This window comes from Paenibacillus sp. 1_12, from assembly GCF_900114475.1.
In the GTDB taxonomy this organism is placed as follows: Bacteria; Bacillota; Bacilli; order Paenibacillales; family NBRC-103111; genus Paenibacillus_S.
Map to the genome: position 1 here is coordinate 346,028 of NZ_FOTE01000005.1, position 97,188 is coordinate 443,215.

Below are 97,188 nucleotides of genomic sequence, written 5' to 3' on the forward strand. Positions count from 1 at the left end.
CCTTAATCTCCAGATTGATATCCTTTAACACCTTATGACCATCATCATAAACCTTGTTTACTCCTTTAAATTGAATCATACAGGTAACCACCTTTTCTATATTGGGCTCTAAACTCAAAATGGAAAAACGGTTTGTAAGGTAATCCCTCCCATTCAATCCTTAATTGTTGGCGCAGCAGTAAAAGGCTACTTGGCACTAAGCAGTAGTCTCTGTACATTTGTCTTATTTGGAAACAAAAAGGAAAAGTAGAAGTAGCAATAAATGTACGTAATGGGAAGCACCGTTCCAATAAGATATTCATACTATACCAAACAGATGATCAACTGACAACCTTGTTATTGATTTAAAGTTGTTTGTTGAACAGGAAAATCAATCTACGATAACGAAAAAGAAGACTGTTCAATGGCATACAAAGCCACTTAACAGTCCTCAGAAAAACACCTATTTATTCTTCCAAAATGGAAGTATTGAGAAAATGCTCGGTTCTTTCTTGAACTTGTCCATCCCCCACGACAACAAGAACATCGTTTTCTCTTAGAATAACATGGGGGCCCGGTGAAATAGACACTTGTGTCCCCCTACGCAGTGCTACAATGGTTGCCCCTGTATTTTGCCAAAATTGAAGATTAGCAATGGTCTTACCGACAACATGAGAAATATCTGTCACCTTTATTTCCACTGGATGATAGGGTTTCAAATTTTGCAGTCGATCTGATGCATTGATAATCCCCGTAAGCAGCACCTCAAACTTGCTATCGATCTCTTTTTTATGAACTAATAACAGCTGCAATTCCTGTTTGAGCGAATATACCGATTTCAGGTAGTTATTCCTGGTTATATAGTCAAAAGCGTTTAGATCCGATACAATAACGATCTCTTTTCCCTGTGAAACGAAAACGATGTTCTCATCCTTCAGCAGACCGATTGCTTTACGAATCGTTTCAGGGGAGACCTGATATTGACTTGCCAATAAGGAGCGACCGGAAATTTTACTTTGGACGGGAAACTCCCCACTAACAATTCTTTGGGCAATATCGAGCGCTATTGACTTATAACCTGTGACCTCTTGCATCTTCCCCGCCCTTTCTTCGCGCATGCCCTTGTTTACCAAAGGAATCATGCACACAACATACTACTCTCCTTGATATAATAAGGTAAACGCAAAGCTCTATGCAACATGTCTTATTCCCATTAACGGATGCAGTCATGGATGTCTGAAATCCATCATTGAAACGGAATACAGAGAAGCCTATAAGCTCCTCTGTATGCATCCCCTATTTGGAAAGCTCGCCGAACCGTGAAATGACTGCAAGAGCTGGATCTACCGGAACATCGGCCCGCTGTACATTAGCCGGGATAAAGATGGAAGGTGTTTGGCGGACAGATCTGCCTGCGAATTGAGGCAGCCAAGCCCGCTGCGCTTCAAGCATTTCCGAAACCATCTCTCGTGTTTCTTTCAGCGTAAGCACAGCCGATGTCAGCGGATCCAACGCACAAGCCTGAACGAGCGTTTCCGGGTCGCCAGATTTGGCAGCCATCACCGCTAACCTTTGGACGTTAATATTCGTTAGGTTTAATGCTGCACATTGTGGCGGCAGGTCGCCAACAACGACACGGTTTAAGCCGTTGCGGTCAGCAAATATGGGACCCTCGGCACAGCAGTCGGCAGGCAGATTCGTGATCATTCCATTATTTCGTAAATTTCCATTGAATTTAAACGCCTTTCCAGTCTCCAGAGCTTCAATGATATAAGCGCAGTATTCCACGCTCCGTGGCGGAAGACTGTAGGATTCACCTGCTAATATGTCCTGCTCGCCATATTTGCTGTATACATATTTGCACCAATTGTAATAGGCACCGGATTCACCACCGAATGCGGGTTCATCGCAGTAAAGCTCCAGCGCTTTCGCATTTTTACGGAACCAAGGCACGTATTCGGATAGATGACCCGTCGATTCGGTCATAAAATAATTAAAATGACGGAACACCTCGCCTCTCACTTTCTCATTCACATAATACTCGGGCTGCTCAAAGCGCTCCCTCAGGATTGGATACAAATCGTTGCCACGGTGTTCAATTTTAGTAAACCAGCCCATGTGATTAATGCCAGCACATAAGAAATCAATCTCATCCTTAGGCACACCCACATAACCGGATATTAAATCCAAAGTCGTCTGTACGCCATGGCACAGCCCCACGAACTTGACCTTAGTTTCGCCCAGCGCCCAGCATACCATCGCCATCGGGTTCACGTAATTCAACAGTGTAGCCTGTGGACACAGCTCCTCCATCTCGCGTGCGATTTCGAGTATGACGGGTATGCTGCGCATGGCTCGGAATATGCCTCCTGGCCCCAGCGTATCCCCGATACATTGATCTACACCGTATCGCAGAGGAATCGTATAATCGGTTTCGTACACATTCAATCCGCCAATTTGAAACGAGCTTATCACGTAATTGGCACCAGCGAGCGCTTCACGCCGATCTGTCGTCACGACAATTTTTGATTTCAAGCCATTTTCCTTGATTACACGATTTGCGAACGCTTCCACTTGTGACGTTTTGCCGGTAGATGGCGCCATCAAATAAAAGGTCGTTTCCTCCAAGGCTTCTGTCGCCATCATATCCAGAATCAATGTTTTACAAAAAACAATACTTCCCGCACCAATGATTGCGATTTTTCTCATACGGATTTCCTCCCCAACGGTTTTACGATTTAGTATTATCACCAATTGAAACTGCCCGGCTTGCTTTCAAATCCAGCCTGTGCCTGGATATTCAACTGATGCGGCGTCATGCTATGCGGATTGAAAGGCTGCCCTTGTACATCCTGAAACTCAGCCAGGGACACACTCGTAATGCCACGCGGCATCAAATCGATTGTTAAAAGATAATCATTATTGAGACGCAGTGTAACGCCTTTCCAGACAAAATCATTGCCGTTGTCAATCATCATATTCGTCGAAGAAAACGTAAGTGCCGCCAGCAAATCTGTGCTGTCCGTGCTTCGCGGGTTAGGTAATAAGCTGCAAGCGTTCAGCTCCAGCAGCAAGAGCAGAAGGACAAGAACGAAACCCATCCATCTCACCGCAGGTTGAAAGCTGCTCCGCATACCCGATTCCTTCGAGGACAACCGAAAATAGTATGAAGCTGATCGATATGCAGTTCTATGATTACTCATAAGCTTCTCCCTCCCTGCGGTTCTCATCATTTCTTATTTCTTATAGGTCAGGCTTGCGTCAAACCACCATTCAGGTGTCTGTGGATGGCTGCCGTGAACCTCAATAGCTAGCGTGTTCAAGCCTTTCACCAACACATTCCTTTGATTCGTGAGTGGATAGTCTTCAAATAACCCACCCTGATGGGGAATAGCTACTGAACGGTAATCGACCAAGCCCTCCCGTATGGAATCACGGGCAATTTCGATCCCGTTGAGATAGGCGATGAAGCCATCCTCAAAAGCTACTCGCAGCATCCATTCTTTCATCTCCGCAGGGTCTTCATCCACAACGAATGATTTACGGAAATAGTAAGCAGGCGATTGTTCTTGGGCTGGAAGCGTCGTTGCGATACTGCGTCGGGACACGCTTTCCCGTGAACGTCCGAAAGGAGCTCTAGCCCAGCCCCAATCTGTGTCGGGATATGCGGCACTGCGCCAGTCTTCTCGCGGCAGCGGGCTCTGGGCGACGAGCGGCTGCTCGCCGGTCAGGTCCAGCCCCTGCGGGAGTACGGTGCGCACGTCGGGGCCGCCGGCGTGGTACTTCCACATCGCGCCGATACTAATCGCCGCGCGCTCTTGCACAGCAGCCGATTGGCGCAGCCCGGCTGCATCCAGTGCTAGCCGGTCCGCTGCGCGACCGGCGCTGCCCGCAGCCGCCGCTTCCAGCCGGCTGCCCCGGCCCTGGACCATGAGCAGCCCGCCTGCGGGGCTGCTCATGGTCCATTCCGCCCACCCCGGGTGGGCGGAGGTGCTGCTGTAACCGGCCTGCGGCCGTTCGGTTACAGCAGCCTCCGGCGCGTAAGCCTTCGCGCCGATCAACACCAGCTCGGCGCCGCTATCCGCGAGCCCGCGCCAAACCTCGGGCTGCTGCGGCTCCTTGTTCATGAGCACGAGCCGGTGCAGCCGCGGATTCTGCTCCGCCGTCCGCTTCAGCCATGCGAGCTGCACGGCTGGCTCCGCTTCCAGCCGCTCCGCGTTCAGAAACCAAAACCGCGCCTCGCCAAAATCAACGAAATAAGCAGACCTTCCATAGCCTGTCAGCTGATCCTCAGGTATATGGGTGAAACGAACAGCCATATTGGCCTCTGTTGCCGACCCGTCCCACACCGGGAAGAACACCCTTGGAGCTGGAACAGCCCCGGAGCGCTCCACCTTTCCAGCTAGCGCTGCAGGTCCGGCAAAAAACAAAACATCGCTATTTTGCTTCATTTGTTCGCTTAGCGTATCTACATAGGCAATACCTTCATCCTCCAGATAGGCCATCGTCCAAACAGAGCTTTCTGCAGATGGAGCCGATTCAAATCGGCCAGCCACAGGTGGTATTGACCACAGCAAGGTACCGAGCAAAGTGACAAACAATAACAGACACAGCAAAGTGATCAGATAGCCGCCTTTTCTATTCATCTTATCTGTAATACGTTCTTCACGGCTCTTCATGTCCACCATCTCCTGTCCTGCTCACTTTCCTATTTCATATGTAATTTTCTCCTATAAACAGGATACCATTATGTACATGGATTCCACGAGGGTACATCGGAATCCTATCATCCAATTAAGTCGGCCAACCATATATTTTGTGATACACGGGCGGCCACAGCAGCACGAGCAGAATCATCATCCCGATCGTAAAGAACAGAGTCCAGAACCGCAAACGCAGCTCAAACCACTTCAGTGTAACGAATAATAGAATCCAGCTTCCCAGCCAAACAGCGAGCGCCGTTATTTCCTTGCCGCCATAGGGACCTATGCGCAGCCCACCCGGCAGCCAAGAGCTTAGCCGTATTAGAAACAAATTAGCTGTGGCAGGATCAGCAGCACTCCACCAGTGTGCTGCCGTTAATGCTGCCATACCGAGTAAAGCCGCCAGCATACCCGCAACGACCTCACCGGAACGGGGCGAGGTGGCGCCTCCATTTGTCACCATAGTATCAAGGTCTCCTTCGTCGTGTACAGTTTCTATTCCAATTTCATTCCCAGCTTCAAGACCGGATTCATCCTGCCATCCATCTCTTGCTGCATGCATTAGGGTACCTTCTAATGGATTCAATTCTTTTTCCTCTGGGGTTCATCCTATGCTTGTCCTCTATCAGACACCCTTCCACTTAGACAATACCAAGCCAAATACAAATCCGATCAGTAAGCAAAGCCACATCATCGACAGCAGTACACCGACCGCATAGCGTATTTCCTGCCTTCCGTCTCCGCTAGAAGCAAATCTCCTCAAGAACACAGCGGCTGTGATTCCGCAAGGGATCGTCAGCAAGGAGACAAATTCCTTATATTCCATAACCACCCAATGACCGAATGGTAGATGCAGCTTGAACCACTCGGAAGCACCTTCCGGAGACTGATAGCCGATATACAGCCAATTCCCGATTATGACAGTCAGCAGAACCAGGATATTCGTCACCAGCAGCCGCAATTCCAGCTTCAATCTTGCACCTTGTACGCCACGAACGTACATGTAGTAGGCATGCCACGTATAGGTTGCGACCAGAAGAGTCATGGAAGCTCCTACCCCATGTAATATGCCTGCCATCCGATTAGCACTCGGTCCGCCAAATGCGTTGGCAAGCGGGATAAGAAGAAACAGGATAATGGCAATAAACCCTTGCGCAACCGCCAAATCCCGGAACTGTGGACCTATCTTCATGCTTCACCGCTTCCTATCGCTCAACTATGAACGAATCAATTTCATTTTGTTGTAAATCATATACTTTAAAGGTTGCTTTACTGCCATCCACATCGACAATCATATAATGATAGCTTGCTTTCGGGCCTACAACGACCTGCTTGGTTTCCTTGCCTCCATTATATAAGGGCGCACCTGCTCCACCTATCGTCAGCTGATATATCGAATTCACAAAATGATAACCGCTGCCATCAAAGCTTGCGTCCACTTTTCTACGGTTATAGTTATGTTCGTGCCCCACAAGTACAGCAGTTACCTTATATTTGTCCAAAAGCGACCAAAGTGCATCACGGTCAGCAGGCTCAGCATCCAATGAGCTGCCCAAATGGGCTCCAATTGGATAGGCCGGTACATGAAATTGCACAAATATGTGTTTGCTGCCACTGGTTTTCAGCTGATTTTCCAGCCATGTCCGCTGTTGTTCATCTATCACATAGTGATCTGCGGCATTTTTACGATCCGAGTTTAATGTTATAAATCGTGCATTTCCATAGTCAAATGCATATACGGTTTTTTGATAGCCTGGCAGCTGCTCCTTAGGCAGCATGGGAAAGGCTTCTGTAAATATTTTTTCATCGTGCTCATGATTGCCAAGTGCTGGATAGACGGAGGTCATGGGAAAGTAATCATCCACCAATCGCGTCCATGCCCCCAGTTGTTTGCCAACATCAGAGCCTCCAACGACCTGATCTCCAGTAAACATCAGAAATTCGGGCATCGGCTTTAAACCTTTAATTTTATCTAAAAGGCTCCGCAGGGTGACCTCATTAATACCGTTGGACGATCCGCGGCTGTCTCCCATCACAACAAATCTAAATGGTTTGGTTGTTGTCTCAGGGTTAGTGCCTGAATTAACACCATCTGCTGGACGGGCTGTCACTCCCGAATTTTCATGATGAGGTGTTTGATTGTTGGAGGTCGGCGATCCGAACGAGCATCCTGCCAATAGGATCAATCCCGCTAACAGCCATACAAATCTCAGATCTGTAACCCAGATTCTACGAGGTTTCATGTGCATGAGCCTCCACTTCCTTTCTTTGTCTAACCAAAAGGGTCAGAACTGCTGAATGCAGCATTAACGGACGTTTAAGTCCCTTTTATACTAACATATTTTTTCGTACCCTACCAAGAACAAGACTCTGCAGAACGGAATTATTCAACCCAATATTTTCCATATTCAGCAAATATTCAGCCAACATTCATTCTACGTTCAAATTAGTTTGCTAACCTGAATAAAACACAACAATTCAAAGTCTGAAACTGCCCTCCAGTTGTAAAAGATTTGTAAAATGCGATAAATCCGCGATTTTATTCATGCAACCTGACTTCAAATGGGTAATAACAATTAACGAAGACCCCTTAGAGATAGAGAGCCGTACATTTGGATAGTATTGATGAAATCAGAAAGGTGGAAAATGATATGAAACGCATTTTAAAAGCATGTATCCCATTTACTTTGTTACTGTCGCTTATCATCCCCATGCAAGCTGTTCCCGCAACTGCAGCAGAGCCTGCTGCCAATGAAGACTGGACCCGTTTCCCTTTGATCGCTCATGCCCTTGGCGGCATTGATGGAGTCGATTATACGAATAGCCTTGAGGCTTTCCAAACGAATTACGATAAAGGGCAGCGGCTTTTCGAGGTTGATTTCTCCATTACCAAAGACGGTCTGTTGGCCGCGCGTCATGATTGGATGGGCTATCTGGCTACCAAATTCGAACAAGATATACCTGCAGAAAAGCTGGAGGAGCCGCTAACGCTGAAGGAGTTCAAGAGCTATAAAATTCTTGAAAACTATACGCCGCTTTCTTTTGCCGATGTTGCCCGCTTAAGTAAAAAATATCCGGATGTTTACTTTATTACTGACACCAAGGAAACCGATCCCGAGCTGGTTAAGCAGCAGTTCACCCTTATACGTGATACGATAAATCGAATTGACCCAACCTTAATTGACCGTTTTATTCCCGAAATCTATTCTCCGGAAATGTTGGATACGGTTCGGGAGATTATCCCTTTCAAGCATGTCATTTTCTCACTCTATTTGACTTCTATGGAGCCAGCAGAAGTTGTACAATTTGTAAAAGAACATGATGTCCACGTAGTAGCAATGCCTGAGGAAAGAGCTACAAAGTCCTTTATCAAGGATTTGAGTGATGTCGATGTGGTCACCTACGTCCATTCCTTGAATAAGGTGAAGGATGTGAAAAAATTGATGAGAATAGGTGTGCATGGTGTCTACACGGATTTTCTTAGCTATAAGGATCTTGGAATTGATGAAGCACCCTTGCTTGCGGCTGGTCAGCCCGATGCAGAGAAATCCACTGTAAATACTACGCAGCTAGACAATTCGGTTTCAATAGCATCAGCCGACACGGTCCTTACAGAACAGAGCACAGCTCCTGCTACAACTACGTGGGAAAAGATAAAGCTGCTGTTAGGTAAGCTGTTTAATAGCTAAACAAAATCTGTTTACGGTCACCCGAATAGACAACACCAAATAATCCCAACGCCGAGTGGCGAAGGGATTATTTGGTGTTGCAGCCGGATTTCTAGACAGCTATTCATTATTTCTTAAGCATATGGAATACTTGCTCCACGTCTTTATCCCCGCGACCGGACAAGTTAATGATTATGATCTGATCCTTGCCCATTGTTGGAGCTAGCTTTTTGGCATAAGCAACGGCATGTGCGCTTTCAAGTGCAGGGATGATACCTTCTGTCCGGGAGAGCTCTTGAAATGCTGCTAATACTTCCTCATTGCTAACGGCATAATATTCTGCACGTCCGGAAACTTTCAGGTGGCTGTGCTCTGGACCAATTCCAGGGTAATCTAGTCCTGCTGCAATTGAATAGGTTGGTTTCGGATTGCCTTGCTCATCAAGCAGCACCAAACATTTAAAACCGTGAATAATGCTTGGGACTCCCTCTGTTAAAGTCGGAGCCTGTTCTGGCTCTACGCCAATTAATCGTACAGAAGACTCGTCCAAATAGTGTGCAAAAGCACCAATGGCATTACTTCCCCCGCCAACGCAAGCAATTACCGCATCAGGAAGACGACCTTCTTTCTCGAGAATCTGACGCTTGGATTCTTCACTAATAATAGACTGGAAATGTTTAACCATAGATGGGAACGGATGAGGCCCTACAGCCGAACCAAGCAAATAGAACGTATTTTGATAGTTTTGCACTAAATCGTTCAGCGCTTCATCTACTGCGTCTTTTAGACGACCTTGACCCTTATCGACTGCAACGACGGTAGCTCCAAGCAGCTCCATTCGGAATACATTAAGCGCCTGACGGCGCATATCTTCGGATCCCATGTAGATTACGCACTCCATCTTAAACATGGCGCATGCCGTAGCGGTTGCGACTCCATGCTGACCAGCACCAGTCTCGGCAATTACTCGTTTAACTCCCATGCGTTTCGCAAGAAGAATTTGACCTACTACGTTATTGATTTTGTGTGCACCGGTATGGTTAAGGTCCTCGCGTTTCAAGTAAACCTTGGCGCCGCCCCACGCATCTGTTATTTGTTGAGCGAAGGTCAGCGGATTTTCACGACCGACGTACTCTCGCAAGTAATAACGCAGTTCTTCATTGAATTCGGGATCTTCTTTGTATTTGTAGAATTGTGCACTCAGGTAATTCATTACTTCCTGTAATTCAGGAGGGATAAAACTGCCTCCAAACTCCCCAAAATATCCTTCATCAAATTGCTCATGACTCATTGAGTATACCTCCATTAATTGGATAATAAATGATAATTTTATATTAACATATTAAATGGACATTTTGCATTAGCCTGAGCCAGATTGTAGTTCTGTTCATACAAAGATAGGTTTGGCCATTATCTTGACACTTATGAACGAAGAAGCCTCTGTTTCCCACTAGCACACGGAAAACGGAGACTTCTTTATTTATGATTCATAGCCAGAGTGGAAACAATTCGTCCCAATATTGATGATGAGAGCATCCCTCATCAGACTTTACCTGGTTGTAAAGGACCATACATCCGATCGGCTAAAACCTCCGTACTCATCACGCGCTATAGCGAACCAGGAGTAGCTTTGCCCCGGCTGTGTGTTCGGATATGGAACCGTCGCAGTATTTCCGCTCGGAACCTTCGATACTTTGCCGATCAGCTCATTCGTTCTGGAATAAATGCCGATATAATCGGTTGCCACCTGCTTTTCGATCGGTTTCAGATTTAGCGGCAGTATGAATTCGTCATCATCTGCTTTGAAAAAGTTGTATTTATTCAAATATGGGGAATACGTATTGACGAATAGCTGCTTATTTTGCAAATCAAATTGCAGAAACCGCATATAGCCTTGCCCACCTTCTGGCCCATTCTGGTAATCGCTCAGCAGTTCCAGCACATTGCGGTCCCCTATTTTCTTGATATTATAGGCAACTCCGGGATTATGACCGCCCAGCACCATAAACACATTCGGATTCGGTTCCACAAGCTGTTCATAAATCCCGCGGCCTTGACCATAATAAGCTTTGCTCGGTTTCAAATATTCATGCGTCGCGATAATAGCATTACGGTCCGCATATTTTTTGAGTACACTTTTGGCCCAATCAAACGTTTTTTGATCAATCACCCAACCGAGATAAACGATAACAAAGTCGTTACCCTTGACCGAAACCAGATCATAATGATCCCGGTTATTATTCAAATCCCCGCCAAAGGTAGGCTGCTTAATATATCGCTCACGTCCAAAATATTTCCAAAACTCCTCGTAGTTGCCAACATCATAAGCAACATCGTGATTGCCTGCAACGATACCATAAGGAATCCGTGCGTCATCGAGCGTTTTCATACTTTTTGAAGCATTCTCCCATTCGGCCTTGCTGTTCCAGTTGTTAACAATATCCCCGGTATGCACCATATAGCTGAACTTTTTTTCCTTCCAATGGTCCACTGTCCATTTGGTCATCAAATCATAAATTTTCGGAAACGACTCCGAGTAGTATTGGGTATCTGTCATCCACAGGAAAGCAAAATCGTACTCCCCCGTCGTTGGTATGCGATCCTGTACCAGTACCTCAACCTTGCCGCTGCGCACCATCTGGGCTGGTTTTATTTTCCCTCTGAGTGTAAAATCCTCTGTGCCTCTGTTGGAGTCTATGTCTTCCCATAGCTGGGTATCAAAATTCCATACGTACATCGTGACCAGCCGATCGGACAGAGAATGCCCGGTCCATACGATATCTGCATCAGTTAAAGGATCATTGCCCACATCAAAAGTAAATCGATGATAAGGAAATTTTTCTTTATTATCATTAACCAAATATTTCCCGTCTCTGACGGCAACCAGTGAGCGCTGTTCGTCGGTCATCATGAGCTCACCCTGCGGCACCAATTCAAGAGGAGGCTCCCGATCCACCGCATGGGTTAGTGCCTCATGCTTGCCTGCATCGCTCAGATCGTAACGCTGAGCTTTGTAAAAGGATACATCCAACGGATCGTTGGTCGAGTCATTCACCTGAACGCTGAGCTTGAGCGCAGCGGTTGAAATCGACGAGCGATCAGCTGGAGCAGGATTATTGGGCAGCTCCGGCATTTCATTCAATACTTGAAAATTGACCGTACTGTTGCGTTCATTTCCTGCCTTATCCGCCGTACTCACTTCAAGCTTATGCGCTCCAACCGGCAGCTCCGCAGTTTGCAGCTCCGCCGGCAGCTCGATAACCTTGCCATCCAGCTTAGCGACAACAGAAGCGGTACCGGATATCGCATCGTTTGATTTCACATTAACGGCAATCCGATTCTTATAGGTTCTGCCTTCGACAGGAGAAACAATCTCAAGAACCGGTGCTGTATTATCAACTTGAACGACAACCGTTTTAGCTTTTTTATCCGTTCCATCCTCTGCAATCAATTCGACCTTATGATTGGTTTCAGGCAGTTCTAGCGTATCCCATAAATAATATACACTGCGGTATTTATCGTCCTTGATCACATAATTAAATTCCTTTTGAAACGCTGTTGGGTCCTGTGCTACACCAGGAGCGGCTCCAACCGTATATACAGTAGCCGTCTTGTAATTAGGATCATCCAGAACCGTTCCGTCCCCAAGCTCAAGCTTCAGGGCACGGAATTTCCATACATCATGATCACCTTCTTTATCATCAGGCGCTTTTTTGCTGCCTGCCCGCAATGTGATTTTATTATTCCCCTGCTGCAGCAGCTCGACTTTGATCGGAATTGTTAATTTGGTGAAGCCTGTAATATTTTTATCGAAGGTATAGGCAAGCTTGTCATTCACCCATATCGAATTTTTATAACCATCGCCCGATTTCATTCCATCCGCTTCAATAGTAAGCATGGCTTGCTGCTGCATAACCGGTTTGGCAGTAACCTTCACATCATCAATGAGCAAGCTAAGCTTGGTGTCCGGGCTGCTTCCTGATGCTATGATCCCTTTACTTCCTCTTACGATATCGCCATTATCTAACGATAGGGTAAGGCTCTTATCGTTCGCCGAAACCTGCGGAATCCCTATTTTGAAGAAGCCATCTATCGCAAGCCAGCGAATAATCCCCAGTAAGCCGACTAGTGCCAACGCCGTAAACAGGATAAGCACAGTTTTTTGCAATCCATTAAACCGCGGCTGATTTTCCAAGGTGAAACCTCCCTCCGTAGCACAATCCATGATGAGTTTTATTGTATACCACTCTATATCTGAATGATAGACAAACAGCCCCTCATCCAAACTGAGGACTGTTTAATGCGGTGAATAAAAGGGCACAGCAGCACCACTTATTCACCGCACTTTTAAAGAATAATTAATGGATGCCATTTACTTTACATTAACATCAAATGAGGCCGTTTGGCTGCTTGGTGCCACAATGTTAATTTTAAAGCTGGTTACGTCGCCCGCAGCACCTGTATATTGGACTTTACCCATTTTATCTATAGTAACAGCACTCGGTTTGCTCCCCACTATGCTGCTGATATAGAAGCTCAGCTTCAATACCTCATTTCCATTCGTTCCTGTATTGCTCATTTTAAACAAATCATTTCTCGAGGTTGCCGCTTCCTCATCCAGAGCTCCAGGAGCACGCTCTGCTACAAATTCGCCAGCGTATTGATCCTTAACCGTTATTTTCTCAGCCAGCTTAGTATCCCAAATATACAGTCCTGCCTGAAGATCTGCCAAGGCTACGTCTTTGCCTGTCTTGTTCAGCAAGATGTTCTCTACAACCGGACCTTCATTTTTAGAGCTTACATCTATCGTCGAATTGACAATTTCATTCCTGCCATTATTATATAGGATACTGAGCTGAGCTGTTCCGGCCTTACCTCCTGCAACAAATCGGCTGCCATTCTGATCGGCAGTTTTGCTCGCTGCGTCCACCACTTGGTTGTTGCTAGACGTAACGGAAACGATTGAAGATGGCATCTTGACGATGTCGCTGTTATTCAGCTTTGCTCTAATTTTGACCTCCTTGGCAAATCCACGGTAATTATCGTATACAGTGCTCGCCCCTGCCGCTCCTGTTCCTGAGCTCAAATAGTCATCTGCGGCCAGCAAAATATTATTTGAGTGATCCAGATAAGCTTCATAGGTCAGCTTATTCGCAGAATCGTTCGGGTCAATAACATTCATTGAGGTAGAAACTGAATCTACTTCTGCATAATTGACACCATTCACAACCATGCTGCCATTCTTATCCGCTTTCAACAAGGAAGCTTTAAACAAATAATCCGCAGCTTTCGCACCAGTCCCCGCATAGAAGTTGAACGATTTATCAAACACGGAATCCACACTCATATCGGAGGAATCGTGAGCCAGCTTGAAGTCAAGAGTCACTTCCTGGCCAACTGTCGTAGGCTGCAGCATATATTTGCGCGGAGAAGCGCTGTTAGCCTGATCCATCCGCTGCGTACTTGCCAGACTGGTAGCTCCTAAAGTGGCCGCATCACCGGAAATCGCTTTTAAGGAGTAGCGAACCACGTATTGATTAGCAGCATCGTATTTTAAATCCCCGCCGAATTGATCATAGAGCTTAACTCTCAGTTCATTATTAGTACCTGCTGTCATGTATTTGGCTGGTGTTACCGAGAAACGAATGTCGTCGGCTTTGCGCTCTTCATTACCGTTAAGTCTAAGCTCTGCTCTCACATCCGAATTATCCTTCAGCTGAATGGTGATGGTTGAATTTTCTTTGCTGATCACACCCGTAATTGCGATCATACCCTTGTGAGAACCATTATTGGAAATGGGATCAGCAGCCAGCGTCACGCCACCATTCGAGAAAATATTGAACTTGGCCCGTTGATCATAAATTTCTTGAGGTGTCAGCTGATTGCCTTCGGAATCCTTCACAATAATCGGCACATAAAATTTCGCGTCGGTCGCTTCATCACCTGTTGGCACATCACCTTTGGATAAGCTGTAATTATAAGCACCAAAAGCCAGACTTGCTGCGGACTGATTGGCTGCGATCTTGACTACCTTCGTATAGGACTGGCCTGACCCATTGGCGATCAGCGAAATGGTGACATCCTTCGTTTTATCAGATACGGAGCGCAGCTTTAGATCTGCCGCCGAATCCCCGACAACGTTATCTACGAAAGCCAGGTTCTCCCCAGAATTCCCTTTTTCCAGATCGGAATCATTAATGAGGACTGCGATACCTGTATTCAAAGCATCTTTATTTTCCACACGAATACCATACTGGTCAAAAGCTTTTACATTCAGATAGCCATAGCCCTTGGAAGCAATCGAATTCAGCATGCTGCCGGAATCGTTAACGAGCTCTCCGATTTCCAGCCTGGATACCGTGCTTTTATCGCCAATCTGGAATACTTTATTGCCTTGTATACTTGTCGATTCATACAGTACCGTAATGGATATACTTTCACCCTTAGTCGTACCGTCAGGTAAATCCAGATAAAAGGCTTGCTCACCACCGATAGCTGTTGTAGTCCCGATGCTGGTATAAATTTTGAAGTTGCTTGCTGACAAAGAGGATTGGCCTCCATATTGATTAGCTGCTTTAAAATCGATTCGAATCCGTTTATCGTTAGGCAATGTGTCACTAGTCGTCAGGAAGCTAATGTTTGTAATTTGTTCTGCCGTTGTGGTAAATTGAGCTGTTCGTGTTGAATCGTCCGAATTGGATACTCCATCCAAAGTAACGGCCCAAGCTGCGGCATCCCATTTATTATCTAATGTCAATGTGGCTGTTGTTTTGTCGTTACTCCAACTGGTCGTATATCCGCTTACAGGTGAACCATTACGAGTCAGGTTCAGCTTTGCAGAGTTGGTGTCAGGCAATGCACCATTTAATTGAACCGTAAATGCATTGAAATTAGTAGCCTTAAAGGAAGCGATCCCATACTTGCCGTTAAAGTCCAGCTTATAGCGCTGAGAGGCTTCATATAACGACAAGGCAAGCAAGTCACGCGTTGCCGGTGTCATGCCACCAACTGTTCCATCCGCATTGGCCTGCAGCAGCTTCAATCTGACAGCCAAAGCCACATAGCTTTGAGCCCATGAGGATACGGTTGGGTCATTCAGACCCGTGGTTGTTTTTACTTGGTTCTCCATACTCAGACCACGAATGAGGAACGCTGCAAGCTGCTCTCTGGTTACTTCACCTGCCGGATTGAATTCACCTGGCGCAAATCCATCGGTAATTCCTACTTTGACAATCGCTTCAATGTAAGGAAGCGCATAGCCATTCGCAGGGTCATCAGCTTTCACATCTTTGAAGGTTGAGGTGGTCAACGTATTGTCAACCCTTAGCTTGAATATTAATGCTGCCGCCTTCGCAAACTGGGCACGATTCATCTTTTCCTTTAAGCCGAATGTGTCTTCACTGACACCATCAAATATGCCTGCATGAATTAATGAATCGAATTTGTCCTTCGTCGTCGGTTCCAAATCCTTTAAATCCGTGAAATCTGCAGAGGATTTAGCTAATGCCGCCCCACTGAAAGCCAGGGATGAGAACATGACCGATAGAGATACAATTATGGATAAGCTTTTTTTCATAAACATTTCCCTCCAACTGAATAAATTTTGATAAAATTATGTACTTCGTGCTGCTTTCGCATTTTCGTGATCGGATTGTCTTAACAACACGCGAGTTAATACTTATTACCCAATCTGTGGAAATTGAATTTGTTGATGGGATATTTAACACTTAAATCTTATGACATATAAAAAAGCAGGACCTGAGACTGTCGTCCCCGAATACCTGCTTTACCTTTAACCTCTGACAACATTCCTACACCTTGTACCTAACTTCCTCGTGTTATCGGTAGTGTTACGGTAAAGCTCGTTCCCTCGCCTAGCGAGCTGCTGACATGGATGGTTCCATGATGGGCTTCTACAATCGACTTTGCAATGGCTAGGCCGAGACCGTGTCCTCCCATTTGTCGGGAACGGGATTTATCCGAGCGATAGAAACGATGAAATATTTGCTCTTGTTCTTCATCGGCAATGCCTATACCGTTATCTTCGACGACTATAACCAGCTTACGATTGATATCATTGACATCTAATGAAAGCCTCAGTCGGACCTCTCCGCCACTCGGGGTATACTTTAGCGCATTATCCAGCAGGATGATAAGCAGCTGCTTATATCGTTCCAAATCTCCTTCGATATCAAGCTTCCCGGATGCGACCATTTGCAAATCAATCTGTTTGGAGCCGGATAAACCTTGCATTGATTCGATAATCATTTCCGCATGGGGCTGTAAATCGAAAGCTTCCCATTGCAGAATATACTCGGGTGTGTCCGAACGTGCCAGCAGCAGCAGATTACTAACTAGCTTGGTCATCCGTTTGACCTCATCCTTCATATTCACCAGCAGCTTGCGCACGAATGGATCGGTTTCCTCGGACTGTTCCATTTCCAAGGAATCGATGGACGACAGCATGACGCTTAAAGGAGTTCTCAACTCGTGCGAGGCATCAGCCACAAATTCACGCTGCCTTGCATAGGATTGTACAATCGGGATCATCGCCCGCTTGGACATCATATGACTCATATACAGAGCGATGCCAAAAAACAGCACAGCCAATCCACCAAAAATGTACAACAACCAATTAAACAGCTCATAGTTGTAGGAAATGTTTTTACCTACATATAAAGTGCCGATCTGCTTATTTCCCTGCATAATCGCTTTACCTGATGTGAGTAAACGAATCTCCTGTGTGTTCGTCTGTTCCAAGGGTGTTTTATATCCCCTAGGGAAACGGCGGTCCCCGAACCGGTCCTTAGATAATTGCAGCTTATGGTAGCGCAGTTCGTTTTTCTTGGGAGCCCATCCTTTCAACAAGTCCAGCATCTGGGGACGCAGACCACGCCCGATATCGTTTCCATATAACATCTGGCCATTCGGCCCCAATATGTAATTAAAAAGCTGGTCCTGTGAAGGTCCGATAACCCCCTGAATTTCCAACAAACGCGTATCCATTATTTTATTTGTCGTGATATGCTCCTCGATCAATCGCACCTCTTGTTCGACTAGAGCTTCCACCTCACGCTCCTGATCGTTCAGGATAATAAAATACAGCAAGGCATACACGATCACAATAAAAATAACCAAAAAAAGCATCAAAAGTCCGCTGTATACAAGCGTCAAACGGCTTTGTGTACGCTGAAAGATGTCACTTCCCCAACGCCTTCCGATCCACTTCAACCATTTATCCTTCAAGCTTATATCCCACCCCGCGAATACTTTGTATGAGTTCCTCCGAGCCGAATGGCTCCAGCTTTTTGCGGAGCAGCTTGATGGTAGCATCCACGATCTTGGCCGAAACATCAGCATCATAACCCCATATCCGATCCAGAATCACTTCACGGGTCAGCACCTGACCTTTATTGTGCGCCAATAAATCCAGCAATTGAAACTCGCGGGGAGTTAACTGGATCGTCACGACACCCTTTTGCACGGAAAAGCCAGTGCGAAATAGCTTAATATCTTGAAAATGCACCACCTCTTCCGTAATCGGAGCGTAATTTCGGCGAGACAACGCACGTATTCGGGCCAACAGTTCAGCAATTTCAAACGGTTTAATGAGATAATCGTCTGCCCCGGCATCCAGACCCTCTATTCGATCCTCCAATGCGTCCTTAGCGGTCAGCATCAGCACTGCACCTGAATACCCGGATTTCCTCAGTTTTCGGCAGGCATCTACACCATTTCCGTCCGGCATCATCCAATCCATAATCAACACATCATAATGAGAGGCAAGGGCATAATCACAAGCATCATTACCTGTCATCACCCAGTCCACCTGGTAATTGGCTTTTTTCTTCAGCATATGTACAATCAGCTCGCCAAGACGAGAATCATCTTCCGCTAATAGAATATTCAATGCCCTGCACCCCTTTCTCTATATTGGAAAGCATAACATGATTACATGAAAAATTAGTGAAATCTTTTGACCATATTCGAATTCGTAGCCGGCAGTTTTTTTATATAGGAATAATGTTCCTTTCATCTAATTTTCACTTTGCAAGGATATATTAAGAATGCGCTTAGGTAGCGTACCCAAAATACACCAATTAGGAGTGATTTCGAGCATGAAGAAGAAACTACTGCCCATTACTTTAGGACTTGCCCTTATGGCAATTGCCGGTACCGCATACGCACAATCAGCAACGACAACTACTTCCACAGATACAACGGCCCAGCACAAGGTACAGGGATTCAAAGGCGGCGACAAAATGAAACCCGGCGGTTTTGTCAATCAGGAGCTGTTGACCCTTCTAACTATTGACGAAGCCACATTGCATACAGAATTGAAGGCTGGTAAATCATTGGCGGCCATTGGAGAAGCCAAAGGCGTATCCAAGCAGCAAATCATCGATCTTCTTGTGAAGCAGGATGCTGAAAGACTGGCCAAAGCGGTCACAGACGGCAAACTAACACAAGCACAAGCCGATGAAAGAAAAGCTAAACAGTTGGAAATGATCACGAAAAGAGTAGATCAAGCTGGGGTATTTGATGGTAAAGGCGGCCCTGGCGGCAAGGGCTTTGAAGGACGCGGTGGGTTTGGCGGTCCGGGAGGACATGGAGGTCCAGGCGGGTTTGGTGGTCCGGGCGGCGGCTTGGAAGCAGCTTCCTCTATTATCGGATTAACGTCTAAGGAAATTAATGAGCAATTGAAAGCTGGTAAATCACTAAGTGAAATTGCTCAGGAAAAAGGCGTCAGCAAGCAGCAGCTGATTGATGGTCTTGTCAAGAAAGAAACCGAAAGAATCACCAAGCAGGTTGATGAAAAACACCAACCGAAAACAACAAACAAGACACCAGCAACCAAATAATTTACAGCCACTACGGTGGTCACAATTACTTATAATGAAAGGACAATCCATCATCCTCTACGGATGATGGGGATTGTCCTTTTTGTATTTATTCAGCTGCTATATGACTTTACTCAAACTTTTGCTACAATGTCATATAGAGTTTATTCATGATGTGACCCAAGGAGAGAACACAATGGCACAAAACCGCCGACTGGAAACCGATCAAGAATTTAATGAGGCAATGGAGAATCAAGCTCTTATCCGAATTTTTAAAGACGATCATATCATAGATTCCGGAGTTGTGATTACCCGCTTTGACAATCAAACCATTGTCGTGCAATCCGGCGTAAGTGGACTATTTTATTATTCAAGAGTATCCTGTGAGTTTTTCGAGACTAAGCAGCGATGACCCGCTTTAAACCGGGAAGGCCTCATCAATTTGGTTAGTTTGCTCTTCGCTAAGGCTCCAGCCAACCGCGCCCACATTTTCATTCAGCTGCTCAAGCTTACTCACACCAACAATTGCTGCTGAAACAGCGGGGCGATTAATAATCCAGTTCAAGCTTACCTGTGCTGGCGTTTTGCCAAGCTCGTTCGCGATGTCCTTTAGCAGCTGAACACCCTCCTGAAATTTCTTCGCCCGTTCCGCTACGGCCGGTTCCTCGGCTCCTCGGCTTCCTCTCGGAATATTGGACTCATATTTACCCGATAAAATGCCTCCGCCCATGGGACTGTAGAGAATCATTCCGATTCCCTGGTCTACACACATTGGCTGTAGTTCTTTCTCTATCGCCCGATTCGCCAGACTGTAATTAGGCTGTACAGAAATAAAGCTGGCGAGCTTATTCACATCACTGACCCAAAGAGCTTTCGTCAGCACCCAGGCAGGGAAATTCGAGCAGCCAATATAACGAACCTTGCCTTGGCGAATCAAATCATCGTATGCACGCAGTGATTCTTCAAGGGGAGTTTCATAGTCGACATTATGGGCTTGGTATAGGTCAATATAGTCAGTGCCAAGCCGCCGCAGGCTATTCTCGACCTCTTGCATAATATGCAGACGGGATTGACCTCTGTTATTAATGCCAGGACCTACGTCACCATGCACCTTGGTAGCCACGACAACCTCGTGACGACGGCCTTTGATCGTCCTGCCAAGAATTTCTTCCGCTTCTCCACCAGTGTAGCGATTAGCATTATCGAACAGATTAATCCCAAGATCGATTGCTTCACGGATAATACGAAATGAATCAGTAGGTGTGACCTTTCCCGGCTTACCCCAGGGCGGAGTAGGACTCCCGAAGTTCCAGCAGCCCAAACTAAGTCTAGATACTTTAAGTCCTGATTTACCTAATCTGACATATTCCATTTGATTTCCTCCTCAGAGCTTTGCAACGCAAAGCTTTCTTCGTAAGCATCATTTGAGCTTGCCTTGCCTATTTTATTTACTGAAATAGGCAGCATTCTTAAGGAAAACGCTTTCTACACGCTCAACAATCGCGCCATCCAGCTCGGACTCGTTCCTTGCCTTTTGCCATTCCGGGTCATTCCTGAATATCTCGAATTTGGCATCACGTTCATCACGGCTGGCAAACTCCATTATGTAGTACAATCGGTTGTGCTCTGAATCCGTGTCTTCCCAAAACTCGGTAACCTTCATCCCGATTCTGGAGAAAATTCGCAAGGTGTGATTAGCGAAACGGTCGTGGATTGCTTGCATCCGGCCAGGATGAATATAATAAATTCGAAGTTCGTAAAGCATCAGATCGTCCCTCTTCTCCTTATTTGTTCCTTACCTTTCTTATTATAAGTTACAATTCCTGTATCGAAAATGACTGAATTATTTGAAACTTAGTATCGTGAAGTAAAGTAACCCCAACATTTATGAAGCTGCGACGGTTTTTTTATCCCAAGCATTCACGATAAGGACACTAACTACACAGCCGAGGGCAATCCACCCGTTGTAGAAAAACACCTCTTTCATTCCAACTGCTTCGCTGGCATATCCTCCGAGAAAGCTGCCGATAATCCTCGCAACACCGAGACTGAGCAGAGCGTTCAAAGTTTGGCCGCTGGCTTTCAACTCCTTGGGAACCTGTTGATTGATATACATCGCCATAGTCACAGAAAGAACAATAAAAATCAGTCCATGCAGTATCTGGGCAGGCAGTACCCATAGCGGATTATCTGTCAACGAAAAGGCGAACCAACGTAGTGCTGCCGCGATACTTGCCACCAGCAAAATATGTGTGATCCTCACTCGCTCAAAGATCCGCTTCGCCAGCAGCAAAAATGGGATTTCACTAATCGAAGAGATCACCATCGACCACCCCAGAAGGACGCTATCGCCCCCCATCGATTTGTAGTAAACAGGAAAAAACGTATAGTAATAGCCTAAAGTAATTTGCAGAATCACGTTGATTCCCAAATATATCATCAGCTTGCGCTGCTTGAACAGCACCCAAATACGTACCCTGTCCCCTGTAGCTCGATAACCGGGAACTTTAGGAAAACGCAGTAAAAGCAGCAGGGCTACCAGCATTACCAGCGAATATACAGGAAATAAGTAGTTGATGTTCAACTGCGCTATAAAACCAAAAGCAATCGACATCAAGGCAAAGCCGACCGTTCCGCCCAGGCGAATAAGACCAAACGACCAGCGCTTCTGCTTTTCCAGCTCCTGCAAAGTCATCGCATCACTGATAGCAAATATAGATGTGTGAAAGAACGTAAATAAACATACCATCGACATTAAAAAGATATACATCGTAGACAGCGGAAAAAGCAGCATGATGCTTCCACAGCCGATGATCAATATCATCAGAATCGTGTTTTTATTGTTGGCATGGTCCCCTCGTGAGCCCCAGAAGGGCTGAGCCAGCAGAGCGACTAACGGTCCCAAACTTAACAGCGTACCAATTTCTGAAGGTGTGGCACCAACGGATTGAAAATAAATCGGCAGGAACGTCCCATATACAGCGTTTCCCATATAAATAACCATATAAAATAGTAAAAAGTAGACCATGCGTAAATTCCTTTCGACGTGCAGACATTTCTCACTATTGTATCAAGAGCGGCAGGCTGTGGGAAGCAGGAACTTCACGTAGGTTTAATCCATGGAGACTAAAAAAAGCAGCCCTATAGGCTGCTCATCCGTTCCATTTTGTATTTTTTTAATCCATTATAGGCCATCTCAAGCTGACTGTTAATGTGCATTTCTGACGCCGAGTCACTCATCATGCTACAGGCTCTGACCAGACTGTCGATAACGCTGAACAATTCAGGGTCTGTGCGGTAGCAATCCGTAGATATTTCCTGCATTTCGTAAATCTTTTCCGCAAAGGCTGGGTAAGCAGTCATGTTAATCAAATCCCTTCTTAGTTAAGGAATAAAAAACAATGATACACAATATAGCCTTTTTAAAAACGATTTAGTGTGTCTTAATAGTTATTGTAACGCTTACAAACAAGTTTTACAATACACTATTTCAATTATTTTATGTGATTGTATTGACAAGCATTCCATTATGACTGCATTTGTTTGATCAGCTTAACGTTCTGTACTTGGCAATCTCCTGTTCATACATATCTCCACCATGAGAATCATAAACAACCATCACCGGAAATTGCTCGACCGTAAGCTTGCGGATGGCCTCAGGCCCAAGATCCTCATAAGCAACGACTTCAGCCGCTTTTACCTTCTGTGCCAGCAGAGCCGATAAACCACCAATGGCAGCGAAGCATACAGCTTCATATTGTTGACAGGCCTCTCTAACCTCCTGGCTTCGGGGTCCTTTGCCAATGGTAGCTTTGACTCCATACTTATACATAGCAGGTGTGTAAGGGTCCATCCGAGAGGCTGTTGTCGGCGCAATGGAGCCGATAATTTGACCTGGCTTCGGTGGAGTCGGCCCTGCGTAGAAGACCACTTCATTTTTCAAATTCACGGGAAATTCCTCGCCGCGATCGATCAGCTCCAGCAGTCGCTTATGTGCCGCATCGCGCGCTACGTAGATCGTTCCATTCAGAAAAACCTCATCCCCTGCTCGAAACTGCAAGACTTGTTCTCTCGTTAGAGGTGTCTCCAGATAAATTTTGGCCATAATTCAGCACCGCCTTTTATAGTTTAGATAACACAGGATTTCTTTCGTGCAGCGTGACATTGTAGATTTACGGCGACCGGAAGCGCGGTGATATGACAGCCGTACGTTTCAACTGCCACCCATAGAGCTGTACTCGTTCCGCCTAAGCCTTGTGGTCCAATTCCCGTCTTATTGATTTCCTCCAACAAATCCTTCTCCAGCTCAGCAATATGTGGTTCATGATGATATTCGCCCACATTCCGCAAAATCGCTTCCTTGGCAATCTCAGTTACTTTATCGAAACTTCCGCCAATGCCTACACCTACAACCAAGGGTGGACATGCCCTGCCGCCTGCTGCAATGATCGTATCCATTACAAATTTTTTGACACCGGCAGCGCCATCTCCTGGAAGCAAAAACTTCATTGCGCTCATATTCTCGCTTCCGCCGCCCTTCGGCAGCACTGTGAGCTTAATTTGATCTCCTGGAACAATTTCAGTATGAATGACGCCGGGGGTATTATCGTTCGTATTTTTACGCAATAACGGATCGCCTACAATCGAATTGCGCAAGTATCCATCCTTATATCCCTTCCTAATTCCATCGTGAATCGCTTCATTGAAGCTTCCGCCTTCGATATGGACATCCTGCCCCACCTTGGCATAGACGACAGTAAGCCCTGTATCATGGCAATACGGCCGATCTTCTTCAGCAGCCAATTGTGCATTCTCGAGTAATTGATCCAGAATGCTTTTGCCCAGAGGAGATTTTTCGGTTGCACTTGCTTTGCGGAAGCCCTCAACAATATCCTCCGGTAAGTAATAGCAGGCCTCCATGCACAAAATAGCTACAGCATCACGAATTTGATCAACATGAATTGTCCTCATTATTCTTTCATCCTCTCTACGATTCTCAGATTGCCTGCGTCTTCTTAGATTTCACCGAAAAAGCTTTTCCTCGCTGGAGCAATCCATTGGTCCATCTCTTCCCGCTTTTCTTCGCCTACCAATCGGTTTACAAGTACATCATGCCAAATATAATCCTCCAGCAAATAAATATGAGCCGGATCGTCCGTATAAAACGCATTGCCGCCATGCTCAATGGAATTTCCGTAGAACAGCTCTTGGCCGTCTATCGATATAATGAACCAAGGATGGTCAACATGCGCTACGTAATGGGTTTTCCGATGGAGATCCAGCCCAGGCAGTGAATCTTCCACTTGGAATAATATGCCTCTTAGCAAGCACCCCTCTTGCCGCTCCTTCAGATCATCCTGCAGCTTAACGTACATCGGCTCCCATAACGAAAGCACGATCCGCTTGCGGGCACGTCGAATAAGGACTCGGCAAAAAGATAGGATATTGTCTTCCCCTTTTACTGTAGAAACGTAAATTTCAGGCTCAGGCTCCTGCTTTTCAAGCGCTTTCAATTCGTTCTCCAGACTGCTGTACGTTTCTTCCCATTTTGTCTTCATCGACTCTAGGAAAACTTCGACCGGTAAAGACGAGTAATGGGCTCCACCTTCGCTTTCCTGCTTCATGACCAGTCCATGCTGCACCAAGCCATTCAACACATCATACACCCGCGCTCGCGGTACGCCCGATACTTTACTGATCTGATAGGCATTGGAGAGACCCAACGGAACTAATGAAAGGTATACCTTGGCCTCATATTGAGTTAACCCCATAGCCTGAATGTTCCGCAGCAGCTCTTCCATTCGCATTCCCCATTTCCACGCCAAACATTAGTGACTATTATAGTAATTACTATCATTGCTGATTTCATATTAACAAATAAAATTAAGGTTTTCAATAACAATTATGATGAGATTAACGTCTTGTTGTCCGAGTGTTGGTTGTGCTCTACATTATCCTTGCAGTAGGTGCCCCCCATTCATTGCGCTAAATAATTAAAGTCAATAAACCAAAATACAGTTGTTTCTTTTCGCGCAAATAGAGCCTGACGTGAAGTCAGGCTCATTTTTCAATAATAACTTTTAATTGCATTCAATTGCTTTCAATTATTTAAAATGGTTTCGATTTTTTCAAGCACTTCATTGTCCAAAGTGATGCCGGAAGCGGCACAGTTTTCGATAACCTGTTCCGGTCGGCTAGCACCGACTAAAGTGCTGGCAACATTATCCTGCCTTAAAATCCAAGCCAAGGCTAACTGCGAAATTTTAATACCCAATTCATTGGAAATCTTCTCCAGCTGCTCAACCTTGATTAATTGACTTTCCTTTAAATTGTTCTCTCCCCAACTTTTGCTGGCAGCGCGACTGTCGGAAGGAATGGCTGCGCCAGGACGGTATTTGCCAGTCAATATGCCTTGTGCTAGCGGCGAGAAAACGACTTGACCGATTCCGTTTTTTGTACCAAGTGGGATGATTTCTTTCTCAATGTAACGGTTGAACATGTTATAGACCGGCTGGTTGACAATGATCCGATCCAGTAAATATTTATCTGATATGGCCAATGCTTCCTGCATCTGAGCTGCTGTCCATTCACTGATACCAGCGTAGAGTACTTTACCTTGAGATATCAGATCATCGATAGCCCGCAGCGTTTCTTCTACTGGTGTTTGAGGGTCATACCGGTGGCAATAATAAATATCAACATAGTCCACATCCAAACGCTTTAAGCTCGCATGGCACTGCTCCATCAAATGTTTGCGTGACAAACCGCGATCGTTCGGGCCATCGCCCATCGGCCAAAATACCTTGGTAGCCAGAACATAGGATTCACGTGGATAAGCACTTAATATTTTGCCTACCACTTTCTCTGCTTCGCCCCGTTCATACGCATTTGCCGTATCGAAAAAATTGATGCCGAGGTCATACGCCTGCTCAATAGATTTGACTGCTTTATCATTTTCCACGTAACCGCCATAGGTCATCCAGCTACCAAGACTGATTTCACTGACTTTCAAACCACTACCGCCTAGTCTACGATATTTCATTAATAAATACCTCCATGGAATGAGTTTAAGTTACCTGTCCATTGTAAGTTAATGTTCGTCCTAAGGTAAGTACTGAAAATTTATTCCTTTAGTAACTTTGTAGTAAGTTATGGATGGAACGTATACAAAAACAAAAACCGTTAATTCCCCATACAGGTAATTTAACGGTTTTTGTTCGAGTTTTTTGCTTGTGAATCTTACTAGGTTGCGATGCTTTGACTTTTGCTTTTGGAATACGATTTGAGATATTTCATAATGAAGGCATAATCGCCTACGCTTGATTTGACAAATTCGACACCGTAATAGTGGCAATAGGTTGTTGACCGCTGCCAGTTGATATGGCCCGAAATTTCTATTTGATGATTCAGAAGGGTAAATTTAACAGTGATGTTAATGTCATTATCCGCTGCTTTAAGATTTAAGAAAGACTCGATCTGACAACCGTTCTGACTTAAGTCAATGAGTCTAGCTCCCACATCTTTGCTGTTAATTTCCATACCATTAATATCATTAATCGTAAATGGAGATTCGATATTCTCAGCAAATTGATAGCGGAGCGGTTCTTTTCTTCGACTTGTTGCCAAACTAATTCACCTCTTGACATAAGCTAATAGGATCAGTATAACACAATATTTTCCTGATCATTTTAAAGCTTTAGTCAAGTAGAATTCAAATCGTTATCAATCTCCTTCAGCATAGACTTGTGCTTCTCGCGCCTTTTTGTTACATAGAGACATTCAACCCTATTCTCACTGCAGCCTCGGAGATCTGAACCAGCTCCATTTCACTGCTGCTGCCAAAGCTCAGAGAACGCAGCAGCACATGATCCTGGACTAAAGCTTCGAATTCCTTGATACAATTTTGGGTTTCTTCATCTGCTTCAATGACAAGGTCCACACGTTGATCAATAGGAAGATCATATTTCTTGCGTAGATCCTGGACTGCACGGATCAGTTCACGGATCATCCCTTCTTTTTCGAGCTCAATCGTAATCGTAGTATTCAATGAAACGGTCATCTGGTATCCTGTAGCGGATGCATAGCCGATTTTTGCCTGCCGTTCAACCAGCATTTCCTGTGTGGAAACTCGGACGACCTCTCCGTTTTCGGCTTGATAATCCACAAAGCCTTCTTGCAATACCTTCTTTATTTCTGTTTGCACCATATTTCGCAAGAAAGATTGCAGACCAGATACGAGCTTTCCATACTTCGGCCCTGCCATCTTCAGATTCATTTTCAGAGCATAATCGGTTAAATCATCATCGTGCTGTTCGATACGAACAGCTTTTACATTCATCTCATCCTTAATGATTTCTTCAAAATCCGCAACTTGCAGCGTCAGGTCAGTAATTACGATCAATTCCGACAGCGGCTGGCGGTTCTTGATGGCGGTATCATTGCGGATATTGCGTGCCAGCTCCACAATCTGCCGAGTGCGGGCCATGTTCTCCTCCAGAGGAACATCGATAGCTTCGGGGTCTACTGTAGGGAAATCAGCTAAATGAACACTGCCTTCATCTGCCAGGTTCATATACATTTCATCGGCAAGAAACGGGGCAAAGGGGGCGATCAACCTGCTGATCTTCAAAAGCACCTGTCTCATCGTACGGTAAGCTGCACATTTGTCCTCAGTTAGACCATGACCCCAAAACCGCTCCCGCGAGCGACGGATATACCAATTGCTGAATTCGTCAACAAGACCTTCGATTGCTTGAGCAGCCGTCATAAAATCAAAGCCTTCCAAGCTGTCGCTGACCTTAGATATCGTATGGTTAAGCCGGGAAATGATCCATCTATCCAGTAAATGAACAGAATTCACCTTCTGATCTGTGGCATGATCATAATGATCGATGGTTGCATACATCACATAAAAAGCATGGGCATTCATCAGTGTATCGATGACTTTTGATTTGGCTGAAGCCACAATATTCCGTGAGAACCGTTTGCTTAGCCATGGTGCACTATCCGACAGGAGCGCCCAACGGAAAGCATCTGCACCGAATTCCTCGATGATCTCCCAGGGATCAATGACGTTGCCTTTGCTTTTGGACATTTTCTGACCATTCTCATCAAGAATATGCCCTGTTGCCATTACCGCTTTATAAGGCGCTTTACCCGTGAGCAGCGTAGAGATGGCCAGCAAGCTATAAAACCAGCCGCGGGTTTGATCGATCCCCTCACAGATGATGTCCGCTGGAAATTGGTCGGCAAAAGCTGCCTCGTTCTCAAACGGATAGTGGTGCTGGGCAAAGGGCATTGAGCCACTGTCAAACCATACATCGATCACTTCAGACGTACGGACCATTTCACCCGAGCATGCAGAGCAGCTCAACTTTACGTCATCGATAAAAGGTTTATGAAGCTCCAGATTATCCGGCAAAGGCTCTACGGATCTCGCGCGCAAATCTTCTACACTTGATGGCGCATGCTCGCTTCCGCAATCCTGACAGACCCAAACATTCAGCGGTGTTCCCCAATAACGATTGCGGCTTATATTCCAATCGACCAACTCATCGAGAAATTTGCCAAAGCGTCCTTCCTTTACATGACCTGGATACCATTCTACGGATCTGTTATTTTCGATCATTTGCTCCTTGACCGCTGTCGTCCGGATGAACCAGCTTTCCATCGCATAATACAAAAGCGGTGTATGGCAGCGCCAGCAAAAAGGATAGCTGTGCTCATATCTTGCCTTGGCAAACAACAGTCCCCGACTGGACAAATCCTTGACAATATCTACGTCGCAGTCTTTAACAAACCGTCCGACAAATTGCGGAACCGCTTCGGTATAGCAGCCATTCAAACCAACCACACTCAGCATGCCAACTCCATGCTTCTGCGCCGCGCGGTAATCGTCCTCCCCATGGGCAGGTGCGATATGGACAATACCAGTGCCGCTGGTATCACTGACAAAATCGGCACCAATCACGACATATCTGGATGTATGACCCGCTGCGTTCGGATGATCAGCTGCATCCTGATGCTCTGCTCCATTCGTGTGTGTGCCTGTACGTTGCGGTCCTACCCTTTCGCTTGGATAAGGCGCTTCATAAGAAAGGCCCACGAATTCATGACCTTTGTGCTCTGACACAAGCTCATACTCTCCCTGTATAACCTGATTAAGTAGACTTTTGGCAAGGATAAGCACTTCGCCGTTTTGCTTGACTTTGACATAATCCAGATCCGGATGAACAGCAAGCGCCGTATTGGCCGGCAAGGTCCAAGGTGTTGTGGTCCAGGCAAGAAAGCTCTCGTCTGAATGATTTCTGAATTTAACGGTTGCGCTGAGATCCTTCACATCCTCGTAGCCCTGCGCCAATTCGTGGGAGCTTAGTGTTGTTTGGCAGCTTGGGCAATACGGACTGACCCGGTGCCCCTTATTCAGCAGGCCTTCCTTGTGAATATGGGACAAGATGTTCCATACACTTTCGATATAATCGTTGGATAATGTCATGTACGGAGTATCCATATTGGTCCAGTAACCGATAGATTCCGTCAACTCACGCCATTGCTTTTCATATCGAAAGACGCTTGCTTTACATTTCTCAATAAACTTTTCGACGCCATAAGCTTCGATTTCCTGTTTGCCTGAGATTCCGAGCTCCTTTTCCACGCCCAGCTCTACAGGTAAGCCATGGGTATCCCAACCTGCTTTTCGCAAAACCTGATATCCGGTCATCGTCTTATAGCGGCAAATAAAATCTTTAATTACCCTTCCCAGCACATGCCCGATATGCGGCGCTCCATTCGCTGTTGGCGGCCCTTCGTAGAACACAAACCGCGGCTTCCCTAATCGCTGACTGATGGATCTGGGGAAGGTTTGCTCCTGTACCCATTGCTCATATACCCGTTTCTCCCGCTTCGCTGCCTGCTCTTTAACATCAACTGTACGCATACGATCGACTCCTTCTGTTTTATAGCGTGTACAAAAAGGGATAATGTTATAAGAGAAGGGTGTGTCTCCGTTCCCCTAATGAACACGCTCGATGATTAAATTGATTGTAGACAAACAAAAAAATCCCGCCCCTGAAAGGGACGAGATTGAACTCGCGATACCACCCTAATTCCGTGAAAGGTTCGTCATTCCAACCTTCACAGCACCTCAAACTACGCACCAACATGCGTGGCCCTTGTAACGGCGGGATCCCGTTAAAGCTTACTGTAACTTCAGCTTTACTTCTCGGAGAGGATTTTCAGCTAATACATGAACATTGGCTTTCAGCACACGGCCAACTCTCTGGGGAACAAGTGATTAGCATACTCTTTCTCGTTAACGAATTTAAATGATGATGAACTTAATCTACTTTTACAACATTTTCGGATGATTGTCAATGGGGGGATCCGCCGGCTGTACTGGCAGTCGCAACGTAAAGCGGCTTCCTTCTCCTTTCACACTATGCAAACCAAGCGTGCCACCAAGCAGACCTGCAAGTCTTAGGCTAATCGACAAACCAAGTCCTGTTCCTCCGTATCGGCGCGTAAACGCACCATTTTCCTGTTGAAAAGCCTCAAATATGAGATGCTGCTTGTCCTTATCAATACCGATACCCGTGTCCTGAATACTAAATATAATCCAGTCTTCAGACTTTTGAAGTGTATTCGGTCCAGACTGAGAGTCTTTATCCATGTAGATCTGCATCGTGATTGTGCCCTGATCTGTGAATTTAACCGCATTAATAAGCAAATTACGCAAAATTTGGACTAGCCTTTGAGCATCGGATACAAAGTACGCAGGGACATCAGCTCGAAGGTCCACCTTAAATGGCAAACTCTTCTGTTCCATAATCGGAACAAATTGGTGTTCGATAAGCTGTACCAATTCATCAACAGAGAACATCTCCCATACAATTTCCATTTTTCCTGTTTCCATTTTGGAAATATCCAGCATATCATTGATCATCTTCAGAAGCTCGTTGCCAGAGTTATGTATAATATCGCCATAGTTGATCTCTTCCTCTGAATAGCTGCTTCTATCCTCCTCTCGAAGCAATTGGGATAGTGCAATGATGCTGTTAAGCGGGGTTTTCAGCTCATGCGACATATTGGCAATAAACTCGGATTTGTATTGGGAGGCCAGCTCCAACTGCTGCGCTTTCTCCTCTAACTCCCTTTTTTGCTTACGCAGGATCAAATTCATCGTTTTATTCTTCTGCGCGCGCAGCTGTTCCTCATAAAAATCCTTCAAAATGAAAACAAAGAAGGCGTTCACCAAAAGTGCTGCCGGGTAAGTATAAGGAGCTATATGATATAGGTAATTTAGTCTGGGCATAGAAGCGAAAGTAGCAATTCCGATCACCTGAAGAGTATTAATGGAGCATATGGAAATCAATGCTTTCTTATTGTAGCTCCAGGATTTTCTCCGATACAAAGCAACCAGAAAAGCAGCCAGACAGCCGAGCAATAAGATATTAATTGAACCTGTAATCGCCTGAGCCGTAAACCCCGAAATGGTATACCTCAATAAAGCAATACCGATACTGATGATCAGAACGAGCCGAGGATCGCGAAAAAAAATCGTACCAAACACGATAGGCAGCGCACGCAAATCGAACAATGTCGATCCTTGTCCCTGCAAACCAAAAAACATAGCGAGCCAGCCCGCAAAAATAAAAATGCCGACTAGGACAGCCTGCTTCACCTTCCATGTTGTATGTTGAAATATATATTTAAAGCATAAATTGAATAAATACGCAGACGTAATCAGGATACTCAAACTAATTAAAAACGCAATTAAATAATCAATGGTTATCCCCTCCTGCGTCTATTGTACAAGAAATCGAGAATAAGCTCTATCCATAAAAACCTTACACAGAAAAAAGCCCCTCTAGATGAGCGGGGATGAGCGCAACGCGCTTGGTACGGTAAAATTGCAATTCACAACGATCAAACCGAGCAATTTTATCAGGAGTTGTCGGGTACTATGCTGACGCATCGGCAAATCGAGCAGCTAGTTCAGCAAACAGAGGGCTGGATTACAGCACTGCAATTAGTATCGCCCAGTTGGGCATAACGCATAAGGTCAAACCCACATTCAATCAAGCGTATGCCTATATGACGTTAGCCCGTTAGCTAATGGCTGCTGCTGGAAGAGTAAATGTGCTGCTAATGAACGTAAATCATCTTTTTGGTCATTCCTCCATCTACCGTCAAGTTCGTTCCGGTGACAAAGTCATTCTCAGGGTCGGTTAAGTAGAGGCAGGCACGCGCAATATCATCCGGCTTTCCAACTCGTTGCGCCGGATGCTGTTCATGATCCTCCTTGCGAAGGCTGCTGTAGTCGCTCGTTTCGATCCAACCGGGATTGATCGCGTTTACCTGGATTCCGTCAGGACCCAGCGACACGGCAAGCGCATGCGTCAAAGCATCGATTCCACCTTTGGATGCAGCATATGCCTCTGTATTCGCTTCTGACATCATCGATCTTGTAGAGGAGATATTAACGATTGACCCCTTGCCTTGCTTTTTCATGACCTTAGCGGCTTCTCTTGAGCACAGAAAGCACCCGCGTACATTCGTATTCATCACATAATCCCATTCATCCAGTTCCAGCTCATACGGCGACTTTGTTATGCCAAGACCAGCATTATTAATCAAAACATCAATACGTCCAAATTTCTCTTCGATTTGCTGAAAAGCCGGGGCAATCGCCTGACCATCGCTAAGCTCCAACTGAATTGCGTACGACTCAGACCCCGATTGCTGCAGCAGATCCTTAGTTTCACACAGCTTCTGCTCATCTTTATCCACAAGAACGACACTTGCGTTCTGAGCCGCGTAACTCAAAGCAAGTACCCTTCCGATACCGCCCCCCGCGCCCGTAATGACAACAACTAGATTCTCGAATTTGCTCATTGTAGATGCTCCTCTCAGGTAAATGTTATTCTTGTATTATAACTGTAACCCAAAGCAAAATGAACAAGCCTGAGTACTGGTCGATTTCGACTCCATATAAGCTGCAGAAGGTTGACCTTGTTTTGGCCTTGGTATATCATTAATTCGTTGTTTAGAAGTGAATGCATACTCTGTGTCCAAGTAGAACATACATATTAAGATGGTAATCAACCTATCCGTTGTCATGTAAGCAATACTAAAACGTTTTGAATGAGGAGCGATAACCATGGAATTGCGCAATAAGAAAGCCTTGATTACCGGGGCAGGAAAAGGCATCGGAAAAGCGATCGCAATCGCATTAGCCAAAGAAGGTGTTCATCTAGGAATCATTTCTAGAAGTAGTTTAGATCTGGAAGTTCTTCAGGAAGAATTAACCACAGCCTATGGAGTGGATGTCTACATCGCAACCGCCGATATTGCAATTCAGGCAGAGGTCAATGAAGCTGTAACCACTTTGAGCACAAAGCTCGGTTCCGTAGATATCCTTATCAATAATGCGGGAACTGCACAATTCGGCACATTGGTTGATATGGAGCCGGTGCAGTGGGAGCGTATCATTCAAACGAATCTGATGGGCACGTACTATATGACTCGTGCTGTACTGCCAGCTCTACTTAGCCAAAGCAGCGGCAGCATTATCAATATCGCTTCAACTGCAGGAGAAAGAGGCTTTGCTACAGGCTCCGCTTACTGCGCTTCCAAGTTCGCCGTTCTTGGAATGACTGAAGCCCTGATGCAGGAGGTTCGCAAATCCAATATTCGTGTAACAGCTCTCACTCCAAGCACGGTGAATACAGAATTGGCTGTAAATACCGGGCTAAAAATAGGCGATGAGGATCGTATGATGCAGCCGGAGGACGTCGCTGAGCTCGTATTGGTTACGTTGAAATTGCCAGATCGCGTCTTTATTAAAACCGCTGGAATCTGGACAACCAACCCGCAATAGCCTGCATACGTCATAGATTCCTGGTTCGACTTACAGAGGCAACGTGAACACAGCTTTATGATTAAGCGACTAAGACTGTTTCTATCGCACGCATACAAAGAAGAAGACGCCAAAACTGGCGTCTTTTTTCATACGGCTAAAGCTGGATCGCCAGATATCCCATAATCAACGTCAATACAGCTAAAATGATTACGATATATATAAGGTTCCTAACCGATTTTTTGTTTTTCCTTTTAACAGCTTCTACCTGAAGCGCTTTCTGAACAGAGTCGGCAAGCAGATTGAATTTTTCTTCAACCGTATGGATAACGATTCCTTCACAATGAGAACAAAGTCTCTTAAACTCCGTTTGTTTCAAGCAATGAGGGCACTCGACCATAATTTGTGACCACCTTTTAAAAAGAGCAGCCAATATGTGGCTGCTCTGCGATTATTTGCATCTTACTTTGCTTACCCCTGCTTGCTGTTGTTTGCAGCATCGCAAAATTGTTTGAGCGCCTGCTCTACAATCGATCTTGGGCAGGCCAGATTGATTCGCAGCCACCCTTCTCCCTCGGTTCCAAACACCGAGCCTTCACTAAATGCTACTTTTGCCTGACGGAACATCAAGTCCTTGAGCCCTTTAATGTCCAGACCAAGCTCCCGGCAATCCATCCACAATAAATAAGTGCCTTCCGGAACAAGCGGCTTTACTTCCGGCAAGTGTTCAGCCAAATAAGCGATTGCGTAGTCCAGATTTCCTTTGACATAAGTCATCATTTCATCGAGCCAAGCTTCACCTTCATTATAGGCCACCTCAACGGCATCCTGTGCAAAATGCTGCGCCATATGAAGACTAAGTGTTTTGAGACGCTGATCGATGGTTCTTTTGAGTTTCACATTGGAGGCAACGATAAAGGAAGTGTGCAGCCCAGGCAAATTGAACGTTTTGGTAGCAGCTAGGCAAGTAATCGTGATGTCAGCCAGCTCAGGAGACAGCGTAGCGAACGGTATATGCGTATGCCCCGGAAATGTTAAGTCACAATGAATTTCATCAGAGATGACGGTTACCCCATACTGCAGGCAAAGCTCGCCCAGCTTAAGCAGTTCTTCGCGCTCCCACACACGTCCTCCCGGATTGTGAGGGCTGCACAGCAGCAGCAGCTTGGCGCCACTCTTAAATAGCGACTCCAAATAGTCGTAATCCATCTCGAATCTTCCGTTACGCAGAAGCAGTGAGTTCTTGGCAACGATACGGCCATTGCTTTGAATAACGTCGTAAAAAGGATAATACACAGGTGATTGGAGCACAACCTGTCCACCAGGCTCGCTGAACAATTCAACAGCCAGACTTAATGAGGTCACGATACTTGGTGAATCCGTGATCCAGCTGGCCTCAATATTCCAATTGTGACGGCGGCGAAACCAACTGACAATCGATTCCAAATAACTGTCTGTACGGATCGCATATCCGTAAATGCCCAGCACGGCGCGCTGCTTCAATACCTCCTGAATGGCAGGAGGAGCCAAAAAGTCCATATCCGCTACCCATAGCGGAAGAATATCCGGTTCACCGAACAGCTTGCCGCCTTGATCCCATTTATATGAGCGAGTATTCCGTCTATCGTTTAATTGATCAAAATTGAAAGCCAAAAAAGTCACCTCATTATAGATTTTTTAAAATTATACCATTAAGTAGTCAAGCCTGTATAACAACATTTCTTGAACAGCCTGATAACCTAAGCTTTATTGAGGGCAATGATGGAACTGTCATTAGATTTACCAAATAAACGATCTGATTAATAAGGCACCTCTAAATTGCAGCTACTAAGCTTTGTTCGGGCTTCTGGTGCATGCCTCGCTATCCGCGACCACCAGCACATCCATGTGCCTTGCGCGGCGAAGCAGCTTTTTTACTATTGAGCCTTGCCACAACTCTTTCCAGATCGATAGCCTGGACTGCCCCATTATGATTTGCGTGGTTTTATAAACATTCGCTTTACTCACCAAAGCCTCAGGTATTTGTTTTCGATGAGTGGCCTTTAGTATTTCAAAGGTTCCACCCAGACGGATTGTCAGCTTCTTTAATGCTTCTATCCGCTCCAACATTTCATCAGTGGCTGCGATTTGTACAAAGTTGACAAACCAGGCCGCTTTCAATCTGTAGGCTATACGAAAGCCTCGACGTATCAAGCGTTCCGCCTGTGGAGTAGCGTCAATACATACATAAATCACTTCCTGCCTACGCCAAGGGCCGCGAAGAGCGCTGCTTCGCTCCCAGGATTCCAGACGTTCATCCACATCGTCCGCAATCTCTCGCAAAGCGAGCTCCCTCAAGGCAATTAAATTAACGGTTTTGAAAAAGTTGTTAATCGCTTGATCCACTTTATCCATCGCATAGATTTTGCCTTCTCTCATCCGCTGCTGCAGCGATTGCGGCGCAACATCAATTAGCTGCACCTCGTCAGCAAGTCTCAAAATATGATCAGGTACTGTCTCCCTAACACGGACTCCCGTGATTTGCTCAATCGCATCATTAAGACTTTCTAGATGCTGAACGTTGACGGTTGAAATCACAGAGATGCCTGCTGCCAGAATATCAAGAACATCCTCGTACCTTTTCTTATTTTTACTGCCCGGTACATTCGTATGAGCCAGTTCATCGACAAGAACCAAATCCGGATTACGTCGGATCACTTCTTCTGCATCCATTTCCTCCAATTGCGTACCCCGATAGTCTATAACTTTACGTGGAATCAGCTCCAGCGCACCGATCTGTGCAGCCGTTTCCTTGCGGCCATGTGTCTCCAGCAGACCGATCAGCACATGAATTCCTTTTTTTTCGAGATCATTTCCATCCCGCAGCATCGTATAGGTTTTGCCCACCCCTGGTGCGGCGCCTATATATACTTTAAATTTTCCTCGTTTGATCTGCAAAATTTTACGCTCAACCTCAAGAGTACTTAAGCGGCGGAACCATTCATCGTCACCCTTAGGCTTAGACAGCTTAGCGGGCAAAATACGCTCCCCTTCATGTTCCGCACGGTCTGCAACCATGAAGATATCAATATTTCTTGTTTGCTTCAACATGTCGTGGACAATGGAGCCTTGCCAGAACTCCACCCAACGTGATTGCTTGGAATGGCCCAGAACAATTCGTGTTACGTTATGTTCCAAAGCGTAATTAACAAGAACTCTGGGCAGAGACCGACGGGAACACAGCGGAAGCTCATCGAATTCCCCACCTACTTTTGTAACCAATTTTACAATGGACCGTTTGAAGGTTGCTTCTACCTTGGACAGCTCTTTTTGTGGATTGATAAAAGTAACTACCCGTAAATCACCATTCAGACGTTTGGCAATTTGCTGGCCTCTTCTTACGTAGATGGAACCATTCCAATGATACTGCGCCGAAACAAGAATTCGCTCTGTTGCACCGGAGGGACCGGTCAAACCTAACTCATCTCTATGCTTATCGAGGGATTCATTAACCCCCTCGGCCATTAATCGCAAAGACAATTCCCGCAGCACAGCAAGATTACCACGCTTGAATAATGCAGATCCTTTGCCAAAACGGAGGTTGCCCTCTGCTGCCCGATTTAACAAGGTTTCGGGGGTAGCATCGATCAGTACAACTTCATCGGCGTTTTCCAATGTATCCGCAGGTACCGTTTCTTCAACTTCCACTCCAGTTAATTTCCTCGCTAATTCTGTAACCCCTTCCAGCTCGTATACATTGACGGTTGAGATCACGCTAATCCCATGATTAATTAAAAATCGAATATCTTCCATTCGTGTGGCAAACTGGGCATCTTTACGATTGCGGTGAGCCAATCCATCTACCAAGACAACTTCAGGATTGCGTTTAATGAGTGCGTCTAGGTTTAAATCTTTTTTTTCCACGCTTTCTTTCATCCAGTGTATACTCGCTACCCGGTCCAAATCTCCGATCTGCTCGACGGTCTCGGGACGCTGCATGGTGGATACCGCACATATGACAACGTCGATACCCTGATTTTTCAAATGTTGTCCTTCACGCAGCATATGATATGTTTTCCCAGAGCCGCTGACAGCACCGATATATACTTTTAATTTACCTCTATGCAGCTTCGAAATCGAAAGTAAAATCTCCTCTGGTGTTTTACGTTTGAAGTTTTCCATGAACCCCTCCATGCAAATCGATTCGATCTATACGCACAGCTTTATCTCCCATTATAAGGAAAAGGAAAAGTCTGATAAAGACATAGCTTTACCAGAACTTTTCCTTCTTTAGTTCTACTTTCTGAATCTCCCTGCCTTTAGAGAGCTATTTCAGCCAAGCGTTCAATGTCAAATTTAACTTCAACACATTGACACGCGGTTCCCCGAACAATCCCAGGTCCCTTCCTTCGGTTGTTTGCTCTACAAGCTGCTGCAGCTTTGCTTCGGGAATTCCGTTAAGCTTGCTGATCCTGGGTACCTGGACCAGAGCTGATTGCGGACTAATATGCGGATCAAGTCCTGAGCCCGAATTGGTAATGAGATCAACCGGCAATTGGCTTACGGGAACATCGGGATTGTTGGTCTTCCAGTCCTCGATGGATTCCTGAGTCCGCTTCAGCATTTCAGGATTGGATGCCGCGTAATTATTGGAGCCTGAAGCGTCTGCTTTATAATCAATGCTGGATACTCTGCCTTGAAAGTATTTCGGATTTGCAAACTTTTGACCAATCAATTCCGATCCCACGATTTGTCCCTTGCTGTTGTAAATCATACTGCCATTCGCATTTGCAGGCATTAGCAATTGGGCGATCCCGGTGCATACCAGCGGATATACGATTCCGCATAAAACAACAAATACAAAACTAACGCGAATGATGATTCCCAAAGAGAAGCTTGCTGTGCTTGACGCAGCATGATTTGAATTATTCATCCTTTTTCAACCTCTTTCTTGTTTCTTTATCTATCTCTACTAAATCCACAAGTGCACGATAAGGTCAATCAGCTTGATCCCTACGAATGGAACGACAATCCCGCCAAATCCATATATAAACAGATTGCGCTGCAAAAGCTTATTCGAGCTCATCGGTTTATAGCCGACGCCTTTCATGGCAAGCGGGATCAGTAACGGAATAATAATCGCATTGAATACCAAAGCCGACAATATCGCTGATAACGGTGAGCCAAGCCTCATAATATTGAGCGCCTCCATCTGTGGAATCGCAAGTGTAAACATAGCCGGAATGATAGCAAAATATTTGGCCACATCGTTGGCGATACTAAAGGTCGTCAAAGCACCGCGCGTCATCAGCAGCTGCTTGCCTATTGCGACAACCTCGATAATTTTTGAAGGGTCCGAATCCAGATCAATCATGTTAGCCGCTTCTTTGGCCGCTGTTGTACCGCTGTTCATCGCAAGCCCTACATCAGCTTGAGCGAGTGCTGGAGCGTCGTTCGTTCCGTCTCCGGTCATCGCAACAAGCTTTCCTTCCGCTTGCTCCTTACGAATTACGGCAATCTTATCCTCCGGCTTGCTTTCGGCAATAAACTCATCCACTCCGGCCTCGCGGGCAATTGTAGCTGCAGTCAGCGGATTGTCACCCGTACACATGATGGTTTTAATACCCATTCTACGAAGCTGCTCAAACCGCTCCTTCATCCCTGGCTTCACGGTATCCTTCAAATATATAAGTCCGAGGATATGGTTATCGACCGCTACGGCCAGAGGTGTACCCCCCTCTGACGCAATCGCGTTACCTTTTAGCTCAAGATCACTCGGTATCGTTCCTCCTTGGGACAGTACCCATTGTTTCACCGAATCGACAGCTCCCTTACGCACCTTGCGCCCATCCGTCAAATCGATCCCGCTCATTCGGGTTTCTGCCTTAAACTCGATAAATACTCCGTCCTCGGCAAGCGAGCTGTTATAGGCCATTCCTTGCTTTTTCATCAATTCAAGCACTGAACGCCCTTCCGGTGTTTCATCCTTCAGAGAGCTGATCGCAGCCCATTCACCCAAAACCGCTAAGTTCTCTGATTCTACAGGGGAAAACTCGCTGGCCATCCGGTTACCAAAGGTGATCGTACCTGTTTTATCCAGAATCATCGTATTAATATCCCCTGCAGCTTCGACCGCTTTCCCTGACATTGCGAGAACATTAAACTGCGTCACCCGGTCCATCCCCGCAATCCCGATAGCAGACAGCAATCCGCCTATTGTTGTTGGAATCAAGCATACCAGCAGTGAGATCAAAACAGGTATATCCAATTGAATGTTCACATATTTGGCAATTGGGGCCAAGGTGACAACGACAATCATGAAAATGAGTGTCAAACTTGTGAGCAGTGTGTTCAGTGCAATTTCATTCGGTGTTTTTTGCCGCTTGGCGCCCTCTACCAAAGAAATCATCCGGTCGATGAACGACTCTCCAGGATCACTTGTAATTCTTACTTTGATCCTATCGCTAACTACTCGTGTGCCGCCTGTTACCGAATTGAAATCGCCTCCTGCTTCCTTGATCACCGGGGCGGATTCTCCTGTAATGGCAGATTCGTCTACAGAAGCTAAACCTTCAATCACTTCTCCGTCACCGGGTATCATTTCCCCTTGGGAAACGACGACGATATCTCCTTTGCGCAGCTCGGTGGACGGAACCAGCTTTAACCCGCCGCTCACCACTTTATTGGCGCTGATCTCTTTTTTGGATTTTTTCAATGAGTCGGCCTGTGCTTTCCCACGACCTTCAGCAAGCGCTTCTGCAAAGTTGGCAAACAACAGCGTAAAGAGTAGAATCGCAAATACAGTCAGGTTAAAACCCGTACTCTGGCCGGCACCAAAATATCCAGGAAAAATCGTCATCAAGAGCACAATCAAGGTGCCTGCCTCAACAACAAACATGACTGGATTTTTCATCATGGTCATCGGATTCAGCTTCACAAAACTGTCTTTGATGGCATTGCGAAGGATGTCACCGGATAAACTTTTTTTTCTATTTGTTTGCATGGATCATGTCCACTCCTTTCATTATCGAATCGTCAAATGCTCAGCTATCGGTCCAAGTACGATACCAGGCAAGAACGTCAGCGCGCCAATTATCAGAACAGTTCCTATAAGAATGCCGGCAAACAATCGGTTATCCGTGCGGAAAGTCCCGATGGTCTCGGGAACCCACTGCTTACGCAGCATGGAACCCGCTACCGCCAGCATCGCTACCATCGAAACATAGCGGCCGAACAGCATCACGACTCCCGTAGATATATTCCAGAACGGCGTATTATCGCCCAACCCTTCGAACCCCGATCCATTGTTAGCCGCCGAGGATGTATATTCATACAGCACTTGTGAAATTCCATGAAAGGCCGGATTGGTAATTCCCGCTTTTCCTAAATCCGTAGCTAACGCGATTGCGGTTGACGCCAGTATAATGAGCGGATGTGCCAGAATTGCGATGGCAATCAGCTTGATTTCGCGTGCTTCTATTTTACGACCGAGAAACTCCGGTGTCCGGCCAACCATTAATCCAGCCAGAAAGACGGCCAATATCGCATACATGAGCATATTAATCAAACCAACGCCTTTACCGCCAAACACACAGTTCAGCATCATGAGAGCAAGAGGCGTAATCCCTCCAAGCGGCGTCAGTGTATCATGCATCGAATTGACACTGCCGGTTGTCGCTGCTGTCGTTACTGTAGAAAATAGCGCCGATTGCGGAATGCCAAAGCGAACCTCTTTCCCTTCCATACTGCCCTGTGCGGCATCAATGCCCAATCTGTTCATGGCGGGATTACCACTCGACTCGGCAGTATAGATAAGGGACAGAAACATAACAAATAATATCATCATCGAAGAAAAAATAACCCAGCCCTGCTTGCGATTTTTGGCAAACAAACCGAATGTATAGGGAAGGGCAGCCGATAAAACCCACATCGATAAAATTTCAATCACATTGGTTAGCGCATTCGGATTTTCAAACGGATGGGCCGAGTTCACTCCGAAAAATCCGCCGCCGTTCGTACCTATATGCTTGATCGACTCCAGTGCCGCGACCGGTCCGATCGCAATTTGCTGCTCGACTCCTTCCACCGTCGTAACAGTAACTGTTGGCTGCAGTGTTAACGGAACCTGTAGAGCCACTAGCAGCATAGCGACGATAAAAGCAAGCGGGAAAAAGACACGAGTGTGCGCCTTTACAAAGTCCTCGAAAAAATTACCAATCGTTTCCCCTTTACTCGTAATGCCTCTTACAAAAGCAATCGCAACGGAAAATCCGGTCGCTGCTGAGGTGAACATCATCATGATAATGACAGCCATCTGCGAAAAATAGGACAAGCCTGACTCCCCGCTGTAATGCTGCAGGTTCGTATTGGTCATAAAGCTGATGACCGTATTAAAGGTCAACGTTTCTTCCATACTCCCAATCCCGTTGGGATTAAGAGGCAACATATTTTGTATTCTCAATATCAAATAGCTGATGGCAACAAGCACAATATTCGTTACGATAAAGCTGAGCGCGTAGGTTTTCCAGGTCATACCCTTTCGTTCTTTTAAACCAATCATTGCAAAAATCGGTCTTTCGATGAATCCAAACCACTTGTCAGTCCGATTAGCTTCATTGGAGAAAACGTTATAAAGATAGGTTCCCATAGGTTTAACCAATAGCACTAAAATGACGATAACGACGGCGATTTGCAAAATGCCCATTTGTTTATTTCCTCCTTAGAGTTTTGCTTTAGCAAAACTTTCTTCGTAAGCATTTGCCGAGTTTTACTTTAGCAAAACTATCTTCGTAAGCATCTGCTGAGTTTTCGTTAGAAAACTTTCTTCGTAAGCATTTTCCAAGTTTTGCTTTAGAAGTCTGGTGAAAGTCTCCGCTGCGCGGGCGGACCACTCCTCCGATCGCTGTTGTCATCAGATTTCTTTATTGTGTAAGACATTTAGCTGTAAAAATCCAAAGACAAAGGCGAACGCTTCGCTTCTCCAGAACGATTCCGCCCACTCCGCTAATTATTCACTGGACCTGTACATACATTAAAACTTTTCCGGATTAATCAAGGCGTAGACCAGGTAAAGAAAAATAAATAAAGTAAAAATAATGACAACGATCACGAGCGCTCGCCTCCTGAATCTTCAATAACTCGCCCGCACCAAAATAAAAATCCACTGAACAGCGCGTAAGTGACGGCTAACACAATCAGCATGTATAAATCCAACATGGTTACCCCTCCTTAAAGCTTATCTATTTCACATGTGTTTGAATTAAAAATGAAACATCCTCGCTTGTCGTATGAATGACATAGCTAGCACCAAGTCCTTTGTAAACCAGACGCGGGTTGCTCGTATTTGTGATGACGTAAATAGGCTTGGAAGTCCATCTGCGGCACATTTGTATATAACGGCAGCATAGATTCAGGCTTCGCTCGAAAATAAACACCTTCCCAATAGCAAACTCTGGAAGAGTCCAGTTTATTTGTTCTGTAGTATCTACCATAACAATATTTTTTACACCAATATTGACCAGTCTTTGCTTTTCTCCCTGGTTGTTGGCAATAGCTGCAAAACGCAAGCCTTGCTTCAGCAATTGAAGTATGAAGCCTTTTCCCGTTCGATTGGGTGCCGAAACCAAAATGACTTCCTGTTGTTCCATTTCTATTTTCCTCCTATGATGTCAAAAAGGAGGCAACAAAAAGAAGCCTACGAAAAGAGCGGAACTCTTCTCGTGGCTTCTTAAAACACAGTTATACAAACCGTGTCTTTCGCACGACAATTGTTGCCTCTCCCTATACGCTTACGAGGTTAGCTGTCGGATTCGGGCTAGAGAGTAGCCCTACCTATGGGTATGCGTTAGCATGCCCTAAGGATTCACCCCATGAAACTCGTGTTTCCTGATTATGAAGTAAACCGATCAGGTGTCGCGCGCTTCTTTGGTTCCCCCGTTCCTTTTAAATTCAAGGACTCAGCGATAAAGTGCATGTTTCATTTTCAATTACAAACAAACCAATCCTGCCTTACCTATCCTATATATCTTATGTTCGTTGAACACGATCACAAGCTTCATCATCCTCTCTCCAAAACACACGACTTTCTTTATCCGATATGAACCGGTTCATATGGCTCAGATATTCAGCCGTTTCTTGGAAAACTTTGTTCGAATCATGAGATGTATCATACGCCAGCAGCTAATCACTGTAAATAAATACCGCACACCATACTAGACCAAAATTGACTTGCATCATACTCAAATGCTTTTAATGCTCTGGATATCTGCATCCAGCTCATGATATCGTCGTTTTCCAACAATATTTTCAAATACCCAGCATAAGCCAGCATATGCATAGATAATAAAGGAAAATCAGATTTGATTCCGCTTTCATCGACTATTAAAGCAAAAATGGCTTAATTATGATACGGATTGGGGTTTTACAATATTTAACGTCCAGCGTATGATACATTTCATTAACCTAACAACTATATATCCTCCATATTCAACGCTTAATTCCCATTTAGGGAAACGGGGGACCCAGTTTAAGCCATCTAGCATTGATGGTTTATAGGGGTGAATCCTGAAGTCATGCTAACGCATAACCTTAGGTAGGGCACTCTCAAGCCCGAATCCGACAGCTAACCTCGTAAGCGAATTGAGAGAGAAGCACACTCGTGTTCTCCTGTCCTTATTTATTCATGCAAAGGAAGCCCGAGAGTAGAGTTTCTCTGCTCCCTGGCTTCTTTGGTTTGTCCAAATTCAAGAAATAAAGAGGAGTGCAAGTATCATGCTAAAGCTCGCCGCCCCATTGACTGTATCCACTGAACTATCCTTGATACCTTACAAAATCGGTTCCATGGAAATCTACCAATTTGACTGTCCTCAGTTGAAAAACCGAATCCCTCAGCTCACTTCCGACTGTTCTTGCGGATTATTGAAAATTTCCAGCAGCGGGATCAATGGCTGGGCAGAATGTATGCTGCCCTCCTGCGATACCAAATTTGATCTGGTCCTGTGGGCTTCGGTTTTCATCAAATTAAAGGGACTTTCAATTACCGATGCGTTTGCTTTAATAAATATCAAGCAGCAAGCATGGGGAACAGGTCGATACGAGTTGGTTGAAACAGCTTTAGTTAACCTTGTTACTCAAATCCATAATCAGAATGCCGTTCAGACAACGTATGCGAATGGCATTATTCTGGAACGATCCAGATTGATTGAACAATCACGATCTTATTTTTCCTTTTAATACTTGCAATGTCATGGTTGGCTTAACTCAGTCAATAAACGTTTGGCATCTCCGTTTTCCGTTTTAAATACTTCATATATTTTTAAAGTCAGTGGTGTATCAAATTGTTCAGAGTTTCCGCTAAAGGCAATATTGTTCTCACCTGAAACCAAACGTTCCTGCCCAATTAAGGACTTTACAGAGGTTCCCACGAGCCTTCCCAATGAATCATGCAGTTCAAATTGAAGCTGCGGGAAGCTTTCATCCACCTGGGCCTCTTTTTGGCGTTCAATATTGAAGAAAAACTTACCCTTGTAAGTATATTGATGAGTGACTGAATTAAACAAGAAGGAAATGTCCCAACGGTCGACAGCTATATCAAAAGGGTAGATACTAAATTTGTCATTCTTATCCGATGTCTGCAAATTCACAGTATAAGCGGCAATCGTCGACTTGTAGGGTGCTTGAGCCGTTGTATCCTGAATCTTCACAGCAAGCCCTGTTCCTGTCTCTGTGGCTGGTACCACATAAGTATAATTGATTGTCATTCCTGTGTTCGGCAATACAGACGTCGTAGTCAACACTTGCCGTCTGCCATTGTATTGGTAACCTCCTGCATTGACCAATTCCGTTTGAAACACCGGGACGGCAAGCGGGCGGGAGCTTTGGTTATATAAGCGGAATTTAGCCGTAACCTGCTTGCTCCCTTCATCCTGATTATCGTTCATATGAAGTTCTACCAACGACACCTGCAAATCGGGATGTATGAGTTCACTTCGTGTATCGAACCGCATCGGGCTGCCTAACGAATAAGCATCATAAGCTTGAGAGTCATCAGAACTTGGAAGTAAAATATTCAGCCTCCCCACTTGATAACGAACAACATTAGAAGCTCCAGATGAGAAGCTTTCCGATGTCAACAGATTCAAGCTCAACAGCTCGGTATCCTGATCAGTAGGAATTGCGTAATGAATATACTTTTCTTCTTTAGCATCCAGTTGGATTGTTTCCTGCTCTAATCGTTTGCCTGCAAATACTTTTTTACCGTTTTTTCCGTCTATTGCAAACTCGGGTATAGTTTCCCGTTGATTTGATGGGTTATACGCCAGCAATTGAACGACATACACATTACCTGTCTTGGTAGACTCCTTATGGATATCAACAGGTTTGTATGCTATAGGAGAATCCAATGAAGGAATCTGGAAAGCATCCGACCACTTGCGGATTGCTGTAGAATCTGTAATGGAAGTATCTACGCCATTCCAGGGCTGTACCGTGATAGGAACAGCAGCAATTAGCGTTTCTTTCTTTGGATATACATAGTAATCCACATCTGTCCAATTCACTTCACTTATGCTTAACTTCTCAGCTCGATCCAATACGACCATATAGCTAATATCTGTAGTGGTCTGGGGCTGAATGACTCTTGGATTCGACGTGCTTGGCGCAAGTGTATAGGTTATTCCCTTGCTGGTACGGACATGAAACTCGTAATCCGGAACCTTGGTGATTGAGGTGCTTGTGTTTTCCATTTTGATAACAATGCCGATCCGAGTGCCTCCGAGAATTTCCTCTGCCAGAACACTTTTCAACTGCACATTCAATACATCCGTTAATGGGTATACCGCAGATTTGGATTCGACGGCTTGGGTAGGGCTGAGCTCTAAAAATTTGTTAAGCAAAGCGCTGCCAGGCTGATCGCTACTTATGCTCATGGCAGCGGGTACCTCAGCAAAAGCAGGGCTCATGAAGCCAGTGATCGATGCCGATAATACGGCCGATGCTACGATGACGGTTAACCTTCTGTTCATTCGTTCTCCTCCTGTTACAAGTCATTATTTATTGAGATAGCTTTACTTTTTCTTTATCCTTCAATTGATTTTGTCCCGAAGTTACTAACGATTCTCCTTCTTTCACTCCGCTTATGACCTCTTGAAACGTATCACTTAAACGTCCAAGAACGACCTTACGCTTCTCCACAGTATCTCCAGCCATAACAAATACGTAGCTCTCTCCACTTTCACGAACAATACTTAAGGTCGGCACGGTTACTACGATTTGATCCTGATCTTCTGTCAGTAGGACTTGAACCTTCATTCCCGGCTTGAATTTGCGATCCTGATTGGGCAATTCAAGTTCCAAAGAGTAGGCTTTGGATTGTGTACTGACAACATCAGCCAGATAGCTCACTTTAGCTTTATGCTTCTCTGTTGAACCGGATATGTAAAAGGAAAGCTCTTCCTTCCCGCGTACAAGTGCTGCTGCCTCCTCGGTAAGTTCCGCTTTAATCTTTATGGGATCCAGCTGTTGAATCTGTGCAGAACGAAAACCTGCTGGAAGCATCATGCCGACTTCGATAGGCAGATCCGTCAGTACTCCGCTAACGCTTGCCCTTACTTCCATATGCTCCAAGGTTCGATCTGCTTCTCGAATCGACACATCCGATAACAGCAGACCCTGCTCCAGCTGTGATAACGAATTGGTTGTTTCCAGCGTTTTTTGTTTCTGCAGGCTGCTCTGCAAATCAAGCTTGAGATTGCTTAACTGCGTTTCTACCTGCTCCAACTGGAATTTCGTCGAAAGCCCCAGATCAAAATCGTTGCGCATTTTATTGTAATTTTTTTCAGTTTCCTTAATTGCTGCTTCCAGCTTAACAATACCGTTCTGTACATCCTGCTTGCTGTTCGCCAAATCCTCACGTGCTTTTATCAGCTGCTGTTGAGTACCGGCTATTGTAACATTTGCTTTTTCTTTGGAAATTAGGACATCGGTTTGGTCGAGTCTAAAAATCACTTCTCCTTTCTCGACATTATCTCCGCGCTTCTTCAATATTTCCTTGACATCGCCGCCAACCTTGACTGCCACATCTAGCTGTATGGAGGAAGTTATATCGGCTACCTGCTCCAAAGGCTCGCTTATTTTCTGCTTGGCCACTTTTGTCACTTTAACCTGTTTGAGCTGTACCTCATTTGCTTGTGCTTGTGCCGGTTGGGCTTTGGGCGCTTCGGAGCAGCCTGCAAGCAGCGCTGCGCCAAGCATCATGACTCCCATCGTTTTTATACCTGTATGAATTGGGTTCACCCTAATTGGTTTCATTGAACGTTTCTCCTTTTCGCTATCTTTCTGTCTGCTGATGGAAGCCTAAATGCTTTTTGCGGCTGGTGTTTTGGCAACACGGTTTTCATTTCTGTTCATAAACCGCGAGATTCCGACATTCATCTTGTCGATAAGTTCGTAAATCACGGGCACAACGATTAAAGTCAACACAGTCGAAGTGATCAAACCGCCTATAACAACAACCGCCAAGCCTTTGGAAATCAGTGAGCCATCCGAAACCCCCAATGCCAAAGGCAGCAGAGTCATAACAGTGGCGCCCGCTGTCATAATAATCGGACGAAGCCTTGTTAATCCCGCTCTGACTAGAGCATCACGAACCGTTAATCCATCCGCGCGCAGCTGCTGTACCCGGTCGATCAGTACGATGGCATTGGTGACAACAACCCCGATAAGCATCAAAAATCCGATCAGAGACGTGATATTAATCGACTCCCCTGAAATAAGCAGCGCAATAAGTCCGCCGATTGCAGCAAGTGGAACCGAGAAGAGAATAACAAAAGGTGCACTCGCGTTCCCGAAAGCAATAACCATAACGAGATATACGAGACAAATCGCTGCGCCCATGGCAACCGCCATTTGACCAAAGCTTTCCTGAATGTCATCATTTACGCCTTGAGCCTGCGTACGGACAGCTCCTGGAATTACTACTGTCTTCAAGGCTTCTGTTACTTTGGTGCTCACGCCGCCTTTGTCTTTACTTTCGATTTTGGCGGTAATTTTCACATACTGCTCCTGCATTTCCCGAGTAATTGCTGCTGGTGCTTCTACCTGACTGATTTTGGCCACATCATTTAGAGAGACTACCGCACCGGTCGACGTTGTCAACTGAATGCGTCCCAGCTTTTCCTTCGAGTTTTTGAAATCATCATCTACCATGACTTTGGTTTCAAAGGTTACATTGTCGAATTTAATATCGCCAAGTGGTGCCTCCGCAAGCCATAAACGTACCGTGTCTGTAATTTGCGCTGATGATAATCCATATACACGCGCCTTATTCTGATCTACACTGACAACCACCTGTGTCTTCTTTTCACTTAGGCTGTCCTTAATCGTTGTCAATTCGGGAAATTCCCTCATCTTCGCTTTAACCAGCTCGGCTCCGGCAATCAGCTGGTTCAAGTCTTCACCCTTAAGCAGGTAGGCAAAATCATCTCCTGAGCCCATGCTTGGCGCTAACAGCGCACCTTCAATTTCTGAATCCTTGGGGGTCATTTCCACAATTTTATGCTTGTAAAGCTCCGCCATCTCTTTGGCATTGGAGGCCGCGGATACAGATGCGATAATTGACGCCTTGTATGGCGTACGTTCTCCGCTCGTATTTTGTTGGTCATAGCCGACCATGGATTCAAAATAGTCAAATGCTGGTTGTCCGGCAGCATCCTTGGATTCCCGGAACATGGCTTCGATTTCTTTCATCTTCAAATCCATCGATTCAAAGGAAGTATCCTGTGGAAGCTTCAACGTATACTGAACCTGCTTGTTGGTTTCGCTATCCGGCATAAAGGCCATCGGGAGAAAAGGAACCGTTCCTCCTATCGATATAACAAGCGCCAAAAATGCGGCTAAAACCGTCTTCTTCGGGTTATCAAGCGACCAATTCAATATTTTTTTATAAGAGCCGCCCAGCTTGCCAACCTGCTCTTCATCGTGATGCTTGATCTTGTTGCTTTTGAGCACCATCAGTTTGGCCAGCATCGGGATGACTGTCAACGCAATGATTAGTGAAGACATTAACGCTACAATCAACGTAATGGCAAAGGGTCTGAATATATCCCCCAATACCCCGCTGACAAAAGTAATCGGTAAAAATACACCCGCAGTAGTAATGGTAGACGAGGTGATCGCTGAAGCTACTCGTGCTGTAGCCAGCTTAATAACGGATTCATTACGATCACTGACCCTTTGCAGCTCGCTGTATATGTTTTCAATAACAACAATCGAGTCGTCCACGACCCGTCCCACGGCAATCGTCAAACCGCCAAGCGTCATAATATTGAGCGTTATATCCAACGATGCCATAGCGCACAACGTAGTTAATATCGACAATGGGATCGAAACCAAAACAATTAAGGTCATACGCACATTTCTCAGGAACAGCAAAATCATAACCGAAGCCAATACGGCCCCCATAATGCCTTCCTTCAGCATGCCGTTAATCGACTTTTTGACATCATTAGCTGCATTATAAACAGGCGAGAATTTTAAATTCGGGTATTCCTTTGTCCAGCCGGCAAACAATTTATCTACATCATTGGCAAATTTGACCGTATTGGCATCTTTCCCTTTGAACAACGTAAGTCCAATAGCCGGATTGCTGTCCAGCCGGGAAATAAATTTGGATTCCGAGATGGCTTCAACCTTGGAAATATGTTTTAGCAGCACCGTGTCGCCCTTTGGAGATGTAATTTTCATATTTTCCAGATTGTATATCGTATTCAAGTCACTTTCGATCCGAACCGATTGTGAGCTCCCGTTAAAATCGACTTTGCCTGCAGGACTTGTCATTAAGGCAGTCTGAATGCTTTGTGAAACAAGAGCAGGGGTCATTCCGTAATTGTTGATCGCACTGATATTCAGCTTCAGCTTCAAGGTTGCTTCCTGCTGACCTATCGAATCTACATGGTCAATCCCATCCATAGCACTTAAGGTAGGCTCAATGATATCCTTATAAATCCGGTTCAGCTCTTCATGGTTCATATTCTCATTACCGTTAATCGCTGCAAAGTAAACCGGGAAATCACTGCTGCCAAACTTGGAAACCTTCGGTTCACTTGCTCCTTTGGGAAGCACAATATCCTTGATAGCACTTTCGATGTCCCGCTTCGCATCATCAGGCTTCCTACCATTCGCCAACTCAACCGTGATTGCCGAGAAATTGTCATTCGAGCTGGAGGATACTTTTTTCACACCCTCCACACCCACAACCCGCTTCTCGAGAACCTTCGTTACATTATCCATAACATCCTTCGGAGGGGCCGGATACACCGTGCTTATAAATACGATGGGCAAGGAAATGTCAGGCATACTTTCTTGTTTCAATGTGGATGCGGAGAATGTGCCTGCGAGGAGCAATATAAAGCTGATAATAATAATCGCTGCCGCATTTTTCAAAGAAAAATTAGTAAATTTGTTCATCGTTTGACTCCTTCATTAAGTTACAATAATTGCTTTTTTAACAGCCATTCCTCGTTGATTTCTTTCATTCTAGACAAGTAGATGTCACAAAATAAAGACATTTCGCTGAACCTTTGTTTAACGACGAGACACATCTCTTGATCTTCAGCTTCCAAGCCTTCTTGCTCCTGAAGAGCATTCAAAACCCGTTCCAGCGTTTGTTGAACCGATTTGACTTTCTCTGTATAAGTATCAAACACTTGGATTTCATAATCATCCGCTATGTAATAATAATCCTTTCTGTCATTTTGTATGGGGACCTTACAGCACAAATGCCGCGCTACCATGTTTCGAATTTGAACACTGATGGCTGCCTTGGAAACGGATAATGCCTCTGCCATCTGCTGCAGACACAAAGGCTCTGTCGAAAAGAGCAGCAGTGTAAAGAGTTTGCCAACGAGTGGGCTGAATCCACTTTTCTCCAGATGAATGGACATAAAATGACTCGTGCTTAATTTCATTTCGTCGAGGGTTTGTAACATCGTATTGAGAGGGGCTCCTTTCTGCAAATATATTTAAGGACATTCGCAACTTTAAGAATGATGTTAAACATATAAATAAATTATGACTGACTGGTCATTATGAAAGTATAATAATGGATATATAGGTTTAAATCAACCTTTTTTTATTTTAATTCGTAACTCAAACTAAATTTATGACCAGTCAGTCACTACGTTGACAGCTCTATGTTCCACGTTTACAATATCTGTATACCTGAAATTTATTTAGTTGGGGAAACAAGGAGTGTCGAACAGAATGAATGACAAAAAAACACAAATTGTTCAAGCTGCAATCAAGCTGTTCGGAGAACGTGATTACCATTCAACATCTGTTCAAGATATTGTCAGTCTTGCCGGTGTTTCCAAAGGAGCTTTTTATTTACATTTCCATTCCAAAGAGGAATTGCTCGTTCATATTTTTAATCATTATATGGAATCGTTCCGCACTTATCTGGACGATATTCTTCAGGATCCTTCCTTAAGTGCTCGAGATCGATTATTTAAAGCAATCGAATATCAGTGTGAATCCATTATCAAAGATAAGGATTTCATATCCATGCAGCTAAAAGGGATAACCTTTTTGAATAAAGCCCTTCAGAATTTAATGATCGAACAAAGCAATCAAACGGTCATATGGATTGAACAGCGTATCATTGAGTTTTATGGAACCGAAATCAAACCGCATTCATTTGATTGCGCCAATTTGTTTAATGGGATGATCAAGGAATATTTTTTCTGCCATATCATTTTTGGATACCCCATCGAAGGTCAACATTTATCCGAGTATTTAATGAACCGCTTGGACGATATTATTTATGGAATTCTAAGCAAACCTACGACTCCTATTTTATGTAAATCTTTTAATTTACATGACTGCAGCACCGAAACGACTAGAGAAAGCTTAATTGAGAGAGCGCTTAATATTAAGGACTGGATTGAAGCTCATGTGGAACCCCCTTCTGTTATGGGTACCATGCTTCAGTCGCTGGAAGTCATCATTCAAGAGGCTGCTAAAGCAGAGCCTAACGAAATTATTATTAAGGGAATGGTTAACTACCTGTGCTCCTTGGCAGATGATGATACGGGTACGATCGCGGAATTTAACAAGTCGTTTCGTGATATTTGAAAAGGCCAGCCTGAATTTACAGGCTGACCTTACACTTCATATGTTGCTGAACAAGCAACGATTAACGATACTGCTTTACCTGCATTTGATCCAGGCTTTTGAATTCATATCCTTGACCGCGGGCATCATCAATAATTTTACCCATCGCTTCAGCATTATCCTTGGATACGGAATGAAGCAAAATGACGGCCCCTGGATGAAGCTGTGCCATCACTTGTTCATAGGCGTAATTCCAGCCGTGCTGCTTCTTCGTATCCCAATCCCTGTAAGCAACGGACCAGAATACACTTGTATAGCCCAAACTCTGACTTACCCCAAGCATCTGATCACTAAAGATTCCCCGTGGAGGCCGCAAATACCGCACTTCATTTTGAGAAGTAAGCTTGGATATCTCGACCTTCACTTTGTCAAGTTCTTCCTTAATACGACCCGAGGAAATACTGCTCATATCTGGATGACTCCAGGAATGATTTCCAATGATGTGGCCCTCTTCCGCCATCCGCTTCACCAAATCCGGTTGGTCTTTTACATAATGCCCAGTTACAAAGAAGGCCGCAGGCACTTTTTTATCCTTCAAAACATTCAGCAATTGGGCAGTAAACCCGTTTTCATACCCGTTATCAAAGGTTAAAAAAAGCTCCTTTTTTTCAGTATCTCCCAAAAAAATCGCTTCGTGCTTTTGAAGAATACGCATAAAGCCCTCTTCTGCGATGGAAGGAAGTCTCCCCTCCTTGCTTTTTTTAAAGCCAAAATGATAGGACCGATTATCCTCCTGTGCCACAACCTGACCCGAGAGCTGTAAAACGCTAACCATTACCATTATGAAGACCACGGCCTGTATGGCACGTCTCATCCATGCACCCTCTTTTCTCCATTGACTCGTCAATTCTCATAACTGCCTAAAGGTAGTATTGCTCAGGATGAAATGAATCATCCGTTTCTAGCCCATACAACCATCAAATTATATAAGAAATGCTTCTCAATGATAAAAAAGAAAGCTTATAACCCTTTGCTTATAACTGATAAATGGTTACGATTTAGCTTGAATTTCACGTACAATTTGTTGTGAAATCTCTGAAATGCTCATTGATCCGACATCGCCTTCCCCACGTTTACGAACCGACACTGTATCTGAATGCCGCTCATTTTCGCCGACTACAAGCATATAGGGAACTTTTTCAAGCTGCGCTTCACGGATCTTGTAGCCGAGCTTTTCACTTCGAATATCCACTTCCACACGAATACCTGCGGCTTCTAGAGCTTGCTTTACCTGCAGCGCGTAATCGATGAAAACATCCGATACCGGCACGATTTTGGCCTGCACAGGGGCAAGCCACACTGGAAACGCACCGCTGTAATGCTCTGTCAAGATGCCGATAAACCGGTCTATGGAGCCATAAGCAGCGCGATGAATGACGACAGGACGGTGCTTCTGATTATCTTCGCCGATGTAGGAAAGATCAAATTTCTCAGGCATTTGAAAATCAAGCTGGATCGACGCGCATTGCCAGCTGCGTTTGAGCGCATCCAGGATGTGGAAGTCTATTTTCGGTCCGTAAAATGCCCCGTCTCCTTCATTCATGCGGTAGGCAATCCCACTCTGATCTAACACATGCTGAAGTGCAGCTTCGGCTTGATCCCATAGCTCAACGGACCCCATTGAATCCTCAGGACGCGTAGACAGCTCAATTGTATATTCAAAACCAAATACCTGATAAATCTGATCGATAAAATCAATAACACGACTGATTTCTGCCTCAACCTGATCAGGTCTCACAAATATATGCGCATCATCCTGGCAAAAAGTACGCACACGCATCATCCCGTTCAGTGCGCCTGAAAACTCGTGACGGTGCACTTGGCCGAATTCGGCAAGTCGAATCGGAAGTTCACGGTAGGAATGCAAAGTGTTTTTAAAAATAAGCATGTGCCCCGGACAATTCATCGGCTTGAGAGCATAATTCGTATCGTCGACTTCAGTAAAATACATATTTTCCTTATAATGATCCCAATGCCCCGACTGCTCCCACATCCGTCGGTTCATCATGAGCGGAGTACGTACCTCCTGGTAATTTTGCTTGATCTGCACCTCGCGTGAAAAGTTCTCAAGCTCCGTACGAATCGACATGCCCTTCGGCAAATAAAATGGCATTCCCGGCGCTTCCTCCGAGAACATAAACAATTCCAGCTCTTTGCCAAGCTTGCGGTGGTCGCGTTTTTTGGCTTCCTCCAATTTTAACAAATGCTCATCTAGCTGCTGCTTTTTGGGGAAAGATGTCCCGTAAATCCGCTGCAGCATTTTATTGTTGGAGTCACCTCGCCAATAGGCACCCGCTACACTCAGCAGCTTGAATGCCTGAATACGGCCCGTAGACGGGAGATGGGGACCACGACAAAGGTCGTAAAATTCACCTTGATCATAGATCGTGAGGACAGAAGACTCCGGCAAATTATGAATAAGCTCGAGCTTAAGTGGCTCCTCCAGTCGCTCAAACGTCCTAATTGCCTCATCACGACTAACCACTCGCCTCACAATCGGCAGATTCTCATGGACAATGTTCCCCATTTCTTGCTCAATGGCTGCAAGATCCTCGCTGGATAAAGGTTTTTCGATATCGATATCATAATAAAAGCCATCCTCGATAACTGGACCGATTCCAAGCTTAACAGCCTTTTCCCCGTAAATGCGTTTAATTGCCTGTGCCATCAGATGCGCCGTGCTGTGGCGATAAACCTTCAATCCGTCATCGCTATCGAGGGTAATAATTTCAATATGGCAGTCCTGCTCAATGGGCTGATTCAAATCAACCAGCTCACCATTGATTGTACCTGCCACCGCAAGCTTCTTTAACCCCGGACTAATCGAACCTGCTACCTGTTCAATTGTTGTACCGTAACCATACTCCCTTACAGCTCCATCAGGCAGCTTCACTTCAATTGCCATGTCGATTCCTCCATTATGATCATTTTTTTAAACACAAAGAGCACACTTGTCTCCGCAAAGGGACGAATGTGCTCGTGGTTCCACCCTGATTATAATCTGCTATGAAGCAGATCCTCATTGGTTTCTGTAACGGGAATTCCCGGCGATGTTTACTCTCATGAACGAGTCATGATTTCCATATCGCAGCTGCAAGGGGGTAAATAGCTTATGTCCACGGAAGGGGCTTTCAGCCGGTGACCCCTCTCTCTGTTCAGTTTCCATAAGTAAACATGTCCTTGGTGATTGCTTTTAGTTGTTAGTTGTCATTTAAAAAAACAAAAAGAGCATACTCGTCTCCGAAAAGGGACGAATATGCTCGTGGTTCCACCCTGATTATAACCTGCTATGAAGCAGATCCTCATTGGTTTCTGTAACGGGAATTCCCGGCGATGTTTACACTCATGAACATTCATGATTTCCATATCGCAGCTGCAAGGGGGTAAATCACTTATTTTCACGGAAGGGGCTTTCAGCCGGTGACCCCTCTTTCTGTTCAGTATCCATAAGTGTTCATGTCCTTGGTGATTGCTTTTAGTTGTTAATTAGAATAACGAATGGCGATTCGTTTGTCAAGGGTAATGAATCCACGCCTCAATCAGCTCGTCGTGCCGCTCCTGCAGCAATCCGCGCTCATGCCATAGGGCTTCCAGCAGCGATGTATCGTCGCCCCCTATGCTGCCAAGCTCCAGCAGCTCTGCGTCTGCAGCGGCTATGTCCGCTTCGAGCGCATCGATCTGCCGCTCAAGCTCAAGACGCCGCCGCTCGGACGCGCGTGGGTTGCCGGCAGCAGCGCCCCCGACACCAGATGCAGCTGCCGCCGCTGCTTGCGGCGTAGGCACTGCTGCGCTTCGTGCCGATACGGCGTGACCGCCTGCGGCCTGAGCCCTCGCGCCCTCAGCGCTGTGGCGGATCGGCTTCCCTTCGGTGCGTGCTCCATTCCCGGCTGTATACTCTGAGGAGTCGGCAAATCCAGTTCCCGTGCCTCTGGAAGTCACCTCCTGCTGTCTTCTTTTTACCCTGAAGTCGTCAAAATTCCCGAGATATTCAGCAACCTTGCCGTGTTCCAACACCCATACCCGCTGTGCCAGACGGTTGATGAAATAACGGTCATGTGAAATTGCAAGCACAGTTCCTGGAAATTCCTCCAACGCTTCCTCCAGAGCCTCGCGCGAAGCGATATCCAGATGGTTCGTCGGCTCATCGAGCAGAAGCAGGTTTGGCTTCGTAAGGACAAGCAGCGCAAGCCGCAGCCGTGACCACTCACCTCCGGACAGCAGGCTTACCTGCCTGAACACATCCGCTCCGTAAAACAGATACTTCGCAAGAATCCCCCTTGCTTCACCTTCCTCCACACCTGCTTCCGTGCGGAAATAGTCCAGCAGCGTCTGCTTGCGGTCCGAAACCGCATATTGTTGTGCGAAGTATCCAATCTCTACTCGCGCGCCTAACTTGATTTCACCACTATCCGGTATTTCTGCACCCAAGAGGAGCTTAAACAGGGTTGTTTTACCTGTCCCGTTATCACCGAGCAGTATTACTTTTTCCCCGTATAGAAGATTTCCTTCAACCCCCGATAGCACCTCACGACTGCCATAAGCCTTGGAAACCGCCTCGAAGGATACCACCCTTTTACCCGAGTGGTCCAGCGGCACAAGGCCAAAATCAGCGGTTTTCTGCTCAAGCACTGGGCGCTTCACTCTTTGCATACGCTCTAATGCTTTGTGAATGGACGCCGCCCGCTTGAAAAACTTCTCGTTTCCACCGATCCGCCCCCATTCCTCCAGCTGACGAATCGTCTCCTTCATTTTCTTGATTACCTTCTGCTGCTCCTGATACTGTGCGAACTGCTGCAGCAGTCTTTCTTCCTTCTCTTTCATATATCCGCTGTAATTGGACGTGTACGTATGAGCCTCCCCATCCTCCAGCTCAATCATTTTGGATGCGACTCGATCAAGAAAATAACGGTCATGCGACACGACCATACACGCGCCTGAATAGCTCCGCAAAAACTGCTCAAGCCACTCAATACCCTTCAGATCCAGATGGTTCGTCGGCTCATCGAGCAGCAGCAGATCAGGACGAACAATCAGCTGCGAGGCGAGCGCGACCCTTGTCTTCTCACCACCGGAAAGCGAGCTGAAACTGCGCATATACATACTTTTCGGTATCTGCAAGCCTTGGGCTACTTGGTCGATGTTCGCATCCATTTCGTAGCCACCGCCCTGTTCAAAACGCTCTTGTGCAGCCGCATAAGCTTTCAAAAGCTGCTCAAGCCGTTCAGGCCTTGCTGCAGCCTCTAAGCCAGACATTTCTTGCTCCACACCAGATAGTTCCTTCTGGCATTCTGTCAGTTCACCGTAACCATAGGCGAGCACTTCATATACCGTCATGTTTTCAAATTCAAGTGGAATTTGAGTCAAATACCCGATCTGAGTATCCTTCTTCAAAGTCAACATACCTTCATCCACGGTCAATTGTCTGGAGATGAGCTGCAGTAAGGTTGACTTCCCGCATCCGTTGCGCCCGATCAAACCCACCTTTTCTCCCTCTTGTACTTCAAAAGTTACCCCGTCCAGCACAAGATGCGCACCGTGGTATTTTCTTATATTTTGGCCATTAATCATTATCATAATAGAGGATCCTCCTAAGGATGAAGACCCTATCCCTACAGCAAAAAAGAGCCGCAGCAGCTAGCCCGCGACCCTTCGGATGGTAGAACAATCAATCCGTATCGGTTAAGGTAGGCATCTTCTCGCGAATGGTAAAACCGTATTTAAGTAATCGGACAGACTTCTCCCGTTGTTGGAAAAAGTATGAACGATGCCAGCCATAGCAATCGGCAGCTGGCTAATACGGTTGTTCACCATTTCGTGGTTCACCTACCTCACCTCCTTGTGTTTATTGTTATAACTGTAGCATGAAACGCAGGAGCAATGCAATCTCTCCTTTGCCCCCTTACTTCTTATATAGCACGGCAATCATGATTTGATAGCTTCAATTGAAAAATTTAATTTGTTCCGCTACAACAGCCTTCCAACGCTGCAAGATATTAGTTTTCGCGCGCCACCCGGTTCCATCGTGTCCATTGTAGGACATCGCGGATCGGGTAAATCCACGCTCGCAGAGCTGCTGCTTAAACTGCGTGAGCCCACTTCTGGCAGTATCCGCTTGAATGGAATTTCTCTCTCGGAAATAGATGCTGCCTGGCTCCGCCAGCACGCGCATAGCTCCACAAGCCTGCCATCCTTATTTTGGATGAGGCGACCTCTGCACTTGACCAAGGAACCGAACGCAGGCTGCTTGACCGGATGATTCCGGAGCTGCAAGGCACGACACTCATTTTCATCACTCACCACCTCGATATTTCCGTACGATCAGATGAGGTTCTTGTGTTGAATGAAGGCTGTCTCGCACAGAGAGGTTCTCATACCGACCTTATCTCACAACCTGGCATATACAAGGAGTTGTGGTTGAAGCAAGCTCCTTCTAATCTTAGAAGCTGCTTCGACGGCGATGAATAATTCATGCCTGCTTGCTTGCTACAATCAGCCCGAACCTATCGCTAACTCACTATCCAAGTTCAAGGTTTCAAGCGCCAAGAGGCTCAAGACAGCACAAAAGGCTGCACGAACGGCGGCAGCCTTTTTGTTCCATTTCATCCTATTTAGAGCGTCCCTTACCTACCAGAAACTTTTTCTTGGTTTTTTTATCCATTACCGGTAAGTGTTTGTAGCTCCGCACCATCGGATGTTTACACAAAGGACAATCAGGTAATTCTTCTGTAACAAACTCCTTACGTGTCCATGCTTTGCATTCAGGTTGTTTGCATTTCCATATTTCTATGTGCTCCAATTCTTGCGTCTGTTCCTCTAATGTCGTAGTTGCCATTTCCAATCAAATCTCCCTGCGTTAATTTCTAGACTTCTTATTATTATACAGAAGCTATAGATTGGCAAGCCCTATTTTCGCGATTGCAATTTTATTGATTGTGAGGAACAGTGGAATACATCATTCGTTGGGTTTACTAGGAAGTGATGTTTGTATGCGAAAAGTGATGCTCCAGTACATTTGCAATTGTACAGATTTTAATCGGCTTATTGATATAATCGATCATGCCCAAGGATATACAACGGTCTTTATCGATCTGCGAAGAGCTTGAGGTAACTGCAATTATATAAGGTCTGAGCTGTTCTGGTATTTCCTTTTGAATGGCTTGTGCCGTTTCAAACCCGTCCATTTCCGGCATTTGCAGATCCATCAGGATGAGGTCATAAACATTTTTTCTCATTAAATCCATCACTTCATAACCATTTTTCGCACAATCAAACGTATGTCCTAACTTTTGTAAAATACGTTCCATCAGTATTTGGTTTATCGGATGATCCTCAGCCACCAAAATATGTAATGGATCGATCGAAGTGATGGGTCGATTATTGCTTATTACCGCTGCTTCTTTTTCCAAATGAGGAGTCATTTCTGTAAAATAAAAGGGCATGGTTTGAATAGTAAATATAAAAATGGCCCCGTGCTCAACATCCTTTTTCGCATAAATATTCCCGCCCATTAATTCTACAAGGGTTTTACATATCGCTAGTCCAAGCCCAGTACCTCCATATTTACGCGCCATCGACGAATCCAATTGAGAAAAAGGCTTGAACAAATCCATCATTTTAAGCGCTGGAATTCCGATGCCACTATCCTTGATGATAAATTCAATCTCAAGTGTGTTGTCCAGTGAGGGTACTTTGTTAACAATCACATAAATGCCACCGCTTTTTGTAAATTTAACCGCATTTCCGATTAAGTTAATCATGACTTGACGAAGTCGGGTTGGATCGCTTGCAATAATCTGAGGAAGCTCTTCGTCGATATAATACTCCATAATTAGGTTCCGTTCCAAGGCAGTGGCAGTAAACAATTCAAATGTTTCTTGGACCAATGATTTCAGCTCAAGCGGTTCCTGCTCCAATTCCATTTTACCGGATTCAATTTTGGAATAATCCAGAATATCGTTGATTACCGACATTAAAGCATTTGCGCTATTCCGTATAATTCCTGCGTATTTTCTCTGTTCGGATTCCAGATCCAAATCAAGGAGTAAATCCGCCATCCCAATAACACCATTCATGGGGGTACGAATTTCATGGCTCATCATGGATAGAAATTCAGATTTAACTAGCAGCGCATTTTCCGCCTCATCCTTAGCTTGCAATAGTTCACTATCCAGCATTTTTCGCTTTGTTATATCTCTTGCAATTACATATACGCCAACAACTTTCACTTCCAATACGATAGGAATACTTATTACATCATAAATGAGGATATTGCCATTTGGATTCAGCTCTGTAGTTTCATAACGCTGTACATTCCCGCCCGCTGTTTGTTTAAAATAGTGCTCAATGACCGGCAAATTTTCTTTGGTCGTAAAGGATCGGAAATTCAGCTGGCCCCGTTCGATTTCTTCACTTTTTACACCTGTTACTTTCTCAAAAGCTGGATTGACAGAAGTATAATTTCCAAGTAGATCCAAAGAATAAATCAGATCCGGATGATGCTCGAATAAAGTGACCGCGTCCCTGAATCGTTCCAATCCTTTGTTGCTTCTTTCAAGCTCCGCTTTGACTGACTCCAGTGCTTTTTTTTGCAGATCCAATTCAATAAATACTTTAACTTTACTCAGCAGGATGTCCGTATTGACCGGTTTGAATAAGAAATCCACAGCGCCGGTCTCATAGCCTTTATATACGTTAGCATCTTCTTTATGGGTAGCCGTTACGAAAATTATCGGGATGAGCTGGGTCTTCTTATTACCGCGCAAAATCTCAGCAAGCTCAAATCCGCTCATTTCCGGCATATTCACATCAAGTAAAATTAATGCAAAATCATGACGCAGTGTTGATGACATAGCCTCGTTCCCCGAGTGTGCTTTATGAATTTCGCAACCTAACGTTTTTAATATTTTTTCCATCGCAAACAAATTTTCTTCCCGATCATCCACGACCAATATTTTAGCTACCAGCTTTTCCTTTACAGGTTTCATGAGCGTGCCTCCTTAAAGATTGCAGAGCAAACTTTCTTCGCAAATATAATCTTCGAGCGTTCCCTTGAACGCTTGTATCGTAAGCAGCTGTTAATTAAACAGCCATACTCGAAGCAAGGATAGAAGATTGTCCGTGTCTATCGGCTTTGTCAAGTAATCGTTAGCGCCGCCTTCAATACATTTCTCCCTGTCGCCTAGCATCGCATTAGCGGTTAAAGCGATAATCGGCAGCTTGTTAAATTGAGGATTTTGGCGTATTCTCCGCATGGCTTCATAGCCATCCATGACTGGCATCATAATATCCATAATGACCAGCTCAATTCCGGCAACCTGCTCCAGCATTTCCAGAGCAAGCTTACCATTATCCGCCATAATTACGTCCATTTCGTAATGCTGAAGCAGCTTGGACAAAGCAAACGTATTACGCAAATCGTCGTCCACCAGTAAAATTTTCCGGCCTTTTAAGGTTTCATCACCATCCTGCAGCATATAGGCCCCATGACGCTGTTCAAAGGGTAGCATTTTATTCACATTATGCAGGAACAAAGAGACTTCATCCATTAACCGATCCGGGGAATACGCTCCTTTGATTACAATACTGCCCGTGTAATGATTCAATTCTTTATATTCCTCTTGTGTTAACTCTTTGCCCGTATAAACAATAATGGGCGGCAACTGCGTTTTCTTAATCTCAACCAGTCTTGTAAGCAATTCAAATCCGGACATATCTGGAAGCTTTAAATCAAGAATCATACAATCGTAGTCGTGTAATCGCAATCGTTCCAAGCCCTCCTCACCTGTCTGAACACCATGAATCTCTACTTTTTTGTTCCTAAGCATTTCATATATGGCCTTTTGATTAGGAGCATCATCTTCTATGACAAGCACCCGTTGTATACGTTCCTGCAAAATGCCTTCTATCCTGGCAAAAACGGAATCAAAGTCTGTGGCACTAATAGGCTTCGTTAGAAACCCGACTGCCCCTTTTTCAAGTGAGGCTTGTTTATCTTCCTTGCCGGTAATAATATGAACGGGAATATGCCGCGTTTCGCTGTCGTGCTTTAGCAATTCGAGCAATTTGAGCCCATCCATATCGGGTAGACCCAAATCCAGCAATACGGCACTTGGCATATATTTCTTTATTAACTGAATACCACTGAACCCGTCTGCTGCCACAATACATTTGAAGCCTTTGGCAACAGACATATCCAATAAAACCTTAGCAAAGCTTTTGTCGTCCTCCACAATCAGGATTACCTTCTCATTCAGGTAAGGATCGATTTCATTTCGATCATCTGCAATAAATACTTGAATTGCTTGTGGAGCTACAGCCGTTGCTGCAGCTGCGGCTTGAATGGACAGCTCTGTATGAGCCTCCGATAACATCGTCTCAGACGTATCGACGACAGAAAAAACAATATCCTTAGAGGAGGCCATTACGTTCATGGGATCCCCAATTGATGAAACATGATTCATATCAAGCGGAAGAATTAAAGTAAACGTGCTTCCTACGTCCTTCTGACTCACTAAATGAATTTCACCGCCAAGCAGCTTTGCAAGCTCTCTGGAAATCGTCAAGCCGAGTCCGGTTCCACCATACTTGCGGCTGGTAGAGCCGTCGGCCTGCTGAAAAGATTCAAATATCGCCTTTTGCTTATTCGGTACAATCCCAATACCTGTATCACGGACTATAAAAGCCACGGTATTATCTGCTGAAAGGTTCTTGTTAATAAATTGAAAATCAGCAGTAGGACGGCAGATTCGCAAGGAAACCGTACCCATAGATGTAAATTTAAATGCATTGGACAAAAAGTTTTTAAGTATTTGTTCGGTTCGCTGGCCATCTGTTATAAGGGTCCACGGTACTGCTTCTTCTATTTGCAGCTCGAACTGTAATCCTTTATCCTGTGCTATAACATTGAACTCATATTTGAGGTTGTGGACAATCGATTCCAGCTTTACTACCTCCGGCAATACGTTTAATTTACCTGCCTCTACCTTCGATAAATCCAATATATCATTAATCAGTGTTAACAAATTCAAGCCGCCGCTGTATATGATTTGAGCTGACTCGATCTGATCCTCCGTCAAATTTCCCTCCATGTTATTAGCAAGAAGTTTCGCGAGTATCAGCAGACTATTAAGTGGAGTTCTTAATTCATGAGACATATTCGCCAAAAATTCCGACTTATAATTACTGGCCAATTCCAACTCGTTGGCTTTTAACTCAAGATCGTCTTTGGACAATTGGATCATTTCGTTTTGTTTGATAATATCCATAGTTTGTGTTTCCAAACGTTTTGTCTTTACCGCCATCTCATCATTAATGACTTGCAGTTCTTCACTTTGCAGCTTCAGCCTCTCTTCAGAATGCTTTAGCATTTTGGTTTGTTCTTCCAATTCTTCATTAGAAACTCGTAATTCTTCCTGTTGTATTTGGGCTTCCTCAGCTAATAATTGAGCTTTCTCGGCAAGCAGCAGTGATTCCAAAAGGGACTCTTCCGTTCGTTGACGACTGGCTGCGCTATTAATAATAACGCCGAGCGGTGTGGACAATAATTCAAGCAAATTTTGCTGGATCGGCGTAAAAGCTTTGAACGAAGCTAGTTCAATGACTGCTACAACCTCTTCTTCAAAAATAATGGGCATGACAAAAATGGTCAGTGGATTGCATTCTCCAAGTCCGGAACTGATCTGAATATATTCATCAGGTACTTGTGTCAACAAAATCGGCTTCTTCTCCAATGCGCATTGACCAATCAAACCTTCACCCAAACGAAAATGATCAGAAATATTTTTTCTTTCTTTATAGGCATAGCTGCCGAGCAATATAAAATCACCTGTGTGTTCAGCGTTTTTTCTTGTCTCTTTTACATAAAACACACCTTGTCCAACCTCGATCAGCTTGGAAATTTCTGAAATAAGCATTTTTACCAGCTGCTGTAGGTCCGTCATCCCAAGTGAAAGCTCCGTCAAACGGGCCAACTCAGCCTTCAACCAATACTGTCTTTCTTTTTCGGCCATCATTTCCTGGAAGGTAAACCATACTTGAATGAGTAAAGAGAGAGAAACCAAAATAAGGAGAAGATTGATCAGAATCATAAAAACGAGCCAGCTTAAAGCTCCACTTCTTCTTTGATCCAATAGACCGATTATAGCGAAAGCATATTGATCTTCAGCCTGCTTCATTAAATCGATTACATTTGTTGACTGTTGGTACCAGTAATGGGGGTCTACATCCAGACTTTTTCCAGCTGCTCCATCCATGACCTTATAACGAATACGGTTTACTTCATCAACCACTTGTCCTTTAACTATCGATTTATATTGAGTAAGCCAATCCAAACTCGCATTCGAAGCAAAGTTGTCTGAATAAAGCTGCCGCTCCTTTTCCAATAAACCTAAGCTATACATACGTGTCGCTTGTATTTGATTGTCCTGAAGAATGCTAGTGATGAAATCCCGTTCCCGGCTCAGCGCGGCTTTGCTTTGAAAAAAATTATGAAATGCAGAAAGCATAGCAGTCATTTCAATATGTGAGCTCGCTAAGTTCATTTGATTCGTCAAAATAAAAAAAGATCCCAACGTATCACCATAGTACGTAAGGATCTTAGTCTCATCGGTATTTTGTTTGTCAATGAACTCACGCTCCAAATCGAGTTTATCCAACATCTTTATCGCAAGCGTCAGATTTTTCACGAAATTCGCATCCAGCTCATTTAACGAAATTGTGTGTACATATTGTTTAAGATTATCTATACTCTGGTTTGAATACTTTCGCTGCTCCAGCAACTGATTTCGTTGAATTTCAGTGTGATTGGCGTAATAGCTAACTGTAATGCCTTGTTCCTTTTGAAGCTCGTGGATCAAGTCTATCGTTTTCACCAAAAGCTTGGTCTTGGTTTCCAATTGTCCTAATTCAGTCCGATCATTTATTTTGGCAATGACCGCTGAAATTGAAAAATACAGCAAACCTATCATGGGAATTAAAACCATCACGACCAGCTTGCTGTTCATTTTCAAATTTTTCATCCAAAGCATTCAGATACCCTCATTTCTCAATCTCGCGAAACACCATATTCATCATTTTTCATTCATTTTTTTCCAATCCATCCTTAACTATCAATGATAGCATAACCAGTAGCAAAGAGATATGTATATCTCGAAACTAAGCATGAGTGAGGTAGTTTTCTCAGCTTCGAGATGATCTCATTGCAGTCTAGGGAGCCTTACGATTACAGTGGTTCCTTCTCCAAGCCTGCTTTGCAGTTCAATGGAGCCATGATGCAGGTCGACGATTTTTTTTACAATTGAAAGTCCAAGTCCACTGCCGGAGCGAGCTCGGTTTCTGGCTTTGTCAGCTTTATAAAAGCGTTCTATGATATGAGGGAGCTCGTCTTCCGGTATACCGATACCTGTATCGCTAATCCTAACTGCAATGTCATGCTCAACTGCGATTCCGATGCGGATCGTAGCTCCAGGTAATGAAAATTTGATACTGTTTGTGATCAGGTTGAGCCATATTTGATATGCGAGCCCCGAATCTGCAGTAATGACGATTTCAGATAGATCCAGTTCGATCGCCAACTGCTTTTCAGCCCACTGCCATTCGGTCATAATCAATGCCTGTCGTATCTGTTCATCCAGCCGAAAACTTGTCGGTTTGATGACCATCTTTTCTTTATCCAGTGCTGCCAGCGTGAGGAGCTTCTTGCTCAGTGAAGATAATCGCCTACTTTCTTCCTCAATAATGCGCAGATAATGCTCCTCCTCTTCAGGTGTAGCTTTATGATCGAGGATAGCCTGAGAAAAACCTTGAATGGAAGCTAACGGGGACTGGATTTCGTGTGATACATTAGCAACAAACTCCTGTCTCATGTCGTCAAGCTGCTTGAGTGCCTGCGCCATTTGTGCAAAAAGCCGGGCCAAATTGCCGATTTCGTCCCGCCGCGAGACATCCAATTCAATGTTATAGTTGCCGCTCACGATTTTTTGAGTTGCTTTTGTCAATTTTTTTATAGGCTTCACAATATATCGCGTTGATATGACAATAAACACAATGTTGAACAAAAAGCTGAATACGAATAGGATAGCCAACAGGATTCGTACTTCACCAAACTGCTGCTCAAGATTCGGGCGAATAAACACAGCATAGGTGCTGCCTTTTACCGAAATCGGCAAACCAATACTGTTTTGGAGACTGTCTTCAAAAAGCCCATTAACCATGAGGAGGTGGCGTTCTTCCAAAATCCCTTTATAGGTCTCTCCTTCCAGAACGCGACGAACCAGCTCAGCAGCGATTTGATTATTTTTGAAGGGAGCGCCGTAAAATGTGCCCTGCATCCGATCATCCACAGCATAAATCTGAAATCCCATGTTCGCGATATGCGTCAAATAGGGTCCTAGTTCCAGGTCCGATGTTTTTTCATATAGGGTGCGAATTTCATTACCGATGTTCGATATTTTTTGCTCGTTATACTTGATCAGCTTCTGGACATAATAAACGTCTGCCAAAAGAAGAGCCAGCATACCACTTACAAGGGAAATTAGAACAAACGTAACGACAATCCGAATATAAAGACTTCTCATCCGCCTTGCACCTCAATTTTATAGCCTAACCCGCGAATCGTTGTGATGATGAAATCATTGGTTCTATCTGCAAAACGTTCACGCAATCGCTTAATATGTACATCGATAGTCCTGCTGCCTCCTTCGTAATCCGATCCCCAAATAAGCTGCAGCAGCTGCTCACGCGTAAAAATACGTCCTGGCTGACTAGCCAATTGGGATAGCAGCTCGAATTCCTTCAACGGTAAAATCAGAACCGTGTCGCCTGTTTTGACTTCATAACTATTACGGTCTATTGTTATATCGTTCAACCTGATCAACTCAGAAGAGACCATTTGAAATCGACGCAGTAACGCTTTTATCCGAAACATCAGTTCCTTCGGTTCGAACGGTTTGACCATATAGTCGTCTGTTCCAGACAAAAAACCTCTTTCTTTATCCTCAATCTCACCCTTAGCCGTCAGCATGATGACGGGAATATCATAGTGTTTGCGGATTTCCTCACAAAGTTCCCAGCCGTTCTTCGACGGCATCATAATATCCACTATAGCTAAATGAACTTGTTCATTTTCCAGGATGGATGACCCTTGTACACCATTTTCCGCTTCCAAAACGATATACCCTTCCTTTTTCAAAAGAAAACGTAATAGCTCCCGAATGTGAGGATCATCATCTACAACCAAAATATGAGTTCTCAAATTGTCCCTCCTCTACCAGTCAAACAATCATACAACGAATATAGCCTGAATCTAATTCGCAAATCAGGGGATATTTGTGATGAAGTACAACCATAGACATGGTTTTCATGCCAAACCGTTACTGGTATTGTCGTACCTAATCCATGTTTCTATGTAAACAAATAGAGGATGGTCCATGACCATAGCTTAAAAAACGAATATGAACGGACGATGAACGGGATATTACATCACCTGTAATCATGCGTACATCGTCCGTTCATTATACCAGCCTACAATTCATATTGTGAGACGGTAACTTGGGGCCAACGCCTCAGTTCATCTCAAATTAACCAAAACGGGGGAAATGAATATGTTTGGTATCATGTTGTTTTTACATCTTGCTGGCTTAGTTATTTGGCTTGGCTCATTATTTGCTATTGTGGTCATGCTTATTATGTTAAAAAAACAACTGGGTTCTCAAGAATCCAATACATTAGCACAACGCATTATTCGTACTTTTAGCAGGTTTGCTCATCCCAGTGCTGTCTTCGTATTAATCAGCGGGGTATTTATGATTATTCAAATGGGTATGGGGTCCGGGAAACCATTATGGCTGGAGGTCATGGAAAAAGGAGGCGGCACGATCATCTTGCTTGGCCTTATTTTCACTGGCATTTTAGGCAGTAAAGTTAAAAAACGTTTGGACGTCCCCGGACAGGCTCAGCCCGTAAAATTGTCAGGCTACATGATTGCAATGAGTACGGTTATTGTGCTGACTCTTTCTGTTGTACTCGTTGTGAGTTTGAAACTTTGAAACATTCCTCAATCGTGTAAACAATCTAAAAGGGTTACAGATCCGGTCATGCCGGTTGTAACCCTGTTTCTGTTGAAATTAAATATCAGGAGCCGTAATGAAGCAAACGAGGTAGGAGAGTTACAGTTCTACGATCGCCTTAATAACTCCATTAGCTGGGTCAAACCAATTTTCATATTCATTGATCATCAGATCGAAGCTTACACGATGGGTAATGTATCGATCAATATCGATGGCTCCATTATGAACAGCTTGAATAACGGTATCAAAATCCTCACGGGTCGCATTGCGGCTGCTCATCAGAGTAAGCTCTTTTTTGTGAAAATCCGGGTCATTGAACGTAAGGTCCGCTTTGACCAAGCCTACATATACAAGTCTGCCGCCATGGGATACATAGTTAAAGGAATCCATCATCGATCTTGCATTTCCGGTAGCATCAAAAACGACTGTCGGCAAATCTCCATTTGATATTTCTGCTAACGCTTTCAACGGATGATCAAGCACATTAACCGTATAGTCTACTTGTGCCCATTCCTTGCAAAATCTCAATCGGTCTTCGTTTATATCCATGGCAATGACTTTTGCCCCCCGCTGCTTGGCCAATACCATAACACCTAACCCGATGGGTCCCGCTCCGATTACAAGCGCCAGCTCGCCCTGTTGCAATCCCGACCTTCTTACCGCATGGGCTCCAATGCTTAACGGCTCCAGAAGAGCCGCTTGGTCAAGGCTAATGCCTTCTGTTTTGATTAAATGCGAGATGGGAACAGATATAATCTCCCGCATACCTCCATCGGTATGCACACCAAGCACTTTCATTTGAGTGCAGCAATTGGTTTTGCCATTCCGGCACGCAATACAGCTTCCGCACTCCAAATAAGGGATGATCGCAACTTGATCTCCCATTTGAAAATCGCTGGATGCCGATTGCAGGATGGTCCCCGAAAGCTCATGTCCAAGAATTCTGGGATATTCAAAGAATGGCTGATTGCCTCTGTAAGCATGAAGATCGGTTCCACAAATCCCGATTCTGCGAATTTGTACTAACGCTTCCCCTTGTCCCATAACTGGCGGCTCTAACTCTATCATTTTGAATTCATTGGGCTGAACGCATACAATACTCTTCATTCTAATTCTCCCCTTTATTCCATCATATTTGGATTATATTCAGGTCTTCTGCTTAACCAGGTATGGCAGAGCTGGCGGTGCTCACTAAAAATGTTAGCTATAGGGTTATAACGCCTTTTTTCAAAATCATATTAGCATATTGCGCACTCTCGCCCGTCGCAATAATGGCGTAAGCTTTCTTTGCTCTCTCATAGAACGCAAACCGTTCAATATATTCCATCTGAATCGTTCTATTCTCGTGTTTATTTACGATAGCTTCATATACTTTCCAAATGGGCGTCTCCACAGCATCCCCCGGGACAACAGCCATGAGTCCTACAGGATACTCATTGTAAGTATCGAGCGGCACTAATTGGAGGATCGCTTCAAGCAGCTCTGGGACTGAATGTCCATCACAACGAACCAAACGTGCTGCATGGCTGGCTGCCGGGAAATTGCCATCGGCTATGACGATCTCGTCACCATGACCCATTTCCATTAAAATCTTGATAAGCTCAGGCGATATCAGTTTTGAAACCCCTTTCAGCATACCCTTCATCCTTCCTAATTTTAGATCTGCTCTCATTATAACAGGAGTAATTGAATAATAAATTACACTTTTTGATATTTTTATAACCGATTTTGATATAATGTGTGGGAGAGGTGATCGTGATTAAAGCCATTCGTAAAAAATTTTCTACGTCTGAACCATTTCCATTCCAGCTTATTTTTAAGGATACCAAAAGTCCTCAATCGGAGCTTCCGGATCATCTGCATGATTGGTACGAAATCGTCTATATCCATAGTGGAAGTGGCATGTTTTTCATAGACAGTTCCTTTTACGAGATGACGGCAGGAGACGTGTTTCTCATTCCGCGCAATACGATTCATCGTGCAATGCCCCAAAGAAGCGATCCTATTACTTCAACCATTCTTTTTTTCAGTTCATCTCTACTTCCGGATATCTCTCTGGGTGAACCGTTCTCTTTGCAGGCAATTTTCGAGCAAATCCGCAGATCCAAACAATTTCGTATTTCCCTGGAAGCCGCTGAGCAAGATCATATTCAAAGCTTAATCGAAGACATCAGATACGAAATAGAGTCTCTGCAGCAAGGCTTTCATTATGCCTCTATGCTCACACTGCACAGAATTATACTCTCATTATCACGTTTACAACGCTCCACCTATAGGGAACCAAGCTCTCTAACGACAACTGGCGCTCCATGGATGAAGGAGCTGTTAGCTTATATAGAGCTTAATTATGATGACAGCCTGTCTCTTTCTTCCTTAAGCCAACGGGCACATGTAAGTCCTGAGCACTTCAGTCGTGTGTTCAAACAGATGACCGGAATGCCTTTAACTGATTACATCCATACGAAACGCATTTTGAAGGCACAGCAACTGCTAAAGGATACGAACCTGGCTATTGAAGTACTGGCAGAGCATTGTGGTTTCCAGAGCATGCCGCATTTTCACCGGATATTTAAAAAGGTAACAGGTCAAACCCCTGCTGCATACCGGAAGCGGTAGCACGCAGGATTTGCCCATTTATTTGACCGATTGGTAATGAGAATGGACTGGCGAATGAAAAAATCGTATTTTTGTTCATATCACTCTATAATAGAGGAGATTAAAATCTTTTATTTTTTAGCAAGGAGCTTTGCGATGAGTTCTTTTCCTGCTTTAAACGATGAGCAGTGGTTAAAACTGCTTGAGCAAGTAGCTAAAACATTTAATGAGGTTACCCTTAGCCGGGGGTTTAATTATTTTAAACAACAGCGCGTAGCCGCATTAACCCTTTCTGAGAATCGGATCGTTCAAGCAAAGGTAACCGGCTCAGAAGACTACAGTGTTACACTAAATTTAGAGAAGTTCTTGTCTAGTCACTGCACTTGTCCTGTTCAAAACTCCTGCAAACACCTGGCAGCGGTTATCATGGAGCTTGCTGACCGACTGGGGTATCCAGCTTCCCAAATTGTGAATGCCACCTATCACCTCAAGCGGACAGCTTCGAATTCTTCAACTGAGTCGCTGCTCACACAATTACCGGATATGGATATTTTCAAATGGCATGAGCTTCTGAACCAATATACAGTCCATGTCAAACCAGCTTACGATCAAGGAACTTACATGAACGTGCTGCGTTATGAGCTGCAAAATATCCGGAAGTTAGCTGTTCCTTTTTCTGCGATAGACTGGGTTTATTTTGAATTACATCAGCAGCTGTTTATACTACGAAAAATAAAAGAGCAAAATGTCCAAGGTCGGATAACTGACTACACTTCGTCCTCCTTATACCGGATGTATGATGAAATTCATGCCTGGTTACAACAGCAATCAGCTCTATTCGACTTCACTCTCTCAGAAGAACGCCTACAACAAACATTAAGTTATATCAGACAGCAGCTGGTCGAAGAAAACGGTCATAAGTATCTGGACTACGGCCTATATACGGCGCTTTGGAAGTACTGGATCGTGCCGTACCCTGATGCCAATGACTGGATCTCACAGGAGATTAATCACATGGAGAAGCTGACAGATGAGTCCAATTCTTCTTCTCTATCAGCGGCGAAGGCTTTCTTGTACTTAAATCAATCCAGAAACGATGACGCATGGGCGGCTTTAGAAGCGGGCGATATGTTAAAGAAAGCACCGAAGAGCTTGTTTCTCCCTTTCTTGAGTCATATTTCTGCTGCTCGCGATTGGGTGAGCCTCATCGAATGGTTGTTACGGACTGCTCCTTACTTTTATGGTCAAAGAAACAGAGAACTCGATGCCTATATGGGTTATTGGAAAGAAGCTGTCGTCCATGTTCCTGATGCTGAGAAACATTTGTGGAATGTGCTGGATGGGATGCTGCCTCACTCTGCTCTGATGATCGAGGATTTATTGTACGAGCAGCAAAAATGGAAACCATGGTTGGAATTGCAAATCCTGAATGGGCATGATCCTTTTTACCATCGGGTCAGTGTTCTGCAGCCGATCGAGAAGGAGGCGCCCAATCTGCTGCTGCCTTATTATCATCAAGCCATCGAATATTATGTCTCACTTAAAAATCGGCATGATTACAAATTAGCGGTCAAGCTGCTAAAGAGACTGAATAAAGTATACAAGAAAATGAAGCAGCTCGAGCGCTGGGATCGTTTCCTGACCCGTTTTATGGAGCGGCACAGCCGATTACGAGCGCTGCAAGAGGAAATAAAGAAAGGAAAGCTGTTGGAATGATTACACAATTACACGATATGAGCTTGCATGTGATTCTAACGGGCAGCGGGGATGCCCTACTATGGGGATTCCAGAATGGATCTGAAGTTGCCGACAATAAATTCCGCAACCTGTTATTCGCTTGGCATGAACCATCCTGTTACGGAACCACACTGGAGGTGCGGCAGGCCGGGGAGCTTACAGTAACCGTCCTCCCCGCAGAAATGGTGCTTCCTTTCTTCTCCACACCTAATTTCGTGGAAATTCTCCACTGGGAAGGTGGTAATGAGGCCACCAAAGAATGGCTAAACGCAGCTCCGCTTTTATACGAAGAAGCCAAAGCAGGCCGTTATGTACCCAGCTACAAATCATTCCGGAATGGAAAGCTGCAATGGACTTGGGAGGCTGAATCCGAAGAGCTGAAAAAACTGAATTGGGATTCTCTTCTTAGCCTGGACGCGTTAGGCGAGGAAATGTCCGGTTTGCGCTCAGCCTTTTCCGCCGCTGTTACAACGGAGCACTATGCGAACGATGCCGCTGTATCCGATCTTCGTCGGGATTATCCTGCGCTGTTTAAAGTAGTCCCGTCAGCTTCCGCCTCGGCAGATACCTATACGGAAGAAGAATGGCTCGCGGCGCTGGGTTGGAAGCCGGATCTAGCTCCCTTCCGCCCCGCTTTGCAGCTGCTGGAGCCGGATGAAGAGCAGTATGATTGGCGCCTTCGTCTGGTTTTGCAGGATAAAAGCGAAGGTTCAGTGCTCGTGCCCATTCGCCTGGCTGCAGACGGACAGGCTTCCGGCACATGGGCCAGCGAGTGGAGCCCTTTCATTCAAGAGCGTTCTCCTGGATGGACAGCAAGGCTAGCTGCGGCGCTTCCAAGTGGAAATGTAGGAGAAGGAAAGCTTTTCGCAGAGCCGTTGACCGACGACGCTGCCTGGCGGTTCCTAACTACGGACAGTAAGCAACTACTAAGTGATGGCTGGAATGTCATGCTGCCAGGCTGGTGGGAGGCTGCCTCGAAGCGGAGACCCCGCCTGCGCGCGCGGATTACGCCAGAAGCCGGCGGCCGAGGGCAATCGTTATTCGGGCTTAACTCTATTGTAGAGTTCGATTGGCGAATTGCCATCGGCGATGCCGAACTGAACGAGACCGAATTCGCAGATCTGCTTAGCCGTAAAGAAAGGCTTATCCGTTTCCGCGGGGAATGGGTCTATCTGGACCCTGCTCTGCTGGAGCAGATCCGCAGGCTCATGGAAAGCGTGGACCCGGAGGAAGGCTTGTCCTTGCAGGATGTCCTTCAGCTCCATCTGTTAAACGAATCGGAACCGGGAAAACCTTCCATGCAGGAACTTGCAACTGAAACAGACTCAGAGGATGAAGAAAAACGGATCCAAATGGAGGTTGAGTTAAACTCGCATCTCTTGGCACTACTCCGTCAGTTGAAACAGCCATCGGAATTGCAAGAGCTTGCTGTACCCGAGGGGCTTCGTGCAGAGCTGCGCGGCTACCAGCGTGAAGGCTTCACCTGGATGAGCTTTCTCAGAAAGCTCGGGCTTGGCGCCTGTTTGGCAGACGATATGGGGCTTGGCAAAACTGTTCAATTCATCACTTATTTACTGCAGCACCAAGCAGAATCTGAATACCCTGCTCTGCTCATCTGTCCAACTTCTGTTCTTGGCAACTGGCAAAAGGAGCTGGCCCGTTTTGCCCCTGATTTGAAGGTATTGCTGCATTACGGGAAGGGACGATTAAACGCTGAGGCGCTTTCTGCTGTTGTGAAAGATACCGACATTGTCATCACCTCTTATACTACGGCACTGATGGATCAAGAAACCTTACAGGAAACCGTTTGGAGCTCCCTCTGTTTGGACGAAGCCCAAAATATCAAAAATGCACAAAACAAACAATCAGCAGCCGTCCGTTCGCTCCAAGCACGGCACCGCATTGCGCTCACAGGGACACCCATTGAAAATCGTTTATCCGAGCTATGGTCGATCTACGATTTCCTTAATCCCGGTTACTTGGGCAGTCAACGCGGGTTTCAGCAGCGTTTTGCCAATCCCATTGAGAAGCATCATGACGAAGTGTCGACTTCGCAGCTCCAAAAGCTGATCAAGCCCTTTATGCTGCGCCGCAAAAAGAAAGATCCGGCGATTCAGCTCGATCTTCCGGACAAGCTGGAAATGAAGGTTTATATCAACCTGACAGCCGAGCAAGGAGCACACTACGAGCGTGTGGTTAAGGAACTTATGGAACGCATGAAAAATTTGGAAGGCATAGAGCGAAAAGGAGCCATCCTCTCTGTTCTAACCCAGCTTAAGCAGCTATGCGACCACCCTGCTCTGCTGATGAAGGAAGCTGCATTAGCAGAGGATACTCTGCTGCGCGAAGAACAACGCGAAATGTTCATCTCGCGATCCGCGAAACTGGAACGGCTCGCAGCTATGGTCAGCGAGCTTCGGGACGAGGGAGATTCCTGCTTGATCTTCACCCAATATGTAGGCATGGGCCGCATGCTGGCTGACGTGCTTCAGGCCCAGCAAGGCGAGCCTGTGCTGTACTTAAACGGCAGCACGCCCAAGTTGGAACGCGATAAGATGATTGAAACGTTCCAGGCCCAGGATGGGTCAGGGCCAGGTATCTTTGTTCTTTCGCTTAAAGCAGGCGGAGTCGGCCTCAACCTAACGGCAGCCAACCATGTGTTCCATTACGACCGCTGGTGGAACCCCGCCGTTGAAAACCAGGCTACCGACCGTGCCTATCGGATGGGACAAAAACGAGATGTGCAGGTGCATAAGTTCATATCCCTAGGCACTCTTGAGGAGAAGATCGATGAGATGCTGGAAAGCAAGATGAGCTTGAGCGAGAACGTAATCTCCACCTCCGAAGGTTGGATTACAGAGCTTTCCAATGAGGAGCTGCAGGATTTGTTCACGCTTCGGCAGTCGTGGTGATACCGCACGAAGTCAATCCTCTCCAAACAGCATATTCTTACATCCGAATCGATTGCGGTGTCCTTACTTCATATTCCGCAATCGATTTCTTTCTCGGGAAATACTCAGCAGTATGCCAATACCCGCCATACAAACCAACAAAGAGGAGCCCCCATAACTAATCAATGGAAGGGGGACTCCGGTTATTGGCAGCCCTCCTGTGACAGCTCCTATATTAAATATAAATTGGACTGCAATCATACTGACAATACCAGTTCCAAGCAGCAAACCAAAAGAATCTGAACTTTGAACCGAAAGAATAAAACCTCTGGCAAGAAAAAGCGCATACATCAGTATAAATAGTAACAATCCTAGAAATCCTAATTCTTCGCCCATAATTGCAAATATAAAGTCCGTGTGTGCCTCAGGCAAATAATGCAGCTTCTGAATGCTTCTACCAATGCCCGTGCCTGTCAATCCGCCGTGACCTAAAGCAAACAAAGACTGAATCAGCTGATAACCTGTTCCCGTACCATCCTCCCATGGATTCATAAATGAAGTAATCCTTGCGAGACGATAGCTTTTGGAGACAGCTAAATAAATACAAAGAGGCGCAATAACTAGCATGATCTTCAATAGATGCCATAAATTTGCCCCTCCCATTATAATAAGGATACCTGAAATCAAAAGAAGAATCAGGCTTGAACCAAAATCTGGTTGTAAAAGAATAAGAAGAGCAACGAGCCCTGTTATGAACAACAATGGAAATAATCCGGTTTTAAACTCACGTATTTTTTCTCTTTTTTTACTTATTAATGCAGATAAGAAGATGACTATGGATAATTTCACAAATTCAGTAGGCTGGATGCCAAAACTACCATAACCGATCCATCGTTTGGCTCCATTAATTTGGACACCGAGGACAAGTACGAGAATCAAGAGTATAATCGAAATCAACAGCAAGGGTCGTGACAACCGTTTAAATATATGAAAAGGAACATTCATGAGGATAATCATCAACAAAAGACCGACGAACGAGAATATGATTTGTTTCTTGGTGAAATACCACATCGTATCATATTTATACAAAGCATAAGCGGAGCTTGAACTAAACACCATCATTAAACCAAAGCCTACAAGAGAAATAGCTAAAAATAACAATAAGAAATCCGGTTTTCCCCTTGCAGGTGTGTTCACACTGATTAATCCCCTTTTTAGCTTTAATCTCTAGATCGAGCCACTATAGATTGAGCAATATTTTGGCAATAGTGAAGTAGATAATAAGTCCAGTCCCATCTACCAGTGTAGTAATAAAAGGCCCCGACACGACGGCGGGATCTGCCTTCAACTTATGCAATATTAATGGAAGAATAGCTGCAACAAAGGATGCCCAAATGACGATCGACATCGCTGTAATGGCAACGACCAAACCTACATTCGTTTCAACCCCAAGAAACAAGGCTCTTACATAAGCTATCAACGAAATGGTGGCCCCCGTCATGAGACCTGTCGTTACTTCCTTTCTTATCACTTTAAAAATATCTCGAAACTTCACATCTCCTACGGCAAGTGCTCGAACCAGAGTAGATACGGTTTGTGTTCCTGTATTTCCTCCTGTACCTATAAGCAGTGGAACAAAAAAAGCTAGTGCGATCACTTCGGAGAGCGTCTCCTCATAGTGTCTCAGTACCGTACCTGTATAAGCTTCCGCTACAAACAAAATCAATAGCCAGACGATCCGTTTTCTGTACAAATGAAATACGGAGGTTTTAAAATAAGCATCTGCTAACGGTTGGCTCCCACCCAGCTTTTGAATGTCCTCTGTCGCCTCTTCCTGCATGACATCAATCAAGTCATCGACAGTAATGACCCCAATAAGCCGGTTTTGTGCATCGACAACGGGCAGGGCAACCAAATCATAACGCGATAATAAGTCCGCTGCTTCCTCTTGCTTCATCGTAGCGGGTACGGAAATGACTTCACCCGTAACAATATCGGATAGTCGGGTTTGAGGCTCCGATAAAATGATTTTCATCAGTGAAATAACGTCCAGAAGCTCCCCTTTGATTCCAGTCACATAAACATAAGAAGTGATTTCCGCGTCATGCCCTATTTTACGGATATGCTGCAGCGTTTTCTCAATGGTCCATGAGCTGCGGGCAGCGATATAATCAATCGTAGCCAAGCTTCCCGCGGTTTGTTCCGGGAATGTCATTAACGTCTGGACTTTAAACCGATAATCCTCTGGAAGCAGATTCAATAGCTTGACGGCTTGATGGCGATGAATGGCGAGCATCATATCAGCAACTACATCGCTTGACATATTGTTCAGTACCTGCGAGGTTTCATTTTCCTCCAAATGATTGAGAATATGATACTGCAGCACAGGCTCCAAATATTCCATGATTTCAGCAGACTGATCGGGGGGGAGTAACTTCATCAATAGGAGCTGTTCAGCTCTATCCAGTTTTTCTACACACTCTGCCAAGTCGAACGGTCTGAAGTTTTCAACAAAAGCCATTACAACATGGATATCATTGTTTGAAAGTACATTTTTCATTTCTTCCAATTGTATCATGTAAGGTACTCCTTCGAGATTAATTCGTGGTTAAGCCTACTACCTTACCAAGTAATTGCCATCTATCTTTAGTGTTTAATGGGTTCTTTGTCATTTTTCTTATTCCAACAGATAGTGATTGTATACCACTGTTTCCCGACATGCCGAGAATGACCGGGATGAATATTGCGAGCATCGCAATCTGTTGAAGGGTCACGATGAATGGCGCGGCGATATTGTCGATCCGTAACGCGATCCGTTCTTCCAATAAATTGAGAACGTCATCTATCGTTATGATTCCTATCATAACGCCGTTTCTATCCGTGACAGGCAAAGCCTGGAGGTTTTCGTTGTTCAAGCTCTATATGTTGTAATATGGAAGCTGCTTTCCGTTGCGAAATTGACTTTAAAAAAGCTGCCACCTCTCGCGAAACAAAAAGAAAGCTGCCCGGTCTGCAGTATGTAAGCTAAAAAGAACAGTTTTGAACTGTTGAATATTTTTTTGTGACAAAAATAATTTAAGAGATTCGGTGACTGATACATTCATTTCAATAAACCAGGAGTTCATTGGTGACCTTCCTCCCATTGCTCCACTTCTGTTCTCTATTTTATATTCCCAAGGGAAATAAAAGGTTATGAAAAGGTTAAAATCACTCCTGCCGTAATCAAAAAGAGCCTGCCATATAGCAGACCCTAAAATTGAAGGATGTGACTCCTCTATTGAATTATGGTTCTTAATTATTGTTCACATTTGCTTTGAGATTGGAAGATGATTTTTGCTCTTGGTGTTCCATATACCTTTGGAAAATCCAAATCATAAGGGTCAACCAAAATCCACTGACCATTAATGCACCGATAATGTCACTTGGATAATGCACGCCAAGATAAATCCGGCTTACACAAATCATGAAAATCATGAAGCAGCTCAATACAATCAGCAAACTACGTCCTGGTCTTGTAGCTGTATGACGCCACAAAAGAAACGCCAAAGCCCCATACAATGCAATGGCTCCCATGGCATGACCACTGGGAAAGCTGAAGCCGGTTTCCTCTATCAAACGATAGACACTAGGACGCTCCCGGTGAAAAACCGCTTTTAAGAGTTGATTTAAAACTGCAGATCCGCCTAAAACTCCACTTAAAAAAATCAGTTCTTTACGGTGGCCGTGCACGAAGTATAAATAAATCATCGCCAAAAGGATGATAACTATGCAATATTTGGTTGAACCGATGGTGGTGAAAATTTCCATAACTTTGGTTAAACCTGGTTGTTCAAAGCTTTGTACAAAAGCTGCGAGGTTCAGATCAAATGAGTTCAATGGGTATTGGTTAGCTACAATTGCCAACGCGCTAAAACCTACCAACAGTAAAAGACTGAAGTACATTATAATACGATGATGTCGTGTTTTTTTCAAGTATGATCCCACTTTCATTTATTAAGGAATATGATTTAAATCAAGATGTCCCTGATATCCTTTTTTAACGGATAGCTTTAATGTATTGTTGCTCCATTCATAAATATCGAGCCCATTTCCTCCAGTACCCAAGGACCATCCCAGAATGATCTCTGGACGACCGTCCTTATTAATATCTGCAAACCCTGCCTTATCCAGGCCGTAGCCGAATCCCTTAGTATCCCAAACGACTTGCCATTCCTCTTTATTTTGCTTCAATAATGCAGCCTTTAGTTTCCTTTCATTCAGAACATCTTCTTCGTATACCACTATAGCCTCATTGATGCCGTCTCCATCCACATCACCGAATACAATGCCATTGCTCTCTTTTTCATGAACAGAGGCTAATAATCTAGCTCCGTCAGGAAGTAAGGTTTGGAAGGTTTTACTCCATTTATCCTTTTGGATCGTTCCTTCAGAGATAGGAGGCTTTATTAAGTCGATGGGAGAAGCAGGCATTCCACACCCGCCGAGCCACAATACCGTCGTCACGATGAGTCCTGTTGAAACCAACCTATTTACCATTTGTCCCCCCTGCTCTTCATTTATGATTGTTCATATTTTATTTTATATTTTTTTTGTAAATAATAGGTTATGAAAAAGTTAAAATTGTGTTTTTCCTTATTTTGGGAGAAATATCTCAACCTTTGTACCTAATCCCTCTTGACTTTCTATTAGCAGCTGACCGCCATGCAGTTTGATGATTTGCTCTGATATCGATAACCCGAGACCGCTGCCTGCTGCGTGGTTGTTTCCCTTGTAAAATTTTTGAAGGACATGAGCCATATCTCCCTCAGCAATTCCCGATCCCGTATCCTCTACGGAAATCATGACATATCCCTGAACTGAGTTAGCATAAAGCTGAATGCTGCCGTTAGGATCTGTAAATTTGAGTGAGTTATCTAAAAGATTGATCAACACCTGTTTCAGTCTATTTTCGTCGGCTTGAATGATTGGGAGCGTATCGTCAGCATGTACTTCAAATGAAATACTTTGTCGTGCAGCCCTTGGAGCCATCTGTTTTCCAATATGCTGAATAAATTCGGAAATATGAAGTGAGGTAGAGGTTAAAACTATTCGTTCGTTATCCAATTTAGAAAAATCAAGCAGCTCATCTACCATTTCGGTCAACCTGTCTGTTTCCGTTTCGATGATTTCAAGACCGTCTTGTAGCATAGCACCGCTGTCTTCCCGATTCGATATTAACGTGACAACCCAACCCTTAATGGAGGTTAACGGAGTGCGAAGCTCATGAGAAACTGAAGTAATAAAATCATTTTTGAGCTGTTCGTTTAGACGTATTTTAGCTGCCATCGTATTTAAGGTATCCGCCAACGAGCCAAGCTCATCTTGGTATTGTTTCTTTGCAGTAACGGAAAAGTCTCCTTCTGCCATTTTATCTGCCGCGAGCTTGAGCTCTGTGATTGAATTAGTGATGGTTCTGGATAGAAAGATGCCGAGAACCGTGACTATGGCGACAACAAATAAGCCTACTGAAATAAAGACGACAAAAATATGATTGATGGTTTCCACCGTTTCGGTAAGAGAAGTCACAAACCTGACTGCACCTACGGTGATATCCTTAGCACGCAACGAATACGAGACCGCTAAAATATCTTCATGCGTGATTGGGTCATTTCCCCTCCATATTCCGATATTTCCGCTGAGTGCCTCCTGCACATCCTGGTATTTAATCATACTTTTACCTACTAGATGTGAGGTTGAGTCTTGAAGAAGTTGTCCGGATGAGCTTATAATTTGTACCTGAGCAGCAGAATTTTGCGCAAATCCGTTCAGTAATCGTTCGGATTGTGCTTGCAAATCTTCATCAGCAAAATATTGATGAAAAAAAGAAGCAGACAATTCCGCTTGATTCATCAGAATGCGTTCAATATTGTGATAATAATAATACTTCACCGAAACCAGAAGGAAAATTTCCAGAATGGTTACTGTAATTAAAATAACAATCAAGTAACTTCCTACTAATCTTTTTTGAATGCCCAACTATTCAACCGTCCTTTCTCCAACGGTAGCCCAGTCCCCATACAGTTTCGATCAACTGTGGTTTGGAGCAGTCGTCCTCCATCTTTTCTCTCAGTTTTCTTACATGGACATCTACGGTTTTGGTATCGCCCACATAATCTACTCCCCATATAAGGTTCAAGAGTATGTCCCTGGATAACGCTTTGTCAGGGTTTTCCAAAAATACTTTAACCATTTGGTACTCCTTGGGAGTCACTTCTATTAAACAATCGTGTTTGAACAACTTCTTAGAATCAAGATCAAGAAGGATCGAACCCGATTGAAGTGTTGTTCTCTGAGGGGGTCCGATCACTTTCTGGGTACGGCGTAATATCGTTCTTATTCTTGCAACGAGTTCTAATGGATTAAACGGTTTTACAATATAATCGTCCGCACCAAGCTCAAGTCCCTTGATTTTGTCCAGATCTTGACCACGCGCAGTTATAAAGATGATAACAATGTCGGGGTCCCTATCTCTTAACCTCCTGCACAATTCGAAACCATCCATATCGGGAAGCATGATGTCCAGAACAACCACATCAGGCCGATTTGCAGCAAACATACTTAGAGCCAACTCACCCAAAGCAGCTTCACTGACGCTAAAATTGTTTCTATCCAAATTAATTGCTACAAAACGTCTAATATGATCATCATCCTCAACGATGAGAACTTGATTACGGTCTAAAGTGTTCACTTACAATCCTCCTAAAACAGGCAATGCTTTCCGTTGAGCTCACTGCATGTAGCCATTCTTCTGTTCGTAAACATTACGAATATTCAGTTCTCCACAAAAAAAGCTCTCCCTAGGATCAGAGAGAGCTGGCTGTTTCATCGTTATCTCGTTTCGCTAAGAATTGAAATCGTCAAACTTATAGCCTCACCTTAACGAAGACCTATCATTTATATTGAATGGTACTCTCGAAATTGCAGGCTGTCAATAGTTACACGATGTTAAACTCGAATCGAACGACTTCTATCCTTTTACGGTACCGATTAAGACGCATTTAACGAAATATTTTTGCAGGAATGGACACACAACCAGCAGCGGAACAAACATCACCATAATGCCGGCAGACCGAAGCGAATGCGGCGTCAACAGCTCCTGGATATCCTGCGGCTGCAGATTGTTCATACTTTGCAGCAATGATTGGTAGGTGATCATATTTTGCACGGGCACAGCCAGGTTAAAAAGAGCCTGATTTCACAGGCTGCTCATGTTCGTGTCACGCTGTCCACTCTGAGGAGTCGGAACGTCTATTCGGCTGTTACCTTGAAGCTGCCAACCAGATCACTTAAATCTTGGGCCACATTGCTTAACAAGTAGGCAGAAGCCGCAATCTCGTTGACGGAAACGAGCTGCCCATCTGTTGTGGCTGCCACGGTTTTGGCAGAAGAGGAGGATCTTCGTGCAATACTGCTCATTTCAAGGATAGATGCAGAAACATGCTGGGAGCTGGCAGCCATCTGCTGGGCCGCTGAGGCTGCATCCTGAATTTTATCAGTCACGTTCTCGGTGGACTGTACGATGTTTGAGAAAGAGTTACTAACGTTTTCGATAGCCGTAATCCCTTGCTCTACAGCATGTAACCCTTGTTTCATCGTACCTGCAGCATGTTGGGTATCATTTTGGATTTTATTAATAATATCTGTAATCTGTTTAACAGCTACGTTGGATTGCTCGGCCAGCTTGCGCACTTCTTGGGAAACTACTGCAAATCCACGTCCGTGTTCCCCAGCTCTCGCCGACTCAATAGCTGCATTCAGTGCCAACATAACCGTTTGTTTGGCTATGTCGCCTATCAGCTTGGTGATCATTCCGATTTCATGTGAATGCCCTTCCAATCGCTGCATTTCTTCACCGGAGCGTCTGACAGATTCGCTAATATTGTTCATAATCCCGACAAAAGCTTGCATTGTGTTGTTGCCAGCTTCTGCTTGGCGAGATGTCTCTACAGCCAGCTCTGATACTTCGGCTGTGGATTGAGCGATCCTGAGCGCGCCCATTGTCATTTCCTCCATCGCCATGCTTGTTTCCGTAGCGCTTTGCATCTGATTCTCGGAACCCGCAGCTACGATTTGTACAGACTGAGTGACGTGTTCAGCGGCCTTGGCATTTTTCTCGGAGCTCTCCAGTAACTGTTCAGAGGAAGCAGCTACATGAGTAGACGCATCTTGTATTTGCAACAAAAGAGTCCGCAGATTCAACGACATCTTATTTAATGAAGTGACTAACTGTCCAATTTCGTCCCGATTGCTTACTTGTAGATTGTTCAGGGTAAGATCGCCATCCGCTATTCGTTGCAGCGCTAACGAAACCTGCCCTATAGGATTGGCAAAATGGTTGGAAATGACTATCGACAATCCGATAGCTGCCGCTACAGCAATGAGAAGCGTTAAGATCGTATCCCTCAGCGCGTTTTGATAAAGCTGTTTACTTTCTTCGGTAGAAACGAGAGCTCCGTCATGATTCAGCTTGACTAACAGATCGATCTGCTTTTGCATCGTATGATAGGCGCCCTGTGTGGTGGTTAGCATCTTCGTAATTTGACCAGCGTACGTTCCGGAACCTTCTACGAAGTTCACTCTCTGTGATAGTACAAATGCATCGGAATAATAGTCCTTATAATTCCTCCACGCCTTAGTCAAGGTATCGAAATAGGCTTGTTCCTCTTCGGTTTTGATTTTCGTTGCATATTGTTCCATATTGGCTTCAACCGCGGTGAACAGCTTTCCCGCTTCAGGCATAAACTGCTTTTTATTGTCCTCATTTGGCTCCATGATCATGGTGGCCTGCAAGGCAAGCATTTGTTCGGCCAGCAAATTAATCCTGTTAATCGTTTCTATACTAAATAGCCAGGAAGTCGTGATTTTCTCGTTTTCCAGCTGCATGGACGCTATTTTGCTCATACTGATCCATCCAAGTACACCTAAAAGTACAATCATCACCAAAAAGGACCCAAGCAGTTTTTTTCTTACCGTGAGTGCGAGAGTCGAAGATTGAATGGCAGTCCATACTTTGTCCCAATCACGACGTAACCGTAATCCTCTGATCCTCATACCTAAATCTCCTCCATCACAATCTTACTTCCTATATAAGATGAACCAAAGAAACACACAGCCCGAGCGGAGAAAGCAGACCCTTCTGGAGAAACGGAGTGTTCGCCTTTGCAGACGGATTCTTACCCTTACCCCTATGGGGCTAAGAATCGAAAGAATCTGGCTGCAACAGCGATTGGAAGAGGGGTATGCTTTCGTAGCGCCTCTTTGCTGTCATGATGTTTAGTTCATCTTATATAGTAATAATTGTAATGGAGAAATGTCAGACGAATATTAATTTTATTTGTTGATTTGATTAATATCATAGATAAAATCTATGTGAACCTATAAAAACTGATCAGAGTCCTTCGACCAAAATCCGTTTCAAAAACATGCCTGTGTAAGAACCCGGAACTTCGGCTACCTGCTCTGGTGTACCTTCGGCTACAAGTTTGCCGCCGGCAGAGCCTCCTTCCGGGCCAATATCGATCACCCAATCGGATTCACGGATCAGCTCCAAGCTGTGCTCGACAACGACAACAGTATTTCCCGTGTTGACGAGTTTATTCAGTAGGACATGAAGCTGCTTAATATCAGACGGATGGAGACCGGTCGTCGGCTCATCCAACAGATAGAGCGTATGGTTTTTGGATGGTTTACTCAGCTCTTTGGCCAGCCTGATCCGCTGTCCCTCGCCTCCAGATAAGGTTTTGACTGACTGACCCCATTTCAGGTAACCCAGCCCTACCTCACACAGCATCGTGATTATACCTGCAATTTTGGCCTCCGACTTGAGGATCGGCAAACTTTCCTGCACCGAGATATTCAGCAGATCCGAGATGGAGAACCCTTCATACTGAACCTGCAGGACCTCGTCAGTAAACCTTCTCCCCTTGCAATCGTGGCATTTCACTTCTAGATCAGGCAGGAAATTCATATCTACGGATAATACACCCAAACCCTGGCATGTCTCGCAACGACCTCCTGGTGTATTAAATGAAAAATGCTTCGAAGTCAGCTTGCGTTCCTTAGCCTCAGGCAATCCAGCAAACAGCTGGCGCAGGTGTGTAAACACATCTGTATAGGTAGCGACATTGGAGCGCTGCATTCTCCCCATTGGCGTTTGGTCAAAGATCACGATATTACCGACTTGCTCCAAGCCCGTCATTTCCTTGTATCCCATCTGTTCGGTTCCTTTCGGACTTCCTTGGGCAAGGATATCGAATACAAGCGTGGATTTGCCCGATCCAGAAACCCCCGTTACGGATACTAGGCAGCCAAGCGGAAAGGAAACTACAGGGATATTAATATTTCGGATCTGAGCTTCCCGGATCGTGATATGCTGTCCGTTCCCTTTTCTGCGGACACGTGTAGGCGTCGAGAGACTCTCTTCTCTCAAATAAGCGCCAGTAACCGAAAGCTCACTTGCCATCAATTCCTCCAGGCTGCCTTCACCTACAACGACCCCGCCGTTTAATCCAGCACCAGGACCTATATCGATAATATGATCAGCAGCACGCATCATCTCAACATCGTGCTCGATAACGAGGACTGTATTGCCCAGATCGCGCAGCTCCTGAAGCACCCTAATGAGGCCAACCGTATCTCGTGGATGAAGCCCTGTTGTCGGTTCATCCAAAATATACAGCACGCCAGTCAGGCCAGAACCGAGCAGCGATGCGAGCCGAAGTCGTTGAGCTTCTCCGCCAGACAGTGTTACCGTCTGCCTATTCATGGAAAGGTAGCCGAGTCCTACATCCATAATCCGCTTTAACCGTACAGGCATGTCATGGAGGATCGGCTCAAGCAGATGAAGTCCTTCAATCGGAAGCACCGCTTGCAACCCTCTCGTCCACTCATAGACATCGCCGAGCGACCAGTCCGATATCTCAGTGATAGATGCGTCAGCTACCTCAACAAGACGAATTTCTTTTTTCAAGCGAGCTCCGTGGCATTCAGGGCATAGCTGTTCATGAAAAAAGCTTCCGTCTTTTTCCTGGGCGCCTGACTCACCCTCCTTCTCCTTGTAACGACGCCACAAACCAGGAATAACACCTTCAAATTTAGTGCCTTGGACAGGCTTCACATTCGGATAATGGCGCTTGAATGCCTCACTCTCGACTCCGTAGTAGAGCAAATCACGCTGAATTTCACCATAATCCTTCAAGGGCTGATCAGGGTCAAGGTCAAATCCATAATGCTTACCAGCAGCTATCAAAATACGGATCTGAATATCACGATGCACGCCGTTTAGAGAAGCAACGCCCCCGCCGCGTATGCTGAGCTCCTGATTAAAAACAGCCGCTTCATTAATGCTTGCCACATGACCAAGCCCACTGCATACTTCACAAGCTCCCTCTGGCTTGTTGAAGGAAAAGTGTGACATCCCGAGCTTCTCAAGCTCTGTATGGCAATGCGGACAGCGCACCGTTTGACGTTCCATCTCATCGTCTTCCTCTGCCAACAGTCCTGCCGGCTCAAAAGAAGGCGGGATGCTGCCGCTGCAGGATGAGCATATTCGCTCCCCTAGTCTGGAAAAGATAAAACGGACATACGTGTAGATGTCGGTCACAGTCCCGACCGTCGAGCGCGGGTTGCGGTTGGTCACATGTTGTCCAACACTGATGGACGGGGACAATCCTTCAATAGATTCGACCTTTGGCTTGCTGATCGAATCCGATGTCAAGCCCATGGATTCCATATACTGTCTCTGACATTCCCGCTGAAGCGTATCCATAGCCAACGTCGATTTGCCAGAGCCCGAAGGACCTGTCAGTACGACCAGCTTGTGCTTAGGGATCGAAAGCGAGACATTCTTCAGGTTATTCTCCCGTGCACCCTTTATAACAATAGCGTCTTTCATAATAAATCCTCCACATGTTCAATTTGATCATATCGTTAAGGGGATCGTCCTCAGAGCTTCCCGTTATACATGGTGTTATGTTGTTATGCTGCTATGCTATATCCTTTGCAAATTAGCAAAAATTTCGATAGAATAAATTCGATTAATCATACGTCCATCCATTATCTTTTATATCTAGTATCTTGATGATCGAGATGTTTATATCTTAAAAGGAGGGTTGTCTTTTGTCAAGCGATCACCAAGATCAACCAACAGATCTACAGGAAAATTTCACCTTACGCATGCGAGGCTTGGGAACCCGAACAGTACTATACCAGCAGCATGTAGCTACGTCTCTCGGGTTATACAATAATGATTTTTTATCCATAGATATCTTACACGAAAAAGGTCCCATCACCGCTGGTGAGCTGTCAAAACTAACCGGACTCGCTACAGGAAGCGTTACCGCATTAATTGACCGACTTGAAAAAAACGGTTTTGTACGCAGACAAAATGATCCAAATGATCGCCGCAAAGTCATTATTGTCCCTTTATATGAAAATAAAGAAGAGGTCAGCACTACGTACCTCCCCCTTCACACCGCGATGGTTAAACTGGCTTCCTCCTATACCATAGAAGAGCTAGAGCTCATTACACAGTTTTTAGGCAAAGCGAGTACGGTCCTGGAAGAGCAGATTCATCATCTCAGCTCCAAGACAAGCAGTAAATCTTCTTCCTGAACCTTATAGCTTAAACACAAAAGGACGATATTCCGGATAGGTCAAAAATGACTTCGCGGTATCGTCCTTTTATTGCATTTTTGTGATATTCAAGAATTTATTAGAAAACAGAGCTCGCCAATCCGCGAAGCTCCGTTATTTCTAAACGACTTCTGCCCACATCATATTTAACAAAGCCTGGTTACATTGTCTGTTTGGATAACGCCTCAAAGTATTTTACAACGACCTCACGGAATTCCAGAGCAGCCCGCGAAATGTATCGACTCTTATGCCATAATAAAGCTATCTCCCTTACCAATTCGTGATTCTCTACTTCGAGATATTTAATATGTTCCCGTGAATTCCTTGCCGTGCTTGGTATGAAGGCTATGCCAATTTCGGCTTCCACAAGCGCGCTTAGCCTTGCAGGTTCATCCCCCTCATACACATATTTAGGGACAAATCCAACCGATTTGCATACAGAGTCCACTAAATCGCGCGTACCGTAGCCCCTCTTTACACCTACAAACCATTCATCCCTTAGTTCTATCAAGGATACACTGCTTCGGTTTGCTAACTGATGCCTTTCTGGAACAGCTACAAGGATCGGATCGATGAACACGATTAGACATTCAATGTCATCCCCTTCTATTGGGGGTGAGGACAAGCAGAAATCGACTTCTCCTCTATGAAGAAGCGTAACCATTTCCTGGGTGGTAAGCATTTGCACATGAAATTGGATATTGGGCCGCTTTATCCGAAACTCTCGAAGGATGCTGGGTAACGTGCTTGCAGTGGTCACCGCCAATTCCAGTGTTCCATGTTCCGGGCTGGATAAGTCGCTGAGCTCCTGCTTCCCCTGTTCCAATTCAAACAAGGCCCTTTCTGCACGGCGACGGAATCTGCTTCCGAACTCATTTAATCGCAGCTTCCTCCCTATTCGATCAAATAGAGGTGCTCCGAGATCCTCCTCCAGGCGTTGAATGGTTTTGCTTAGTGACGATTGCGTAATGTGCAGACTTCGTGCAGCTTCGGTCATATGTTCTAATCGAGCTACCGTAAGAAAATATTGCAGTTGAAGTATTTCCATTATGCATCCTCCACTCATTCCTTCAAATCAATGAGATTATAACATACAATGCGTTGGAATGAATTATCGATTTTAAGTACAATGACATTATTACGCTTTAGGGGGAACCGAAAATGAATGCTCGCAGCAGATGGTTGTTAATTTCCGTTGGACTGGGTGTGCTGTTAAACCCATTAAATTCTTCGATGATTGCTGTTGCTATTGTAAGGCTGCAAAATGTGTATCACCTTGACTTTACAGTTGTTTCCTGGGTGATTTTTTCTTTCTACATTGCGAGTGCTATCGCTCAACCTATCATGGGAAAGGCCAGTGATTTATTCGGTCGCAGGAAGATATTCCTTACAGGGCTTGTTGTTGCCTTCGTGGCATCTTTATTAGCTCCGCTATCACCAAGCTTTGGGTGGCTCATCGTGTTCCGCATTGTGCAATCCATTGGAACCAGCATGGTGGTTGCGGTTGGAATGGCCATTGTGCGAATTCATATTAAGGAAAAACAAGCAACTGCACTATCCGTTATGGCCATGTTCCTGTCGGGAGCGGCAGCAGTTGGCCCCTTTATTGGCGGGGTCTTGATTCACTGGTGGGATTGGCCTGCTATCTTTATCGTTAATATTCCATTCGTGATAGCGAGCTTTCTATTAGCTTGGCGGACTATTCCAAAGGACGCACCGCCAACATCCACTCTACGCAGCATGTCCTTTCGTAAGTGGTTGGATGTGATTGATGCGTCAGGGATTCTGCTCTTCACAGTGGGTCTGGTTACCCTGCTTGTTGGATTGCTGTCAGCAAAATCATCTGGGCATGTTTCGTTTGGTCATGTCATTGTCGGGCTAATCGGCCTGGTAGTGCTGGGGGCTTTCGTACGACATGAGTTAAAAGCAACGTCTCCATTTATTCCTTTGCGCATGTTCGCCAAATATCCTGCTATGACTTGGGTTAATATCGAATTCATGCTCGTTAACGTACTTTTTTACTCGCTCTTTTTCGGGCTTCCGTCCTACTTGCAAATGGTACGTCATGTCAGCGAGTTCCATACAGGGATTCTCATGCTAAGCTTAGGCTTGTGCTCACTCGTCGTTTCTCCAATAGCAGGACGATGGATCGATAAATCAGGACCTCGACCAGCATTGCTCTTGTCCGGAATACTGATGACATTAGGTTCTGTGTGGATCGTGTCATTGAACCAAGCTTCACCGGTTATCAGTGTGTGTTTGGCTTTAGCTGCATTCGGTATTAGCAACGGATTGAACAATGTCGGTATGCAAGCAGCTTTATTCAAGAGTTCTCCAAAAGAAATAATCGGAGTAGCATCCGGATTATTTAATACATCAAGATACCTGGGAACCATTCTCTCTTCCTTGTTGATAGGCATCGTAATGGGAGGTAATTTCAGTGCCGGGGGATTGCGGGTGCTTGGGATTATCCTCACGGTAATAGCATTGTCTTTGGTATTCATGAGTCGGCGGCATCGGGAGTCAGGGCAATTGAGGGAGTTATAGGTTCACTATAAGGAGGAATTTTTGATGGCAGCAATCTTATTAACAAAAGCAAAACGTTTCAAAGTCAGGTTATTGCTGGGGTCACCCTGATTGATTTTTGAGCTCCATGGTGCGGGCCTTGCAAAACTCAGCTTCATATCGTAGAAGAATTGGCCGTTGAGCTGCAAGGGCAAGCAGCGCTAGTCAAAGTAAACGTTGACGATGAGGGCGAACTGGCGATGCAATTCGACGTAATCAACATTCCTACGCTGCTTCTTTTCAAGGATAACGAGCTGGTAGACAAAATAATCGGCTTGAAATCGAAAGCGAGACTGAAAAACAAAATCTTTGCATTAGCTGGCGAACAATCGTAGGTAAGAGAGGAATTGCAATGACGACATACAAATCCATCGTCAACGGCACGGGGCCGTCTGGACTGACGGCTGCCATTTACTTAACGCGCGACTGACAAGGCGAATTTGAAGCGCTTGAGTTGAAAAAGCATCAGTCGGATATACGGGCAGATTATCCCGAGCGAATCGACTAGCATTTGCGCTAATTTCCGACATTTCCCCCCTCGGGGGAAGGTCAGTAAAAGAGTCTTCACAAAATATTTGACGGACCCTAGTCGCACTTTCATATTACCAGAGGACGATTTCTTTTTGTTTCACAATAAATATTTGAAAAAGAGGGAGCCCCGCAGCCATATTCATGGCTTTTGGGACAACCTCCATTTGCTTATCTAATTAATTTTTAATATACACATTAGAATTATTAGGAGGACTACTAGTAGTTCACAGTTTTTTTCAACAACAAGCATAGAACCTGTCTCCATATAGCTATTTCATTGAACCTTCTATCCTGTTAAATTACTGCCCTTCCTGTTTTTAAATGACAATTTTTCAAATAAGCTCTTTACTATTCTAAACAAATATATGAACTCTTCAGTTTTACGAAAGAGTATCACATAGATTATATTTGGAATAATTAATGCAATGGCTGTTTTTATGGCAAAGCTGATTAAGCTAACAGATATAATTAGACCACAAATATAGTAGGTAATAATAAGAGTCGCAAGACCAACCACGAAATAGTATGCATATTTAGCAAAATAGTTTCTCAATGGCACCTTGAAAGATTTTTTGTAAACTAAGTATGGCGCAATCCAAAATGGAACTGCAATTGTGCTAACAAATGTCCCAAAGAATACGCCAGCTATACCCCAATACTGAACCAATATGATGGATACAACAAGATTTACAGCTGCCTCAACAAAAGGAGCATATCGATCTTCGTGAAAGATTCCCGATGTTTGCTTAACCATAGATATAGAACGCCGCATACCAGAAACAAAAAAATTCAGCATAATTATTATTAATATACCATCACTTAATAGAAAATTATTTCCAATCCACAAACTAATGAATGGACTTATAGTTATATACAGGACTATAGTAAAAAACGAATATATCCAGAAATTAAAAAGCATTATGACTTTAAATACACTGTATACTCTTGTTTCATTTTCTTCTGCTACTAAATTTCCTATGCTATGTGTTATGTTATCAAAAATTTGGTTTATAAAAGTTCTACAGATATTAATTAACATATAATAATTCGAATACAATCCTACCGCTACTACACTGATAAAACTAGAAATTATTATGTTATCAGTACCAAAAACAGCATAACCGCCTATTTGATGTAATACCATGGCCTTCATGTTTTTTATGATGCCTGTCTTTGTTTCTATGTCTAGTTTGATTATTACTTTATTTTTCAAATAGGGATATATTCTATCAACAATAATTGACAGGATAATGGATGTGGTTAAAGTAAGAGCGATATCAATTATAAGATATAAAACATAATCTTTTGTGTAATATATGATAGCAATTTTTATGCAGGTCGAAATAATAGATGATAAAGAATAAATTCCTGTCGCAATATAATTTTTTTGGTTTACGTTTAACAAAGATACTTTGTAAGAATAAAAATATGAGGATACCGTACTAAGTAAAAAGATACAGTAAATCAAATTCACATTTTCAATAGTAGTATCTCCAACAATGTATTTTAAAAATGGTAGCAATGATACTCCTAATATAAATACGATAAGAGCGATTATCCTATATGCATTACGATATAATCTCATAAGTGCATTGATTTTTTCAATATTGTTTTCTGCTACTGGTTTATAGAGAGCGTAAATTATGCTTGAACCTATTCCAGCTTCGGCAAGTGCCAACATTCCCAATATGTTAGAAAATAAACCGTTAATCCCTAAAAATTCAACACCTAAACTGTTAATGAATACCGTTCTTGAAATGAAACTCAGCAAGGTTATAATTAATTGACTACCTAACCCTGCCGACACATTAATTATTGAATTTTTTATTCTCATATTAGCCATTTAATTCCTTTTTGAGAATTGGCAAGAATTTAAATTTTAGTGCCAAATAATAAATATACTCTTTCATGTTACTATTTTTATATGAAAAGCCAATTTCTCTAGTGCTATCTAAAAACATTCCCAGATTGAGTATTCTAGTTAATTCCTCTTTACTATTGCGCTTGGGACTATTTTTGAGATTATTAATTATCATTCTATATATGTTTGTCAAGTAATAGTAAGCCATATCTTTTTTATACTGCTTATTCTTTAATAATCCATACCTTACCGAAAGTTCTTTTCTGATTTTATATTGTAAGACCAAGCTACTTTCTAGGTTAGGCTTATACTTCATACTCATTGTGCTGTCTGGGTTATTCACCGTATAATTATATAGAGTATCTGCAATAGCATAAGTTTTTTTAGACTTTATTAAAATTTCTAAATTAAAGATTGTATCTTCCCCAATAGAAATTTCTTCATTAAAGCGAATGTTTTTCTCCTTTAATGAACTTAACTTATAAATATTTCTCCATATAAAACATAGGTCATTGTTGGAATGAATATTATCGCAACTTAATATTAAATCGATCCCACTCATTACAGTATTTAGTTTAAAATTTGGTTTAAATTCATTATTGTTTGGAATTGTGTTATACCCACTAATGACAACATCGCAATCATTTTCTTCTGCAATAGTGTATAATTTTAGAAGAAAATCTTCAGATATCTTATCGTCAGGGTCAATGAAACAAATATATTTACCAATAGACGCTTCAATGCCTATATTTCTCGCAGAACTTACACCCCCATTAAGCTTATGAACTACTTTAATTCGAGAATCTTTAGCAGCATATTCATCTGCTATTTCACCGCATCTATCCGGGGAACCGTCGTTTACAAGTATTAATTCAAAATCGCCAAAAGATTGCTTTAGGATATTCTCTAAGCAAGTGGCTAGCCATTTTTCTACTTTGTATATCGGGACTACAACGCTTATTTTAGCCAATTCATTCCCTCACAATGTTCAAATTTTAACTATGATTTCATTCAAATAATTTAAATCTTGAAGCTCACCAATTTCAGTTGTTGTTCCTGCTTCATTGACATATTTATTTTCAATTTGAGTTTTAGTTTTAGCTTTTCTTAAAAACCATTCATACTCAATATCTAAATGACCAATATCAATAGCTTGATACCCATCCTTATGTAAATCATAGGCTAACACCGTAGCTGTAGGGCCTATAGCCAAGAGTAGTAGTTTGCTCTTATCCATTTTTTTAGCTTCAGATAAGATTCGATCATATTCTAAAAACGCATCCTTTTCTGGAACTAAAATTCTTTGAATTGATTTTGCATTATTAAACAAGTCATTACCAATACCTAAGCGGCTCTTCCTTCCCTCTACGAAAACAATTTCCCTTTCATCCCATATTTTCTTAAGCTGAGTGAACCATTCATTACAATTAGACTTATCACGAAAAGAATAATAACATCTAGAGATAAATGAATTATAATACACCTTTTCCTTCTTCAATAATTTGTACCAGTTTACTCTGAATTTTGCCATATGCAATTTCCAATAATTTTTCGGCTCATCTTCATAATGGGACAGTTCTTTAAATACATCTGGTAAACACACTAAAAAGTTAGCGTCTTCACATAATAATATTTCTCTTAACCGTTTAGATAGTAATGCATTATAAATTTGAAATGAAATGCCTTGTTTATTTATTAGTTTTAACTCTCCGTCACCGTACCTGCCTACAGATGCTCTGTAACTTATTATATCCGTTATGGTTTCATCAATGGACTTAATGTGTGGTGTGGATAGGAAAGGAGTTCTTGCAGCATCCAAAGCAATAATTGTTCTATTAAAAAATAAAGCCTTATAATCGAAAAAATCATTCCATAGTTTCACTAGATGTCTTTTTATTTTGAAGGAAATCATACGCCTTCACCTCATTAGTAAAATGGTTATAAACATACTTTATCTCATCCATTAAATTCCATCAAGTGTTTAATAATATAAACCTTTAAGGTGGCTCCTTTTGGTTTTATTTATAATGATAAGGACATTTTATACCCTCAAGTTTATCTCCGCCTTTTGTACCAACCATCTTGTATTATTCCATCTGATAACGCTGTCAGTTTAATTCTTAATTTCAATAATCAACAATTATATTTTTGAAAATTTGTTGTCTATATGTATACAACAAATTTAAATATCTCACATTGTTTTAATTTTATTAAATTAATCAAAATATTCGAAGTTAAGTATTTTTTCGTTTTTTGTCATAAATTCTATAAATTTATTACAGATAGACGCATGCCTACACGTTCAATATCCATGACGATCACGCCATCATACAGTTTGTCTCCGACATGTCTGAGTAACTTCTACATTTCCTTCCGGTATATCCCGGTTAGAAACAGCAGCCATTTACAACATTGCGGAACCTTCTACCGTTTTGCAGTAGAAAAGAGTACTAGGAAGAACAGGGTGAAGACGCCCTCAATCCACATAAAAAGAGGCGTCCATCGATAAAGAAGGAAAATAACTCAACTCTAAGTGAAGGATCGACTAAAGTACTACAAGCAGAATTAGACCGTTTACGGATGGAAAATGCCTACTTAAAAAAGTTGAATGCCTTAGTGCAAAGCAAGCAAATCAAAGCACAAGTAATCTTTGAGCTAAGGATAGACTATCCCGTTACTTCCCTCGGTTTTAAGGGTTTTTCTCACATATGCTCGCTTATTCGCAGGATTATACCCCTTAATAAAGGACATAACGGTATAATTACAGATGGTGATCCACCGAATCGACCATGAAGGCATGCGTAAACAGAGGGTCAGATAATAACTTCCTCATTATTCCATTTACTGCACGTATTCTCCATACTGCCCTCGGGGGTTCACCCTCCCAGATCTCAACGGGTCTATGCCCTTGCCTTCCTTCGTTATACCTGCCCAAGGGGTGGAGGCCGATCGTGTTCAATGTATGGGTCTGCGCCCTTAAGTAACGGGTATTCGGTACTCCGTGCTTTCTTTGTCGTCCTGCGAATGGGCCAACCTACGTACGACGGTATTTAATCCAGTTTTAGGCTACACCTTCAT

At 44.3% G+C, this 97,188-nt stretch carries 76 protein-coding genes, 2 riboswitches and 1 other annotated feature (1 of these 79 running past the window's edge); of the genes, 14 read left to right on the forward strand and 62 right to left on the reverse strand.

Annotation, left to right across the window (positions count from 1 at the left end):
• From BM210_RS14220 to BM210_RS14255, 8 genes are all read right to left on the reverse strand, one after another.
• Positions 1–79, reverse strand: the start of a protein-coding gene (locus BM210_RS14220; protein WP_091169193.1) for an ABC transporter ATP-binding protein. Its footprint begins 1,079 nt before the window's first position; only the first 79 of its 1,158 coding nucleotides appear in the window; it begins with the start codon at positions 77–79; the stop codon falls past the left edge of the window.
• Between the two features lie 367 nt (positions 80–446).
• Positions 447–1,073, reverse strand: a complete 627-nt coding sequence (locus BM210_RS14225; RefSeq protein WP_091169424.1) for a TrkA C-terminal domain-containing protein — start codon at positions 1,071–1,073, stop codon at positions 447–449.
• Between the two features lie 202 nt (positions 1,074–1,275).
• Positions 1,276–2,688 carry an alpha-galactosidase gene (gene melA / locus BM210_RS14230; RefSeq protein WP_091169196.1) on the reverse strand — a complete coding sequence of 471 codons (1,413 nt, stop codon included), beginning with the start codon at positions 2,686–2,688 and terminating at the stop codon, positions 1,276–1,278.
• A gap of 38 nt (positions 2,689–2,726) precedes the next feature.
• Positions 2,727–3,182, reverse strand: coding sequence for a hypothetical protein (locus BM210_RS14235; protein ID WP_091169199.1), 456 nt, complete (start codon positions 3,180–3,182; stop codon positions 2,727–2,729).
• 33 nt (positions 3,183–3,215) lie between these two features.
• A complete protein-coding gene (locus BM210_RS14240; RefSeq protein ID WP_091169201.1) occupies positions 3,216–4,658 on the reverse strand; it encodes a hypothetical protein in 1,443 nt (480 codons plus the stop codon).
• A gap of 115 nt (positions 4,659–4,773) precedes the next feature.
• Positions 4,774–5,244: a hypothetical protein gene (locus BM210_RS14245; protein WP_256223598.1), complete on the reverse strand. Its 471-nt coding sequence runs from the start codon at positions 5,242–5,244 to the stop codon at positions 4,774–4,776.
• A 63-nt stretch (positions 5,245–5,307) separates the two neighbouring features.
• Positions 5,308–5,874, reverse strand: a complete 567-nt coding sequence (locus BM210_RS14250; RefSeq protein ID WP_256223599.1) for a hypothetical protein — start codon at positions 5,872–5,874, stop codon at positions 5,308–5,310.
• Positions 5,875–5,887: 13 nt separating this feature from the next.
• Positions 5,888–6,925: a metallophosphoesterase family protein gene (locus BM210_RS14255; RefSeq protein ID WP_091169203.1), complete on the reverse strand. Its 1,038-nt coding sequence runs from the start codon at positions 6,923–6,925 to the stop codon at positions 5,888–5,890.
• A gap of 408 nt (positions 6,926–7,333) precedes the next feature.
• Here BM210_RS14255 and BM210_RS14260 point away from each other — a divergent pair, with 408 nt between their 5' ends.
• Positions 7,334–8,371, forward strand: a complete 1,038-nt coding sequence (locus BM210_RS14260; RefSeq protein WP_091169206.1) for a phosphatidylinositol-specific phospholipase C/glycerophosphodiester phosphodiesterase family protein — start codon at positions 7,334–7,336, stop codon at positions 8,369–8,371.
• Positions 8,372–8,477: 106 nt separating this feature from the next.
• On the opposite strand, the gene trpB is transcribed toward BM210_RS14260, so the two are convergent.
• From trpB to BM210_RS14285, 5 genes are all read right to left on the reverse strand, one after another.
• Positions 8,478–9,641: a tryptophan synthase subunit beta gene (gene trpB / locus BM210_RS14265; protein WP_091169208.1), complete on the reverse strand. Its 1,164-nt coding sequence runs from the start codon at positions 9,639–9,641 to the stop codon at positions 8,478–8,480.
• A 258-nt stretch (positions 9,642–9,899) separates the two neighbouring features.
• Positions 9,900–12,545 (reverse strand): metallophosphoesterase, encoded by a 2,646-nt coding sequence (locus BM210_RS14270; protein WP_177237810.1) that lies wholly within the window; start codon positions 12,543–12,545, stop codon positions 9,900–9,902.
• Between the two features lie 177 nt (positions 12,546–12,722).
• Complete coding sequence (locus tag BM210_RS14275; protein ID WP_177237811.1) at positions 12,723–15,926, reverse strand: S-layer homology domain-containing protein; 3,204 nt, start codon at positions 15,924–15,926, stop codon at positions 12,723–12,725.
• A gap of 248 nt (positions 15,927–16,174) precedes the next feature.
• Positions 16,175–17,596 carry a sensor histidine kinase gene (locus tag BM210_RS14280; RefSeq protein ID WP_256223601.1) on the reverse strand — a complete coding sequence of 474 codons (1,422 nt, stop codon included), beginning with the start codon at positions 17,594–17,596 and terminating at the stop codon, positions 16,175–16,177.
• Positions 17,586–18,260, reverse strand: a complete 675-nt coding sequence (locus BM210_RS14285) for a response regulator transcription factor (RefSeq protein WP_091169216.1) — start codon at positions 18,258–18,260, stop codon at positions 17,586–17,588. Before BM210_RS14285 ends, BM210_RS14280 begins: the two co-directional genes overlap by 11 nt.
• Before the next feature lie 208 nt (positions 18,261–18,468).
• On the opposite strand from BM210_RS14285, the gene BM210_RS14290 reads away from it, so the two are divergent.
• Positions 18,469–19,212, forward strand: coding sequence for a hypothetical protein (locus tag BM210_RS14290; protein ID WP_091169217.1), 744 nt, complete (start codon positions 18,469–18,471; stop codon positions 19,210–19,212).
• 175 nt (positions 19,213–19,387) lie between these two features.
• Positions 19,388–19,603, forward strand: coding sequence for a hypothetical protein (locus BM210_RS14295; protein ID WP_091169220.1), 216 nt, complete (start codon positions 19,388–19,390; stop codon positions 19,601–19,603).
• A 6-nt stretch (positions 19,604–19,609) separates the two neighbouring features.
• Here the strand turns inward: BM210_RS14295 and BM210_RS14300 are convergent, their stop codons facing one another.
• The 12 genes from BM210_RS14300 to BM210_RS14355 all read right to left on the reverse strand — a co-directional run bounded on the left by BM210_RS14300 (position 19,610) and on the right by BM210_RS14355 (position 33,084).
• Positions 19,610–20,563 carry an aldo/keto reductase gene (locus tag BM210_RS14300; RefSeq protein WP_091169221.1) on the reverse strand — a complete coding sequence of 318 codons (954 nt, stop codon included), beginning with the start codon at positions 20,561–20,563 and terminating at the stop codon, positions 19,610–19,612.
• Positions 20,564–20,635: 72 nt separating this feature from the next.
• Positions 20,636–20,956 (reverse strand): NIPSNAP family protein, encoded by a 321-nt coding sequence (locus BM210_RS14305; RefSeq protein ID WP_091169224.1) that lies wholly within the window; start codon positions 20,954–20,956, stop codon positions 20,636–20,638.
• Positions 20,957–21,076: 120 nt separating this feature from the next.
• Positions 21,077–22,243, reverse strand: coding sequence for an MFS transporter (locus BM210_RS14310; protein WP_256223614.1), 1,167 nt, complete (start codon positions 22,241–22,243; stop codon positions 21,077–21,079).
• Positions 22,244–22,332: 89 nt separating this feature from the next.
• Positions 22,333–22,554: a hypothetical protein gene (locus tag BM210_RS14315; RefSeq protein WP_091169228.1), complete on the reverse strand. Its 222-nt coding sequence runs from the start codon at positions 22,552–22,554 to the stop codon at positions 22,333–22,335.
• 184 nt (positions 22,555–22,738) lie between these two features.
• Positions 22,739–23,296, reverse strand: a complete 558-nt coding sequence (locus BM210_RS14320; protein ID WP_091169230.1) for a Fe-S-containing hydro-lyase — start codon at positions 23,294–23,296, stop codon at positions 22,739–22,741.
• A gap of 23 nt (positions 23,297–23,319) precedes the next feature.
• Positions 23,320–24,162: a fumarate hydratase gene (locus tag BM210_RS14325; protein ID WP_091169232.1), complete on the reverse strand. Its 843-nt coding sequence runs from the start codon at positions 24,160–24,162 to the stop codon at positions 23,320–23,322.
• Positions 24,163–24,206: 44 nt separating this feature from the next.
• The gene (locus tag BM210_RS14330; RefSeq protein WP_091169234.1) at positions 24,207–24,992 is read right to left on the reverse strand and encodes a TrmB family transcriptional regulator; all 786 of its coding nucleotides are present in this window, start codon (positions 24,990–24,992) and stop codon (positions 24,207–24,209) included.
• Between the two features lie 299 nt (positions 24,993–25,291).
• Positions 25,292–26,233: an aldo/keto reductase family protein gene (locus BM210_RS14335; RefSeq protein ID WP_091169236.1), complete on the reverse strand. Its 942-nt coding sequence runs from the start codon at positions 26,231–26,233 to the stop codon at positions 25,292–25,294.
• Between the two features lie 200 nt (positions 26,234–26,433).
• Positions 26,434–26,817 carry a PilZ domain-containing protein gene (locus BM210_RS14340; protein WP_091169238.1) on the reverse strand — a complete coding sequence of 128 codons (384 nt, stop codon included), beginning with the start codon at positions 26,815–26,817 and terminating at the stop codon, positions 26,434–26,436.
• A gap of 139 nt (positions 26,818–26,956) precedes the next feature.
• Positions 26,957–30,127, reverse strand: a complete 3,171-nt coding sequence (gene ileS, locus BM210_RS14345) for an isoleucine--tRNA ligase (protein ID WP_091169241.1) — start codon at positions 30,125–30,127, stop codon at positions 26,957–26,959.
• 133 nt (positions 30,128–30,260) lie between these two features.
• Positions 30,261–30,515: a binding site (T-box leader), on the reverse strand.
• A gap of 23 nt (positions 30,516–30,538) precedes the next feature.
• Positions 30,539–31,870 carry an ATP-binding protein gene (locus BM210_RS14350; RefSeq protein WP_143101049.1) on the reverse strand — a complete coding sequence of 444 codons (1,332 nt, stop codon included), beginning with the start codon at positions 31,868–31,870 and terminating at the stop codon, positions 30,539–30,541.
• A gap of 464 nt (positions 31,871–32,334) precedes the next feature.
• Complete coding sequence (locus BM210_RS14355; RefSeq protein WP_091169244.1) at positions 32,335–33,084, reverse strand: SDR family NAD(P)-dependent oxidoreductase; 750 nt, start codon at positions 33,082–33,084, stop codon at positions 32,335–32,337.
• 265 nt (positions 33,085–33,349) lie between these two features.
• On the opposite strand from BM210_RS14355, the gene BM210_RS14360 reads away from it, so the two are divergent.
• Positions 33,350–34,069, forward strand: coding sequence for a 3-ketoacyl-ACP reductase (locus BM210_RS14360; protein ID WP_091169246.1), 720 nt, complete (start codon positions 33,350–33,352; stop codon positions 34,067–34,069).
• 136 nt (positions 34,070–34,205) lie between these two features.
• On the opposite strand, the gene BM210_RS14365 is transcribed toward BM210_RS14360, so the two are convergent.
• The 8 genes from BM210_RS14365 to BM210_RS14400 form a co-directional block, all read right to left on the reverse strand.
• Positions 34,206–34,448 (reverse strand): hypothetical protein, encoded by a 243-nt coding sequence (locus BM210_RS14365; protein ID WP_091169248.1) that lies wholly within the window; start codon positions 34,446–34,448, stop codon positions 34,206–34,208.
• A gap of 71 nt (positions 34,449–34,519) precedes the next feature.
• Positions 34,520–35,701: a MalY/PatB family protein gene (locus BM210_RS14370; RefSeq protein ID WP_091169253.1), complete on the reverse strand. Its 1,182-nt coding sequence runs from the start codon at positions 35,699–35,701 to the stop codon at positions 34,520–34,522.
• Positions 35,702–35,875: 174 nt separating this feature from the next.
• Positions 35,876–38,209 (reverse strand): histidine kinase, encoded by a 2,334-nt coding sequence (locus tag BM210_RS14375; RefSeq protein WP_091169255.1) that lies wholly within the window; start codon positions 38,207–38,209, stop codon positions 35,876–35,878.
• Between the two features lie 145 nt (positions 38,210–38,354).
• Complete coding sequence (gene kdpC / locus BM210_RS14380; RefSeq protein ID WP_091169258.1) at positions 38,355–38,960, reverse strand: potassium-transporting ATPase subunit KdpC; 606 nt, start codon at positions 38,958–38,960, stop codon at positions 38,355–38,357.
• Between the two features lie 39 nt (positions 38,961–38,999).
• Positions 39,000–41,030: a potassium-transporting ATPase subunit KdpB gene (gene kdpB, locus BM210_RS14385; protein ID WP_091169259.1), complete on the reverse strand. Its 2,031-nt coding sequence runs from the start codon at positions 41,028–41,030 to the stop codon at positions 39,000–39,002.
• Between the two features lie 21 nt (positions 41,031–41,051).
• The gene (gene kdpA, locus BM210_RS14390) at positions 41,052–42,731 is read right to left on the reverse strand and encodes a potassium-transporting ATPase subunit KdpA (protein ID WP_091169261.1); all 1,680 of its coding nucleotides are present in this window, start codon (positions 42,729–42,731) and stop codon (positions 41,052–41,054) included.
• Positions 42,732–43,058: 327 nt separating this feature from the next.
• Positions 43,059–43,136: a K(+)-transporting ATPase subunit F gene (gene kdpF, locus BM210_RS36255; protein WP_091169433.1), complete on the reverse strand. Its 78-nt coding sequence runs from the start codon at positions 43,134–43,136 to the stop codon at positions 43,059–43,061.
• Positions 43,137–43,266: 130 nt separating this feature from the next.
• Positions 43,267–43,674 (reverse strand): hypothetical protein, encoded by a 408-nt coding sequence (locus BM210_RS14400; protein ID WP_091169263.1) that lies wholly within the window; start codon positions 43,672–43,674, stop codon positions 43,267–43,269.
• A gap of 122 nt (positions 43,675–43,796) precedes the next feature.
• A riboswitch (cyclic di-AMP (ydaO/yuaA leader) is annotated at positions 43,797–43,999 on the reverse strand.
• Positions 44,000–44,506: 507 nt separating this feature from the next.
• Positions 44,507–44,679: riboswitch (cyclic di-AMP (ydaO/yuaA leader) on the forward strand.
• Positions 44,680–44,797: 118 nt separating this feature from the next.
• On the opposite strand from BM210_RS14400, the gene BM210_RS14405 reads away from it, so the two are divergent.
• Positions 44,798–45,259: a hypothetical protein gene (locus BM210_RS14405; protein WP_091169266.1), complete on the forward strand. Its 462-nt coding sequence runs from the start codon at positions 44,798–44,800 to the stop codon at positions 45,257–45,259.
• Positions 45,260–45,270: 11 nt separating this feature from the next.
• Here the strand turns inward: BM210_RS14405 and BM210_RS14410 are convergent, their stop codons facing one another.
• Genes BM210_RS14410 through BM210_RS14425 form a run of 4 tightly spaced genes read right to left on the reverse strand, consistent with a single transcriptional unit; the run spans position 45,271 to position 52,011 of the window.
• Positions 45,271–47,049 (reverse strand): hypothetical protein, encoded by a 1,779-nt coding sequence (locus tag BM210_RS14410; protein WP_091169268.1) that lies wholly within the window; start codon positions 47,047–47,049, stop codon positions 45,271–45,273.
• Positions 47,050–47,077: 28 nt separating this feature from the next.
• Entirely contained in the window at positions 47,078–48,334 is a 1,257-nt protein-coding gene (locus BM210_RS14415; RefSeq protein WP_177237812.1) for an efflux RND transporter periplasmic adaptor subunit, read from the reverse strand.
• A 45-nt stretch (positions 48,335–48,379) separates the two neighbouring features.
• A complete protein-coding gene (locus tag BM210_RS14420) occupies positions 48,380–51,490 on the reverse strand; it encodes an efflux RND transporter permease subunit (protein WP_091169273.1) in 3,111 nt (1,036 codons plus the stop codon).
• A gap of 20 nt (positions 51,491–51,510) precedes the next feature.
• On the reverse strand, positions 51,511–52,011 hold the full coding sequence (locus BM210_RS14425; protein ID WP_091169275.1) for a GbsR/MarR family transcriptional regulator: 501 nt from the start codon (positions 52,009–52,011) through the stop codon (positions 51,511–51,513).
• 274 nt (positions 52,012–52,285) lie between these two features.
• Here BM210_RS14425 and BM210_RS14430 point away from each other — a divergent pair, with 274 nt between their 5' ends.
• Positions 52,286–53,155: a TetR/AcrR family transcriptional regulator gene (locus tag BM210_RS14430; RefSeq protein WP_091169277.1), complete on the forward strand. Its 870-nt coding sequence runs from the start codon at positions 52,286–52,288 to the stop codon at positions 53,153–53,155.
• Between the two features lie 61 nt (positions 53,156–53,216).
• On the opposite strand, the gene pdaA is transcribed toward BM210_RS14430, so the two are convergent.
• The 4 genes from pdaA to BM210_RS34815 form a co-directional block, all read right to left on the reverse strand.
• Positions 53,217–54,008, reverse strand: coding sequence for a delta-lactam-biosynthetic de-N-acetylase (gene pdaA / locus BM210_RS14435; protein ID WP_091169279.1), 792 nt, complete (start codon positions 54,006–54,008; stop codon positions 53,217–53,219).
• A 177-nt stretch (positions 54,009–54,185) separates the two neighbouring features.
• On the reverse strand, positions 54,186–56,099 hold the full coding sequence (thrS, locus tag BM210_RS14440) for a threonine--tRNA ligase (RefSeq protein ID WP_091169282.1): 1,914 nt from the start codon (positions 56,097–56,099) through the stop codon (positions 54,186–54,188).
• A 608-nt stretch (positions 56,100–56,707) separates the two neighbouring features.
• A complete protein-coding gene (gene abc-f, locus BM210_RS14445) occupies positions 56,708–58,768 on the reverse strand; it encodes a ribosomal protection-like ABC-F family protein (RefSeq protein ID WP_091169284.1) in 2,061 nt (686 codons plus the stop codon).
• Positions 58,769–58,873: 105 nt separating this feature from the next.
• The gene (locus tag BM210_RS34815) at positions 58,874–59,017 is read right to left on the reverse strand and encodes a hypothetical protein (RefSeq protein ID WP_177237813.1); all 144 of its coding nucleotides are present in this window, start codon (positions 59,015–59,017) and stop codon (positions 58,874–58,876) included.
• Between the two features lie 199 nt (positions 59,018–59,216).
• On the opposite strand from BM210_RS34815, the gene BM210_RS36260 reads away from it, so the two are divergent.
• Positions 59,217–59,450 (forward strand): ATP-binding cassette domain-containing protein, encoded by a 234-nt coding sequence (locus BM210_RS36260; RefSeq protein WP_177237814.1) that lies wholly within the window; start codon positions 59,217–59,219, stop codon positions 59,448–59,450.
• A 348-nt stretch (positions 59,451–59,798) separates the two neighbouring features.
• Here the strand turns inward: BM210_RS36260 and BM210_RS14460 are convergent, their stop codons facing one another.
• The 5 genes from BM210_RS14460 to BM210_RS14480 all read right to left on the reverse strand — a co-directional run bounded on the left by BM210_RS14460 (position 59,799) and on the right by BM210_RS14480 (position 68,444).
• Positions 59,799–60,026: a cold-inducible protein YdjO-related protein gene (locus BM210_RS14460; protein WP_091169291.1), complete on the reverse strand. Its 228-nt coding sequence runs from the start codon at positions 60,024–60,026 to the stop codon at positions 59,799–59,801.
• A gap of 136 nt (positions 60,027–60,162) precedes the next feature.
• Positions 60,163–62,178: a response regulator gene (locus tag BM210_RS14465; protein WP_091169294.1), complete on the reverse strand. Its 2,016-nt coding sequence runs from the start codon at positions 62,176–62,178 to the stop codon at positions 60,163–60,165.
• Positions 62,179–62,268: 90 nt separating this feature from the next.
• Positions 62,269–66,219, reverse strand: coding sequence for a response regulator (locus BM210_RS14470; protein ID WP_091169297.1), 3,951 nt, complete (start codon positions 66,217–66,219; stop codon positions 62,269–62,271).
• A gap of 168 nt (positions 66,220–66,387) precedes the next feature.
• Entirely contained in the window at positions 66,388–67,767 is a 1,380-nt protein-coding gene (locus tag BM210_RS14475) for a sensor histidine kinase (RefSeq protein WP_091169300.1), read from the reverse strand.
• Positions 67,764–68,444, reverse strand: coding sequence for a response regulator transcription factor (locus tag BM210_RS14480; RefSeq protein ID WP_091169303.1), 681 nt, complete (start codon positions 68,442–68,444; stop codon positions 67,764–67,766). Before BM210_RS14480 ends, BM210_RS14475 begins: the two co-directional genes overlap by 4 nt.
• Positions 68,445–68,793: 349 nt before the next feature.
• Here BM210_RS14480 and BM210_RS14485 point away from each other — a divergent pair, with 349 nt between their 5' ends.
• Positions 68,794–69,237, forward strand: a complete 444-nt coding sequence (locus tag BM210_RS14485) for a hypothetical protein (protein WP_091169305.1) — start codon at positions 68,794–68,796, stop codon at positions 69,235–69,237.
• A 120-nt stretch (positions 69,238–69,357) separates the two neighbouring features.
• On the opposite strand, the gene BM210_RS14490 is transcribed toward BM210_RS14485, so the two are convergent.
• Together BM210_RS14490 and fucU are read right to left on the reverse strand one after the other, a co-directional pair.
• Positions 69,358–70,365 (reverse strand): zinc-binding alcohol dehydrogenase family protein, encoded by a 1,008-nt coding sequence (locus tag BM210_RS14490; RefSeq protein ID WP_091169308.1) that lies wholly within the window; start codon positions 70,363–70,365, stop codon positions 69,358–69,360.
• A gap of 97 nt (positions 70,366–70,462) precedes the next feature.
• Positions 70,463–70,894 (reverse strand): L-fucose mutarotase, encoded by a 432-nt coding sequence (fucU, locus tag BM210_RS14495; protein ID WP_091169310.1) that lies wholly within the window; start codon positions 70,892–70,894, stop codon positions 70,463–70,465.
• A gap of 119 nt (positions 70,895–71,013) precedes the next feature.
• Between fucU and BM210_RS14500 the strand changes: the two genes are divergently transcribed.
• From BM210_RS14500 to BM210_RS14510, 3 genes are all read left to right on the forward strand, one after another.
• Positions 71,014–71,874, forward strand: coding sequence for an AraC family transcriptional regulator (locus BM210_RS14500; protein ID WP_177237816.1), 861 nt, complete (start codon positions 71,014–71,016; stop codon positions 71,872–71,874).
• A 135-nt stretch (positions 71,875–72,009) separates the two neighbouring features.
• Positions 72,010–73,569, forward strand: coding sequence for an SWIM zinc finger family protein (locus BM210_RS14505; RefSeq protein ID WP_091169316.1), 1,560 nt, complete (start codon positions 72,010–72,012; stop codon positions 73,567–73,569).
• On the forward strand, positions 73,566–76,502 hold the full coding sequence (locus BM210_RS14510; RefSeq protein WP_091169317.1) for a DEAD/DEAH box helicase: 2,937 nt from the start codon (positions 73,566–73,568) through the stop codon (positions 76,500–76,502). The genes BM210_RS14505 and BM210_RS14510 overlap by 4 nt, the downstream gene beginning before the upstream one ends.
• A 63-nt stretch (positions 76,503–76,565) precedes the next feature.
• Here the strand turns inward: BM210_RS14510 and ftsW are convergent, their stop codons facing one another.
• The 10 genes from ftsW to uvrA all read right to left on the reverse strand — a co-directional run bounded on the left by ftsW (position 76,566) and on the right by uvrA (position 88,413).
• Positions 76,566–77,678 (reverse strand): putative lipid II flippase FtsW, encoded by a 1,113-nt coding sequence (gene ftsW / locus BM210_RS14515; RefSeq protein WP_091169320.1) that lies wholly within the window; start codon positions 77,676–77,678, stop codon positions 76,566–76,568.
• Between the two features lie 43 nt (positions 77,679–77,721).
• On the reverse strand, positions 77,722–79,059 hold the full coding sequence (mgtE, locus tag BM210_RS14520; protein ID WP_091169322.1) for a magnesium transporter: 1,338 nt from the start codon (positions 79,057–79,059) through the stop codon (positions 77,722–77,724).
• A gap of 19 nt (positions 79,060–79,078) precedes the next feature.
• Positions 79,079–79,396 carry a CBS domain-containing protein gene (locus BM210_RS14525; RefSeq protein WP_177237817.1) on the reverse strand — a complete coding sequence of 106 codons (318 nt, stop codon included), beginning with the start codon at positions 79,394–79,396 and terminating at the stop codon, positions 79,079–79,081.
• Between the two features lie 376 nt (positions 79,397–79,772).
• Positions 79,773–80,453 carry a phosphatase PAP2 family protein gene (locus BM210_RS14530; protein WP_256223606.1) on the reverse strand — a complete coding sequence of 227 codons (681 nt, stop codon included), beginning with the start codon at positions 80,451–80,453 and terminating at the stop codon, positions 79,773–79,775.
• 21 nt (positions 80,454–80,474) lie between these two features.
• The gene (locus BM210_RS14535) at positions 80,475–81,017 is read right to left on the reverse strand and encodes an FG-GAP repeat domain-containing protein (protein WP_091169329.1); all 543 of its coding nucleotides are present in this window, start codon (positions 81,015–81,017) and stop codon (positions 80,475–80,477) included.
• Between the two features lie 96 nt (positions 81,018–81,113).
• The gene (locus tag BM210_RS14540) at positions 81,114–82,496 is read right to left on the reverse strand and encodes a sensor histidine kinase (protein WP_091169331.1); all 1,383 of its coding nucleotides are present in this window, start codon (positions 82,494–82,496) and stop codon (positions 81,114–81,116) included.
• A gap of 4 nt (positions 82,497–82,500) precedes the next feature.
• Positions 82,501–83,208, reverse strand: coding sequence for a response regulator transcription factor (locus BM210_RS14545; protein ID WP_091169334.1), 708 nt, complete (start codon positions 83,206–83,208; stop codon positions 82,501–82,503).
• 279 nt (positions 83,209–83,487) lie between these two features.
• Positions 83,488–83,685 carry a hypothetical protein gene (locus BM210_RS14550; protein WP_091169335.1) on the reverse strand — a complete coding sequence of 66 codons (198 nt, stop codon included), beginning with the start codon at positions 83,683–83,685 and terminating at the stop codon, positions 83,488–83,490.
• Positions 83,686–83,768: 83 nt separating this feature from the next.
• Entirely contained in the window at positions 83,769–85,571 is a 1,803-nt protein-coding gene (locus BM210_RS14555) for a methyl-accepting chemotaxis protein (RefSeq protein WP_091169337.1), read from the reverse strand.
• 337 nt (positions 85,572–85,908) lie between these two features.
• On the reverse strand, positions 85,909–88,413 hold the full coding sequence (gene uvrA, locus BM210_RS14560; RefSeq protein WP_091169338.1) for an excinuclease ABC subunit UvrA: 2,505 nt from the start codon (positions 88,411–88,413) through the stop codon (positions 85,909–85,911).
• Positions 88,414–88,694: 281 nt separating this feature from the next.
• On the opposite strand from uvrA, the gene BM210_RS14565 reads away from it, so the two are divergent.
• A complete protein-coding gene (locus BM210_RS14565; protein ID WP_256223616.1) occupies positions 88,695–89,132 on the forward strand; it encodes a MarR family transcriptional regulator in 438 nt (145 codons plus the stop codon).
• Positions 89,133–89,313: 181 nt separating this feature from the next.
• Here BM210_RS14565 and BM210_RS14570 read toward each other — a convergent pair whose 3' ends face one another.
• A complete protein-coding gene (locus tag BM210_RS14570) occupies positions 89,314–90,201 on the reverse strand; it encodes a LysR family transcriptional regulator (RefSeq protein WP_091169342.1) in 888 nt (295 codons plus the stop codon).
• A gap of 113 nt (positions 90,202–90,314) precedes the next feature.
• On the opposite strand from BM210_RS14570, the gene BM210_RS14575 reads away from it, so the two are divergent.
• Both BM210_RS14575 and BM210_RS36265 read left to right on the forward strand, forming a co-directional pair.
• A complete protein-coding gene (locus tag BM210_RS14575; RefSeq protein ID WP_091169344.1) occupies positions 90,315–91,700 on the forward strand; it encodes an MFS transporter in 1,386 nt (461 codons plus the stop codon).
• 149 nt (positions 91,701–91,849) lie between these two features.
• Positions 91,850–92,053, forward strand: coding sequence for a thioredoxin family protein (locus BM210_RS36265; RefSeq protein ID WP_371263478.1), 204 nt, complete (start codon positions 91,850–91,852; stop codon positions 92,051–92,053).
• Positions 92,054–92,535: 482 nt separating this feature from the next.
• Here BM210_RS36265 and BM210_RS14585 read toward each other — a convergent pair whose 3' ends face one another.
• Genes BM210_RS14585 through BM210_RS14595 form a run of 3 tightly spaced genes read right to left on the reverse strand, consistent with a single transcriptional unit; the run spans position 92,536 to position 96,022 of the window.
• Entirely contained in the window at positions 92,536–94,083 is a 1,548-nt protein-coding gene (locus tag BM210_RS14585) for a lipopolysaccharide biosynthesis protein (RefSeq protein ID WP_091169436.1), read from the reverse strand.
• 1 nt (position 94,084) lies between these two features.
• Positions 94,085–95,080 carry a glycosyltransferase gene (locus tag BM210_RS14590; RefSeq protein ID WP_091169347.1) on the reverse strand — a complete coding sequence of 332 codons (996 nt, stop codon included), beginning with the start codon at positions 95,078–95,080 and terminating at the stop codon, positions 94,085–94,087.
• A gap of 18 nt (positions 95,081–95,098) precedes the next feature.
• Positions 95,099–96,022, reverse strand: coding sequence for an SP_1767 family glycosyltransferase (locus BM210_RS14595; RefSeq protein WP_091169349.1), 924 nt, complete (start codon positions 96,020–96,022; stop codon positions 95,099–95,101).
• Positions 96,023–97,188: the final 1,166 nt, after the last annotated feature.

Bases quoted from the DNA above. Each gene is read 5' to 3' on its own strand.
- BM210_RS14225 (WP_091169424.1), bottom strand. From the start codon at position 1,073: ATGCAAGAGGTCACAGGTTATAAGTCAATAGCGCTCGATATTGCCCAA.
- melA (WP_091169196.1), bottom strand. From the start codon at position 2,688: ATGAGAAAAATCGCAATCATTGGTGCGGGAAGTATTGTTTTTTGTAAA.
- BM210_RS14235 (WP_091169199.1), bottom strand. From the start codon at position 3,182: ATGAGTAATCATAGAACTGCATATCGATCAGCTTCATACTATTTTCGG.
- BM210_RS14240 (WP_091169201.1), bottom strand. From the start codon at position 4,658: ATGAAGAGCCGTGAAGAACGTATTACAGATAAGATGAATAGAAAAGGC.
- BM210_RS14245 (WP_256223598.1), bottom strand. From the start codon at position 5,244: ATGCATGCAGCAAGAGATGGATGGCAGGATGAATCCGGTCTTGAAGCT.
- BM210_RS14250 (WP_256223599.1), bottom strand. From the start codon at position 5,874: ATGAAGATAGGTCCACAGTTCCGGGATTTGGCGGTTGCGCAAGGGTTT.
- BM210_RS14255 (WP_091169203.1), bottom strand. From the start codon at position 6,925: ATGAAACCTCGTAGAATCTGGGTTACAGATCTGAGATTTGTATGGCTG.
- BM210_RS14260 (WP_091169206.1), top strand. From the start codon at position 7,334: ATGAAACGCATTTTAAAAGCATGTATCCCATTTACTTTGTTACTGTCG.
- trpB (WP_091169208.1), bottom strand. From the start codon at position 9,641: ATGAGTCATGAGCAATTTGATGAAGGATATTTTGGGGAGTTTGGAGGC.
- BM210_RS14275 (WP_177237811.1), bottom strand. From the start codon at position 15,926: ATGAAAAAAAGCTTATCCATAATTGTATCTCTATCGGTCATGTTCTCA.
- BM210_RS14290 (WP_091169217.1), top strand. From the start codon at position 18,469: ATGAAGAAGAAACTACTGCCCATTACTTTAGGACTTGCCCTTATGGCA.
- BM210_RS14295 (WP_091169220.1), top strand. From the start codon at position 19,388: ATGGCACAAAACCGCCGACTGGAAACCGATCAAGAATTTAATGAGGCA.
- BM210_RS14300 (WP_091169221.1), bottom strand. From the start codon at position 20,563: ATGGAATATGTCAGATTAGGTAAATCAGGACTTAAAGTATCTAGACTT.
- BM210_RS14305 (WP_091169224.1), bottom strand. From the start codon at position 20,956: ATGCTTTACGAACTTCGAATTTATTATATTCATCCTGGCCGGATGCAA.
- BM210_RS14315 (WP_091169228.1), bottom strand. From the start codon at position 22,554: ATGACTGCTTACCCAGCCTTTGCGGAAAAGATTTACGAAATGCAGGAA.
- BM210_RS14320 (WP_091169230.1), bottom strand. From the start codon at position 23,296: ATGGCCAAAATTTATCTGGAGACACCTCTAACGAGAGAACAAGTCTTG.
- BM210_RS14325 (WP_091169232.1), bottom strand. From the start codon at position 24,162: ATGAGGACAATTCATGTTGATCAAATTCGTGATGCTGTAGCTATTTTG.
- BM210_RS14330 (WP_091169234.1), bottom strand. From the start codon at position 24,992: ATGGAAGAGCTGCTGCGGAACATTCAGGCTATGGGGTTAACTCAATAT.
- BM210_RS14335 (WP_091169236.1), bottom strand. From the start codon at position 26,233: ATGAAATATCGTAGACTAGGCGGTAGTGGTTTGAAAGTCAGTGAAATC.
- ileS (WP_091169241.1), bottom strand. From the start codon at position 30,127: ATGCGTACAGTTGATGTTAAAGAGCAGGCAGCGAAGCGGGAGAAACGG.
- BM210_RS14355 (WP_091169244.1), bottom strand. From the start codon at position 33,084: ATGAGCAAATTCGAGAATCTAGTTGTTGTCATTACGGGCGCGGGGGGC.
- BM210_RS14360 (WP_091169246.1), top strand. From the start codon at position 33,350: ATGGAATTGCGCAATAAGAAAGCCTTGATTACCGGGGCAGGAAAAGGC.
- BM210_RS14365 (WP_091169248.1), bottom strand. From the start codon at position 34,448: ATGGTCGAGTGCCCTCATTGCTTGAAACAAACGGAGTTTAAGAGACTT.
- BM210_RS14375 (WP_091169255.1), bottom strand. From the start codon at position 38,209: ATGGAAAACTTCAAACGTAAAACACCAGAGGAGATTTTACTTTCGATT.
- kdpC (WP_091169258.1), bottom strand. From the start codon at position 38,960: ATGAATAATTCAAATCATGCTGCGTCAAGCACAGCAAGCTTCTCTTTG.
- kdpB (WP_091169259.1), bottom strand. From the start codon at position 41,030: ATGCAAACAAATAGAAAAAAAAGTTTATCCGGTGACATCCTTCGCAAT.
- kdpA (WP_091169261.1), bottom strand. From the start codon at position 42,731: ATGGGCATTTTGCAAATCGCCGTCGTTATCGTCATTTTAGTGCTATTG.
- BM210_RS14400 (WP_091169263.1), bottom strand. From the start codon at position 43,674: ATGGAACAACAGGAAGTCATTTTGGTTTCGGCACCCAATCGAACGGGA.
- BM210_RS14405 (WP_091169266.1), top strand. From the start codon at position 44,798: ATGCTAAAGCTCGCCGCCCCATTGACTGTATCCACTGAACTATCCTTG.
- BM210_RS14410 (WP_091169268.1), bottom strand. From the start codon at position 47,049: ATGAACAGAAGGTTAACCGTCATCGTAGCATCGGCCGTATTATCGGCA.
- BM210_RS14415 (WP_177237812.1), bottom strand. From the start codon at position 48,334: ATGAAACCAATTAGGGTGAACCCAATTCATACAGGTATAAAAACGATG.
- BM210_RS14420 (WP_091169273.1), bottom strand. From the start codon at position 51,490: ATGAACAAATTTACTAATTTTTCTTTGAAAAATGCGGCAGCGATTATT.
- BM210_RS14425 (WP_091169275.1), bottom strand. From the start codon at position 52,011: ATGTTACAAACCCTCGACGAAATGAAATTAAGCACGAGTCATTTTATG.
- BM210_RS14430 (WP_091169277.1), top strand. From the start codon at position 52,286: ATGAATGACAAAAAAACACAAATTGTTCAAGCTGCAATCAAGCTGTTC.
- pdaA (WP_091169279.1), bottom strand. From the start codon at position 54,008: ATGAGACGTGCCATACAGGCCGTGGTCTTCATAATGGTAATGGTTAGC.
- thrS (WP_091169282.1), bottom strand. From the start codon at position 56,099: ATGGCAATTGAAGTGAAGCTGCCTGATGGAGCTGTAAGGGAGTATGGT.
- abc-f (WP_091169284.1), bottom strand. From the start codon at position 58,768: ATGATAATGATTAATGGCCAAAATATAAGAAAATACCACGGTGCGCAT.
- BM210_RS14460 (WP_091169291.1), bottom strand. From the start codon at position 60,026: ATGGCAACTACGACATTAGAGGAACAGACGCAAGAATTGGAGCACATA.
- BM210_RS14465 (WP_091169294.1), bottom strand. From the start codon at position 62,178: ATGAAACCTGTAAAGGAAAAGCTGGTAGCTAAAATATTGGTCGTGGAT.
- BM210_RS14470 (WP_091169297.1), bottom strand. From the start codon at position 66,219: ATGCTTTGGATGAAAAATTTGAAAATGAACAGCAAGCTGGTCGTGATG.
- BM210_RS14475 (WP_091169300.1), bottom strand. From the start codon at position 67,767: ATGAGAAGTCTTTATATTCGGATTGTCGTTACGTTTGTTCTAATTTCC.
- BM210_RS14485 (WP_091169305.1), top strand. From the start codon at position 68,794: ATGTTTGGTATCATGTTGTTTTTACATCTTGCTGGCTTAGTTATTTGG.
- BM210_RS14490 (WP_091169308.1), bottom strand. From the start codon at position 70,365: ATGAAGAGTATTGTATGCGTTCAGCCCAATGAATTCAAAATGATAGAG.
- fucU (WP_091169310.1), bottom strand. From the start codon at position 70,894: ATGCTGAAAGGGGTTTCAAAACTGATATCGCCTGAGCTTATCAAGATT.
- BM210_RS14505 (WP_091169316.1), top strand. From the start codon at position 72,010: ATGAGTTCTTTTCCTGCTTTAAACGATGAGCAGTGGTTAAAACTGCTT.
- BM210_RS14510 (WP_091169317.1), top strand. From the start codon at position 73,566: ATGATTACACAATTACACGATATGAGCTTGCATGTGATTCTAACGGGC.
- mgtE (WP_091169322.1), bottom strand. From the start codon at position 79,059: ATGATACAATTGGAAGAAATGAAAAATGTACTTTCAAACAATGATATC.
- BM210_RS14535 (WP_091169329.1), bottom strand. From the start codon at position 81,017: ATGGTAAATAGGTTGGTTTCAACAGGACTCATCGTGACGACGGTATTG.
- BM210_RS14555 (WP_091169337.1), bottom strand. From the start codon at position 85,571: ATGAGGATCAGAGGATTACGGTTACGTCGTGATTGGGACAAAGTATGG.
- uvrA (WP_091169338.1), bottom strand. From the start codon at position 88,413: ATGAAAGACGCTATTGTTATAAAGGGTGCACGGGAGAATAACCTGAAG.
- BM210_RS14565 (WP_256223616.1), top strand. From the start codon at position 88,695: ATGCGAGGCTTGGGAACCCGAACAGTACTATACCAGCAGCATGTAGCT.
- BM210_RS14570 (WP_091169342.1), bottom strand. From the start codon at position 90,201: ATGGAAATACTTCAACTGCAATATTTTCTTACGGTAGCTCGATTAGAA.
- BM210_RS14575 (WP_091169344.1), top strand. From the start codon at position 90,315: ATGAATGCTCGCAGCAGATGGTTGTTAATTTCCGTTGGACTGGGTGTG.
- BM210_RS14585 (WP_091169436.1), bottom strand. From the start codon at position 94,083: ATGAGAATAAAAAATTCAATAATTAATGTGTCGGCAGGGTTAGGTAGT.
- BM210_RS14595 (WP_091169349.1), bottom strand. From the start codon at position 96,022: ATGATTTCCTTCAAAATAAAAAGACATCTAGTGAAACTATGGAATGAT.